Here is a 115,343-nt window from a genome sequence, read left to right as displayed (position 1 = left end):
ACGGTTCGCAAAAACGGTGGTGCCGAAACCGGGCGTACGCCGTGACGGGCGGGCGAAACGACCGGGTGGAACGGGGAGCGGGGCGCGGAGGTGCGTCCCGACCACGGGAAACACACGCGATCTCAACTAGACTTTCATCAGCTGAAGTTGACGTTGAGAACGCCTTCTCGTACCCCACGGTGTGACCTTGTTCACGGTGGAGCCTAGAGGGGCGCCAGGGGGCGCAGTACCCCCCACTTCTGGGGGCTTGCGCCCGTCGGGGGAGCCAGATGGAGCCGTTGGGCACCGGCAGCCAGCGCGCACAGCGGTTCATGCTGCTGGCCACCCTGCTGTACCGCGTGAGCCACCTGGTGGTGGGCCTGTCGGCGGTGCTCCAACACCAGCGCGGCGAGCCGGTGCAGTGGGCGGTGCTGGCGGTCGCGGGCGGCTGCACCGCCCTGGTCTACGGCGGCGCCCCGCGCCGGGGCTGGTTCACGCGCTGGACGGTGTGGGTGGACGTCCTGGTGACCGGCGCCACCCTGCCGTTCGTGGCGTACCTGTGGGGCGGCGCCCAGGAGTCGGCGTCCCTGGCCTGGGTGATGGTCCTGGGCGGCTCCTGTTGTTCGGTCGCCACGATCGCTCTCGACCGGACCCCCGCCGTGGTCGCCGTACTGCTGGTGGGGGTCACTCATGTCGTGGGGTACGGGCTGGTCGACGCCGCCACCACGGTGCTGGGCGGACACCTCAACTCGCTGTTGTTCTCCGCCGTGTTGGCCGCCGTGTTCTGGCGCTACCTGTGCCGCCAGGGCGCCCAGCTGGACGAGGCCGGGCGGCGGGCCGTGGCGGCGGAGGCCCGACGGGCCCGCTACGCGGAGCGGATCAGCCACTTCCGCAGCCTGCACGACACCGCGCTGGCCACCCTCACCGCCATCGCCTCCGGCAAGGTGGACGCCAACACCCCGCAGATGCGGGAACGGTGCGCCCGGGAGGCGGCCTACCTGCGGCGGCTGGTGGAGCGGGGCCTTGACGACGACGGCGAGCCCGACGAGGGCGGCGAGGGCGGGGGCACCGCGATCTTCGAGGCCCTGGAGGCGGCGGTGCGCTCCTCGGAGTGCCTCGGCCTGAAGGTCACCGCCCGGTACCACCGGCTCCCCCGGGTCCCCACCTCCGTGGTGCCCGCCCTGGCCGAGGCGGTCACCGAGGCGCTGCACAACGTACGGCGGCACTCCGGCAGCGGGCACGCCTACGTCACCGCCAGCGGGGCCGGCGAGGGGATCGAGGTCACCGTCGTCGACCAGGGCGGGGGCTTCGACCCCGGGGCCGTCACCGCCGGCATGGGGCTGCGGCACTCCATAAGGGCCCGGGTGCACGAGATCGGTGGTCGCACCGAGGTGGACAGTGCCCTCGGGGAGGGCACCCGGGTGGAGTTGAGGTGGCCGGCGTGATCCGTATCGCGGTGGTGGACGACGACCGGATGCTGCTGGGCGGGCTGCGCTCCTGGCTGGCGGAGGTCCCCGAGATCGATCTGGTCGCCACCGGGTCCACGGTGCCGGAGCTGCTCGCCGCGCTGGACCGCCCGCCCCAGGTGGTGCTGTTGGACATGGTGCTGCGGGACGACTCCACACCCGCCTCCAACGTCGCCGCGTTACGCGCCTCCGGCAGCCGGGTGCTGCTGATCAGCGCCTTTCCCGACCGGAGCCGGATCGTCGCCGGGATGCGGGCCGGCGCCGACGGCTACCTCACCAAGGACCACGACCTGCCGGCCGTGGTCACCGCCGTACGGGAGATCACCGAGGGCGGCACCCTCCCCTCCCGGGAACTGGCCTTCGCCCTGGCCCGGGACGACAGCCCGAACCGCCCGTCCCTGGCGCCCAAGGAGCTCCAGGTGCTGCTGGACTACGCCTCGGGGCTGACCCTCAAGGCCACCGCCCGTCGGGTGGGCATCAGCCCCAACACCGCGAAGGACTACCTGGACCGGGTGAAGGCCAAGTACCGCCAGGCCGGCCGCCCGACCTACACCAAGACCGACCTCATCCACCGGGTGCGCGAGGACGGCCTCACCTGACCGGGGCACCACCGGTTCCGGGCCCCGGTCCGCCGTACGCACCCGCACCGGGTGCGCGCGCCCCCCCGGGTCAGCGGAGGGCGGGGGCCACGCTGGCGTGCTCGGCGGCCCGGGTGATGTTGCGGGCCATGCCTCCGAAGACCACCGCGTGGAAGGGGACCACCGACCACCAGTAGGCGTGGCCCAGCAGCCCGTGGGGGTGGAACAGCGCGCGCTGCTCGTACCGGGTGTGGCCCTCGGCGTCCCGTTCCACCCGCAGCTCCAGCCAGGCCAGCCCGGGCAGCCTCATCTCGGCGCGCAGCCGCAGCAGTTGGCCGGGGAGGATCTCCTCCACCCGCCAGAAGTCCAGCGACTCCCCCACCCGCAGCCGGTGGGCGTCCCGTCGTCCGCGCCGCAGCCCGACCCCGCCGACGAGCCGGTCCAGCCAGCCCCGTACCGACCAGGCCAGGGGGAAGGAGTACCAGCCGTTGTCCCCGCCGATGCCCTCGATGACCGTCCACACCTCGTCCGAGGGGGCGTTCACCGTCAGGTGCCGCTCGTCGGTGTAGAGGCTGCCGCCGGACCAGTCGGGGTCGGTGGGCAGCGGGTCGCTGGGGGCGCCGGGCACCGAGGCGGACGACCAACGGGTGGCGACCTTGGCCTCCTTGACCCGGCGCAGGGCCAGCCGCAGCGAGGTGTCGAAGTCCAGCGGCTGGTCGGGGCCGTCCGGGGCGTACTCCGCGATGTCGTGCTCGCGGCACACCACCTCGTGGCGCAGCGACTCGGTCAGCGGCCGGGCGATGGACCGGGGTACGGGGGTGACCAGCCCGACCCAGTGGCTGGACAGTCCCGGGGTCAGCAGCGGTACCGGCACCACCAGCCGGCGGGGCAGCCCGGCGACGGCCGCGTAGCGCCGCATCATCTCCCGGTAGGTGACCACCTCGGGCCCGCCGATGTCGAAGGTGCGGCTGACGTCCTCGGGCAGGTCGGCGGCGGCGACCAGGTAGCGCAGCACGTCGCGTACCGCGATGGGCTGGATACGGGTGCTCACCCAGCGCGGGGTGACCATCGCCGGCAGCCGCTCGGTGAGGTAGCGCAGCATCTCGAAGGAGGCGGAGCCGGAGCCGATGATCACGGCGGCCCGCAGTACGGCGGTGGGCACCCCGGAGTCCAGCAGGATGCGCCCGACCTCGGCCCGGGACCGCAGGTGGGGTGACAGTTCCCGGTCCGGTACGCCGGCGGGGGTCAGCCCGCCCAGGTAGACCAGCCGTCGTACCCCGGCCGCCCGGCAGGCGTCCCCGAAGGTCCGGGCGGCGGCCCGGTCGGTGGCCTCGAAGTCCCGCCCGCTGCCCAGCGCGTGGACCAGGTAGTAGGCGACGTCCACGCCCTCCATGGCGTCCCGTACCGACTCCCCGTCGGTGACGTCGCCCCGGACCACCTCGACCCGGCCCGCCCAGGGGTGGTCCCGCAGCTTCTCCGGGGACCGCGCCAGACAGCGCACCCGGTAGCCGGCGTCCAGCAGCTCGGGGACCAGGCGCCCGCCCAGGTAACCGGTCGCCCCGGTGACCAGGCATCTCGGCGCCGTACGGTCGGTTTCCGTCGCCATACGGCCACCCTACGCGCGGCCCGGCCGACTCTCTCCCGCTGCGCCCACCGGTACCCCCACCAGGGGTGCGGCCCACTTCGGCGGGGCCCCGGCCCGGGGCGCCTCAGCGGGCGGCGACCCGGGCGGTCAGGGTGCCGCCGCCCCGTACCCGTGCGGTGACCCGGGCCTTCGCGGCGTCGTCGGTGCGCTCGGCCAGGGTCGGCCCGTCGGAGTCGGCCCGCACCGGGGCGCCGGCGGTCACCTCACGCACCGCCCGGCTGCCGGCGGCCAGCAGGTAGCGGCCCCCCGACGGCGCCCGCCACTCCGCCGCCGCCAGTACGTGCTGGCCGAACCGCCCACACAGCGCCGAGCCCCGACGTCGGTCCACCGTCCGGCCCGGCTCCGTGGCGTCGGTGGACGGGGGCCGGAACCGCAGGGTGACCTCGCCGCGCCCCCGCCAGGTGTCGGCGCGGTCGCACACCCAGTCCGCCCGGCCGGCTCCCTTGGGCAGCTTCTGCCGGGCGAACACCCAGTGGTTGACGGCCCGGGTCCCCTCGCCCCGCAGGGCGCCCAGCGAACAGGCCGAGTGGGCCCAACTCTCCAGCGCCGGGCCGGAGGTGGCCTCCCGGGGCTGGCGCGCGGGGTGGTCCTCTCCGGGCGGCGGGGTGTGGGTGAGGTGGACCGGGGAGAGTTCGCCCAGGTCGGTGAGCAGGAACGAGTGGTCCTCGACGATCCGGGTGGAGGAACGCAGTTGGAGCACCAGCCAGGAGGAGCAGTCCCCGGCCCCCGGTGGGCTGGGCACCGGGGCGGTGATCCCCTGCCGGGAACGGTCGAGGTCCCGTGCGGGGGTGTCCGGCCGCAGCAGGTCCCGGACGCCGGCCTCGGCGATCCAGGGCGCGGTGAGGTAGCGCGTGCGGTTCCCGGTACGGCGCACCACCAGGGCGGCGGCGGTCGTCACGTCGGCGCCGTCGACGCGGGCGATGTCCAGGCTGACCCGGCGGGCTCCGCGCGCCGTCTCCACGTAGCGCACGGTGCGCTGGCCGTCGTGGAACAGCACCACCACGGTGTCCTCCACCTCCCCCGCGTACAGCAGCTGCGGCGGGGTGGCCGGCCCGTGGTCCGGGGTGCCGGGGCTGACGGTGACCCTGGTGTCGTCCGGGCGGTCGGCCCAGGTGCGCAGGGCGCGGGCCAACAGCCGCCGGTCGTCGCGCCGTTCACCGCGTGCCGGCCAGACGGTGAAGTCCACCCGGGAGCTGTCCGCCCAGGCCGAGGCGGGGGCGCGCACCAGGCGGTCCGGGTTGAGCGCGGCGGCCCCGGACGCGGCGGTACGTCGAGCGCCCGGGTCGTCGCCGGGGACCAGCAACGCGGCGAGGGTGACCGCCACGGCCGCGCAGGCCAGCAGGGCCAGCACCAGGCGGGGACGGCCGGAGGCCGGGTCGGAGGGCCGCAGCAGTACCGTGCCGGCGTCGTACTCCCCGGACTCGCGCAGTACCCGTGCCGCGCCCGGCACCGAGTGCAGCACCTCCTCGGCCCGGCGTACCGCCGACTCGGCGTCGGCCACCCCGACCCGCCGCAGCGACTCCCTCGCCTGCCGTGGGGTGTACGACTCCGCGCCGAGCAGGGCGAGGGCGGCCCGTTCCGGGGCGGACAGTCGGGCCCGCGCCCGTTCCAGGGCGAGTTCGTCGGCGCCCCCGGTCGCGGTGGCCATCCGTACGCCCCGCACCACGGGGACGGGCCCCCGGAGTACGTCGGTGAGCCGGGCCAGTCCGTGCCGCGCCCGCCCCCGTTCGGCCAGCGCCACCTTCAGCACCCGGTCCCGCAGTCCGTGCGGGTCGGTGGTGGGGGCGCCCCCGCGCTGGGCGGGGACCCTCCGGCCGGTGTCCCGCGCCCCGGGCAGCGCCCGCCGCACCGTGCGGTGGGCGGCCAGCACCCGGTGGTGGCGGCCACGGCCGGGTGGTTGGACGAGGTAGGCGAGGCGGACGAGCCGGGCGTACCGCTGCTGCCACAGCGCCACCGCGCCGGCTTCCGCGCGGGAGGAACGAGGTCCGGTGCGTGACCGGCCCAGTAGCTTGACCATCGCAGATGACCTTCCCTGTCCGCGCGAGCCGCTGATGTCCCGCAAACGAACGAGCGGCTGACGGGGTCACTGCGCGCGGGCGCCGCCCGGGAGCGGCCGTGGCGTGACAGCGCGCGGGGGCGTGCGCGGCCACCACGTACGCCCCGGTCCCGGCCCAGCTCTCCTACGCCCCCGGGGGGCAACGTCCACAGCGGACCCGTCAGTCGGCCGCACCCCGGGGACAGGCACACCCCCGCCAAGGGCCCCACCAACGTCCCGACCAACCCCCCCACTCCCCAAGCCAGTTGCCCCCGCCCGGTGACCGGCCCACCCGGTCGTCCCCCACCAGAGCGGTACACCCCCGGACGACACCACCAGCCGCCCCCACCAAGAACCGCAACCCAGACCCCCTGAACCAACTCCCCCACCCACCAAGCCAGTTGCCCCCGCCCGGTCCACCCGCCCACCCGGTCGTCCCTCACCACACCGGTCGAGGCCCCACCCGGGACCCACCCCACCCCCTCCAGCTCCGGGGCGAACCCCATCGCACCGCCTCCGCCCCCGCCTCCCCCTTCAGGGTCGGAACCGCCGACAGCCGCACCACGGGGTGGTCCAGGCGGGGCCACACCACGGCCGGCCCCCGGAGGGGAGGGCGGGTACCGGCGCTGGCGGCGGGTCGGTGCCGGGGCTCCGCTCGTCAATCGCCGGTGTGGCCCGCGCGGTTGGGGCGTGGGCCCCGTGTCACGGGTCCACTGGGCCGTCCAGGGGACACCGGGTCACGCGATCGAGCCACTTCGCCGACATATGCCCGTGTTCCCGCGTGCCGGACGGGCTGACGGTGCCAAGGTCACGTCGGCGCACCACCAGGCGCCCCGGAGCAACCGAGGAAAGGCAGCTTCATGTCGTTCACCGCTCGTACCCTGCTGGCCACCTTCGCCGCCGTCGCCGTGACCGGTCTGGGCGCGGCCACCGCGCAGGCCACCGAGATGACCCACCCGCCGAAGAACTCGTACGAGATCGAGCACGAGGTCCTCAGCGACAACAACAAGTCCTTCAACGGGGCCTTCTTCGCCCCGGTGCTGACCAAGCAGGAGACCACGGTCGTCTTCTCCGAGCTCTGGTAACTCCACCCCTTCCGGTCCGGGCCGCTGGAACCGGACCGAGGGCGGCGAGGGCGGTTCCCCCGTGATCCGGGGGAACCGCCCTTTTCCCTGTTCCGGTGTGCTTTCCCGTGTGGGGCCGCCCGGTCAGGAGACCTCGACGTGGTCCAGTTCGGCCCAGCGGCTGTGGTGGGTGAGGCGCACCGTGTTGTCCCCGGCTCTGAGGTCGACGTCCACCGCGACCTGGGTCCAGTTCTCCCAGCCCCGGTCGGGGTAGTCCACCAGGCCGGCGTCCTCGCCGTTGACCGTCAGCCGGTGTTGGGCGTCGCCGTATCCGGCGGCGTAGGACACCCGCAGGGTGTGGTTGCCGGCGCTGGCCGCGAACACGGTCAGTTCCACCGAGCTGTCGGCGTCGTCGATGCCGGCCACCACCTTGCCCTGGGAGGCGGTGTCGGTCTCCCGCACGGTGGCGTGGGTGAGCTTGCCGCTCTCCGCCTCGACCCGGACCCGGCTGCCCCGTACCACCGGGAGGTCGTGGGTCCAGCCGAGGTCCCCGACGTACATGCCGCGACCTCCGGCGTCCCGCGTTCCGTGGAAGTAGACGTGGCCGTCGCCGATGTCGGCGCCCCCGGGTCCGCGTACCGCGCCGTCCAGGCTGGCGGTGGTCAGCAGGGGCCGGTAGGCGCGGGTGTAGGGGCCGGTGAGCGAGGCCGAAGTGGCGTAGCTCGTCTGGTAGTTGTCGGTGGTGTAGATGCCGGCGGAGTAGAACAGCACATACCGCGAGTCCCTCCTGACCAGCACCGGCGCCTCGATCACCCCGTCCTCCGAGGGCAGGTCGTTCCGCAGCAGTTCGGTGCGGTCCCCGACCAGGGTGGTGCCGTCCGCCTCGGTGCGTTGCAGCCACAGGACGGTGGGACTGCCGACCGCGTTGCCGTCGTTCTTGTACAGCAGGTAGCGGGTGCCGTCGGCGTCCACGAAGGAGGCGGGGTCGATGTCGCCGCCCTCGCCCGGGTCGCACACCAGGGGGGTGTCCGAGGTGGGGGTGAAGGGGCCGGCCGGGCTGTCGGCGAGGGCGGCGCCCAGGCACATCCGGCCGGAGGCGGCGTGCGGCCCGGTGAAGTACATCAGGTACCGGCCGTCCGAACGGCGGGAGACGTCCGGCGCCCAGAACCCGCCGGAACCGGTCCAGGCGGGAGCGTCGGGCAACGCGTCACCCCGCACGGTCCAGTCGCCGTCCGGGGAGGAGGCGGTGGCGTACGGCACCCGCCCGTGGCGGGAGCTGGTGGAGTAGGCGTGGTGGGTGTCGCCGTCCTGGAGGACCTCGGGGTCGGGGAAGTCGTCGTCGATGGCGAGGCGGGGGGCGACGGTCCGGGTGGAGACGCCACCGTCGGGGCTTCCGGCGGGGGACGCCGCGTGCCCCGTCTGGAGGGGGAGGGTGGCGAGGAGCAGGGCGCCGAGGGTGAGGAGGACGGGTCTTCGGCTTCGCATCTGAGCCTCCGTCAGTAGCGGTTTCCTCACTTACGGCTACCAACGGCACAAGGTCACCGAACCCGCGCGGAACGCCCACCCGGCGCACGCCCCCTCCCACGGGCGCGCGTCGGGGGCGCACACACCAGGGGGCCGGGAGCGGACACGCTCCCGGCCCCCGGTACCCCGGCGGGGGGGGTCAGCCCCCCAGGTACTCCCCGAGGGCGGCCAGCAGACGGTCGACCTCCTCGGCCGTGGTGTACGGGGCCAGCCCGGCCCGCAGCCCGCCCTCGTCCTCCAGGTCGAGGGCGGCGAAGGCCTCGTGGGCGTAGAAGGAACCGGCCGGGGCGTGGACGTCCCGGGTGACCAGGTGCCGGCTCACGTCCTGGCTGCGGTGACCGGGGAAGGTGACGAAGACCGTCGGGGTGCGCTCCGGGGCCCGGGAGTGGACGGTCACCCGGGGGCCGAGGGCGGCCAGCCCGTCCTCCAGCCGCTGCCGCAGGGCCAGTTCGTGTTCCTCGATCACCTGGTACGCGGCGACCAGCCGGTCCCGGCGCGCACCGGTACGGTCCGGGGCGAGGGAGGCCAGGAAGTCCACGGCGGCCGTGGCGCCGGCCAGCACCTCGTACGGCAGGGTGCCGTACTCGAAGCGCTCGGGCACCACGTCGGTGGCCGGGGCCAGCTTGTCCGCCCGTACGGTCTCCAGCAGCGCGGGGTCGGCGGCGAGCACCGCGCAGTGCGGGCCCAGGAACTTGTACGGCGAGCAGACCAGGAAGTCCGCGCCCAGCGCCCGGGTGTCCACGGTGGAGTGGGCCGCGTGGTGCACGGCGTCCACGTACACCAGGGCACCCGCCCGGTGGGCCAGGTCGGCGATCCGTCGCACCGGCGGGCGGGTGCCCAGCAGGTTGGACGCGGCGGTCAGGGCGACCACCCGGGTGCGCTCGCCGAACAGCGACTCCAGGTCGTCCAGCGCCAACTCCCCGGTGGCGGGGTCCAGTTCGATCCAGCGGACGGTGGCCCCCGCGCGTTCGGCGGCCTGTGTCCAGGGGCGGACGTTGGCGTCGTGGTCGAGTCGGGTCACCACCACCTCGTCGCCCGGGCCCCAGTCGCGGGACAGGTGGTGGGAGAAGTCGTAGGTGAGCTGGGTGGCGCTGCGTCCGAAGACGATCCCCTCGGGGGGTACGCCCAGCAGGTCGGCGTAGGCGCTGCGGAAGGCGGTGACGGACTCGTCGGCGTTCCGCTCGGAGACGGTGCGGTCGCCCCGGTTGGACAGCGGCCCGGTGAGGGTCTCGGCGATGGCCTGCCCCACCACGGCCGGGGTCTGGGTGCCGCCGGGTCCGTCGAAGTGGGCGACCCCGCTGGCCAGGGCCGGGAAGTGGGCGCGTAGGGCGTGGACGTCGAGGGTCAAGGGTGCTCCTCCCCGTGGTGGTGGGCCGCCGCCCGTCCGCACGCCGGCCGGCACCGGGGGCACCGTCGGGGTGCGCACCCGGGCCGGACCGCGTGGAACGGGGGCCGGGTGGACATCGTGGCACTGCCCTGGAGGACAGGACACCTCTGTCCGACCCGGCCCCGGTCGGCCCCCCTCGGGCCTCCCCCTCCGGTCAGCTCCTGCCGGCCGGCTGGCTCACCCCGTCGATGCTGTAGACCCGCGCCCAGTCGACCTCGTAGAGGGCGGACTGGAGGTTGTCACCGAAGAAGTTGTCCAGCTGGATGGTCTGGTGCATGGAGGGCGCGCACTGGATGCAGTCGCGCACGTCGTTCTCCCCGCCGGAGAGGCTGAACCACTCCTCACCGTCGATGAAGCCCTTGAGGTGGTCGGGGGTCCACTCGATGGCGAAGTTGTGCCACTTGGTGAGGTCGACGCCGCACTTCTCGACGTACTCCTGCTGGGTGTCCGCGTCCGGGCTGTGCGGGTAGTGGAGGTAGCCGCCGGCGCAGTCCTCACCCGGGGCCATGTTCTCCAGGTAGTCGTACTCCCCGTCCTGGGGCCAGCGGTCCGAGTCGGGCCACAGGATCAGCAGCGGGTGGTACTGCCGGTCGCTGCCCTCGCTGGTGGCCTCGGAGCGGGCCCGCACCTCCCAACGGCCGTACTGCTGGCCGAACTTGGAGCCCAGCCAGCCGGTGTCACCGTTGTTCTCGCCGGTCTGCTGGAGCTTGCCGCCCACCACCCGGCTGTTCTTGTCACAGCGCTGGCCGTTGCCGTCGTGGCCCTCGCCGCACTGGTTCTCGCCGCCCCCGGCCAGGTTCCACTTCTCCTGGTCGGGTACGGCCGGCTCCTCCTCGGAGCCGTAGTCGAACTCGTCGGAGCCCTCCGGCACCGCGTCTCCCCACCCGTAGCGCTCGGCGGCGGAGTCGGGGGCCTTGGGGTCCGCCGAGGCGGAGGCGGACACGTTCCCGGTGAGCGCGGCGGTCAACGCCATGAGCCCGGCGGCGGCGCCGCACAGGGACAGCCGGACGCGCGATCGTTTCATGGGACGTTCCCTTCCAGTGATACGGGGATGTGGGGTCGAGTCCGGGCGACCGGGTGGGCGGGACGTGTCGGAACCCACCCCCGTGTGGTTCACCGTCCGCCCCGTGACCCGGTCGCCTCGGCCTCGGGCACCGATGTAACAGGGTCGCGACCCTGTTCAGCAGCCCCCCGACGGCACGGTGAACAGGAACGCCGCGGAGAACGCCACGGAGAACACCGCGCTCCGGTACGCGGAGCAGCGCGGCACCGCCCAGGAGAGCGGCGCCCCACCGCCGAGCCACGCCCCCGTCCCGCCGAGCCGTTCCGCGCTCCACCAGCACAGCGCCCGCGCCCCCGGCGCACCCAACACGCCCCGGGCTCGCGGAAGAGAGCGGGAGGGAACAGTCACCGGCCGCCCCCCGCACCACGCCCCGCGTCCACCAGAACCCCACGCGCTCCCCGCACATTCACGGTTGCGGAGCGTGGCCACGGGCTCCTAGCTTGTCCCGGCACCCCATGCCCGCCGACGGAGACGGACACCATGACAGCCGAAGAGGGGCCGGTCGGCCCCCACCCCGTGGAGGAGTTCGCCGCCGCGCTGCGCGCCCTGCGGGAGCGGGCCGGTTCGCCCACGTTCCGCGCGATGTCGAAACGCTCGGGAGTGTCCGTGGGCGCTCTCCACCAGGCGGCCAAGGGCGAGGTCTTCCCCTCCCTCCGGGTCGCCACGGGCTTCGTGCTGGCCTGCGACGGCGACCTGGCGCGATGGGAGGGGTACTGGCGGCGGACCAAGGAAGCCCTCGACAGGCGGCCCCGGGAGGAAGGGGATCAGATACCGCCCCCCTACCTGGGGCTCTCCCGCTTCGAACCGAAGGACAGCGACCTGTTCTTCGGCCGCGAGCAGCTGGTCGACCAGCTTCACGAGCTGACCCGGCGGTTCCCGTTCACCGCCGTGTTCGGCCCCTCCGGCAGCGGCAAGTCCTCCCTGCTGCGCGCCGGACTGATCCCCCGGCTCCGCGAGGGGAACGGAGAGGGGCCGCGTCCCGCCCGTGTCCGCATCCTCACCCCCGGGGCGCACCCCATGGCCCGGCGGGAGCGGCTGGTGCCGGACGAGGCACCGGGGCCCACCTACGTGCTGGTCGACCAGTTCGAGGAGTTGTTCACCCTCTGCCAGGACCCCGGCGAACGCGCCGACTTCATCGAGGCGCTGCTCTCCGCCGGGCAGCCCGACAGCCGGCTGCGCGTGGTCATCGCCGTACGGGCGGACTTCCTGGGCCAGTGCGCCCAGCACGCCGGGCTGACCGAGGTGCTCCAGCGGGCCACCCTGCTGACCGGGCCGATGAACCGGGAGGAACTCCAGCGGGCCGTCGTCCAACCCGCCATCGCCCGGGGGTTCCAGGTGCAGCGCTCGCTGACCCAGCGCGTCATCCGGGAGGTGGAGGACGAACCGGGGGCACTGCCGCTGATGTCCCACGCGATGCTGGAGACCTGGCGCCACCGTCGGGGCCACATGCTGACCGAGACCGCCTACGACGCGACCGGTGGACTGCACGGCGCCATCGCCAAGACCGCGGAGAAGGTGTACGCCGGCTTCTCCCCGGAGGAGGCCGAGCAGGCCCGACGGGTCCTGCTGCGCCTGGTCGCCCCCGGCGACGGCACCCCGGACACCCGCCGTCCCACCGACCGCGCCGAACTGGGGGCGGAACTGGACCGGGGCGGACCAGGCCAGACGACCACCGTGGTGGACCGGCTGGTGGAGGCCCGGCTGCTGACCCTGGACGACGGGGTGGTGGACCTGGCGCACGAGGCCCTGATCACGGCCTGGCCCCGGCTGCGGGGCTGGATCGACTCCGAGCGGGACCGGCTGCGGCTGCACCGCCAGCTGACCCAGGCGGCCCGGGACTGGGAGACGCTCGATCAGGACCCGGGCGCGCTGTACCGGGGCAGCCGGCTGGCCAGCGCGCGGGAGGCGTTCCCCGAGGAGATCTCGGAGCGTGAACTCACCCCGTCCGAGCGGGAGTTCCTTCGCGCCTCCCGGCACCAGTACCAGCGCAAGGTGCGGTGGCGGAGGACCGTCACAGCGGTGCTGGCGGCGCTGTGCCTGATCGCCTCGGTGGCGGCGGTGGTGGCCGTTCAGCAGCGGGAGACGGCCCAGTCCGAACGGAACACGGCGATGTTCCAGCAGATGGTCACCAAGGCGGACGGGCTGCGGGACAGCCGCCGTTCGCTGGCGGCCCGGCTGGACGTGGCCGCGCGAGGTATGGACTCGCCCGCGGATCTGGAGACCCGGCTGTTGAGCGACGCCGGTGCGACCCTGTCCACTCCGCTGTCCGGTCACCACGGGGTGGTGTCGTCGACCTCGTTCAGCCCGGACGGGAAGACCCTCGCCAGCGGCGGCCACGACCGGAAGGTACGGCTCTGGGACACCTCCGACCCGCTGCGCGCCCGCCCGTTGGGCTCACCCCCGGGACGGCTGCCGGACCGGGTGGAGGACGTGCGGTTCGGCCGGGGCGGCCGGCTGCTGGCAGCCGCGCTGCACGACAGGACCGTACGGCTGTGGGACACCTCCCGCCCGCGCTCCCCCCGGCCGCTGGGTGGTCCGCTGCGGACCCGCGACGCGGCGCCGACCACCCTGGCCTTCTCCCCGAAGGGCGACGTCCTGGTCACCGGTGCCGAGGACGGCGCTCTGCGACTGTGGGACCTGGACGACCCGGCCCACCCCGAGCCGCTGGGCAAGCCCCTGAAGGCCCACCAGGGTGGAGTGCAGGCGGTGACCTTCTCCCCGGACGGCGACCTGCTGGCCAGTGGCGGGAGGGACGAGGCACTGCGCCTGTGGGACGTGTCACGGCCGGGCCGCGTACGGGAGTTGGGCGACGGCAGGACCGCGCACCACGCCCCGGTGTGGTCGGTCGCCTTCTCGCCCGACGGCGACTCGGTGGCCACCGGCGGCTTCGACGCGACGGTACGGCTGTGGGACGTCCACGACCCGAAGCGGGCCCGCCAGCGGGCGGAACCCCAGGAGCACGAGGCACCGGTGTGGTCGGTGGAGTTCAGCCCGGACGGGAAAAGCCTGCTCAGCGGCGGCGAGGACAACACCGTACGGCTCTGGAACGTCGTCAACCCCGACTACCCACAACCCCTGGGCGACCCGATGACCGGTCACCAGGGCGGCGTGTGGTCGGTGGGCTTCCGCCCCGGCGACCCCCACACCCTCACCAGCGCCGGCTACTCCGGCGACCTGATGCTGTGGCACCGCCCGCACGGGGTGATGACCGACTTCACCAACCCGCTGACCTCCCTCGCCCACAGCCCCGACGGCCGACTGCTGGCCACCGCCAGCACCGACGACGGCGCGATACGGCTGTGGAACGTCCGGCACCCTGACCGCCCCCGGCTCCTGCGGCGGTTGGAGGCGCACGACGACCGGGTCACCTCGGTGGCGTTCGCCCCGGACGGGAAGACCCTGGCCAGTGGCGGCGAGGACGACACCGTACGGCTGTGGGACCTGGACGACCCGGCCCACCCCGCACCACTGGGCAAGCCCCTCAAGGCCCACCGCGAGCCGGTGCTCACCGTCGCCTTCGCCCCCGACGGCCGCACCCTGGCCAGCGGCGGAGCCGACCGCACCGTACGGCTGTGGCAGCTGCGCGGGAGGAAACAGCCCCGGCCGGCCGGCACCCTGTCCGCTCAACGGGACGGCACAATCCACCAGTTGGCCTTCGCCCCGGACGGGCGCACCCTGGCCACCGCCCACGAACACAGCACGGTACGGCTGTGGGGGCTGCGCGACCACGCCGCGCCCCGACCGCTGCGCAGGCTGACGGGACACCAGGAGCGGGTGTTCAGCGTGGCGTTCAGCCCGGACGGGCGCACCCTGGCCAGCGGCGGCGAGGACCGGGCACTACGGCTCTGGGACGTGGCCCGTCCCGACCGCGCCCGACGTCTGGGCAAGCCGCTGAACGGCCACGCGGGGAAGATCGACGCGGTGGTCTTCAGCCCCGACGGCGACCGGCTGGCCACCGCCAGCGGAGACCGCACGGTACGGCTCTGGGACGTGCACGACCGCCGGCACCCCAGGACCTGGGGCCAGCCGCTGACCGGGCACACGAGCACCGTCACCACGGTCTCCTTCAGCCCCGACGGCACCACCCTGGCCAGCGCCGGTTACGACCTGACCACCCGGCTGTGGTCCCTGGACGTGGACGGCGCCGAACACCGGGTCTGCGCCCGCACCCGGGGGCTGCTGAACCGGACCGTGTGGGAGGAGCAACTCCCCCGCCTCCCCTACCCCGGCTCCTGCGAGAACGCCCACTGACCCCGCCCCTCGCGCACCCCCGGGGGGCCGCCCCCCCATCCCGCCCCTCCGGGGAGCCCCCCTGACCAGCCCCCCCGGAGGGGCACCACCAGCACCAACCCCTGCCCCACCACGCCGAGTTGCCCCGAGCAGCTCGCCAGCCGCCCCACTACGGCCGTCTGCCCCCGGGGCACGGTCACGCGCCCACGGGCCTGCCCGCCCCGGAGCCGACCTCCCCCGGCACCCCCACCCCCGTGGGGACCGCACCCCAACCCCCGCCCCAACACGCCGAGTTGCCCCACACACCGTCACGCCACGAGGGGGTGCCCCCTCCCCCGACAGGTCCGGGAGTCCGGGAGTTCCGGGCGCCCGGAGGCCCGGGTGGGGTCAGTGGTCGGGTGTCGTCGGGGTGCTGGTGGCCGTACCGGAGGGGGTGCGGTGACGGCCGGCCCTCGGGAGGGCGATCACCATGGTGAGCCCTCCGCCGGGGGTGTCCTCGGCGGTGAGGGTGCCGTCCATCGCCTCCACGAAGCCCCGGGCCACGGCCAGGCCCAGGCCCACACCGGCGCCGCGCGGGGTGTCCCCGTACCGCTGGAACGGCTCGAACACCGTCTCCTTGGCCTCGTCGGGGATGCCCGGGCCACGGTCGGTGACCCGCAGTTCGACCCGGTCCCCGTGGGCGCTGGCGGAGACGGCCACCGGCACCCCGGGCGGGCCGTACTTGACGGCGTTCTCCACCACGTTGGCGACCGCCCGTTCCAGCAGCCCCCGGTCGACCTCGACCATGGGCAGGCTCTCCGGTACGTCCAGGGTCACGCTGTCCTCCGGGACGCCCACCAGGGCCATCGGCACGACCTCGTCGAGGTCGGTCTCCCGTAGCAGGGGGCTCACCGTGCCGGTGTGCAGCCGCGACATGTCCAGCAGGTTCCCCACCAGGTGCTCCAGCCGGTCGGCCCCGCCCTCGATGGAGGCGAGCAGTTCGGCGCGGTCCTCCTCGGACCAGGCCACGTCCTCCGACCGCAGCGAGGTCACCGCCGCCTTGATCGCGGCCAGCGGGGTCCGTAGGTCGTGGCTGACGGCGGCCAGCAGGGCGGTACGGATGCGGTTGCCCTCGGCCAGCCGGTGCCCCTCCTCGGCCCGGTCCACCAGCCGCTGGCGGTCCAGTACCACGGCGGCCTGGGCGGCGAAGGCGCGCAGCAGTCTGCTGTCCTCGGCCGGCAGGACCCGCCCGGTGAGGGCGAGCGCCAGGTGTTCCCCCAACGGCATGTCCGCGTCGGCCTGTTCGGGGCGTTCCGCCACCGGTCCGCTCCCCACGCTGCCGGCGCACACCCAGGGGCTGACGTCGTCCTCCCGCTCCAGCAGGGCCACCGAGTCCATGCCGAAGGTCTCCCGTACCCGTTCCAGCAGGGCGGTCAGGGTGGTCTCGCCCTGGAGGACGCTGACGGCCAGCAGGGACAGCGTCTCGGACTCGGCGCGGAGCCGGGCCGCCTGCTGGGTACGGCGCGCGGCGTGCCCGACGACGGAGGCCACCGAGACCGCGACGGCGAAGAACACGGCGACGGCCATGATGTTGCGGGGGTCGGAGATGGTCCAGGCGCGTACCGGTGGGCTGGAGTACCAGTTGAGCGACAGCGAGCCCATGGCGGCCGAGGCCAGCGCCGGCCACAGTCCGCCCAACAGCGCCGCCCCCACGGTCAGTCCGAGGAACAGCAGCATCTCGTTGGCCAGCCCCGGGCCGTCCCGCAGCCGGGAGAACACCACGGTCAGCACCAGGGGGCCGGCGACCCCGACCAGCCAGCCGGCGGTCACCCGGGCGCGGCCGAGCCGGGCGCCGCGTGCCACGGGCAGGCCCCGGCCCCGGCCGACCGCGTCGTGGGTGACGATGTGCACGTCCAGGTCGGGGCCGGACTCCCTGGCCACGGTGGCGCTCACCCCGGGGCCGAACACGTACTGCCAGGCGCGGCGGCGGCTGGCGCCCAGCACGATCTGGGTGGCGTTCACCCCTCGGGCGAACTCCAGCAGGTCGGCGGGTACGTCGTCGCCGACGACGTGGTGGAAGGTGCCGCCCAGGTCCTCCACCAGGGCCCGCTGGACGGCCAGTTCGCCGGGGGAGGCCGAGGTGAGGCCGTCGCTGCGGCTGATGTGGACGGCCAGCACCTCCCCGCCGGCGCCCTTCTCCGCGAGCCGGGCGGCCCGTCGGATGAGGGTGCTGCCCTCGGGGCCGCCGGTGAGGCCGACCACGATGCGTTCCCGGGAGCCCCAGATGCGGGAGACCCGGTGGTCCTCGCGGTAGCGGGTGAGGTACTCGTCCACCCGGTCGGCCACCCACAGCAGGGCCAGTTCGCGCAGGGCGGTGAGGTTGCCGGGGCGGAAGTAGTTGGACAGGGCGGCGTCGACCTTCTCCGGGGGGTAGACGTTGCCGTGGGCCATGCGGCGGCGCAGGGCCTGCGGGGACATGTCGACCAGTTCGACCTGGTCGGCCCGGCGCACCACCTCGTCCGGCACGGTCTCCCGCTGGCGGACGCCGGTGATGGACTCCACCAGGTCGCCGAGGGACTCCAGGTGCTGGATGTTGACCGTGGACACCACGTGGACGCCGGCGTGGAGGAGTTCCTCCACGTCCTGCCAGCGCTTGGCGTTCCGGGAGCCGGGGGCGTTGGTGTGGGCCAGTTCGTCGACCAGGGCGACGGTGGGCCGGCGGGCCAGTACGGCGTCCACGTCCATCTCGGTCAGGGTCACGCCCCGGTGGGTGACCGTCCGACGCGGTACCTGTTCCAGTCCGCGCAGCATCGCCTGGGTGCGGGCGCGGTCGTGGTGTTCGACCAGGGCCACCACGCAGTCGGTGCCCCGGTCCACCCGGCGGTGGGCCTCGTCCAGCATGGCGTAGGTCTTGCCCACCCCGGGTGCCGCGCCGAGGTAGATCCGTAGCGTGCCACGTCCCATGTCGGTACCGGTCTCCGCTCGTGGTGCTGGTGTGGGCCGGGGTGGTGCCGGGCGTGGCACCAGTCTGCGTCGCCCGGGGGCGGGGTTCAGCCGCTGGTGGCCGCGCGTACGGCGAGGTTCAGCCGCAGCACGTTGACGTGCGGCTGCCCCAGGAAGCCGGCGGTGCGGCCCTCGGTGTGGTCGGCGACCAGCCGGGCCACCCGCTCCCGGGGCAGGTGCTGGTGTCGGGCGACCCGGTCGACCTGGAGGCGGGCGTACGCGGGGGAGATGTGTGGGTCGATCCCCGAGGAGGAGCCGGTGACCGCGTCCGGGGGCACCGTCGAGGCGGGTACCTGGTTGAAGGCGGCGACCGCCCGGCGGGTCCGCTCCACCCGTCGGGTCAGGGTGGGGTCGGAGGGGCCGAGCTGGCTGGACCCGGTGGCCTCGGGGTCGTGGTCGCCGTGGGAGGGGCGGGGCTGGAACCAGCGGGGGTCGGGCCGGTCGGTGCCCGGGAGGTTCCAGCGTTGTCCGACCAGTTCGGAGCCGACCTGGCGCCCCTCGGCCCGTACCGGCGAACCGTTGGCCTGGTGGGGCCACAGGCCCTGGGCGAGGCCGGTCACCGCCAGCGGGTAGAGGACGCCGGTCGCCAGGGTCATCACCAGCACCATGCGCAGGGCGGCCCAGGCGGTGCGCGCGGTGTTCCTCGTGGAGCTGTTCATGGGGGTCATCCGATTCCGGGGAGGTGGCTGACGAGCAGGTCGACGAGTTTGATGCCGAGGAACGGGGCGACCAGTCCGCCCAGTCCGTACACCGTGAGGTTGCGGCGCAGCATCCGGTCGGCGCCGGCCGGGCGGTAGGGCACTCCCCGGAGGGCGAGGGGCACCAGCGCCACGATCACCAGCGCGTTGAAGATCACCGCGGAGAGGATCGCCGAGTCGGGGGAGGCCAGCCGCATCACGTTGAGCTGGTCCAGGCCCGGGTGGGCGACCGAGAACATCGCCGGGATGATCGCGAAGTACTTGGCCACGTCGTTGGCGAGGGAGAAGGTCGTCAGGGCGCCCCGGGTGATGAGGAGCTGCTTGCCGATCTCCACGATCTCGATGAGCTTGGTGGGGTCGGAGTCCAGGTCGACCATGTTGCCGGCCTCCTTGGCGGCGGAGGTGCCGGTGTTCATCGCCACGCCGACGTCCGCCTGGGCCAGCGCGGGGGCGTCGTTGGTGCCGTCCCCGGTCATCGCCACCAGCCGGCCGCCGGCCTGCTCGCGGCGGATCAGCGCCATCTTGTCCTCCGGGGTGGCCTCGGCCAGGAAGTCGTCCACGCCCGCCTCCTCGGCGATGGCCCGGGCGGTACGGGGGTTGTCCCCGGTGATCATCACCGTGGAGATGCCCATCCCCCGCAGTTCGGCGAACCGCTCCCGCATCCCGTCCTTGACCACGTCCTTGAGGTGCACCAGCCCCAGCACCCGCGCCCCGTCGGCGTCCCGTACCGCCACCGACAGGGGGGTGCCGCCGGCCTCGGACACCTCGACGGCCATCGCCTCCACGGCCTCCGGTACGGTGCCGCCCGCGTCCCGCACCCAGCGGGCCACCGCCGAGGTGGCGCCCTTGCGGACCCGCCGCCCTTCGAGGTCCACCCCGCTCATCCGGGTCTGGGCGGTGAACGGCACCCAGGTGGCCCGGGCGGTCTCGGCACGTTCCCGCAGCCCGTACCGCTCCTTGGCCAGTACCACCACCGAGCGGCCCTCGGGGGTCTCGTCGGCGAGGGAGGCGAGTTGGGCGGCGTCGGCGACCTCGGCCGCGTCCACCCCGGGGACCGGGAGGAAGGCGGCGGCCTGGCGGTTGCCGAAGGTGATGGTGCCGGTCTTGTCCAGCAGCAGGGTGGACACGTCGCCCGCGGCCTCCACGGCGCGGCCCGACCGGGCCAGGACGTTCCGCTGGACCAGCCGGTCCATGCCGGCGATGCCGATGGCGGACAGCAACGCCCCGATGGTGGTGGGGATCAGACAGACCAGCAGGGCGGCCAGGACCACCAGCGGGGTCTGGGCACCGGCCCCGGCGAGGTCGGCGAAGGGCTTGAGGGTCACCACCGCGAGGAGCAGGACCAGGGTCAGCGCGGCCAACAGGGTGTTGAGGGCGATCTCGTTGGGCGTCTTCTGCCGGGACGCCCCCTCGACCAGGGCGATCATCCGGTCGATGAAGGTCTCGCCCGGCCGGGAGGTGATCCGCACCACGATCCGGTCGGAGAGCACCCGGGTGCCTCCGGTGACGGCGCTGCGGTCGCCGCCGGACTCCCGGATGACGGGGGCGGACTCGCCGGTGACGGCGGACTCGTCGACGGAGGCGACGCCCTCGACCACGTCGCCGTCGCCGGGTACGGGGTCGCCGGCCTCGCAGACGACCAGGTCGCCTACGGCCAGGTCGGTGCTGGGCACCCGTTCCTCGGTACGGTCCCCGGCACCGCTGGAACCGCCGGCACCACCGGGGCGCAGTCGCCGGGCGACGGTGTCGGTACGGGCCCGGCGCAGGGTGGCCGCCTGTGCCCGGCCCCGGCCCTCGGCCACCGCCTCGGCGAGGTTGGCGAACAGGGTGGTGAGCCACAGCCACAGCACCACCGACCAGGCGAACACGTCGGTGGGGTGGCGGAGGGCGGACAGGGTGGTGACGACCGAGCCGACCAGCACCACGAACATCACCGGCTGCCGGACCATGGTCGCGGGGTGCAGCTTGCGGACCGCTTCCGGCAGGGCCTGGACCAACTGCCGGGCGGTGATGCCGCCTCCGGTGGGCCGGGGGTCGGGTGGGGTGGCGCTGGGCCGGGTCGGGGTGCGGGTCGGCGTGCGGGTGGGGAACGTCATGACGCCAGTCCTTCGGCGAGGGGGCCCAGCGCGAGGGCGGGGAAGAAGGTCAGCCCGGACAGGATCAGGGTGGTGCCCGTCAACAGGCCGGTGAACAGGGGCCGGTCGGTACGCAGGGTGCCCGCGGTGGTGGCGTGCGGGCGCTGTCCGGCCAGGGCGCCGGCCAGGGCGAGGACCAGCACGATCGGCAGGAAGCGGCCGAGGACCATGCACAGCCCGAGGGTGGTGTTGAGGAACGGGGTGTCGGCGGCCAGCCCGGCGAAGGCGGAGCCGTTGTTGTGGGAGGTGGAGGTGTAGGCGTAGAGGACCTCGGTGAACCCGTGGGCGCCGGTGTTGCCCCTCGCCTCCCGCCCGTACGGCAGGGCGACGGCCAGCGCGGTGCCGCCCAGGGTGAGGGCGGGGGTGACGAGGGCGTACAGGGCGGCGAGGGTGATCTCCCGGGTGCCGATCCGCTTGCCGAGGTACTCGGGGGTGCGGCCGACCATCAGTCCGGCCACGAACACCGCGAGCACGGCGAGGATCAGCATCCCGTACAGCCCGCCCCCGACCCCGCCGGGGGCGACCTCGCCGAGCATCATCCCCAGCAGCAGCACCCCGCCGGACAGCGCGCCGAAGGAGTCCAGGGAGGCGTTGACCGAACCGGTGGAGGTCATGGTGCCGGTGACCGCGAACAGGGAGGAGGCGCCGGGCCCGAACCGCTGTTCCTTGCCCTCCATCGCCCCGCCGGCGGCCTGCGCGGCGGTGCCCGGGTGGGCGTACTCGATCCAGGTCACCAGCACCACGCCGGCCAGCCAGATCACGCCCATCGCGGCGAGGATGGCGTACCCCTGGCGTACCGAGCCGACCATCAGCCCGAAGGCGCGGGGCAGGGAGCAGGGGATCAGCAGCATCAGGAAGATCTCCAACAGGTTGGACAGCCCGTCGGGGTTCTCGAAGGGGTGGGCGGAGTTGGCGTTGAAGTAGCCGCCGCCGTTGGTGCCCAGGTTCTTGATCGCCTCCTGGGAGGCGACCGCCCCCGGGGTGAGGGACTGGGTGTCCCCGGTGAGGGTGGTGAGGTGCTGTACCGGGCCCAGGCTCTGGAGGGCGCCGGCCGCGACCAGCAGCAGGGCGGCCACCGCCGAGAGCGGCAGCAGCACCCGTACGGTGCCGCGCACCAGGTCCACCCAGAAGTTGCCGAGAGTGCCGGTACGGGAGCGGGCGAAGCCGCGTACCAGGGCCACCGCCACGCCCATCCCGACGGCGGCGGACAGGAAGTTCTGCACCGTCAGGCCGGCGGTCTGGGTGAGCCGCCCCATCGCCGACTCCCCGGCGTAGGACTGCCAGTTGGTGTTCGACACGAAGGAGACGGCGGTGTTGAACGCCTGGTCCGGGCTGAGGGGCGGTGCGCCCTCGGACAGCGGCAGCCGGTCCTGGAGCCGCGCCAGGGCGTACAGGGCGAGCACGCTGGTCAGGGAGAACACCAGCAGGGCACGGAGGTAGCCGGTCCAGCGGGTCTCCGCGTCGGGGTCGACGCCCACCGCCCGGTAGATCCAGCGTTCGACGCGCAGGTGCCGGGGGGAGGTGTAGACGGCGGCCAGATGGTCGCCGAGCGGACGGTGGGCCACGGCCAACGCCCCGAGGAGGGCCAGGAGTTGGGCGGCGGTGGCGAGTGCGGGACTCATCGCGCGTCCTTCAGAGGGTGTCGGGCCGGACGAGGGCGAGCAGCAGGTAGACCGCCAGGGCGAGGGCGACCACCAGGCCGAGGACGTTCTCGACGGATACCGCGCTCACAGCCGACGCACCCCCCTGGCGACCAGGGCCACCAGCGCGAAGGCCGCGACCGTGACGAGCACGAAGACCAGGTCGGCCATCGTGGGCTCCTTGGGTTCGACGGGTACGGACCTTCCGAGGAGAACCCCGCCCGCCACCGGACGCGACGGCCCTTGACGGGCCCCTAACACCGGCCGGCCCGCTCTTGACGCGGTGTTGACGCCCACCCCCCGGTTCGTGACCCCACCATGGCCGAGACGTGACCCGCCCCCGGCGGCGACGGGCCGGGCGGCGCCCCCGCACCCCCGTACGGCGTCAACGTCCCGTGAGGAAACGGCTCCCCGGCACGCCACGGCACCACTTCGGTCGTACGGTGACTCACGCGGACGACTCTCGCGGACGACCGCACCGCCCAGCACCTCACCGTCGGAGGATGACCCACGTGAGCGGACCAGCAGCGGGAGGGCCGAAGCCGGCGCCGCGCGTCCTGGTGGTGGACGACGAACCCCAACTGGTGCGTGCCCTGGCGATCAACCTGCGGGCCCGGGGGTACCGGCTGGAGGCCGCCCAGGACGGGGCGACCGCGCTACGGCTCGCCGCCGAGCGCCACCCCGACGTGGTGATCCTCGACCTGGGGCTGCCCGACATGGACGGGCTGGACGTGATCCGGGGGCTGCGGGGCTGGACCCGGATGCCGATCCTCGTACTGTCCGCCCGCCACACCTCCGACGAGAAGGTGGACGCCCTGGACGCCGGGGCGGACGACTACGTCACCAAGCCCTTCGGCATGGACGAGCTGCTGGCCCGGCTCCGTGCCGCCGTACGTCGGGCCGCCCCGGTGGAACCCGGAGGCAGCGCGGTGGTCCGCACCGAGGCGTTCACCATCGACCTGGCGGCCCGGAAGGTACGGCGGGACGGCGCGGACGTACGGCTCACCCCCACCGAGTGGCACGTGCTGGAGGTCCTGGTGCGCAACGCCGGACGGCTGGTGCCCCAGCGGCAGTTGCTGGGCGAGGTGTGGGGCCCGGCCTACGGGACCGAGACCCACTACCTGCGGGTCTACATGGCCCAGCTACGACGCAAGCTGGAGGCCGACCCCTCCCACCCCCGGCACCTGATCACCGAGGCGGGCATGGGCTACCGCTTCGAGGAGTAGTCGCGCGCCGGGGCTGCCCCCACACGGCTCCGAACCGAGCCCGGCGCCTTCCCACAGCGAACCCAACCTCCAACCCCCGACCCCCGCACCAGGCCGGGCGGAACGCCACCGCGCCCCCAGCAGCGAACCCAACCCCCTTCTCCCAGGGAGGCCCGCACCAGCCCGGGCACGGTCGCCCGCCACGCGAGGTCACCCCGAGGCAAGGGTGGGCAACCCCACCGCGCCCCCACCAGCAGGCCCAGCCCCCTTCTCCCAGGGAGGCCCGCACCAGGCCGGGCGGAACGCCACCGCGCCCCCAGCGGCGAACCCAACTCCCCGACTCCCGCACCAGGCCAGGCACTCACCCACGCGAGGTCACCCCGAGGCCGGAGGGCAACCCCACCTCGCCCTCCCCACGGGGTGTCAGGTCTCCCGGGGTGGCCCCTCCTTCTCCCCCGCCCCGGCGCCGGTGGCCTGTTGGGCGTCGTAGCGCCAGAACGACCGCACGGCCAGCGCGCCGACCAGGGCCAGCACCACGCACAGCACGGCGCTGCCGGACCAGGCGACGGTGAGCGTGGTGACCGTGGCCATGCCGCCCGCGCGCAGGTCCCCCAGTCGGGGACCGCCGGCGACCACCACGGTGAACACCCCCTGCATCCGGCCGCGCATCTCGTCCGGGGCGTAGGTCTGGAGGATGGTCTGCCGGTAGACCGAGCTGACCAGGTCGGAGGCGCCGGCCAGCACCAGCAGGGCGACGGCCAGCCACAGGTTCCGGGCGAAGCCGGCCAGGGCGATGGCCACCGCCCAGGCGACCACGGCCACCGTCAGGGCCACCCCCTGACGTCTGACCCGGCCGATCCAGCCGCTGAACAGCCCGGCCAGTACCGCGCCGGCGCCGATGGCGGCGTAGAGCATCCCGACGCCGCCGTGGAAACGGGTGGAGGCGGCCTCGGGGAACAGCGCGCGGGGCATGGCCAGCACCATGGCGGCGATGTCCATCAGGAAGGACATCAGCAGTACCGGACTCGTACCGATGAAGCGCAGCCCGTCGAGTACGGCTCGGGTACCGCGACCGGAGGTCTCGCCCAGGGGGCGGATCGGGGGCAGCCGGAACCCGGAGTAGAGGGCCACGGTGAACAGCACGGCGTCCACGGTGTAGGCGTAGGCGAAGCCGTGGGGCAGCCCGACCAGTACGCCGGCCAGCAGCGGGCCGAGCACCTGACCGACGTTGCCGGCCGTGAAGTTGAGGGTGTTGGCGGCCGGGATCATCTCCATCGGCACGATGCGCGGGATGATCGCGCCCCGGGTCGAGGTGGCGATGGCGAACCCGGCGCCCTGCACGGCGACCAGCGCCAGGATCAGCCCCACCGACCCGACGTCCAGCAGGGTCTGGGCGAGCAGCAGCACGGTGACCACCCAGGTCACCAGCGAGGAGCCCAGGTAGAGCAGGCGGCGGTCGGTGGCGTCGGCGATGGCCCCGCCGTACAGGCCGAAGACCACCAGGGGCAGGAAGCCCGCGAGTCCGGCCAGGCCCACGTAGAAGGAGGAGTGGGAGATCGAGTAGATCTGCACCGGCACGGTCACCGAGGTGACCATGGTCCCGATGAACGAGGTGCCCTGGCCCAGGAAGACCCGTCGGAAGGTGGGTATCCGCAGGGGCCTGGTGTCCAGGGTGACCCGGCTCAGCCGACCGCCCCGGGACGGTCGGGGCTCGGGTGCGTCGGTGCCGGTGGGGTGGGGGTCCTTGGGCGTCGAGGTCACCGGTTCCCCACCCCGGGGCCCGTCCTCGGTACGGCCACCACCGGCCGGGTCCACCCGCGTCCACCACTTCCGACCTCACACTGCCACGTCATGCCCACCCCCCACGGTTCGCTGGTCGCGCCGTCCCCGTCGCGGTACGGCCCGGGCGGTACCAGCCCCACCACCGGGGTCACGTCCGCCCACGTCAGGACTATCACCCGCGCTCCGGCGCCGGCACGGGGGTGTCCACGGCGCGGACTCCCCAGGCCCCCACGGGCGTTGCCACCCACCCCCACCACTGCCAGAGGCGCACACCCGGGACCGGTCACCCCCAGGTCATCGTGACCTCGTGCTGGAAGCTGACGTATCCGGCGCGGTGGAAGGCCCGCGCCATGGGGACGTTGCCCAGGTCGGTGGCGGCCCGTACCCGGGGGACGTCCTGCTCGGCGAGGACGCGGGTGCCCTCGGCGAGCAACCGGTCCACGTGGCCGTGCCCCCGGTGTTCGGGCAGTACCCCGATGTAGGCGATGGTCGCGTTGTAGCCGTTGTGGGCGGGCACGACGAAGCCCACCGGCTCCCCGTCCGGCAGGGTGGCGGTGCGCCACCAGGCCCGGGGGCTGGCGTAGCGGGCGAGTTCCTCCTCGTAGTGGCTCAGGGCCGTCTCCCGGGGCGACCGGCTGGCCAGCTCGGCACGGCTGTGCGCGTCCAGGGTGCCCTCCAGGACACGGGTCATCAGGTCCAGCAGCTCCGCCTCGCCCAGGACCTGGCGGAACCTCAGGCGTCCGTCCGGTTCGGCGACCGGCGTCCCGGGCCGCCACTCCCACCGCGACCGCTCCACCAACGGCCGGGCTCCGGCGTGCTCCAGGAGCGTCATCCGGGTACGCACCACCTCGCGCCGGGCGGGGTCCTCCCGCCAGTCGGCCGGTACGAAACGGGTGTACTCCGGCGGACTCGCGCCGGCCGGCAGCACCGTGGCGGTGGCGGCGCGCAGCAGGCGCAGGCCGACCCGCAGCCGGTCGGGCGCCGGCAGGGTGTCGTCCACCTCCAGGACGTCCAACAGCAGGGGGCCCTCGTGGTGGGGGGTGCTCCACCAGGCCAGCTTGGCCAGTACCCGGCCGCCCGACAGGGCGAGCCACAGCCACTCGGGGTGTCGGCGGCCGGACGCGAGGTCCCCGCCGAGTTCGTGGTCCAACTCGTAGGGCAGTCGCTGGAAGAGGGGCAGTTCCTCCCGCCCGGTCAGCGGACGGATGGTCAGTCGTTCGGTGTTCGGGTGCACGGCACGCTCCGTCGTGGGCGCCCGTCCCGGCGGGGTCAGCGGTGCGCGCCGCCCCGGGAGACCAGCGCGGTCAGGGGGTTCCTCACTCGTCTCCTCCTTCCTCGGTCCTGTGCCCGTGCGGGGGCACGGGCGGGGTGACGGCATGTTCGCCTCCCCGACGTACCGCCCGCAACCGCCTTTCCGCCCCGGTCGGAGGGGCCCCGTACGCTCGACCACGTGACTGCTGCCGCATCCCTCGCCCTCGGACAACGTTCGCTGAAGGACCCCGACCTCCGCTATCCGCTGTGGCCGCCCCTCACCCAGGGCTGTCCCCGGACCAGCACCGACACAGTGGCGTACCCGGTGGAGGTGGAGTACGACCACGACCGGGTGGACCCCTCGCTGTTCGCCCCCGGCGTGCCCCGTGGGCGGGCGTCCGGCCTGGACCGCTGGGCGCCGCTGATGCCACCGCTGGCCGCGCCCGGGCTGGGCGAGGGCGGGACACCCCTGGTCGAGATCGGGGAGGGGGTGTACGTCAAGGACGAGTCCCGCAACCCGACCTGGAGCCACAAGGACCGGCTCAACCGCTGTACGGTCAGCGCCGCCGTGGGCGTCCGGGCCCCCGGCATCGTGGTCGCCTCCTCCGGCAACCACGGCGCCTCGGCCGCCGCCTACGCCGCCCGGGCCGGACTGCGTTGCGTGGTCTTCACCGCCGAGGACCACCCGCCGGCCGTCGACGCCTTCCTCCACGCCTACGGCGCCGTGGTCCTGCCGGTGCCGATCGCGGCACGCTGGCCGCTGACCCGACGGGTGGTGGACGAGATGGGCCTGCACCCGGTCAGCAACCTCACCCCCACCCACACCGGCCACGGCTTCGGCCCCGAGGGCTACAAGAGCATCGCCTACGAGATCCACCAGGACCTCGGGGTACCGGCCGCCCTGTTCGTCCCCACCGGCTACGCCGAACTGCTCTACGGCGTGTGGAAGGGCTTCACCGAACTGCGCCTGCTCGGGGTGACCGACCGGGTGCCGCGCCTGTTCTCCTGCGAGCCGGCGGCCGGCGCTCCCCTGGCCCGGGCGCTGCGCGCGGGCCAGCCGGCGGTCGAGGTCTCCCCCGGGCCCACCGACGCCTACGGCATCGCCTCCCCGGTCGGCGGCTACCGGGGTGTGGTGGCGGTACGGGACAGCGGTGGCCGCGCGCTGGAGGTGACCGACGCCGAAATGGCCTCCGCCCGGGAGGAGTTGGCCCGCTCCGGGCTCTGGGTCGAACTGTCGGCCGCCGCCGGGCTGGCCGGACTGCGCCAGCTGAGTCGGTTGGGGCAGGTCGAGGGGCCGGTGGTCTGTCTGTCCACCTCCAGCGGCTTCAAGGACCGTTCGGTCGGCGCCTCGCGACGGTCCGAGCCGGTCTCCCCCGAGTGGGAGGCGGTACGCGAACGGCTCCGCGCCGAGGGCATCCACGGCTGACCCCACCCACCCCGGAGGGGCACCCCTCCGACCGGTCCCGGTACCCGGGGTCGTACGTACGGGGCCGCCCCCCGACCTCGTACGCCCCGGGTCGCACGCCGGCCCAACGGCACCCCAGGGCGGGGCGCCCCTCCGGCCCCGGGGCACCCGGACCCACCGGTGCCGGAAGCCGTGCGCGCCGGCCGGCCCCCCGACCGGTCCCGGTACCCGAGGCCGTACGCGCGGGGCCGCCCCCCGACCCCGTACGCCGGCAGCGCACCCCGACGGCCCCACCGCTCGCGGGGCCGAGGCCCGAGGTCCCGCCCCGGGCCGCTCAGCACCCGGCCCGCGCCCCGGACAGGGCCAGCCCCGGAAAGCCGGCCCCGGACCCGGTCACGCCCTCGACAGTCCCACCGCTCACCAGGCCGACACCCCGAGGCGCACCCCACCGGCGAACCGGCCCCCCGCCCAGCGGCCGAGGCCCACCCCAGGACCCGGACCTCCGGGTGCGCGCCCCGACGGCCCCGGGCCCTCGGGGTTCAGCCGCGGGTGGAGGCCACGTCGGGGGCCTGCTGGTGGGGGCCGGAGGAGGCGTAGCGGGTGGTGGGCCGGTGGGAGGGCAGGAAGGCCGCGATGGCCAGGGCCACCAGGGCGGCGCCCGCGCCGAGGGCCATCACCACCCGGAAGCCGTTCTGCGAGGGGACGGCGACCGGCCCCAGGCGCATGGTCATCTGGGCCAGCACCACCCCCGCGACCGCGCTGGCCGACGAGGTGCCGATGGCCCGCATCAGGGTGTTGAGGCTGTTGGCGGCGGCCGTCTCGGAGGCCGGTACCGCCCCCATGATCAGGGCGGGCATCGCCCCGTAGGCGAGGCCGATGCCGGCGCCGATGACCGAGGAGACCAGGACCAGGTGCCACAGCTCGGTCATCAGGACGAGGCTCAGCGAGTAGCCGGCGGCGACCACCACCGCGCCGACCATCAGGGTCACCCGGGGTCCGGCCGTACGGGAGATGCCGGCGGACAGCGGGGCCATCACCATCATCACCAGCCCGGAGGGGCCGAGGACCAGGCCCACCGTGACCATGGAGCGGCCCAGTCCGAAGCCGGTGGCCTCCGGCAGCTGCACCAGTTGGGGCAGCACCAGCGACATGGCGAACATGGCGAAGCCGAACACCGCCGAGGCGATGTTGGTCAGGAGTACCTGCCGTCGGACGGTGGTGCGCAGGTCCACCAGGGGTTCGGGGGTACGGCGTTCCCAGTGGGCCCACAGGGGCAGTACCGCCGCCGTGAGGGCGAAGCCGCCGAGGGTACGGGCGTCGCTCCAGCCCCAGTCGGCGCCCTTGGAGATGGCCAGCAGCAGGGACAGCAGGGCGACCGAGAGGCCGAGGGCGCCCGGGACGTCGAAGCGTCCGCCGGTGCGTACCTCGGACTCCGGTACCAGGGCGAGCACCAGCACGGTGGCCACCACCCCGGCCCCGCCGGAGCCCCAGAACAGCACGTGCCAGTCGACCCGTTCGGCGAGGAAGGCGGCCAGGGGCAGGCCGAGGGCACCGCCCACTCCCAGGGAGGCGCTCATCATGGCGGTGGCCGAGCCCAGGCGTTCCACGGGCAGTTCGTCCCGCATGATGCTGATGCCCAGGGGGATCACACCGGCCGCCATGCCCTGGAGGGTGCGGCCGACGATCATCGGGGGGAGGCTCTCGCTGAGGGCGCCGACCACCGAGCCGAGGATCAGCAGGCCGAGGCTGAGCAGCAGCATCCGGCGCTTGCCGTACATGTCGCCGAGCCGTCCCATGACCGGGGTGGCGACGGCTCCGGCGAGCAGGGTGGCGGTGATGGCCCAGGGGGTGTCGGCCGGTGTGGAGTGCAGCAGTTTGGGGAGTTCGGGTATCAGCGGGATGACGACGGTCTGCATCAGGGCGACCACGATGCCCGCGAGGGAGAGCACGCCCACCACCGCTCCGGGACGTCGGGCGGGGGTGCCTTCGACGGATGCTTCGACGGGTGCCTCGAAAGGTGGGGGTGGTGCGCTGTCGTCGGGGGTGCTGGGCACGGGCGGGCCTCTCTGGAAGCACGGGTTAAGTCAGTCGCTTGACGCAAGCTATCAAGCGTCGTTCACTGCTGACGCGGGGGTGCGCGAGGAGAGGAGCCGACCGTGACAGCGAACACCACGCCGACGGCCACCGGGGTACGAAGACGGGTCCGCCCGGACGGTCCGAGCACCGTTCCGGTGGAATGGACACCATGACCAGCGAGACGACATCGCGCGGCGCGGAGACCAGGAACCAGATCCTCACCGTCGCGGAACGCCTGTTCGCCGAGCACGGGGTGTTCGCCGTGTCCAACCGGCGGATCAGCGAGGAGGCCGGCCAGGGCAACAACGCCGCCGTCGGCTACCACTTCGGCACCAAGGCGGACCTGGTGCGGGCCATCGTCCGCCGGCACCAGCTGCCCATCGAGGAGGCGCGGCGGCGGATGCTGGCCGAGCTGGGCGACTCCGCCGAGGCCCGCGACTGGATCACCTGCCTGGTCCGCCCCAGTGTCGAGTACCTCGGCACCCTGGACTCCCCCACCTGGTACTCCCGCTTCGTCGCCCAGGTGATGACCGACCCGGTGATGCGCGAGACGGTGCTGGACGAGGGGTTCAGCTCCTCGGTACGCCGGGCCACCGACGGCCTCAACCGCTGTCTGCCCAGCCTGCCCCCCGCCGTACGGCTGGAGCGGGGGGAGATGGCGCGGCACCTGATCGTGCACGTACTCGCCGAACGGGAACGCGCCCTGGCCTCCGGTGACCCCACGCCCCGGCCGGACTGGGAGTCCGCCGCCCATGGGCTCATCGACGCGATCACCGGGCTGTGGTTCGCCCCGGTCACCGAGCCGACGGCCTGAACCGGCCGCGTTCCACGGCCGGTTCGGGCTTCGGCGGGACCCGACGGCGGCTCAGCCGCGAATCGGCCGCGACCCGACGGCGACCCGAGGGCGACCCGGCTGCGACCCGACGGCGCGTCAGGTACGGAGGATCAGCCCGTACTGCTGGGTCTCGTGCCCCTCGTCGTCGGGGAGCGACTGGAGCGGCCACACCACCTCGCGGCCCTCGGTGATCCGCTCGAAGTCCCGCTGGGTGCGGGCCGTGTAGGGCTGGGTGCCGCTGGCCGCGTAGTGCTCGTTGGCCTGGTCGATCACCTCGTCGGTGAGGGTGTCGCACAGTGCCAGGTAACTGCCGGCCGGGAGGGCGTCGAGGTAGTCGCTGACCAGTCCGGGCGCCTGGTCGGCCGGGATGTGCCCGAGGGTGGACATCCACAGCAGGGCGATCGGGCGCTCCAGGTCGAGGGTGCGCTTGGCGTCCGCCAGCACCCGGGGACGGTCCAGGAAGTCGATGTCCAGGTAGTCGGTGCGCCCCTCCGGGCTGCTGGTCAGCAGCGCGCGGGCGTGCGCCAGGACCACCGGGTCGTGGTCGACGTACACCACCCGGGCGTCCGGGGCGACGCGCTGGGCGATCTCGTGGGTGTTGGGTTCGACGGGGAGGCCGGCGCCCAGGTCGATGAACTGCCGCACCCCCTGTTCGATGACGAACTCGACCGCGGTGGCCTGGAAGCGGCGGGAGGCCAGCGCCAGGCTGCGGGCTTGCGGGTACAGCTCGACCATCTCGGTCACCAGCTGCTGGTCGACCGGGAAGTGGTTCTTCCCGTCCAGCAGGGCGTGCCAGAAGCGGGCCGAGGAGGGGGTGTCGGGTTGCAGGCTCATGAGGAGTACCTCAGACGGGTAGCGGGGTGTCGGGCTCCTGCGCGCGGGCGGCGACGATGTCCATGGCTGCCGTGTATGTGAACACCTTATCCGCGGTGTCCGTGACTGTCTGTTCGTGCGGCCCCCGCAGGACGAGGTGGTCCGGGATACGGGGGTGGGGGTGCCGGTAGACCTCCACCGGACCGCTCAGCAACAGGGGGTGCGGCGCGGAGGCGATCGGTATCCACTGCACGGTGACCCCCTCCCGGCCGGGCTCCTCGACGTACCGCCGCAGGGCCTCCAGCTGTTCGGCCAGCACCTTGGGTCCGCCGACCGGCCTGCGCAGGGCGGACTCGTCCATCACCGCCCACAGCCGTCCCCGGCGCTCGCGCTGCCGGGCGGCCAGCAGCGCGCCGCGCCGCTCCAGTTCCTCCTGGTCGGCCCGGGGGTGGTCCATCTCCAGCAGGGCGCGGGCGTACTCGGGGGTGCGGAGCAGCTCGGGCACCAGCGTGGGGCAGTACGCCCTGATCACGTTGGCCTCGCTCTCCAGGTCCATCAGCCCGTCCATGTGGGCCGGGACGACATCGCGGTACGAGTGCCACCAGCCCGGTTCCAGCGCGCGGTCCAGGGCGTCCAGCAACTGGCGCCGCTCCTCGGGGTCGGCGCCGTAGACGTCCATCAGGTGGGCCACGGTGGCCCGCCGGGGGGCGGTCTGGGCCCGCTCCAGCCGGGTCACGGTCATGGTGTGCACCCCCAGGGCCTCCGCCGCCATGGCCACGGTCAGCCCTGCCCGTTGGCGCCGGGCCTTCAGCTCGTAGGCGATCACGCGGAGGGCGGTCGTGGGGCCGCTGCGGGGGTTGCTCACCCCAGCAGTGTGCCCGAGTAACCTGCGAGGAATCACTTTGTGAGGTTGCAAAGTGGGGAGCTTCGTGGCCACAGTGGGAAGAACCCGCACTGAGTGGACTGGAGGTCCCATGCGACGGCGCAGCATCAGCGTCAACGCGGCAGCGGACATCAGCCGAATACGTCAGGAGATCCGTGACGTGGTCGACTGTCCACACCTGGCCGAGGACGCCGCCCTGGTCGCCACCGAACTCGCGACCAACGCGCTCCTGCACGGCGGACCGGGCGGCGAGTGCTCCCTGGACGTGGAGCGAGGCCGCTCGATCACCATCACCATGACCGACGGCTGCGCCCTGCCGCCGACCGTCACCAAGGCCGAGACCTGCGACGAGTCCGGCCGGGGCCTGCTGATCGTCCAGTCCCTCGCCAGCGCCTGGGGGTGCGACGTCGCCGAGCGCGGCAAGCGCACCTGGGCCACCGTGGCCGCCCACTCCCCCACCGCCGAGCTGACCGAGTTGACCGGGCTGACGGACCTGGGGGCGCTGGAGGAGGAGCTGCTCACCCCGCCGGTTCCGCCGGAGGAGCCCGACCAGCGGGCGGCCCCGCCCGCTCCCCTGGCGATGACGCGTACGCTTCCCGCCGCCGCCCTGTGAGCCACCGGAAATGATCTTCCGGGGTCCGAATTCCGGGCACCGGAACGCCATATCCAGCCTTTCCGTAAGTTTTTCGTGAGGCTGCCCGTAGAATTTCTGAGAAAGCCGCGATTTCACTCCGCGCATCTGGTATTCCAGAGGGGTCACACACCCCCACACAAGAGGAGTGGAGAATGCGGTCTATACGGGCCCGAAGACCCCTCATGTCCCTTTTCGCCGCTGCCGCGGCCTTCTGTCTGGCGGCCACTGTGGCTCCCCAGGCGACGGCAGCGGAGAACGCCGACACCAAGGCGGCCCAGAAGTACGTCGCCCTCGGCGACTCGTACGCGGTGGCTCCCGGCACCCGTACCTACGACGACGAGAACGACCCCTGCCGTCGGGGACCGCTGACCTACCCGCGCCTGTGGGCCGAGCAGCACTCCTCGTACAGCTTCGTCGAGGCGTCCTGCTCCGGGGCCACCACGGCCGAGGTGCAGAGCGACCAGGTTCCGCAGCTCACGGCGGACACCAGCCTGGTGACCGTCCAGGTCGGCGGTAACGACGTGGGGTTCGTCGAGGTGCTGAAGAACTGCATCCTCACCCTCGATGACAAGGACTGCATCGCGGGCGTGGACGCGGCCAAGGCGGCGGCGACGAACAACCTGCCGGGCGCGCTGTCCAAGACGTACTCGGCGATCCGCGCCAAGTCGCCGGACGCCAAGGTGGTGGCGGTGGGTTACCCGCGCCTGTACACCATCGGCGGGGACTGCGGCATCCTGGGGCTGAGCGACGCCGAGCGTGAGGCGCTCAACTCCGCCGCCGACACCCTCGCCAGCGTCACCTCGCAGGAGGCGCAGAAGGCCGGGTTCACCTACCTGGACCCGCGGTCGGCCTTCGACCCGCACTCCATCTGCTCCGGCAACGAGGAGTGGGTGACCAGCCTGGAGTGGGACAAGATCAACGAGTCCTACCACCCCAACAAGGCCGGTCACCGCGACGGCTACCTCGCCCTGCTGAACGGCATCACCGGCTGACCACGCGGTGACGCCACGGCGGCGTCCCACGTCTCCCACGGGGGACCCGCCAGCGCGCGAGAAGCACACCGGGAAGGCCCCGGGGATTTCCTCCCCGGGGCCTTCCCGTTTCCTTTCGTGAGCATTTCCCTTTCTCTGTCCGATTTTCCCCTCGGCCTTACCGGAAGGGGAACGGAAAAGGATCACCCACCCCGGCCGTACGGAAATTCCGAAAGGTATCCGCGCGCCCTTTCCGATCTTCCGTCAATTGCCCGAACGGGCATCCGGCCCCGGTGTCGGGAAAGGTTCTCCCCGTCGTTTACCGCCCGCCCTCGGCGGTTCGCTTTCCGGTCCCCGGCATTCCGACGGAGGACGTCCGAACGACCTGAGGGGGGCGACCGTCACGGCCGGCCCGGTCAGGTCGCCGGCACTGCCACTGCTACTCCCACTGCCACTGACACCGTCGCCCTCGCCGTCACAGCACGGGCTGGCTCGCGGACTGCTGCCAGTCGTCGGTGGCCGGCACCAGCATCTGCGAGGAGGCCAGCTCCCGGTAGAGCATGTCCGCGCCCACCAGGTCCTGGTGGGTACCGGCCGCGCGGACCATGCCGCCCTCCAGCACCACGATCTGCTCGGCCTGGGTCACCGTGGACAGCCGGTGCGCGATCAGCAGGACCGTACAGCGGCGGGCCGCCTGGTCGACCGCGTCCCGCAGCGCCTGTTCGTTGCTGGCGTCCAACTGGGCGGTGGCCTCGTCCAGCAGCAGTACCTGGGGCTTGCGCAGCAGGGCGCGGGCGATGGCCAGCCGCTGGCGCTCACCGCCGGAGAGGGTCACGCCCCGGTTGCCGACCCGGGTTTCCAGGCCGTTGGGCAGCCGCTCCACCAGGGTGTCCAGCCGCACCAGCCGCAGGACCTCGTCGATCTCGGCGTCGGTGGCGTCGGTGGCGGCGTAGCGGAGGTTGTCCGCCAGGGTGCCGGCCATCACCGGGGACTCCTGCTCCACGTACGCGATACGGCGCCGTACCTCGGCCCTGGGCAGGGTGGCGATGTCGACCCCGCCGATCAGTACCCGCCCGGCGTCCGGCTCGTAGAACCGTTGCAGCAGCGCGAACATCGTGGTCTTGCCGGCGCCGGAGAGGCCCACCAGGGCGGTCTGGGTGCCGGCGGGGACGGTGAAGGAGATGCCGCGCAGGGCGGGGGCGCGCCCGGAGTAGGCGAAGCGGACGTTCTGGAACTCCACCGGCGGCGCCTCGTGGGGGGTGTCCACGGGCGGCGGGGGCAGGTCGACGTCCGTCTCCAGCGGCAGGTTGCGGGCCTGCTCGATACGGACGATGGCGCCCAGTCCCTGCTGGAGCATGGCGAGCCCGCCCAGCAGCTGGGCGATGGGGCTGGCCAGGTAGAACACGTACAACAGGAAGGCGATCAGCTCGGAGGCCTCCAGGCTGCCGGCGGCCACCAGGGCACCGCCGACACCGAGCACGGCGAGGAACGCGGCCTGGATGGCGACCCCGGAGAGCACCTGGACCAGGGCCACGTACTTGGCGCCGTAGAGCCCGGCGTCGTAGGCGGTCTCGATGGCCTCCTCGGCCCGGGCGGTCTCCCGGGCCTCGGCGCCGTTGGCCTTGACGGTGCGGGTGGAGCCGAGGGAGCCGTCCAGGGTGGCGCCGATGGCGCCGACCGAGGACTGGGCGCGGGCCACCGACTCCTTGATCCGTGGCAGCACCAGGCCCAGCAGGGCGCCGACGACCAGCAGCACGGCCATGGTCACGGCCAGCAGGCCGGCGTGGACGACGCCCATCAGGACGATGGCGCCGATGATGGTGAGGATGCCGTTGGTGCCCATGACCAGGCCCTGGGTGGCGGCGTTCTGCACCATGGAGCTGTCGGAGGTGACCCGGGCGATCAGGTCGCCGGGGGGTCGGCGGTCGAGTTCGGGCACCCGCAGCCGTATCAGCCGGAACACCAGGTCCTGGCGGATGGAGCGCACCACCCGTTCCGAGGTGCGCTGCTGCCACCAGGACTGGAGGCCGGTGAGTCCGGCTCCGGCGACGACCAGCACCCCCAGCAGGATCAGCGGCCCGGTCACGCTGGTCTTGTCCTGGAGGGCGTCCAACACGGCCTGGGCGACCAGGGGTTGGACCAGCCCGGAGGCGCTGGCCCCGAGGACCAGGACCAGGGTGCCCAGCAGGACGAACCGGTGGGGCCGGGCCTCCCGCATCAGGGCGCGCATGGGGCGGACCCCGTGCCGGGGGCCGGAGGAGGGGCGCGGCGCCAGCGTGCGGGGCTCGCCGGCGGGCGAGGGTACGGGTGCCGTCGTCATGGGGTGCTCCGGTGGGGGGTCAGCGGGCCGCCGTGGTGACGGCGCCGCGTTCGGCGAGGCGTTCCAGGTGGTCGGCGGCGGTGTGCTGGCCCCCGGTCTGCCGCAGGGAACGCCCGATGGTGGCGGCTGCGGTGCGGTGGCCCTCGGTGTCGTCCAGCAGGGTACGCAGTACCTCGGCGAGCCGTTCGGCCCGTACCCGCCCGAACCGCACCCGTACCCCGGCGCCGGCCTCCACGACCTGCCGGGAGACCAGTGGCTGGTCGTCACGGATGGGGGCGAGGAGCAGCGGCAGCCCGTGCCACAGCGACTCGCAGACGGTGTTGTGCCCGCCGTGGCTGATCACGGCGTGGGCCCGCTCCAGGACCGCGAGTTGGGGTACGTGGGGGCGTACCACGGTGCCCGGGGGCGGGTCGGTGAGGTGGCCGCCGGGGTCGGAGACCACGCCCTGCACCCGGTCGCCCAGCAGGGCCAGCGCCTGGCCGGTCTCCTGGAGGAAGCGGGCGCCGGCGTCGGTGTTGGCGGTGCCGAGGGAGACGAACACCAGCTCCCGGTTCTCGTCCAGCCGGTCCCAGGGGAAGTCGTCCTGGTCGGGGCGGTCGCCGAGGACCGGCCCGAGGAGGTGGACGTGGTCCCAGCGGGGTTCGACGCCGGCGAGGAGTTCCCGCCCGGTGAAGGCGAGCGTGCCGTACCGCGAGAAGCGGGGGTCGTTGGTGGCGGAGGGGTCGCCGAGGTCGCGCCGGAGGGCGTCCAGCCGCTCGTCCAACCAGGCCGCCACCTTGGGGAGTTCGGCCAGCGGGTCGATGAGTTCCGCGCAGGTGCTGGCCGAGGTCATGTGGGGTACCCCGAGCCGTTCGGCGACCAGGGAGCCGGCCACCGTGTGCTGGTCGCTGAGGACCACGTCCGGGCGCCAGTCGCGGACGGCCCGCTCCACCCCCGGCGCCATGGTCTCGGCCAGCGGGACGAAGAACTCCTCCCACAGGAAGCGGAAGGCGGCCGGCCCGGTGAGCCCGGCCGGCCGGACGATGCCCTCCTCCTCGGGGATGGCGCAGTCGTACACCCGGGCCTCGGCACCCACCCGCTGGTGGATCCAGTCGGCCCGCCCGCACCAGGCGACCTGGTGGCCGCGCCTGGTGAGTTCACCCGCCACCCCGACGAGGGGGTTGATGTGACCCACCAGTGGCGGTACCACCAGCAGGAAGCGACTCATCGTGGTGCCCCGCTCAGGGCCGTCTCCAGGCGGGCGGCGGGGGTGTGGTGTTCGCGGACCCAGTCCAGGACCAGGTCGCGGGTGCGGTTGGGCTGCTCGACGAGGACCGAGTGGCCCTGTCGGGGCAGCACCACGGTGCGGCACAGCGGCAGCTTGGCCTCCAGGGAGGGCACCTGGGCGCTGAGGCCGGACTCGTCGCCGAAGACGGCGAGTACGGGGCAGCGGATGGCGGACAGGTCGTCGTCGATGACCTGTCCGTGCGGGATCTCCTCGGCGAGGGTGGTGGCCTCCAGGATGCGTCCGGCGCCCTTGGAGAGCCGGGCGGTGTGGGAGCCGTACCGTTCGGCGATCCAGTCGATGGACTCCTGGCGTACGAGTTCGCGGCGGGCGTGGCCCAGGCCGTCCGCCATGTGCCGGTTCCAGACGGCGACCGGCGGCTCGGACTCGATCATGATGGCGGTGGCGACGCGCTCGGGGTGCCAGGCGGCGAGGCCGGCGGCGACGGTGCCGCCGAAGGAGTTGCCGACCACGTGGACCGGTCGACGCTCGTCCAGGCCCTCCAGGAGCAGGGCGAGGTCCTCGACGAAGTTCTCCAGCCGGTAGCCGGAGGTGGGGCGGGTGGAACGGCCGTGGCCGCGCAGGTCGTACATCACCACGTCGACGCCGGCCGCGGAGAGGGCCGGGCCGAGGGTGAAGTAGTAGCTGGCGAGGCTGTCGGTGAGGAGGCCGTGGACGAAGACCACCACGGGGGGTTCCTCGTCGGGTACGGTGCCGCCGGCCTCTCCGGCCGCCAGCCGCTGGACGTGGGTGACGATGTCACCGGTGCGTATCTTCATGGGGGGTCAGCTCCGTTCGGAGGTCCGCAGCGATTCGGCGACGTAGTCGACCAGTTCGCCCACGGTGAGCTTGATGATCTCGTCCAGTTCCAGGTCGGCGATGAACAGGGCGACGTTGACCCGTTCTCCGTAGTGCTCGCGCAGGGCACCCGCGAGCGCGACCAGGTCGATGCTCTCCAGCTCCAGGTCGTCGTGGAACAGGGTGTCGCGGGTGATCTCCGCGTCTTCCAGTCCGGCGTCGGGCAGTTCGCGGAGCATGGTGGCGATCCGCTCCAGCACGGTGTTCTCGTCGGCCTCCCGCACCGTGCCGTCGCTCGTCGTGGTCGCCTCAGTGGTCATGTCGTTACTCCTGACTGGTTGACGCCTGTGGTCCAGGCGACGACGTACTGCCGTTCTGACGTGCCCCCGTCCAGGGGCGCGCAGCGCACGTCCCAGGTGTCCTCGCCGTGCTCCACCCGGAGTCGGTCGGGTGTGGCGCGGGTGACCCGGAAGTCCGCCGGCCGGCCGCCGAGTCCGGTGCCGAGGGCCTTGGACACCGCTTCCTTGGCCGTCCAGAAGCGGGTGAACCACAGGGCCTCGCTCTCCTCGGAGGCGGCCACCGTCTCGGCCAGCAGCCGGAGTTCGTCCGGTCCGCAGGCCGCCCGTACGGTCGCCTCGGGGCGGTCGGTGACCTCCTCCAGGTCGATGCCGCAGGGTTCCCGGCGCGCCAGGGCCACCGCGGTCACCCCCCGGTGGGCGAGGGAGACCGTGAGGTCGGGACCCAGGTCGCGGCCGTGCACCCCGCTGGCGTGGGGGCGTCCCCGCTCGTCGTTGTGCAGGGCGACCTCGGCAGGGTAGACGTCGCCGGTGCCTTCGGACCACAGCAGTTGGCGGATGGCGTCCTTGGCGGCGATGCGGCCGAGCAGCCACCGGCGGCGTCGTACCGGGGGTTGGGTGGCGTAGTGCTCGCGTTCGCCGCCGCCCAGCATGTTGCGCATGATGAGTTCGCGGGTGGCCAGGTCGGGCCAGCGTTCGTGGACGGTGGTCCAGCCGTCGGGCTGGAGGGTGGAGAGGGTGTGGGCGCCGGGGAAGCGGTCCACGGCGCGGATGCCGGGGTCGGTGTCGAAGCGGCGGTCCTGCCAGCCGTCGATCCGGGCCCAGACCCGTCCCTGGTGGACGAGTTGCATGTCGGCGGTGAGGGTGTTGTCGGTGACCTCGGTGATCCGCAGGTGGCATTCCAGGTCGGTGCCGGGCTCGGGGTCGGGGCCGTGGAAGTGGATGTGCTCCATCCGTACCGGGAACACGGTGGTCCGCTCGGTGAGGGTGGCCATGATCCAGTAGCCCAGCAGTTGGCCGACGTTGTCCAGCAGGGCGCCGGGGGCGGCGGGGGTGGTGAGGACGCCCCTGGCGTGCCGTTCGCCGATGGCGGTCAGTTCGCTGACGCCCTGGAAGCGGGGGCCGTGGAACATCCAACGCTCGGTGTAGAGCTGTTCGGCGCGCATCTCGGGTTGCCGCTCGGTGGCCGGGTCGACGGTCCACGGGGCGGGCGGCTCGGTGTGCCGGGCGGCGAGTTCGACGGTGGCGCCGGCGTGCCCGGTCAGTTGGACCTCGACCCGCCGGTCGTCCAAGGGCCGCACGGTGATGGGGAGTTCCTTGGCCGGGATGGCCTCGATCCACTTGCGCAGCTGTACGTCGTGTACGGCGACCGCCCGGGTGCCCGGCCGGCTCTGTTCGGCGACCTCCATCAGGTGGGCGATCACCGTGGTGGCCGGCACGATCGGCCAGCGGTCGGCCTCCTCGGGCCAGCCGGGCCGCTGCCGGAAGAAGCAGTGGTCCAGCAGGTACGGCATCTCCTCGACGCCCACCCGCCAGGTGGACGTGACCCGCCCGTCGGGGGCGCCGGCCGGGGTGCCGCCCGAGGGAGCCGTAGGAGCCGGGGGCGCCGTAGGCGTCGGGGTGGCCGTAGGCGTCGGGGTGGCCGGGACCGCCGGAGTCGCCGCCCGGGAGGGGGCCGGTCGGGCCGGTCGGGCGGCCGGGGGCCGGGCCCGTCCGGTGTGTACCGCGTCCAGCAGTTCCCCGGCGACGCTGGCGGTGTCGCTGAGCAGGGCGGACAGCTCGGCCGCCAGGGGTGACCGTTCGGCGGCCCGCCCCAGGGGGGTCAGCACCGGGTCGGCGGCGGCCGGGCGGGGCGCCGTCGTCTCGGCGAGCAGCCCTCGGGCCGGTTCGGGCAGCCGTACCAGGGCGCCGCCCAGGTCGAGCCGGGCGCCGGGGCGCCGGGCGGCCCGCTCGGTGCGGGCCCGGGTGCTGGTGTCGGGCAGCAGGGGCGCGGTGTCCGGGGCGGCGCCCTCGGTCCACAACGCGGTGGTGACCCTGCGGAGTTGGGCGAGGCTGTCCCGGCTGGCGACGTGGGCGGGGACCACCAGCCGGTCCTGGCCGGTGAGGGTGTCGTCGATCAGGGAGCCGAGTTGGCCGGCGCCCAGGACGAGGAAGGCCCGGAACCCGGACTCGTAGAGGGCGAGGACCAGTTGGCGGAACCGCACCGGTTCCAGCAGGTGGCGTACGAACAGTTCCCGTACCGCGTCCGGGTCCTCGGGGAAGGGCGCGGCGGTGGTGGCGGACCACAGGGGTACGTGGGGCGGGTGGAGGGTGTACTCCTCGGCCGCCCGGCGGATGGGGTCCAGGTAGGGGGCGAGCATGGGGGTGTGGAAGCCGGAGCGGAACGGCAGCACCTGGGCGATGACGCCCTCTCCGCGCATCTCCTCCACCAGCGCGGCGACCGGTTCGGTGGGGCCGCAGACCATGGCCTGGTGGGGGGAGTTGTCGTGGGAGAGGACCACGTCGTCCCGGCCGGCCAGCCGTTCCAGCACCCGGTCGGCGGCGGTGCCCAGGACCGCGAAGGACAGTCCGGGTACCTGTAGCGCGTCGGGGTCGAAGTCGGCGAGGAAGGCGTCCACCTCGTCGGCGGCGTGCACCCCGGCGCAGGCCATGGCGGTCCACTCGCCGACGCTGTGGCCGGCGACCGCGTCCGGGGCCACGCCCAGTCGGCGCAGGGCGGTGTCCAGGACGCGGCCCAGTTGGAACACGGCGGCGCCGTGCCGTCCGACGTCGCCGACCGGGGCGTCGCCGTAGCTCCAGTCCAGCCCGAACTGTGCGGCCAGTTCGGACACTCGGGGCTGGAACTCGGCCTCCAGGCCGGGGAAGACGAAGGCGGTACGGCCACCCTGGGCGCCGAGCACCGGCCGGGGGGTGAACCAGACGTCGTTGCGACCCCTCCAGGGCTGCCCCTTGGCGACCGCCTTGCGGGCGACCGACAGGCGCCGCTTGGTGGGGGCGACCACGCCCAGCCGTACCGGGCCGTGGGCGGCGTCGTCCGACTCGGGCAGGCCGGCGGCCAGTACCTCGGCGTCGTCGGCGTCCAGCAGCCGGGACAGTTCCTCGGGGCTGTCGGCGGCCAGCCGCAGCACCCGTTCGGGCTCGCTGACCTTGGCCCGGGCCCGTCGGGCCGGTGCCTCGGCGGGCCGTTCCAGTACGACGTGGGCGTTGATGCCGCCGAAGCCGAAGGCGTTGACGGCCGCCCGGCGGGGGGCGCCCTCGGCCAGCTCGTCCCAGGGGGCGGCCTGGTCCAGGGTGCGGAACCGGGTGTCGGCCAGGGCGGGGTTGGGGTCGTCGCAGTGCAGGGTGGGCGGGAGGGTGCCGTGGTGCAGGGCCAGGGCGGCCTTGATCAGTCCGGCGACTCCGGCGGCCGGCATGGTGTGGCCGATCTGGGACTTGACCGAGCCGATGACGGCCCGGCCTCCGACGGTGCCCGTTTCCGGCCCGAACACCTCGGCCACGGTGGCCAGTTCGGCCCGGTCGCCGGCGGCGGTGGCGGTGCCGTGGGCCTCCAGGAGCTGGAGCGCCCCGGGGTCGCGGGGGTCGAGGCCGGCGGCCTCCCAAGCCTGGCGTACGGCGCGGATCTGGCCCCCGGGGTCGGGGTTGAACAGGCTGGCGGACCTGCCGTCACTGGCCACTCCGGTGCCCCGGATCACCGCGTACACCCGGTCGCCGTCGCGTTGGGCGTCGGCCAGCCGCTTGAGGACGACCACCCCGGTGCCCTCGCCGATCAACACGCCGTCCGCGTCCCGGTGCAGGGGGCGGATGCGTTCGGTCGGGGACAGCGCCCCGAGCTGGGTGAACACGCTCCACAGGGTGAGGTCGTGGCAGTGGTGCACCCCGCCGGCCAGCATCAGGTCGCAGCGGCCGGTGGCGAGTTCGGCGACGGCGTGGTCGACGGCGACCAGGGAGGAGGCGCAGGCGGCGTCCACGGTGTAGGCGGGGCCGCGCAGGTCGAGCCGGTTGGCCACCCGGGAGGCGACCAGGTTGGGCACCAGCCCGATGGCCGACTCCGGCTGTTCGGGGCCGAGTTGGGCGGTGAACGCCTCCCGTACCGACTCCAGCCGCTCGTCGCCCAGGTCGGGCGCCAGCTCCCGCAGGGTGCGCACCAGTTGGTTGGCGGTACGCACCCGCTGGTCCAGCCGGACCAGGGCGGGGGTGAGGTAGCCGCCGCGCCCCAGCACGATGCCGGCCCGCTCCCGTCGTACCGGTACGGCCTTCTCCCCTCCGGCGTCCTCCAGGGACCGGTGGGCGACGTCCAGGGCGATCAGCTGGTCGGGCTCGGTGCCGGGCACCGAGGTGGGCATGATCCCGAACCGGGTGAGGTCGAACTCCCGCTCCATGTCCACGAATCCGCCGCGCCGGCAGTAGAAGCGGTCGCTGCGGCGCGGGCCGTCGGGGTCGTAGAACTCCTCGTCCCAACGGTCCGGGGGGACCTGGGTGATGGCGTCCACGCCGTGGACGATGTTGTGCCAGTAGCTGTCCAGGTCGCGGGCGCCGGGGAGGAACACGTCCATCCCGACGACGGCGACCGGGACGGTACCCGGGCCGTCGCCCGTGCCGGCGGTGGGGGGTTCGACGGACACGGCGGTCACCAGCCGGAGGCCGTGTACACCACGGCGTGGTGCTCGGGTGCTCCGTAGGCCAGTTCCCGCAGCAGGCTCAGCGGGCCCTCGTCGAGGTCGATGAGCTTGATGCCCCGCGCCGCGTAGGAGCGCATCAGGGCCGGGCTGACCATGCCGCCGCCGGTCTCGGAGGCGGCCCAGGGTCCCCAGTGGACGGTCAGGCCGCGCCGCTCGGGGGTGGACCAGCGGCGGCCCAGTTCCTCCAGGGCGTCGTTGGCGCTGGCGTAGTCGCTCTGGCCCCGGTTGCCGAGGGCGGCGGCGATGCTGCCGAACAGCACCGCGAACCTCGGGGACTGTGGCAGCCGTTCGACGGCCTCCAGTACGGTGCGGGCGCCGTCCACCTTGGTGGAGAACACCCGGCCGAAGGAGTCGGCGGTCTTCTCGGCGATCAGCTTGTCCTCGATGACGCCGGCCGCGTAGACCAGTCCGTCCAGTCGGCCGTAGCGGGCGTGGGTCTCCTTGACCGCCGCGTTGACCGCCTCCGCGTCCAGCACGTCCACCCGGTGGTAGCGGGCCTCGCTGCCCAGGGAGGTCAACTCCCGCAGGGTGGCGCGCACTTCGCGTTCGGCCAGCAGGGCGGACACCCGGCGTTCGGTCTCGGCGGGGGTCTTGGTCAGGCCCGAGCGCAGCAGTACGGCGCGCAGCGCGGCCGGGTCGGCGGCCTGGGCGGTGACCGGGTCCTCCTCGTCGGCCGGCTCCGGGGTGCGGCCCAGCAGCACCAGCCGGCACCGGGAGGCGGCGGCCAGGGTACGGGCGAACCGGGCGGTGATCCCCCGGGCTCCGCCGACCAGCAGCACCACCGACTCGTGGTCCAGGCCGGCGGCCTCGGCCTCGGCGGCCCCGTCGCCGGCCGGGCCGGCGCCGGTCATGGCCAGGGCGCCCAGGGAGGAGAGTTCCAGGCGCAGTTCGCGGCGACCCTCCTCGTCGGCGAGCACCACGGGGGCGCTCTGCTCGGCGGTCAGCTCGCCCACCAGGGTGCGGGCGACCTGCTCGGCGGAGGCGTCCTGGGGCACCTCGACGAGGGCGGCCCGGCAGTCCGGGTACTCCCTGGCCACGGTGCGGAAGAAGCCGCGCAGTCCGCTGAGGGGGCCCTCGGTGCGCCGGTCGACGGCCAGCAGCTGTCGGGGGCCGGCCGCGAGGATCTCCTGGAACAGCGGGAACACGTCGGGGAGGGCGGGCGCGGCGGGGGCGATCCCGCCGAGGTAGACCACCGAGTCCCCGGCGCCGACCCGTCCGGCCGGCGCGGTGCCCAGGGTCAGCCGCTCCACGGTGGTGCCGGCGGCCTCCAGCCGGGCGGCCAGGGCGTCAGCGGCGCTGGCAGCGCCGTCAGCCCCAGCAGCACTTTCAGCGCCGGCGTCCAACAGCACCACCCGGCCGGCCACGGTGGCCTCCGGGCGGGCCGGGGGCAGGGCGTGCTCGGTGAACAGCAGCCGCTCCGGGGCGACGATCTGGGGCTGGGGCTCGTCGTCCGGTCGGGCTTCGGCGGCCGGCTCGGGCTGGGCGGGCTCGGTGCCCGCGCCGCCGGGGGTGTTGCCGACGGCCTCGTCGAGCAGGGCGGAGATGCTCTCGATCGTCCGCGCCGCGCTCAACCGCTCCAGATCAGCGCCCTCCGCGTCCAACCCCAACCGCGCACCCAACTCCCCCGCGATCTCCACCCGCTTGATGGAGTCCACACTCAGGTCGGCCTCCAGATCGAGGTCCGCCTCCAACATGTCCGCCGGATACCCCGTACGCTCCGCCACCACCTCCAACACCGTCTCCCACACCGACACCCCACCGGCGGGCCCCGGCTTGGTGGCGGGGGTCACGGCGGCCTGCGGGCCGGGGACGGCGGAGCCGCCGACGGCCTCGCTGAGCAGAGCGGAAATGCTCTCGATCGTCCGCGCCGCGCTCAACCGCTCCAGATCAGCGCCCTCCGCGTCCAACCCCAACCGCGCACCCAACTCCCCCGCGATCTCCACCCGCTTGATGGAGTCCACACTCAGGTCGGCCTCCAGATCGAGGTCCGCCTCCAACATGTCCGCCGGATACCCCGTACGCTCCGCCACCACCTCCAACACCGTCTCCCACACCGACACCCCACCGGCCGGCTCCGGCTCGGCGGCCGGCGCGACGGCGGCGGCCTGGGGGGCGGGCGCGGCGTGCTGGGCGGGCGCGGGGGCCTGCGGCAGCGCCGGGGTGGCCGCCCCGGTGGCCGCCGGGGTAGATACCGCGCCCCGTACCGGGGCGGGCGAGGCGGGGAGTTCGGACACCCCGAGGTAGGACATCAGCACGTCACGCTGGGCGGCCACCATGTCCCTGCTGGCGCGCAGGAACTCGGCGATCAGCGCCTCGGAGCCGTTGGGCTGGGGCTGGGGGTGCTGGTCGAGCACGGTGAACTCCGTCACGGGTCGGGCGGGTCGCAGGGCGTGCGGGGGCTGGGTGCCGTCGGCGCGGCGCAGCAGGTGGCCGTCCAGGGTCCAGCCGGGGCGGCGGGGCTTGTCGACGGTGGCCGGGTCGACGGCGTCCCGGCCGGTGAACAGTCGGCGGGTACGGACGTCGACCCCGCTGACGGCGAGCTGGGCCAGGGCGTTGAGCAGCCCGGGCAGCCCCTTCTGGCGCCCCTCCTGGAGGGGGACGACGCGGTGCGGCCGGCCCTTGAGGACGGTGCCGGCCAGGCGGCTGAGGACCTTGCCGGGGCCGGCCTCGACGAAGACCCGCGCCCCCGCCTCGTACATGGCCTCGATCTGCTCGGCGAACCGGACCGGGGCGCCGATCTGGCGGCTCAGCTCCTGGCGGATGTCGGCGGCTTCGCCGGAGTACGGCTCGGCGGTGCGGTTGGCCCACACCGGGAACCGGGGCCGGGAAAGCGGGAGCTTCTCCAGGTGCTGGCCGAAGTCGTCCCCGGCGCCGTCCAGCAGGGGGCTGTGGAAGGCGCAGGCGACCGGGAGGGGCTTGGCGGAGTGGCCGGCGTCCTTGAGCCGGCCGATCGCGGTCCGTACCGCTTCGCTGGCCCCGGAGATGACGGTCTGCTTGGGCGAGTTGTGGTTGGCGGCCACCACGTCGCCGTCGAGTCCGGCGAGCCGGAGCACCTCCTCGACCCGGTCGGCGGAGGTGTTGACGGCGGCCATGGTGCCCGGGTCGCTGTCCGGGCCGTCGGGGATGCGGCCGAGGATGGCCTGGGCGCGGGCCGCGCTGGCCTCCAGCAGTTCCTCGGCGGTGAGCACTCCGGCGGAGGCGAGGGCGGCCAGTTCGCCGTAGCTGTGGCCGCCGGCCATGGCCGGGCGTACGCCGAGGCCGGCCAGCAGGTCGGTGGCGACCAGCGCGGTGATGCCCAGGGCGGGCTGGGCGACGGCGGTGTCGGTGATGCGTTCCCGCTGGCGCTGCTTGCCCTCCTCGTCGAAGGCGGCGGGCGGGAAGAGGGCGTCGGCCCAGCGGGCGCCCAGGTGCAGGTGGCGGTGCAACTCGGGGAAGGCGACGAGGAGTTCGGCGAACATGCCGGGCTCCTGGCTGCCCTGCCCGGGGTAGAGGAAGGCGAGCTGTCCCTCGCGGACCTCCTCCTCGACCGCGTGGGCGGCGTGGATGCCGTCGGCGGGCGCGTGCTCGCCCTCGGCGGCCCGGGTCAGCAGGGCCGGCAGCTGTTCCAGGTCGGAGGCGACGACCGCGACGCGTACGGGTTCGCCACGCAGGGCGGCCTGGTCGCTGCGCCAGGAGGCGTGCCGGGCGAGGTCCCGCAGCCGCCAGGGGTGGTCGTCCTGGGCGAGCTTCAGCAGGGCGTGGACGGCCTTGTGGGCGGAGGCGTCGTCGCGGCCCCGGAAGGTGAACAGTTCGGCCGGCCAGGCGTCCACGGCGTGTGGGCGGGGGGCCTGTTCGTGGGCGCGCAGCACGACGTGGAAGTTGGTGCCGCCGAAGCCGAAGGCGCTGACGCCGGCGACCCGTTCGGTGGGTTCGGTCGCCCAGGGGGTGGCCGTGGTGTGGAAGGCGAAGGGGCTCTCGTCCGCGCTCCAGGCGGGGTTGGGGTCCTTCAGGTGGAGGGTCGGCGGCTTGACCCCGTGGTAGAGGGCGAGGGTGGTCTTGATCAGTCCGGCGAGTCCGGCGGCGCACTTGGTGTGGCCGATCTGGGACTTGACCGAGCCGATGGCGCAGCCGCCGGCTTCGGCGCCGGAGTCGCGGAACACCTCGCTGAGGGTGCCCAGTTCGGTGCGGTCGCCGACCACGGTGCCGGTGCCGTGGGCTTCGACGAGGCCGACCTCGCGGGGGGAGACGCGGGCGTTGCGGTAGGCGCGGGTGACGGCGGCGCGCTGGCCCTCGGGGCGGGGCGCGGTGAGTCCGAGGGCGCGCCCGTCGCTGGCGCTGCCCACGCCGTCGATGACGGCGTAGACCCGGTCGCCGTCGCGTTCGGCGTCCTCCAGCCGCTTGAGGGCGACGCAGGCGACGCCCTCGCCGAGGGCGATGCCGTCGGCCTCGCTGTCGAAGGTGGCGGAGCGGCCGGTGGGGGACAGCGCGTGGACGGAGGAGAAGAGCAGGTAGTCGTTGATGCCGTTGTGCAGGTCGGCGCCTCCGCAGAGCACCAGGTCGCTGGTGCCGGTGGCGAGTTCCTTGCAGGCGGCGTCCACGGCGGTGAGCGAGGAGGCGCAGGCGGCGTCGACGGTGTAGTTGGCGCCGCCGAGGTCGAGGCGGTTGGCGACGCGTCCGGCGATGACGTTGGCGAGCATCCCGGGGAAGGAGTCCTCGGTCAGTCGCGGCAGTTGTTCGTCCAGGGCCGGCGGCAGGGTGCCGGTGTAGGCGGGGAGGACGGTGCGCAGGGTGGTGGCGTTGGACAGGTCGCTGCCGGCTTCGGCGCCGAAGATGACCGAGGTGCGGCGGTGGTCGGCTTCGGGGCCGTCGTAGCCGGCGTCCACCAGGGCGCGGCGGGCGGCTTCCAGGGCCAGCAGTTGTACGGGTTCGATGCTGGGCAGGGAGGCCGGGGGGATGCCGTAGCTGAGCGGGTCGAAGGGGATACGGGGCAGGAAGCCGCCCCAGCGGGAGGGGGTGTGTACCCCGTCGCCTTCGGGGTCGTAGTACAGCTCGGGGTCCCAGCGGTCGGGGGACACCTCGGTGACGTTGTCCTTGCCGGCGAGGATGTTGGCCCAGAACTCCTCCAGGTCGGCCGCCCCGGGGAACATCGCGGACATGCCGACGACGGCCACCCGCAGGGGTTCGGGGGCGGGTTCCTCGGCGGGTTCGGCGGGGCGCAGCGCGGCGGCCCGTTGCCGCCACCACTGGTCGGCGCCCTCGGTGACGTGCCGGTGGAGTTCGGCGACGGTGGTGGTCTCGGAGCGCATCACCAGCACCTCGCCGGCCATGAACATGCCCTCGTCGGCCTGGCGTTCCTCGTCGACCTGGCGTATCTCGGCGCCGACGCGCTCCAGCCCCTTGGAGGCGAGCCGCAGTCGGCCGACGTTGAAGCGTTCCAGCTTCTCCCAGATCTCCCGCTCGGGTACGCCCTGGTCGGCGAGGGCCTGGCGGAGCGTGGCGAAGTGGTCGGTGACCGCGCTGGCGGCGCAGCGGGTGGCGTGGCCGGGGGCGGTCTCCAGCAGGTCGGTGCGTTCGGCGGTCTGGACCTGGCGCTGGAACAGCGGGGTGATGGCCCCGTTGCTGACGGCTTCCTCGGTGAACAGGTAGGCGGTGCCCATGAGTACGCCGAAGCCGGCGCCGGCCCGGGTGAGGGGGGCGGCGACGGTGGCGGCCATGGCGGCCGAGCGGGCGTCGTGGAGGCCGCCGGCGAACAGCACGGTCAGCTCGGGGGCGGCCGAGGGGGTCTCGGCGAGGAAGTCCAGCAGGACCTGGGTCTGGGCCTCCCAGAGCGGGAAGCTGTTGCGGGGGCCGATGTGGCCGCCGCACTCGGCGCCTTCGAAGATGAACTTGCGGGCTCCGGCGGCGAGGAACTGGCGCAGCAGCCCGGGCGAGGGCACGTGCAGGAACGTGGAGATGCCCTCGGCTTCCAGTGCGGCGGCCTGGGCGGGCCGGCCGCCGGCGATGATGGCGTGGGTGGGCTTCAGTTCGCGGATGACGGCGAGCTGGGCCTCCTTGATCCGCTCCTCGGCGAACCCGAGGACGCCGACGCCCCAGGAGGCCCCTTCGGGGAGGCTGTCCCGGGTGCGCTCCAGCATGGTGCGGGTGCGTTCGGCGTCCGAGAGGGCGAGGGCGAGGAAGGGCAGTCCGCCCTGTTGGGAGACGGCGGCGGCGAAGCTGGGTTCGTCGCTGACGCGGGTCATCGGGCCCTGGGCGATGGGGAGTCGGGCGCCCAGGGAGCGTGCCCCCGCGGAGTGTTCGGTGAGCGCGGCGGTCGGGGCGCTGGAGGTGCTGTCGGACGTGCCGTCGCCGAGTTCCTCGTGGATGGCGTGCCGCAGTCCACGGACGAGTTGCCGGACGGTGGACCAGCGCTTGGCGAGGGCGGCGGCGAGGTAGCCGTCCTGGCCCACGGGCAGCAGGCGCTGTGCGGGGTCCTCGTGGGCGAAGGCGCGGTAGGCGGCGGCCCGGTCGGTGGGCGGTTCGGGGGCCTGGGGGCCCCGGCGCCGCAGCAGTCGTACGCCGTCGACCAGGACGGTCTCGGAGCCGTCCAGGTTGGCGAGGGCTTCGGTGGTCTCGGGGGTGGGGTCGGCCTCGTCGAGCAGGGCGAGCTGTACGTCGATCACGACGCCGGCGGCTCCGCCGAGTACGGCGGCGGCGGCGGTACGGGGACCGATGCCTCCCCAGGCCCACAGCGGCAGGTCGAGGTCGGGGTCGCCGAGCAGGCGTTGCAGCAGGACGAAGGTGCTCAGTTCGCCGGCGCGTCCCCCGCACTCCCCGCCGCGTACCAGCAGCCCGCTGGCGCCGTCCTGGTGGGCCCGGGTGGCTTCCTCGGGGCTGGTGACCTCGACCAGCACCCGGCGGCCGGGGAACTCCCGGGGGGAGCGGTCGGGGTCGGCGAGCAGCACGGTCCGCGCCTGGGTGGGGAGCTGGTCGTCGGTGAGCGTGACTCCGGGGCGTACGCGTACGCCGAAGGGGCGGGCGCACCACTGGGCGGTGCGGTCCAGCGCCTCGGCGGTTCCCTGGACGGTGTCCTCGGGCAGTTCGAGTACGCCGAGGGCGCCGGCACGGCTCGCGGCGGCCACCAGTCGTGGTGACGGGTGGTGAAGCGGATTGACCGCGATGACCGAGTCGTTCAGGAACTCTGAGGACACATAGGGGGCAGGCGTCCGCATGGGAGTCTCCGATAAAGGGGGGGTGGTGCGCGGTAGTCAACTGAGGACATCTCCCGCGGTCAACACGTGACGCTGTGTAGTGGATGCCCCACTCCCCTACGCACGCTAGGCATTTCCTTACACACATTTCGGGCAGGAAGCACCGATGCGACAACTTCACCGAGGGATGCGGAGCGCCGACCGACCTGGCGTCATGGCCGCGCCACACATCGGAAACGAGGATTCCTCTTTGTGCCGTTGAGGCGTGTCCTAAATCACAGCCATTTCGGCGCGATTCAGGGCCCGGAGACTCAACCTTTCACGCTCTGTGATTTCCGGTCGACATTCCCCCCTAAAGCCGACGCGCACCCGGACGCGAAAAGGGCAACCCTCGCAAGATGCCGGGCGGTTACCGTGCACAAGCCGTGGAAAACGGGCTCAGGTCATCAACTCGCTTAACCCTCAACTAACCATCCGCACCTCGCCTCCCAGCACAGATGCCGTCCCGGGGACGAACGAGTTCCCCTCCCCCCAGGGCGCCCGATTTCTGACCGACACCCCGAAAGCGGACCCGCCCTCCCGACACCGTGGGCTACCGGGAGTGACACAAGTGACGGGAGTGTAAGAGCCGACGCCCCTTTCCGGGTACCCCCCGGCCCCTCCTCGGTACGTGGTGCTCCGCCCCGGCACGCGCTGTCCGTGAAGCGTGCCGGGGCGGAGGGCCCGTGCTCGGGGGGCCGGCTGGGGGGTGGCCGGCCGCGCCGCGAACACGGGGTCCTCCCCCGGTGCGCCGTCCCGGGTGGGGCGAGGGTTCACCCAACTCCGTTACGGCACCGGGGAGTTCAGGAACCGTCCGGCTCCCCGACCCCTTGCCCGGCCCCGGTCAGCCCCGACTCCAGGGCATGGGCTACGGCGGAGGCCGTGGGGGCCGGCCAACTGCCGAGGTCGACGGCGTGCCCGCGCGCACAGCGGGGGCAGTCGGGCTGGAGCCGGACGCGGGGGCGGTGCCCGCTGAGCCGCTCCACGGCGTGGGCCAGCCGTTCGGCCAGGAGCTGCCCGTCGTCGAGGCACCCCTCTTCCCAGGGTTCGTCCGGTGCGCCCCGCCCCGGGACCGGCCCGGGTTCCCCGGCTGCCGCCTCCGGCTCCGGGAGGTCGGCCGGGTCGAGTCCCCCAGGCCCTGGTTCGGTCCCTGATCCGACGCCTGGTACGGGCCACGGCCGGTCCACGGCCCCCTGGTCACGCGGTATCCCCGAGAGGTCCCGGGGAAGCCGGTCGGGGGTGGCCGGGGCCGAGCCGAGCAGGTGGAGCAGGGCGCTGGCGGTGTCCAGGTCGACCGAGCCGAGGTGCACCATCCCCTCCCCCACGGCGAGTTCGGGCAGTTGGAGGCCGTGGCCCCACAGGGCGGCGCGCAGTCGGGCCCGGGTCAGGTACACCTCCCGCAGCCCGGTACGCACCAGGGCGCTGAGCCGGCGCAGTTGGAGGGGTGTGGCGTGCCCCAGCGACACCAGCGGGGTGGCCTGGGAGTCGTCGGGGGTGCCCAGCGCGAGGGGCACCCCGGCGGCACGCAGTACCCGGTCGAGTTCGCCCCGGGCGAGGACGCTCTCTTCCCAGGCGTGGTCGGCAGGACTCATACGGGGGGCGCTTTCTGTACGGGCTCCGCCGGGGGCGGAGGGACGGCGGAAGCGGAACAGGGGGCGGGAGAACAGGGGACGGGACAGGAGGAGGGCCGACAGCGGTCGACCGCCCAGGGAGGCGCGGCTCGGAGCGCGGTCCAGGTCCCCGTACGGGGAGCCGTCGCCGTACCGGCCACGGCGCGGGGCGCCGATCCCGGGTGGCGCCAGGCCACCGCGCGAACCGCCGTACGAGCGCCACATCAGCACCCCCGTACGCCGGGCGGGCGCCGCACAAGCCACCGCACGGACCACCGCACGCGCCACCGCGCGCCCCCACCCCCGTCACCGGTCAGTGCGGGTTGATGTCGGCGAGGTCGATCAGGTCCAGGGCGTACAGCGCCATCCGTCTCAGGTGCCCCCGGGCGGCGGCCGTCTCCCGGGGTACCGGTTGCCGGGCCAACTCCCCCGCCTTGGCGAGGAGTTCGTAGGCACCGGGTCGGCCGGTGGCGCGTTGGGCGGCGAGGTGGAGCAGCCGTTCCAGGTTGCGGGGCATCCGGCCGGCCAGCCGTCGCAGTTCGCCCCGGTGGGGTCCGCGTTCCTCGTTCACCAACTGGTCCACGTCCGCCAGTACGTCGTCGGCGAAGGACCGGGACAGCGCCCGTAACAGTCGTTCGGCGGTGTCGGGGCCGTTCCGCCACCGGATGCCGTCCTCCTCCCCGGGGTCGTCCCGGGTGGCCGGCCGAGGGGCCGGGCGGGTGGCCGGACCAGGGGGCGTCGGCGGTCGGCTCTGGTACTCCACGTTCACGCCACATCCCGGGGGTCCGGCTCCTCGCAGGGGGCGTCCAGCAGCACCCACACGTTCTTGGCCCACACTCCGGGCGCGTCCAGCGGTTCGGCGCCCCAGTCGCGGGCCTGCGCCTGGAGCAGGAACAGTCCGCGTCCCCGCTCGGAGGTCCAGTCCGGTTCGCCGGCCGTGGGCAGGCGCGGGCTGGTGTCGCTGACGGTCACCATCAGCCGCCCGTGTTCGGCACGGAGGGTGAGCAGGCACCAGGAGGAGGTGGTGTGCTGGTGGACGTTGGTCAGCAGTTCGCTGACGCAGAACACCGCCGTGTCGCGGCAGGCGTCGTACCCCCAGGCCCGCAGCCGTGTGCTGACCATCCGTCGGATACCGGCCAACGCGTGCGGATGGGCCCGGAGTTGGCGTTGGTACTGGAGTACGCCGGCGTCCCTCGAAACGGTGGGGTCGGCGAACTCCCTTGCGCGCGGCCCCGGTTGGGAGAGGTGCTGAGGCAGGGTCATGGCTGCTCCCACCGGCCGGCGCCGTGGTGGCGGCCGTCCTGGACGAGGGGTACGGGGGCTGGGCGACGCCGGGGCAGGGGCCGCGCGGTACGGGTGGGCACCGCCGGGAGTCCGGTCGGGGAGGGCCAACGGCCCTGTTTCCAGGGGGAGTTCATCGCCGCCGACCCCCCAGGGCCAGGTGCGCGAACACGGTCTTGCCACCGGGGTGGGGCCGCACTCCCCAGCGCTCCGCCAGGGCGTCCACCACGTGCAGCCCTCTGCCTCCGCAGTCCTCCGGGCCGGGGTCGCGCATCGTGGGCAACAGGCTGCCGGCCGGGTCGGACACCTCGATCACCAGGACGTCCCCGCGTCGCCGCAGCGCGACGGTGAGGAACTCGGCCTCGCTGTACCGCACGCCGTTGGTCACCAACTCGCTGACGATCAGGGCCGCTTCGTCCACTACGGGCCCGAGTAACCACTCTTTCAGGACACGTCGGATGTGCTGACGTGCGGCCGGAACCGCCTGTGGTGTCGCTTCGATCCTCAACCTGTCGGTACGCCCGGACATACGTCTCCCAAGGCCAGCGGGCAGCGCCCGTTGATGACCACCCGTCGCCACTTGACGACACGGCGTTGCGGAGAACAAGCTAGAACGCGAGAACCTTTCATGGCAATCCCAACTACGGCGCAAAATCGCATGTTGCTGAGAGCTGCGCCCCCGCTAGCGTGCCGGGCATCGATCCAGGCACACTGTTGACGCACAGGAGGAGGAGACATGCCCGCTGGAGGTCGCCCTACAATTCGAAGTAGGCGTCTGGGCAAGGCACTTCGTCACTACCGGTTGGAGTTGAAGGTCGACCAGCAGGAGGCCGCCGACTGCATCGCCGGCTCCAAGACGAAGATCAGCAGGATCGAGCAGGGACTGGTCTCCGCTCGCCCTGGAGACGTTCGTCTGCTGCTGGAGCTGTACCAGGTCCAAGACCGCGAGATCTACCGGCAGTTGGAACAGCTGGCCCGTGACTCCAACAAGCGCGGCTGGTGGCTGGACTATCAGTGGGCGCACCAGAAGCCGGAGTACGCCGACCTCCTCTCCCTGGAGTCCGACGCCAACTACATCCGCTCCTGGCAGCCGCTCTTCCTGCCCGGGCTGCTTCAGACCGACGACTATCTCCGCGCCCTGCTGGACGCCAGCCTCACCGTCCACTCCCCCGAGGTCGTGGACGGGTTCGTCGCCATGCACCAGACCCGGCAGAAGGTCCTCGCGGAGAAGGGCGGCGCCCGTTTCTCCGCCGTCATCTGGGAGCCGGCGCTCACCGCCCCGATGCCCTCGCCCAAGGTCCACCGCGAGCAGTTGGAACACCTCTGGGGCGTGGCCCAGCAGCAGAACGTCAGCATCCAGGTGTTGCCGGCCAGCGAGTGGGCCGCGGCCCATATGTCCAGCCACTTCCTGCTGTTCAGCATGGGAGGGCCGGGGCCGGCCCTGGAGGCGGTCGCCTTCGACACCAATACCTGCCCGATGATCGTCGAGGAGTACGACGAGATCGAGCACCACAGCCGGATCTTCGAGGCTCTGCGGTCCGCCGCGCTGAACCGCTCTGACAGCACCAAGTTCCTGGAGTCGCGACTAGCGGCTCTACCCGACAAGTAAGGACACAGCAGCGATGAACAGCCGCCCCCGTATCGTCAGCGACTTCCACAAGGCGAGCGCCTCCCAGGGCCCTGGGACCGACTGCGTGGAGGTCGCCCACACCGACGATGGGGGGCGCGCTGTTCGCGACAGCAAGAACCCCCACCACGGCACCCAGTTCCACAGCCCCCACACCTGGAACACCTTCACCACCGCCCTCAAAACCCACACCCTCTAACCCCCACACACCCCACCGCCCCCGACACCCCGTCGGGGGCGGACCCACACCCGGACATGGCCGCACCACCTCCCACCCCGGCACCACCGACGGAGAGGAAACCGCACCATGAACCCACCCCGTATCGTCAGCGACTTCCACAAGGCGAGCGCCTCCCAGGGCCCTCAGACCGACTGCGTGGAGGTCGCCCACACCGACGACGGCGGACGCGCTGTTCGCGACAGCAAGAACCCCCACCACGGCACCCAATTCCACAGCCCCCACACCTGGCACACCTTCACCACCGCCCTCAAAACCCACACCCTCTAACCCCCACACACCCCACCGCCCCCGACACCCCGTCGGGGGCGGACCCACACCCGGACATGGCCGCACCACCTCCCACCCCGGCACCACCGACGGAGAGGAAACCGCACCATGAACCCACCCCGTATCGTCAGCGACTTCCACAAGGCCAGCGCCTCCCAGGGCCCTCAGACCGACTGCGTCGAAGTCGCCCACACCGACGACGGCGGACGCGCTGTTCGCGACAGCAAGAACCCCCACCACGGCACCCAATTCCACAGCCCCCACACCTGGCACACCTTCACCACCGCCCTCAAAACCCACACCCTCTAACCCCCACACACCCCACCGCCCCCGACACCCCGTCGGGGGCGGTGGGGTGTGTACCCGCACGGGGAAACGCAGCCGAGGAAACGCAGCGTGGACACAGCAGGAGCAGCCATGAGCACCGCTACCGCGCCACCCGTTCCCCAGCGCGTGTCCAGGCGCACGGCCAGGACGGGACCACGAACCGTTGCGCGCGACGAGGCCCAGTACGGTCGCGACTACCAGTACCCCCGCCGTCAGCCAGAACATCTGGAGCTACTCCCTCCCATGCCGCCCGCTCCCCGGCCCCGACAGGCCTCAGCAGCCGTAGCCGTCGCCACTCACCGCCTCGCACCTCCCTGGCGGAGTCGTGTTCGTGCGGGTCGTGCCGGTACGTGTCGCCTTCGTGCGGCGGTCGGTTTCAACGACGGTCACCACTCGGGGGTAAGGGAGAACCAGCGCCGGCCAGCCTCGCCGACCAGCGCCCACAGGGCCGCTACGTCGACGGCGAGGATCACGAGTATCACGGGGTCAGGCGCGCCGGTGACCAGCGAGGCGAAGAACCCGAGCCCCGTTGAGAACACCATCAGGATCATCAATGCCGCGAGCGCCGTGCGGACCCACGAACGGCGTTTGCGGGCCAGTACGACGAGAACGGTGTGGAGCGCCGCGAGCGCCCAGCAGAACAGCGCGACGAGCCAGGCAGCGGACATCGACAAGATCGGCTCTTGGCCGTGCTCCTGCCTGCTGTAGTTCTCGTCCAGGACGGCCCAGCCGCCGGCGACGTTGCCCAGCGCGTGCAAGAAGACGACCACGAGAGCAAAGACGAGAAACCCCGAAATGCGGTCCGTGTCCAGCTGACCGCTCGGTTCGGGCTCATCGCCCCAGCCGTCCGCACCGGATGGAGGACGCTGAAAGTCATGCATAGCGGATCACCTTGCACTTGATTGGTTTGGCGGGTCGTAGACACAGGCCCAGTCCACTTCGTGGACGGTGCCCTGCAGGTCGCCCCCGTCCCCGCGCCCACGGCGCGGGGCACGAACTTCGTCCGTGCATGACTCTCCTTCACCTGTCGTCGTACGTGTGGCCAGATGGTGGGATGTGCCCGCGGATCCGCCGGGCTCAGGCCGCATCAAGGCCCGTCCTGGCTCGCCTCCCGGCTACTAGACCGCCATACACCGTTGTTCAACAGGCCATCTCCCGGCTCTGAACAATCCGGAAGCGCGAAAGAGCAGGCTGCGCCCGGGAGTTGTGAGTTCACGTGAACACCTGTAAGTCCCCTGTTCGTATACGGGAACCGCGCTTGCGGACTCAGGCGACGCCGCCTACCTACCATGGGCAACTTGGCGAACGCACTGAGTGACACCTCAAGGGCGGCTAGGCGCCATGGATGGACGCCCGGTGCTGGTCTGCACGGAGTTCGAGGACGCGACCGCTGATCTGGTCATCGCGGAACTGAACCGGCGCCGGGTGCCCGTCCTCCGGTTCGATCCGGGGCGCGACTTCCCGTCGCCCGTGGTGCTCGCTGCGCGCGTCGGGACTGGGGACGCCTCCCGAACGGAGTCTGGGGGAGGGTGGGGCGGGCGGCTGACGGTCGGGAAGCGGACGGCCGACCTGTCCGCCCTGTACCACCGTCGGCCGAGTCCCTACCCGACGGGAAGCGGCGAGCAGGCGGCCCGGTTCGCCGCACAGGAGAACCGGCGCGGCTTGGGCGGCGTGCTGGGCGCGCTACCGGGGTGTCTGTACCTGAGCCATCCGCAGGCTGTCGCACGGGCGGAGTACAAGCCCGCGCAGTTGTCCGCAGCGTTGCGGGCCGGTTTCACGGTCCCGGCCACCCTGATCACGAACGACCCGGGGGAGGCCAAGGCGTTCTGCGCCGCACAGCCGACCATCTACAAGCCGTTGCACGCGGGGGCGTACGAGGTCGGGGGCGAGCCCGCCGGAATCTGGGCCGCCCCGGTCAAGGCGTACGAGGTCGACGGCGCGGTGAGCCACAGCGCGCACCTGTTCCAAGCGCGGGTGCCCAAGGTGGCGGACGTGCGCGCGGTCGTCGTCGGCGAGCAGGTGTTCAGCGCCCGGATCACAGCGCCGCCCGGGGTCGTGGACTGGCGAGCCGAGTACCAGAACCTCACCTATGAGCCGGTCGCCTGCTCGGAGGAGATACGCGGAGCGCTGGTCCGGTTCCTCGCCGCCTTCGGGCTGAACTTCGGCGCCTTCGACTTCGCCATGACGGCGGACGGCGCATGGTGGTTCCTGGAGTGCAACCCCAATGGCCAGTGGGCGTGGCTCGAAGACGCGGCCGGACTGCCGATCACCCACGCAATCGCAGACCTGTTGGAGAACGGAGCGAGTCAGCATGAGTGACCCCCTGCCGTCTGAACACCTACGGTCCGACCTTGCGCGGCGCCTGTCCAGGGCTGGTGCCCTGCACAGCCCGGAATGGGAGGCGGCCGTCAGGTCGGTGCCCCGCGAGGCGTTCCTCTCTCGCGGTTGGTTCGAGTACGAAGACGGCGGCTGGTACCGACCCGCGACCGGAGACTCCGCGGAAGGACTCGCGCGGATCTACGAGGACGACACCCTCGTGACGCAGGTGGCCGGGGGCGTCTTCCCCGACCAGGTCGAGGGGCGCGTCGCGGCGGCCCCCTCGTCGTCGTCCACCCTGCCGAGTCTGGTCGTGCGGATGCTCGAAGACCTGCGGGCGGTCGAGGGGACGCGCGTTCTGGAGATCGGCACGGGCACGGGCTACTCGACCGCGCTGCTGTGCCATGTCGTCGGCGAGGACAACGTGACCACGGTCGAGGTCGACGCCGAGGTGTCCGCCAGCGCCGGGATCGCGCTCGCGGGCGCCGGGTACTGGCCTGACCGTGTGGTCGGTGACGGACTGGCGGGCCACAAGGAGGGCAGCCCGTATGACCGCGTGATCGCCACGTGTGGCGTGCACACCGTGCCGGCCGACTGGCTCGCGCAGGCCAGACCCGGCGGTGAGGTGCTGGTGACGGTCGGCGGGTGGATGCACGCGTCCGAACTCGTACGGCTCACGGTCGCCGACGACGGCACGGCAAGTGGCCCGGTTCTCGGCGGACAGGTCTCGTTCATGCTGGCCCGCCCCCACCTTCCGCCCCCGCTGGGCATCCTGCCGAACCTCAGTGAGGGTGACGCGGCGCCTGCCAAGCTGGGCGCGGATGTGCTCGACGACTGGGCCGCACGGTTCGTCGCGCAGTTCGCCGCGCCGCGCGCGCAGCGGCTCACGCTGGAACGCGACGGCCGGACGGAACACGTCGTGATCGACGTGGACGCCGAGGCGTGGGCGGTCGTCTTCCAGGACGGCGGCCGTTGGATGGTCCGGCAGGGCGGCATGGCGCGTCTGTGGGACGAGATCACCGAGCGTGTCACGCGGTGGCAGGCGGACGGGTGCCCGCCCGCCGACCGTATGCGGCTGCACGTCGGCCCCGACGGGCAACGCCTCACCTGGGCGTGACCGCGGGCTGACAGCCACCATGCCGTCCCGCCCCCTCCGTCGCTCCCCCGTGACGGGCGGGGCTTCCCGACGCGTTCCCTTGGGTGCCTGCTCAGCCATGTACGTACCGCGCCCCGACACCCGTCGGGGGCGGACCCACGTCCCCAACTCCCCGCCCCCACCCACCGTTTCCGGCCAATCCGCGCTCCGGGATGTCACCCGTCCGAGTGCCACGTCCGCCCCCGTTCTCCCGGCCGGAAAACGCCCCTCCAGCGCGCATCCACGGACGTACCAGCGACCGGTGCCGGAAAGGGCGGCCAGTCCACCGCGCGCGCTCGGCCTATTCCGGGAGTTCCAGGGGGAGTTCCAGGTCGGAGAGGAACGCGGTGAGCGTCTGGCGGCTCTTGCCCCAGTCGATCAGCTGCCCCGGAATCTCGGCCTGGGCCCGGACGTTGGTGGAGTTGCCCGTACCGGTGACGGTGACCGCCAGAACCCCGCCGAAGGTCTTCACGTCCGAGGGGATGTCCGCCGTCACCGAGCAGCCGTGAACGTACTGGTCCACCCGGCGAATTCCCTGCCCGTGCAGAGCCAGCGAACACAGGGTCCGGGCGATGGCCCGACCGACCGGAATTCCCAGCTGGGCCTCACGGGTCGCCTTCCTACGGAAACCCAACCAGGCCCCCAGCCGCCTCCCCTGTTCAGCACTGCCGGGCAACGTCTCCCCCACCAACGGGACCATCTCGGCCGCGACGGCCAGAAACGCCTCCGCGCTCATTCCGACCTCGGCCCGGGAAGCGCTCCGGTAAACCGCCTGGCAGACGGCGGGATGGGTCACCAGAACCGTGTAGCGGTGCTCGTACTCCCAGCTCGTACCGGCACCCTCGTCGAACTCGCCCACCGCCGACATGTCCCCCTCGTCCGTCACCCGCGCTCCATCGAGCCGCGTTCACCAGGAATCCGCGACGGAACCCCGCAACGGAATCCCGCAGGGGCCCAACTCCCCCACGGGTAAGGAAAGATGCGCGCCCGCCCCGGCCCGGTTCCAGACCGCCGGACCACCTCGGGGAGGCGCAGCACGAGAAGCCGGCCACCCCGAACCGGTGACCGCGCCCCCCGGCCCTTCAGCCCACGGGCGGCGAGCCCCGCCGTGCCCGTACCGCTAACACACCGTCGGCCCACCGGGACCGGACCATTCCCCTCCGTTTGCAGCCGTAACTGCGCACGGGCTCTACCTAGAGTGGCCCTCGCCGAGGAAGCCAAGGGCAGTGCGATGCTCGTTCCGTAAGAGACCGACGACTCGGGTAAGGCAGCGCACGGGTCCGAAGCCGCACTCGGCTTTCCTGTTCTCCATACCTTCGGGGGTTACGTATGGCTTCCCTTGCCTCACGCATGGCCGGCTCCAAGATCACCAAGGCCTTCGTCATCGGTGCCCTGGCCACTGTTTCCCTTGGGCTCACAGCGCCGACCTCAAGCGCCTCCCACGAGAAGAGTTGGTCCGAGGGTTGCAGGGGCTACTGGTACTCCACGTCAGGCCACGCCTACTGCACCAAGGCCACGAACTGGCCCAGCTACAACTACTGGACGCGCTATGACTGCAAGACGCAGGTCGACAAGGAGAGATACGACGAGCTCTCCAAGAACTACCGGGGCAAGTTCGACGAGTACGAGTGCATCGTGAAGATCAACAAGACCAAGGTCTGGCGCGCCTGACCACAGTGGGCCCGCCAACACGGCGGGCCCACCCCCACGTTCGGAGAGACATGCCCACCCCCACACCCCCCGTCGCACGCCTCACGGCCCTGTCCCAGGGATACCGAGGACGACGGGTCATCGAGGAACTCGACCTGTCGTTGCACTCCGGGGTCACCGGACTCCTCGGCCCCAACGGCGCGGGCAAGACCACGCTGTTCCGCACCCTCGCCACCATCGCCCCGCCGCAGAGCGGAGAACTGGAACTCTTCGGCCGCCCCGTCACCGACGAGAAACGGGCGCGGGAGGCCCGCCGCCACATCGGCTACCTCCCTCAGGACTTCGGCTTCTACCCCTCGTTCTCCCTCACCGACTTCGTCCGGTACTCCGCCTGGCTCCGTGAGGTGCCCTCCACCCGGGCCGACACCGCGACCACGGAGGCACTGGCCGCCGTCGGCCTTGCCGACCGGGCCAAGGACCGCATGAAGTCGCTGTCCGGCGGGATGCTCCGCAGGGCCGGCATCGCCGCCGCCATCGTCGGCTCCCCGTCCCTGATCCTGCTGGACGAGCCGACCGTCGGCCTCGACCCCGCCCAGCGCCTGGACTTCCGGCAACTGATCCGTTCCCTGGCCAGGACCGGGTCGGCCATCGTCCTCAGCACCCACCTCGTCGAGGATGTCGGCGCCGCCTGCGACACCGTCCTGGTACTGCACGACGGACGCCTACGCCACCGGGGCACCCCCCGGCAGCTCGCCGACCAGGCCGCGCCCACCGCCCCCGGCGACAGCCCCCTGGAACGCGGCTACATGACCGTGCTGGGCCACCCCCACCCCGACGAGGAGGCCGCGTGCTGACGACGTACCGCATCGAACTGCGCCGTTCCCCGCTGCTCACGGCCTTCCCGGTACTGGTCGCCCTGGACCTGGTCGTACTCTTCGGCCGCTCCCGTTACTGGATCGGGGTCTGGCCCGAGGCCAGCGCGGCGGCGCAGGTCGTCACGTTGTTCCTCGGCCCCGCGCTCGCCGGGGTCTCCGCCTGGCAGGCCGGACGCTCCTCCCGCGCCGGCATGTCCGAATCCCTGCTGGCGTCCGCCCGACCGACCTGGCGCGTCGAGGCCACACGGCTCTGCGCCACCCTCACCCTCGGGTTCCTCGCCTACCTGGTCGGATGTGCCACCGCGGCGGCCGTCTCCTACGGTGAGGCCGGCCCCGGCTTCCTCTGGCCCTCCTACCTCCTGCTCGGGGCCAGCTCGCTGATCGTCTTCGCGGCCGTGGGCCACCTCGCCGGTCGCTGCTGGCCCTCCGCCGGCTTCACCCCCGTCACCTGTGCGTTGGGGTGCTTCGTCGCCATGTTGACGCTCCCCTTCGACTTCGTCGTCCTGTCCGGCCCCCCGGACAGGCACCTACAGCCCGGGCCCGTCCTCGTACGGCTGCTGTTCGCCCTCGCGCTGGCCACCCTCGCGGTCACCGCGCCCACCCGTACCCCGGGCGGGCAACGCCAGACGCCTCGGCGACGCACCCCGGCCCGTCTCCGTGCCGTGGCCGTCGGCTCGGCCCTGGCGTCCGTCGCCGCCTTCCTCGCCACGGCGACCGCCGGCGAACTACGGGCCGAACGCCCCTCCTCCGCCGTGACACCCCGATGTGAACGGGCCCGCGAGGACGCCCCCCGGGTGTGCGTCTGGCCCGAACACCGCAAGTACCTGCCCGAACTGGCCCGGATGGCCCACCGGTTGGACCACGTCGAGCCGTCCTGGATGAAGTCGCCCGGCACCTTCGGGGAGTTCGGGCTGCACCGCACCAGGCGGGGCGACCCCGGTTTCGACATAGCCGAGGGACACGTCCGTACGGCGGCCATCGCCATGGCCGACTCCGTACTCACCCGGTCCATCGGACTCTGCACGCCCCCTCGCGCACGTACCCGCGCCTGGCAGGCCCTGGACAACATCCAGCTGTGGCTGGAGTACCGCTCCACCGGAAAGGACCCGGACGAGGCGGACGAGGGCCTGCACACCGAGGGCGTCTCCCGGGCCGAACGGGAGGCGGCGAAGGCCGTCCGCTCGTCCCCGTCCGAACAGCGCGAGTGGCTCGCCACCGAGCGCGCGCACGTCCACCCCTCCTGGTGCGAGCCCGATGAACGGTTCTGACCTCCTCCGCTACGCGCGGTGCCACCGGGCGGTGGCCGTACTGTCGGCCACCGCCACGGTCGCGCTGCTGTCCACCCTCTTCGGCGGCACGACGATCGCCGTACCCTCCCTCGGCAGCGGCGGAGTCACCACGGGCGTGCCCTACCGGCACCAACTCCCCCTGCTCTCCGCCGTCTTCCTCACCGCGACCCTCGACGGCACCATGTCGGCCCACGACCGGATGGCGGCGTTCACACCACACCGGTTCGGTCGGGTGTACCGCGCCGGGCTGCTCCTGACCGTGGCCGCCTTCTCCTTCGCCGCCGAGGCGCTCTCCGGCGGGCTGGAAGCCGGAACCCTCTTCGTCCGCTCCCTGCTGATCTGGCTCGGACTCGCCCTGCTCTCGGCGCGGTTGCTGGGCCATCAGCTCGCCTGGGTCATCCCCCTGACCTCCGGCTTCTTCCTGGTCTGGTACCCGGGCAACCGGCTGGACTGGACGGACAACCCGCCCACCGATCCCCTCAGTTGGGCCCTCACCGCCACCTCGCTCCTCGCCGGAACCGCCGCCCTCGCCGCCACCCCCTGGCGGCTGAAAGCCCTCCGCCACCGGTGACCACGCCACACCCCGGGCACCCCCGGGGCCCGGCCCCTCTCCGGGCTACGAAGACGGCGCGACCTCCACGCCCACGGCCGAACGGCCAGCGAACCGTGGCGGGTCGAACCCCACACGGCTCGTCCTGACCCGTGCGCCCCTGCCCAGGGGCGTCGCGGGCACGCTCGTCATACGCCCCCCCCGCGGGAGCGTGTGATCCTGCCCGCATGACAACCGGCCGGATCATCTTCCTCAACGGCACGTCCAGTTCGGGCAAGTCGAGCATCGCCCACGAGCTGCTCGACGTCCTCGACGACGCTGTCTACTTCCACCTGTCCGTGGACGACTTCCACGCCATGCGCACCAAGAGGGCCCTCGACCCCGAGCGGCTCGACGCGGCGCTCCGGCGAACCCGGATGGGGTTCCACCGCTCCGTGGCGGCCATGGCCGAGGTCGGCAACGGCGTGATCGTGGACCACGTACTCAGCGAACCGTGGCGGCTGCTCGACTGCCTGTCGGTCCTGCCCTCCGACAAGGTGCTGTTCGTGGGCGTGCGTTGTCCGTTGGAGGAACTCACGCGCCGGGAGCGGGCGCGCGGAGACCGCCCGCCCGGCCTTGCCGCGCACCAGTACGGCCTCGTGCACCAGCACGGCGACTACGACCTGGAGTGTGACAGCGGTACGGCGGACCCAAGGGAGTGCGCGCGACAGATCAGGAGGGCGCTGTCACGTTTCCCGGAACGGACCGCGTTCGCCCGCCTCCGTGATCGCTACCTGTCGGAGAACGCCCTCCCGGCCGCGCCGGACCGGCGACGACCGTAGTACCGGCGGCCCGCTGGCTCCCCCTCCGCCCCGCGCGTGCCCGGCGCGGTCGGCGGTGGAGGGCAGAGGCATCAGCGGTGGAGGGCAAAAGCAGAGGCAAGGAGATGTGTGCGCTCTCCCTGCCCTCCTCAACGTATAGCGCACGGGGGGCCTTGCGGCAAGGCCCCGGTCCCGGTGCAGAATCTCCGGTCGGAGCCAGAATCCGGGGAATTCACCGATTCACGCGGTACGCCCTCGTTTGCGTACCAGGTCGTATGTCGCCGGAACCCCCGGAACAGCTGGCCCGGAATCCATCTCTCCCTGGGGGACCCTCGTGATCGACGTCATCGTGGTCGGCGCCGGACCAACCGGCCTGATGCTGGCCAGCGAACTGCGGCTGCACGGCCTGCGCACACTCGTACTGGAGAAGGAACCGGAGCCCACCCGGCAGGTGCGCTCCCTCGGCCTGCACGTACGCAGCATCGAGGTGATGGCCCAACGCGGGCTGCTGGACCGGTTCCTCGCCCACGGCAAGCGGTACCCGCTCCACAACCCGTTCGCCGGCCTCCAGAAACCCCGCCCCCAAGGGTTGGACACCGCCCACGGGTACATCCTCGGCATCCCCCAGACCGTCACCGAACGCCTGCTGACCGAGCGCGCCACCGAACTGGGCGCCGAGATCCGACGCGACCGCCCCCTGACCGGGCTCAGCCAGGACGAGGAGGGGGTGACCGCCGAACTGGCCGACGGCACCCGGCTACGTTCCCGCTACCTGGTCGGCTGCGACGGCGGTCGCAGCACCGTACGCAAACTCCTCGACATCGGCTTCCCCGGCGAACCCGCCTCGGTCGAGTGGCTGCTGAGCGAACTGGAGACCTCCCTCACCCCCGAGGAGATGGAGGCCGAGGCGGCACGGTGGGGCTCCCCGTACCTGCGCTTCGGGCCCGCGCCCCACGAGGACGGCCTCTACCGCTTCGTCGTCCGTACCGAGGAGGTGAACGAGGACCGCAGGCCCCCGACCTTCGAGGAGTTCACCGACCGGGTACGACAGCTCGCCGGCACCGACCTCGGCGTGCACTCCCCGCGCTTCCTGTCCCGTTTCGGCGACGCCACCCGCCAGGCCGACAGCTACCGGGTCGGCCGGGTGTTCCTGGCCGGCGACGCCGCCCACGTCCACCCGCCCATGGGAGGGCAGGGCCTCAACCTGGGCGTGCAGGACGCGTTCAACCTCGGCTGGAAACTCGCCGCCGAGGTCGCCGGCTGGGCCCCGGCCGGACTGCTGGACAGCTACCAGGCCGAACGGCACCCGGTGGCCCGGGACGTACTGGTCAACACCCGCGCCCAGAGCCAGCTGATGCGCCCCGAACCCGGCCCCCAGGCCGTACGCCAACTCCTCTCGGAGCTGATGGACTTCGAGGAGGTCAACCGGTACCTGCTGGAGAAGGTCACCGCCCTCGGCATCCGCTACGACTTCGGCGAGGGCCACCGACTGCTGGGCCGACGGATGCCCGACGTCCCCCTCAAGCGGGGGCACCTGTACGAGCTGACCCACGACGGTCGGGGCCTCCTCCTGGACCAGACCGGCCGGCTCACCGTCACCGGCTGGGAGGACCGGGTACGCCAGGTCACCGACGTCAGCGAGGAGTTGGACGCCCCCGCCGTACTGCTGCGCCCCGACGGCCACGTCGCCTGGGTCGGCGACGACCCCCGCGACCTGTCCGCCCACCTCCCCACCTGGTTCGGCCCCGCCACCCCCTGACCGACCCACCGCCCGGAGACGCCGGGGCCAACTCCCCGTACCACCGGCCAGGTTTGGAGGTACGGGGAGGGGCTCGTCCCCCGGCCACGGCGACCGCCGGGGTGGCCCAGCCCCTGACCGGCAAGCGGGACCCGTACGGCGCCCACCGAACCCCGTACGCGGCAACCTCCGCCGGCACGGGTCACGTTCACCGCTTGGGGGACCCCCAGGCCGGCCCAGCCTCCGACCGACAGGCGCCCGTACAGAGGTGGGCCGGCCCGGCCCGTGGCTAGGCGTCGGCTCGCAGGGAGGAGTCCAGGGCGGCCATGAGGTGGGCGGTACGACTCCGGCCGGCCGGGGCGGGCGGATACCGGCGGAGTACGTCGACCAGCACCGGGGTGGCCCGCTGCCGGGCCCGTTCGATCAGCCGGAGCCCGACGGCGGTGTCCCCGCCCGCGTTCAGCTCCCCCACCCGCGCCGCACTCGCGGCGGCCCGCAGGATGTGGCCCACCTGGGTGGCCTTCGCGATCGGATGCAGATACGCGGCGGAGGCCGCGTCACCGGCGGCCCGCGCGGCGAGCTGTCCGGCCTCGGTGGCCGCCTCCCGCGCCGCGCGGTGCGCGTCGAGGGAGGTGACGCGCTGGAGGCGGGTACGCCGCGCGCCGTTCACGAACTCCCGGGCGGCGTCGACGGCGGCACGGGGCCGGAGGTCGCCGGGGTGGGCGCCCTCGAACACGGGAAGGACCTCCTCGGCGCTCTCCAGGACGTAGCCCGCGACCACGCGCAGCTCGTCCATCGTCAGCTCGAAGTCCCCGGACGCTGTGGACGCTGTCGACACAGCGCCCATCCTCCCACCAGTCCGCCAGTCAACAGGTCGGCGTACAGACGGAACACGAGGAGGAGCGGAACTCCGCACGTAACGACGAGGCGGAATCCCCTGCGGATCACCCCGCGATCCACGACGTACCGGCAGGCCCCGCCTTTCGGCGCCACCAAAAGATCTCAGCGACACCCAGCGATACGCTCCCGAAAAGCGTCCCCGCACGGCCCCAGACGTCACGACCGAAAGAGCGGGCGGGAATTGCGGGTTCGCGACAAACCCCAACCCCCAACCCCCGTACCGCCGCCGAAGACCCACTATCCACCTCGGACGGCATTCCCACCAGAACCGTCAGGACCGCCGAGTGTTCTGGAAGTCGCGCATTACCCCTCTTCCCCATGACAACGAGCGATCCCGGCTCCCTTGGTATGAACTTTCATTCCGCCCCACAGGCGGGAGTTGACGTCGCGGGACCCTCACCGAATAGGCAAGGTTCGCAATATCCGATGCCGGCAGCTGTCCCGAGATAGCAGCAATGTACGGATGTCTCGACCAGCCACTTGTGCATGTCATGTGCAGATCATGACGCGGGGGTCGGCTTCCCCACCGTACTGGGCACCACGATGGTCATGCCTTTGGGGCAACGCCCCGAGGGCCCCAAGGATCCCCCACTCCGAAGGAACGTGACATGTCACTTACGTCGCTCAACCGGCGCGCACGTCTGGCGCTGGCCACCGTCGCGGCCGGTAGCGCCGCGGTACTTGGGCTCACCGTCCTTCCCTCCTCGGCGGTCGCCACCCCCGCCGAGAAGCCCTCGGTATCGGTCAAGAGCGAGTACGGCAAAGCCGATGCCATCACCCGCGCCCAGATGCTGGAGCGCGCCGCGACCTGGCTCACCGCCAACAACGGCTCCCAGGTGCCCTACAGCCAGACCTCCGTCTGGTCCGACGGCTACCGCCAGGACTGCTCGGGCTACGTCTCCATGACCCTGGGCCTCTGGAAGTCCGGCCCCAACACCGTCGAGCTGGCCAACAACCGCGACCTGACCACCCCCATCAACCTGGCCGACCTCAGGCCCGGTGACCTGCTCATCGACGCCGACGGCTCCAACACCACCCGCCACGTGGTGATCTTCGAGGGCTGGACCGACGACTCGCACACCGCCTACAGCGCCTTCGAGCAGCGCGGCGGCCACGGCACCGACCACCGGGTCCTGGACTACGGCCTGGACGCGGGCAGCGAGTACAAGCCGTACCGCCCGAACAACCTCACCGACTGACCCCACAACCCCCGTTGCCCCCGGTCCCCCAGGCCGGGGGCAACGTCATGCCCGGCCCGAGAACCACTCCCAACCCCTCATCCACACAGGCGAGTTGAGGCCACCACCCGTACACGGCCTCCTCACCATCTGACGAGGAATCCACCTCGAACCCGCGACAGCCCCGTGTGAGGATACGAACACACACAGCCGCGTCGGGGAGAGCAGCATGTCCTTTGAGCAGGAGTGGGCCGCGCTCAAGGCCCAGCACAGCCAGCCCTCGGAGGGCGGCGTCGCGACACGTCTCAACTCACTTGAGTCCGCCGGCTCGGCCAAGCTGAAAGTGACGTCCTCCGTGCTGCGTTCCAAGGCGTCCAAGGCGGACGGTGTGGCCCGCGACTTCGCCAAGGCCGACAACGACACCCTCAAGGAGACACGACAGGTCAAGAGCGGCCTGAAAGGGTTCCGCAGTGCCGCGGCCTTCGACGACTTCGAGGACCGGTGGACGTCGCAGATGAACTACGTCAAAGGACTGCTCACCAACGGGGTGGCAGACGCGCTGCGCCGGGCGGCCGAAACCTTCCACGCCCAGGACAAGCACCGGGCCGAACGGTTCCGGGGCGACGGAAAGGACGACGGCGGGAAGAGGCAGAAAGTCCCGCACTGACCCTCGCCCCCCGCCCTCCCCCTTCAACGGAATCCCTCATGGTCTCGTTCCAGAACCTCCTGTCCGCTGACCTCTCTCCCCTGCACGAGGCGATCGCCAAGTGGCGCAACCTTCCCGGGCAGTTCCAGCAGACCCGTACCAACTTCCAGACCCAGGTCCAACGCCCCCTCACCCACTCGGACTGGGAGGGCGGCGCCGCCGACGCCGCCGCGAAGAAGTTCACGGTCGTCACGCGCCAGATGAGCAGAGCGGTCGAAGAAGCCCGCGACGTCCACCGCGTACTCGACGACGCGTACAAGGTCTTCAAGCGCTGCAAGAAACAACTGAAGCACTACAAGGAGATGGCCGAGTCCGACGCCCACCTCCACATCGACTCGGCCGGCAAGGTGACGTACAAGCCCTCCAACCTCGACAAGCTCTCCCCTCAACACCAGACCGCACAGGCCAAGAGCTACAGCGAGGCGGTGGCCGAGTACAACCGGCAGATCAACACGATTCTGGATCGGGCCACCAAGGCCGACGAGGCTCTGGAATGGGCGCTGCGCACCGACACCAACGGCCGCGCCAAGGGCTTCAACCACGAGGGGAGTTCCTCCCTTAAGGAGGCCGAACGCGGTCGCAAGCAGGCGGCCGAGGACGCCCGAAAGGCAGTGGACCTGGCCTCCATCAAGACCAGGGACCTCACCCTCGACGAGCTGAAGAAGGTCAACTCACTGCTGAGAAAGCACGAGGGCGACGACTACTTCGCCGAGAAGTTCTCCACCGGAATGGGCCCTCGCGACACCCTGGACTTCTGGCAACGGAACGCGAACCGTACGCAGACCGGCGGCGAACGCACCAAGACCCTCTCGGCCATCCAGAAGAGTCTGGGGCGGACCCTCGCCACCGCCTCCCACAGTGACAGTCCGGCCATGAAGCGCTGGAAGCACGACATCATCAAACTCGGTTCGGAACGGTTCACCGAGCCCCACAGCGGCCCCGGCTACGACGGCAAGGGCCCCTACGGGTTCCAGATCATGAGCAGCCTCATGCGCGGTGGGGAGTTCGACAAGGACTTCCTCGTCGAGTACGGGAAGGGATACGGCAGCGGGGACAAACACGTACCCGGCCTCCTTGAGTTCGACCGCAAGGCCTCCAAGAAGGGCGACCTGGAGGACTTCTGGACCGGTGACGGCACCTCCCGCCCCATGCTCGACCTCGGCAAGGGACACAAGAGCCTCGACCCCATGTCCGGCTACCTCGAAGCCCTCGGCCACAACCCCGAAGCCTCCCAGGAGGTGTTCCACAAGAAGGGGTACGAGTTCTCAGGGGAGGATCATCCAGAAAGCAACAAGGACCTTCGGTACCTGCTCAAGGAAAGGGACTGGCCGAAGAGCGAACTGGGGCTCGGAGACGGCCCCGGGTACCGGGAGTTGGGTCACGCTCTCGAAGCAGCCGCCCTCGGACACCCACACGATCAGCCCGAGGCCGGCCTCCACCGCACCCCGGGAGCCACGAACGTGATGTCCCAGGTGGTGAACCTCGTGGCAGGCGATTCCACGCTCGTCGAGGACCACGAGGGGATCGGTAGGAGTCTCGGCAAGATGGGCGCAGGTTACATCGAATATCTGAACCGAGGGGTCACCTCATTCGGTGGGTCTTCCTACAACGCGGAAGACGCCGACAACGCCTTCCGCACCCACGAAAAGCTTCTAGTCCTGAAGCGCAGTAGCGCTGCGAACTTCTTGACGCATGTGGGTGCCGACGAGGATGGATACAAGATTCTCTCCAGCGCACAGCACGAGCTAACCACAAACATTGTCAGAGCCCACGGCACTCCTGATGAGCCCCTCAAGGTTGCTCTGGGGACAGGCGCCGAAACTCATGGAATTCTCGATGCGTCAAGAACTCATGGCGTTCTTGACGAAGCCGATGACAAGAAGTCAGAACAGGCGCAGAAGCTCAGCGAAGCCGGAGAGTGGAGAAAGTATCGTGCCGGACAAGGGGCCGGGTTGGCCAATACCCTGATTTCCGCACCCCTGGAGTCCTCGCGCGTCGGAGGCTTTCTGGTTCCTCTGGTCGAGATGGCCACGGGAGGCGCGGAGACACAACAGGGCATCGAAATCGACCGGGAAATCGAGGAGAAACAGGAAGAGTTCGACTCGAAGGTCGACAAAGACTCCGACAACCTGCGAAGCAAGTTTCGCGAAAACGGTGAGCGTTCAGCACAGGCCCCATTGGACACCTACATGCGCACTCACGAAAAAGACGTCACAGGCAAATGGAGGTTCGACATTTCGGAAGCAGTCAAGAACGGCTACGACAGAGGCTACGGCCACCGCTAGGAACCAGGAGGCAAAACGCAAGAATGCACCCCCGGAAAACCACAACATCCATCGCCCTAGCATCCTGCATTGCCCTCCTCTCGGCCTGCGGAACAAGCGAAACACCGAAGAAGGAAGAGCCGAGCTCTGAACCTCCACTCGAGATGACCCGAATCCAGCGAGAGATCTGCGAATTTATATTCAGCAAGGAATCAATCGCCGAACTCAGAAAAAACACCATGACGAAAAAGGTGTTCGAGGGGGGACCCGGCCTGCTGCTCTTCCACACCGTCGGAAACCGCATGGCCAAGGGCATGAAGACCTACGGCAACATGGGAACCTGCGGGCTCTATGACTCAAAGCGCAGGGAAGTCATCGGAACACCCACGGACTGGGGACCGCGCACTTTCCCCGCGAAATCGAGACAGCAGGGGAAGAACGTCATTTACGAAGACGCCGGCCGAAAGGGGCCACACCGAGTCCATCGCATACTCGTCGACTGCGACAAGAAAAAGACCCCACAGGACGGCAAGAAAAAACTCCCCATCCAAGTCGACCTCGAACAACGCGCCCACCTCACCAACCGAACCCTCGCCGACATCCTCAACCACGCCGCACAAAACCTCGTCCACCAGATCAAGTGCAAGAACGCCCCACAGATCACCTACGAAAAGCCCGAATTCGTCAAATTCACCCCCGCACCCTGACACGAGAGTCCCCCGCGCCTTGTTCGCCCCTCCCGCTTGACGGTTCTCGACGTGCCATCTTCTCTTGGACCCCGCCCCACAGCATCGCTGTACCCCGAGAAACGAAACAAGAATGCACCCCCAGAAGACCACAGCAGCTATCGCCCTAGCCTCCTGCATCGCCCTTCTGTCGGCTTGCGGAACAGGAGATGCACCCCCGAATGAACAACCAAGCTCTCAGGCCGCACCCAGGCTGGAGCGGGTGGACTCGACCACCTGCTACTACATATTCAGCAAGCAATCAATCACCGAACTCAGAAAGAACCCCCTGACAAAGAAAATTAGCAGCGGAAATCTCACTCTCCCTGCAATTGGTCGCCGCATGGCGAATGGCATGAAAACCTACGGGAAAATGGGAATATGCGGGATAAGCAGCCCGCACCAGAAAGAGATCATCAGAATGCCCACCGACTGGGGCCCACGCACCTTCCCCAACAAGGCCAAGAAGCAGGGGAAAACCGTCGTCTACGAAGACGCCGGCCGGAAGGGGCCACACCGAGTCCATCGCATACTCGTCGACTGCGACAAGAAAAAGACCCCACACGACGGCAAGAAAAAACTCCCCATCCAAGTTGACATCGAAGAACGCGCCCACCTGACCAACCGGACCCTCGCTGACATCCTCAACCACGCCGGACAAAACCTCGTCAAAGAAATCAAGTGCAAGAACACCCAACAGATCACCTACGAAAAGCCCGGGTCTGTCAAGTTCACCCCGGCCCCCTGACACCGACTGCTGCGATGCCGGAAAGATCGGTTACCAAGATCGAAGTTCCGTGACGCTCGACCGTGCTCCCGGAGATCCTTGATCTCGACCTCTGCCGTGCCGCCCACCTCGGTGGGTCAGACCGCCTCGGTTGGCCAAGGTCAACGAGTTCGCTAGAGGAAGGGATTCCCCCAGGTCGGACGGTAAGCCCCAGGCCGAGCGGGCCACCCGGGACAACCGCCGGAAGGCGAAACACACGTTTCCCCGGAAGGCAAGAGCGCGTACCGATTCCGGGAGCCGAGAAACCCGAAGACTGGATTCTGGATTCTCCGGCCTGGGGGTTTCACTAGAAAACAGGCTCTGCGACCCCTGGACGCGGGCCTGACGGTAGGCTCCTGCGGAAATTCTCACTTCTGGCCGACTGGGGGGAAATCGTCATGGAGCTTGTGGAACTGGGCGACAGCCTGAAGGTCTACGCACAGAGCGTACTGGAGACACAGTACATCTATGACGAGATATTCGAGCAGGGATGCTACGACGCACTGGAACTCCCCGATAACCCTCTGGTTTTCGACATCGGCGGGAACATCGGCATGTTCGCGCTGTTCATCAAGGACAGGTACCCGGGCGCGGAAGTGATCTCCTTCGAGCCGATGCCGGACTCCGTCGAGGTCTTCCACAAGAACATGGACCTGCACGGCCTCGCCAACGTCACCCTTCACCAGACGGCCCTGGGTAGCGAACCCGAGTCCGACGTGACCTTCTCCTACTTTCCGATGCTCCCGGCGAACTCGACCCGCTACCCGGAGATCAAGGAACTGCCCAAGGCCCAGATGGCGGAGAAGGTGGATCAGGTGCTGGTCGACCAGATCTACTACGCGAAGGACGTGACCGCCGACGTCCGGCGGCTGTCCTCGTTCCTCCCCGACGACCGGGAGGTGGACCTTCTCAAGGTCGACGTGGAGGGAGCGGAGGCCGACGTCCTGCTAGGCGTGGACGCCTCCCAGTGGGCACGGATACGCCGCGCGATCGTCGAAGTGGCCGACCTGGACGGCCAGTTGGAGCGGGTCTGCGACATCCTGCGCACCGCCGGCTTCGAGGTCACCCCCGAGCGCGCCCCCCTCACCGAGGAGGAGAACCGCTACTACATGGTGCACGCCGTACGGGCCTGACCCACCCCGCGTAGCCCCCGCACCAGGGCACCCCGCGCCACCAACACCCGCCCACCCGACCGGAGTTCGTCACCCCGACGGGGACCCGCCCCGCCGGCACCGGAACTCCGCCCTGACCGCACCCGCGCCCCCTACGGCCCCGCCACGACCAGCTCCCGGCGCCCCAACGCCAGAACAACAGGCTCCGGCACCCCGCCCTCTCGGAACCGACCCGGACCCCACGCACACCCCGAAGCCCCGCACCCCGCCCACACAGCGCCCCCTCCCACCCCACCAGACCCACCCAACAGTGGGTCCGCACCGGGCGAGCGGACGGACTCGGGGTGCCGGGTGGAGGGGGCCCCAGGGTGAAGCCCCGGGGTGGACGGACCTGTTGACGGGTGGGTGGGGGGCGAGTAGACGGACGGGTGGGCCGACCGTACGGCCCGGGCGAGGTGGGCGTACTCCCCCGACCACGGGCGACCGGGCCTCTCCCCGACCGGCCACCCAGGGGACGTACCGCGCCAACTCGCCCTTCCCTCCCGCGAGTTCGAGGAGCCGACCTTGGACACCCGTCCACTGTGCCTACCGGAGCGGCTGGACGAGGTGGACCTCGCCAACCCCGCGCTGCACGCCACCCACAACCTGCTCCCGTTGTGGCGGAGGCTGCGGGAGGAGGCCCCGGTGTACTGGAGCCCCGCGCGGGGGGCGAGGCCGGGCTTCTGGGTGGTGACCCGGTACGCCGACGTACAGGCGGTGCTCAGCGACCACCGCGCCTACACCTCCGAGCGGGGCAACCTCCTCGACACCCTGCTGGCCGGGGGTGACTCGGCCGCCGGGAAGATGCTGGTCGTCACGGACGGACCGCCCCACCGGGCACTGCGCGGCGCGCTGTTGCGCCCCTTCTCGCCCCGGTCCCTGGAGGTCGTGGTGGGGAGCGTACGGCGGGCCGCCCGGGAGTTGGTGCGGCGAGCCGTGGAGCGGAGAACGGTCGACTTCGCCTCGGAGGTGGCCGCGCACATCCCCCTGGCCGCGATCTGCGACCTGCTCGGAGTGCCGCCCGAGGACCGGCCCCGGATCATCGGGCTGACCTCCTCCGCCCTCTCCTCCGCCGAGGGGGTGCCGACCGAGGAGGCGACCTGGTCCTCGCGGAACGGACTGCTGCTGTACTTCTCGGAGTTGGCCGCGTCCCGTCGGGCCAAGCCATACGACGACGTGGTGAGCCTGCTGGTGACCAGGGAGATCGACGGGCGACCACTGAGCCACGAGGAGATCGTCTACAACTGCTACAGCATCGTCATGGGCGGCCACGAGACCACCCGGTACGCCATGATCGGCCTGCTCCAGGCGCTGGTGGAACGCCCCGACCAGTGGCGGGCGTACAAGTACGGCGAGGTGGGCACCGCCTCGGCCGTGGAGGAGGCGCTGCGCTGGACCACCCCGGTCCTCCACGGTGGCCGCACCGCCACCCGGGACGTACGCCTCGGGGAGGCGGGAGATACGGCGGGGTGACCTGGTCACCGGCTGGCTGGCCTCCGCCAACCGGGACGAACGCGCCGTCCCCGCCCCGGACGACTTCGACCTCGCCCGCTCCCCCAACCGCCACCTGACCTTCGCCCACGGCCCGCACTTCTGCCTGGGCGCCTACCTCGCCCGGGCCGAACTGTCCGCGCTGTTGGAGGCATTGCGCGACCTGGTGGCCCGGGCCGAACCCGCCGGGGAGGCCCGCCCGGTGTACTCCAACTTCCTCAGCGGGCTGTCCAGCCAACCGCTGACCCTCATCGCCGAACCCGTCCCGGTCGCGGTGGACGCCCCCTGGACGTACGCGGGTACGTGAGCGGACGCCCGCCGCGCGCTCCCCGGGTCGGAACGGGTGACGGGCACCCGTCGGTCGGGATCGACCGCCAGCGACACCCACCCACACCCCACCGCAGCTCATTTCAGCTCGACAGGACGTCCCCTACACCGGCTTGACGTCGGTGCAGTTGGTGAACGGCTTCCAGGGGCGTTCGCCGTCCTTGTCGGGGGCTCCGGCGTACTGAGGGTCGCCGGTGATCTTCTGGTTGCGTTCCTCGTGGGTGATGTCGACGCCGAACAGCTTGAACCCGGTGTTGAGGGACCCCGAGGAGAGGCCGAAGCCGATGCCCAGGGAGGCGTTCCACCAGTCGGTGTTGACCTTGTAGTCCAGGCTGGTCACCTTCGCCTTGTCGTGCAGCAGACGCTGGATCTCGGTGGGGTTCTCCGGCAGGGCGTCCGCCGCGTCCTCCGGTGAGGGCAGGCCGTTCTCGGGGTTGTCGCCGCCGTCGCGGAGCCACTCCTCGACCGCCGCCGCGTCGTCGTCGTTCTCCAGCTTCAGCTCGGCGCTCTGGGTGTGCAGGTCGGTCTCGGTGCTGCCGCCGCCTCCGCCGACGTCGATGGTCACCGGGCCCGCGTTGGCTCCCGCCCCGACGTTCACGCCCTCACCGCCGGAGGACTCCTGGCTGGTGGTGATGGACAGCTTCTCCGGGCGGTGCGGCCGGTCCTCCTTCTCGTCCTCGTCGTAGGTCTTGGCGTCGTAGGTCACCGCGACCTGCTGCATGTGGGAGCCACCGGCCTGGTAGCCCTCGCCCACCTTGCCGTTGCGGCTGAAGGTGTAGACGAAGGTGATCTTCCCGGCGTCCTCACCGGTCTTGTGGCGCATGACGACCACGTCGTCGCTCATCGCGCCGGACAGTCCCTGGGTGGACAGGTTGCCCACGTCCTTGGTCTCGGGGGTGTTGCCGATGACGCTCTTGGACTGGGCCTCCTGGATCTTCTTGTCCAGCGCCTTGCCCTTGAGTCCGGGGTTCTGCTTCCTGACCCGGTCGGCCACCTGGTCCTTGATCTTCTTGACGCCCTTGTCGTTCTTGGCGTAGCTGCCGCCGAAGGTCACGTCGCCGGACTTGTCGGTGGTGGTCTTGGTGATGTCGACGTCCGGGGCCTTCTCGGGGTCGACGTCGGGCTTGTCCTTGTCGGCGTGGTAGCTACAGATCATGCCCAGCTCGGCGGCGCGGGGCCCGGACTTGTTCTTGCACTCCTCGGCCTTCTTCAGGTACTCGGCGAACTGCTTGGCGTCCTCGTAGTTGGCTTCGAGGTCCTTCTGCTTGTCGCCCGACTTGTGGGCGTTGAACATCCACTGACCGCCGCTGCCGCTGCTCTTGACGTAGCTGCCGCCCAGGGTGGCGCCGCCGCCCCAGCCCTTGAGCTTGCCGATGCTGACGCCCAGGTTGCCGGTCACCCCTCCGCCGGTGGAGCCCACCCGCTCCATCGTCGCCGTGCCGTCGGACCACTGCTGGACCTTGACCTGCTCGGACTTGGAGATCTTGATGAACAGCACCTGGACGACCACGGTGTCCTTGGTCTCCTCCGAGGACAGCAGGCACTTCTCGGGGTGGAAGGGGTCGTCGTCCGGGTCGTCCTTGCCGGGGTCGCCGCTGTCCTCGTCGCCACCGCCGGCCTCGTTGCTGCGGCAGCCGGGGCCGGAGCCCTCGGAGGCGACGGTCTGTACGGCCTCGCAGTACCGCTGCGAGATCTCGCCCCCCAGGTCCGTGGCGATGAGGGTGACCACGATGGCCGTCGCCACCGCCGTCAGCCCGACGTACTCGATGCCGCCCTGTCCCCGGTCCCTCTTCGCGGCCGGTTCCGCCCCAGGATCCGGCACCGCTCTCCCGGTGCGTGACCACCCGCGCATCCCGCCCACCCTCCACCGTCGATCTGCTCCGTGGCCCCCGTGGAGGTGACGGTAGGAACTCGGGGCGGGGCCCAGGAGGGCCCAGGGGCTCATTTGCGGACCCAAAGGTCGAGACCAGGAAGGAACCAGAAGCGGAGCCACCAGCCCCACTTACGGCAATCACGGGCACCGCTCGACCACAAGTGGGCCACCCTCGCCCCCAAACAGGCACCCCAAGCCTCTGAACTGGGAAGACCTCACCCCAGGCGGGCCGATCGGCACCGGATACGGGGGCCCAAACGGGGCGGACCACGATCCCCGCGAGCCGGATCACCCATGAGAGGCGGGGCCACGAGGCCGGGGCGCCCGCCCGCTGACCGGGGGAACATCACCACCGCACCCGGCCGGCACCCCCGCGCCCCCTCGTACGGAGGCCGCCCCGTACCGAGGGACCGGAACCGGAACCCGGTACCGCACCTGTGACGACCCCGTGGGCACCGCCGGACGTGTCGGACGCGCCCTCGGGCAAACAGCGGGGTGACCTTCGCAAACCGAGGAGCCCCCGGTGGCCGCGACCGCCCCCGGGCGCGGTGACCCGCGCACAGGTCGAGGGCCGGACCGCGTGTCGGCGGTCCGGCCCTCGGGGAACGGGGTGGAGCGTGGCTCAGGGCTGGTAGCGGGCTCCCGGGTCCGGGGCGATCTCGAACAGCAGACCCGCCAGGGTGCCGCCGATGATCGGGCCGAGGACCGGGACCCAGGCGTACGCCCACTGAGCGGCGCCCTTGCCCTTGATGGGCAGCAGGAACGCGTAGGCCAGCCGGGGGCCGAGGTCACGTGCCGGGTTGATGGCGTACCCGGTGGGGCCACCGAGGGAGGTACCGATGACCAGCACCACGAAGGCGACACCCGCGTAGCCCAGCCCGGAGTTGCCCGGGTCGCCCACGCCGATGTAGCTGGGCGTGAACAGGACGAAGGCCACCAGCACGAAGGTGCCGATGATCTCCGTGACCAGGTTCCAGGGCTTGCTCTCGATCTGGGGGGCCGTGGAGAAGATGCCCAGCGTCTTGCCGGGCTCCGGGTGGTCGTCGAACTGGAGCTTGTAGGTCGCCCAACACACCACGGCGCCGAGCACACCACCGACCATCTGGGCGGCTATGTAGACCGGGACGTCGCTCCAGGCGGTCTTGTCCACGATGGCCAGGGGGATGGTGATCGCCGGGTTCAGGTGCGCGCCCGTGGGGGCCGCCAGGCTGGCGCCGGTGAACACGGCGAAACCCCAGCCGATGTTGATGAAGAGGGTTCCGGTGTTGTTGCCGTTGGTCTTCCGCAGCACGTTGTTGGCCACGACGCCGGTACCCAGGAGCACCAGTACCGCCGTACCCAACATCTCCCACAGGAAGATCTCGCCCATGCTCACGTCGGGCGGTCCGGCCGCAAGTAGTGTCATCCGTTACCTCCACGTCATTGTGGCCATACGGCCGGTGGTACTCCGGGAAAACGCCCGCGACTGTACTGCCTGCACCACAGCCCAGCCAGCCTTGTTCACCATAAAACCGGGCCGGGTATGTGGCTCCGTCATGCGCCCAACGGAGTGGGGGTCAGGACTCCACGACCGTCGTCCGGCGGCCGGACCCGAAGGCCCGGGGCGTGTCCGAAGGGTTGCCCCAACGATCAGGATTCATGCGCCAGTTCGAGTACCGCGAAGGTCGCGCCCCAGGGGTCGCTCAGCACCGCCAGCCCCCGGCCCAGGGCGTCACCGCTCCTCACCAGGACCGTGCCGCCCTTCCGGGTGACCGCCTCGGCCGCCTCGCGGGCGTCGGTGACCCCGAAGTACGGCATCCAGAAGCCGTCCGCCCCGGGCCCGGCCGGGGACTCCCCGGTCGGGGAGCCCTCGGCGGGGGCGCCGCCGGGGCCGGCCTCCCCACCCGGGTCAGCCCCTCCGTCCGGGTCGGGCAGCGGCCTGCGCCCGGCCACCGCCTGGCCGTGCAGCTGGTAGGCCGCGTACTCCGGGTCGCCGGCCGCCGGGTGGTCGGCCGCCTTCAGGCCCAGCAGGGCCAGGTAGAAGGCGTCGGCGGCCGGGGGGTCGGGGGTGGCCAGCTCCGCCCAGCACAGGGCGCCCGGCTCCCCGACCAGTCCGGCGCCCATGTGGGCCCGGGGCTGCCAGAGGCCCAGGTGGGCCCCGGTGGCGTCCTTCACCCCCAGGTGCCGGCCCTGCACTCCGAAGTCGCCGGGCGGCTCGGTGACCTCGCCGCCCGCCTCGGGGACCCGCTCGGCCGCCTCGTCCGCGTCCCGGACGGCGAAGGCCACGATCCAGCTGGCCCCGGCCCGGTCGGTGCGGGCGATGCCGGCGACCATCTGACGACGCGTGGTGGCGTAGCGGTAGTGCTGGAAGGCCGCTCCGGTCCGTACGTAGTCCCACCCCAGTACGGCCGTGTAGAACGCCTCGGCCGCCTCGGGGTCGGGGGCCAACAGGTCGGCCCAGCACAGGGATCCGACCGGGTGGGCGGTGGGTTCGGGCATCTGCACTCCGTAGGCGTCGGGGCCGCTGCCGGCAGCCAGCTGACCATGCGTCGGGCGGCGGACGCCAGGCATTGACCGTGCCTGGTCGCGCGGCAGAGTATGCACCCACAGTCGTGAGGGGGATATACGTGTCCGGTGTGCACCAGGCGAGGCGTCAGGAGGGCCCGGAGCGGTCCGACACCCCGGGCGGGGAACCCATCGCCATCGTCGGAATGTCACTGCGCGTACCCGGTGCCAGCGGCCTGGAGGAGTTCTGGGCCAACCTGTCGGCGGGGGTCGACTCGGTCACCCGCTTCGACGAGGAGACCCTGCGTCAGGCCGGCATACCCGAGAGCGACCTGACGGACCCGCACTACGTCCGGGCCAAGCCCGTCCTTGAGGACGTCAAGGAGTTCGACGCCGAGTTCTTCGGCATGACCCCGCGTGAGGCCCAGGTACGCGACCCACAGCACCGCCTGTTCCTGGAGTCGGTCTACACCGCCCTGGAGCACGCCGGGTACGACCCGCTGGCCGTGCCCGGCGACGTCGGCGTCTACGGCGGCGCCGCCCCCGGCTTCTACCGCGAACTGAACGTCCACCACCACCCCCGGGTCGCGTCGATGCTCGGCGAGGTCGGAGTGGTCGTCGCCAACGCCACCGACTACCTGACCACCGCCGTCTCCCACCAGCTCAACCTCACCGGGCCCAGCGTCAACGTGGTGACCGCCTGCTCCACCTCGCTGGTCGCCGTCCACCTCGCGGCCCGGGCGCTGCGCGGCGGCGAGTGCGACGCGGCGGTGGCCGGCGGCGTACAGGTGGAGCTGCCGGCGGTCACCGGCTACCGCGCGGCCGAGGGCGGCATGTTCTCCGTCACCGGCCGGGTACGCCCCTTCGACGCCGAGGCCGACGGCACCATCTTCGGCACCGGCGTGGGCTGCGTGGTCCTCAAGCGGCTGTCGGACGCGTTGGCCGACGGCGACCGGGTGCACGGACTGGTCCGCGCCTCGGCCGTCAACAACGACGGCGCCGGCAAGTCCGGGTTCACCGCCCCCAGCGTCCCCGGCCAGTCCCGCCTGATCCTGCGCACGATGCGGGAGGCCGGACTCCACCCCTCCGCCATCGGCTACGTCGAGGCCCACGGCACCGGCACCAAGGTCGGCGACCCCATCGAGGTCAACGCCCTGACCGAGGCGTACCGGGAACTGGGCCTGACCGAGCCGGGCCGCTGCCCCATCGGCTCGGTCAAGGGCAACCTGGGCCACCTCGGGCCGGCCGCCGGCATCGTCGGCCTGATCAAGTCGGTGCTGGCCATCGAGCACGGGCGGATACCGCCCAGCATCAACTACTCCACCCCGCACCCCGACCTGCGCCTGGAGCACAGCCCCTTCTACGTCAACACCGAACTGTCCCCCTGGCCCGAGGGGCACCCCGAGCGACTGGCGGCGGTCAGCTCCTTCGGGGTGGGCGGCACCAACGCCCACGTGGTGGTCGCCGAACCCCCCGAACCCCCCGCGCGGGACGCCGCCGCCACCGACCGCACCGGACAGCCGGTGGTGCTCGCCCTCTCCGCCCGCACCCCCGAGGCCCTGGACGAGGCGCGCGCCCGGCTGGCCGACCACCTGGGCACCGGACCGGACCGGGGCGCCCCCGCCGGGGGCCGGCCGGCCGACCTGGTGGACGTGGCCGCGACCCTGGGCTGCGGCCGGCCCGAGTTCGCGCACCGTACCGCCGTGGTGGTGGAGCCCGGACGGTCCCCCTCCGAGGCGCTGGCGAAGGACTCCGACCACTCCACGGCCGTCCCGGACGCCGAGCTGGCGTTCCTGTTTCCCGGCCAGGGCTCCCAACACCTGGGCATGGGCCGGGAGTTGTACCAGCACCTGCCGGTCTACCGGGCGGCCCTGGACGAGTGCGCCGAACTGCTGCGCCCCCACCTCGACGCCGACCTGCGCAATCTGATGTGGGACGAGGGCCCCGAGGCCGCCGCCCGGCTCACCCGCACCGAGGTGGCACAGCCCGCCCTGTTCACCGTCGAGTACGCCCTGGCGCGGCAACTGGAGCACTGGGGGCTGCGCCCGTCCGCCATGGTGGGGCACAGCGTCGGCGAGTACGTGGCCGCCCACCTGGCCGGGGTCTTCACCCTGCCTGACGCGCTACGGCTGGTCGCCCGACGCGGCGCCCTGGTCGGTGCCCTCCCCGGCGGCGCCATGCTCGCCGTACCGAGGAACGCCGACCGGCTCCCCGACCTGCCCGGGGTGGACGTCGCCGCCTACAACGGCCCCGGCATGACCGTGGTCTCCGGCCCCCACGAGGCCGTCGACCGGGCCCGGGCGCTGCTGGCCGAACAGGGCGTCGACGCCCGGCCGCTGCACACCTCGCACGCCTTCCACTCGGCCATGATGGACCCGGCCCTGGACGCCTTCGCCGAGGAACTCGCCACGGTGGACGCCGCCCCGCCCCGGCTGCCGTTCGTGTCCAACGTGACCGGCGACTGGATCACCGACGAGCAGGCCACCGACCCCCAGTACTGGGTACGCCACCTGCGCGGCGCCGTACGCTTCGCCCCCGGCGCCGAACTGCTGCTGGAACGCGACAACCGGCTGCTGCTGGAGGTGGGCCCCCGGCAGGTGCTGCGCTCCCTCGCCCGGGCCCAGGCCGCCGCCGGCCGCCGCTGGGACCGGGTGGTGCTGGCCACCATGCCCGGCGCCCACGAGGACCGGGGCGAGACCTCCCAACTGGCCGCCACCGTCGCCGGGTTGTGGACCCACGGCGCCCACGTCGACTGGCCCGCCTACTGGGGCGAGGGCTGGCGCCGGGTACCGCTGCCCACCTACCCCTTCCAGCGCCGTACCCACTGGCTGGACCCGGTCGCCCCCACCGACACCACCACCGGCGCCGCGAGCCCCGTCGAGGAGGGGCGCCGGCCCATCGAACGCTCCCTGTTCCAGCCCGAGTGGCGACGCGACGACTCCCACCAGGACCAGCCCTCCTGGGCCGGCCCCTGGCTGGTGTTCCGACGCGGCGAGGGGGCGGACGACACCGTCAACCGGCTGCGCCACGAGGGCGCCCGGGTGGTCACCGTCGAACCCGGCCCCGCCTTCCGCCGGCTCACCGGCAGCCGCTACCAGCTGCGCCCCGGCACCCGCGAGGACTACGACCAGCTGCTGGACGCCCTGGTCGCGGACGGCCTGGCGCCCAACCGCGTACTCCACGGCTGGCTGCTGGGCCCGCCCACCGAGGACGCCGGGGAGGAACTGTCCGACTGGCTCGACCTGGGCTTCTTCGGGGTGCTGTTCCTCGCCCAGGCGATGGCCGCCCGGGGCACCGCCCTCACCGAGGGACTGCGCTGGGACGTGGTCGGCTCCCGGCTGCGCGCCGTCACCGGGGACGAACCGGTCGAGCCCGCCCGCGCGGCCGTCCTCGGGGTGTGCGACGTGATGGCCAAGGAACTGTCCGGGGTGTCGGTGCGCTGTGTCGACGTCACCGAGGGCGCCTACCAGCGCGGACTGTGGGACGCCCTGGGTCGGCCGCACGGCGGCGACCGCTGGGTGGCGGTACGCGGCCGACGCCGCTGGGTGCTGGACTACCGCGAGGTGCCCCCGCCCCGCGCCCCCGGCGACGTGGGCCCACTGCGCGAGGGCGGCACCTACCTGGTCACCGGCGGGCTGGGCGGCATCGGCCGTACCGTCGCCGAGGCCCTGGCCCGGGCGGTACGGGCCCGGCTGGTGCTCACCGCCCGCTCCCCGTTCCCGCCACGGGAGGACTGGGACCGGGTGGTAGCCGAGGGCGGGGAGGCCGCCGACCGGGTCCGCTGGGTACGCGGGGTGGAGGAGCTGGGCGGCCGGGTGCTGGTGTGCCGGGCCGACGTGGCCGACGCCCCCGCCATGCGCGCCGCCGTGGAGGAGGGCGAGCGCGAGTTCGGCCCGATCCACGGGGTGTTCCACACCGCCGGCGTACCCGGGGGCGGACTGCTCGCCCTCAAGACCCGCCAGGAGGCGGAGCGGGTGATGTCCGCCAAGGTGCACGGCACCCTGGTACTGGACCAACTCCTGGGCGAGCGCACCGAGTTGATGGTGCTGTTCTCCTCCATCGTCTCGGTGGCCGGCAACCTCGGCCAGACCGACTACGCCGCCGCCAACGCCTTCATGGACGCCTACGCCCACGCCCGCGACGCCTCCGGCCCCGGCTTCACCGTCTCCGTCAACTGGGACTCCTGGGCGGAGGTCGGGATGGCGGCCCGGGCGGACGAGCTGGCCCCGGCCGCGTTCCGCGCCCTCCAGGCCGGCGCCGACCCCGGCACCGGACCCCTGACCGGCGACACCCCCGGGCCGGCCGCTGACACCGCCGACCACCCCCGGGACGACGAGGAACCCGCACCCACCGGGGACCCTCGGGCAGGGGAAGCCCCACCGGTGCCTCCCCTACCCGAGGGAGCCCACCCCCTCCTGGGGACGCGGCGGGACGAGGAGGACGGCCGCATCCGGTACCGGGTGGCCATGGACGCCACCTCGCACTGGGTACCGCGCGAACACCTGGTGGGCGGCGTCCCCATCTGGCCCGCCACCGCCTACCTGGAGGCGGTACGCGCCGCCGGCGCCGACGCCCTGGGCGAGGGCCCCCGCTCCACCGAGCGCCCCCTGCTCCTCAGCGACGTCACCTTCCTGTCCGTACTGGCCCTGGCCCAACGCCGCACGGTGCGCACCACCCTGGCACCCGAACGCGAGGGGTACCGCTTCTGGATCGACAGCTCCCCCGACGAACGGGAGTGGACCGAGCACGTCACCGGCCTGGTCCTGCCGGCACCCGACGCCGCGCCCCAGGACGCCGACCTGGAGGTGCTGCGGGAACTGCTGCCGGTCACCAAGTCCGACCGCGAGTCCTACCGCCCCCAGATCGGACTGGTCGACTTCGGCCCCCGCTGGTTCAACCTCGCCGAACTGCGCCGCGACGACCACACCACCCTGGGCCGTGTCGAGATGCCCGAGGAGTACCTCGACGAACTGGCCGACTACCCCCTCCACCCGGCCATGCTCGACGCCGCCACCTCCAACGTGGTCTACCTGCCCGAGCTCGCCGACACCGGGGAGAGCTACCTCCCCTTCTCCATCAGCGCCGTCACCGTACGGGCCCCCCTGCCCCCCACCCTCCACGTCTACGCCCGCCGACGCGGCGACCACCAGGGGCGGCTGTTCACCTTCGACCTCACCCTCACCGACGACCACGGCCGGGAGGTCGTCGACGTCACCGGCTACACGGTCCGCACCCGCGACCCCGAGGCGTTCCGGCACAGCGTCGCCGCTCTCGACGTCACCCTCGAGGCCGACGCCGGCCGCGACCCCGACCCGCAGGCGCCCGGGGACATCCCCGACCCCACACCCCCACAGGGCATCGGCGGCGAGTACGCCATCCGCCCCGAGGAGGGCGTACGGGCCCTGTGGCACATCCTCAGCGAACGGCTCGGCCCCCAGGTCGTCGTCATACCCGAGGGGATGCGCACCCGCCTCCGCTCGGTCGAACGGCTCACCCAGGACGTCATCGCCGGCACCGCCCACACCACCTCCGAGGAGTCCGTCCCCACCACCCCCACCGAGGACGGCCCCGCCACCGGCAGCACCGAGGAACGGCTCCTGGGGCTGTGGGCCGACGCCCTCGGCATCGAGGGGGTCACCGTCGACGACGACTTCTTCGCCCTCGGCGGCAACAGCCTGGTCGCGGTCCAACTCGCCGCCCGCGTACGGCAGGAGTTCGAGGCCGACCTGCCCATCGCCACCCTCATCGAACGGCCCACGGTCCGCGCCGTGGCCGAGATCATCTCCCGCTGACCGTACCGACCGCCCCCACCAGCCCCGCCAACCCCACCGCCCGTCCCGCCCACGAACCGGTGACCATGAGTACCACCCCCTGGCTCCCCTTCCCGCCCTCCGGCGAGGCCCCCCTCACCCTGGTGTGCCTCCCCTGCGCCGGACAGGGCGCCTCGGTCTACCAGCACTGGCGCCGCCTCCTCGCCCCCGAGGTCGACGTCCTCCCGGTACAGCTCCCCGGGCGGGAGGGCCGGGCCACCACCCCGCCGTTCACCGACATGGACGCCCTGGTCTCCGAACTGCTCCCCCTGCTGGAACGTCAACTCCCCGGCCCCTACGCCCTGTTCGGGCACAGCCTGGGCGCCGCCATCGCCCTGGAGACCGCCCGCCGCGCCCAGGCGGCCGGCTGGCCACCCCGACGGCTGGTCGTCGCCGCGCAACGCCCACCCCACCTGCCCCTGGAACGGGAACCCCTCCACGACCTGCCCCACGCCGCCTTCATGACCACCCTGGGCCTGTACGGACAGGTGCCGGTGGAACTCTTCGACGACCCCGCCGCCGTGGAACTGGCCGCCACCAGCCTGCGCGCCGACTTCACCCTCGTCGAGACCTACCGCCCCTCCCCCGAACCCACCCTCGACTGTCCGGTGACCGCCCTCGCCGGCCTCGGCGACACCAGTGTCCCGGTACGCGCCATGCGCCACTGGGCCGAACTCACCACCGGCCCCTTCACCCTCCGCCCCATCCCCGGCGACCACTTCTTCGTCCACCAACGCACCGAGGAACTCACCGGCCTCCTCCGCTCCACCCTCCGCAACGACCACCCCGGTTGATACCTCCGCACCGGGACGTTGCGCAGGCGGTCGTGACCGATGGCCCCGGGAGCAACGCGGTACGACGTCGCGAACCCCTGGGGGTTGATGACGACCGGGGTGGACCGCTCCTCCGCATAGGAAGGCTCAGCGTTGCGAATCCACCAGGGCTGGTGACGACTGCTGGGCTCCAGCTCCTCGTCCACCAGCTCCTCACGTTGCGAACCCACCAGGGTTGATGACGACATGAACTTCAAGCGCTTGGAAGGCATCCGCCGCCGGTTGCGAACCCACCAGGGCTGATGACGACGTGAACGCTGCGCCGGCCGCCCCCTGCCACTTCGCGTTGCGAACCCACCAGGGCTGATGACGACCCGGGGAAGCAGTCTGGTCCGTGGGACCAGACTTCGTGTTGCGAACCCACCAGGGCTGATGACGACGCCAGGGTAAAGCCGCTGTTGGGGGGCTGTGTAGGCGGCCTCTGGGGCGGTGTTTTTGCAGCGGACCGCCGGTAGTGCAAGTGCGCAGGTCACAGCGTTGCCGGTGTGGGGTGGGTGGGGGTTTCCAATCTGGTGGACGTTCCCGCGAGGGGGAGCGGCTTCACCCCTCACCACGGGAAACCGGCGCTCGCACCGGCCGGAGTCATCCGATCGTGAGTCGACGGCTGGCACAGAGAAGCCCCTCACCCCGCCGGAAGGCGCGGGTGAGGGGCCTTCCCGGAGCTGGGGGTTACTTCTTGCCCTGGTTCTTGACCGCCTCGATGGCGGCGCTGGCCGCCTCGGGGTCGAGGTAGGTGCCGCCGGGGTTGGTGGGGCGGAAGTCGGCGTCCAGGTCGTAGCTCAGGGGGATGCCGGTGGGGATGTTGAGGCCGGTGATGTCGCTGTCGGAGATGCCGTCCAGGTGCTTGACCAGGGCGCGCAGGCTGTTGCCGTGCGCGGCGACCAGTACCGTACGGCCGGCCCGCAGGTCCGGTACGACGCTGTCGTACCAGTACGGCAGCATCCGCTGGACCACGTCCTTGAGGCACTCGGTGCGGGGGCGCAGCTCGGTGGGGATGCCGGCGTAGCGGGGGTCGTCGCTCTGGGAGTACTCGGCGCCGTCGGCCAGTTCGGGGGGCGGGGTGTCGTAGGAGCGGCGCCACTCCATGAACTGCTTCTCGCCGAACTCGGCCAGGGTCTGCGCCTTGTCCTTGCCCTGGAGGGCGCCGTAGTGGCGCTCGTTGAGCCGCCAGGAGCGGTGCACCGGGATCCAGGCGCGGTCAGCGGCGTCCAGGGCCAGGTTCGCGGTACGGATGGCGCGCTTCTGGAGGGAGGTGTGCAGCACCTCGGGCAGCAGGCCGGCGTCCTTGAGCAGCTCGCCGCCGCGTACCGCCTCCTTCTCGCCCTTCTCCGTGAGGTTGACGTCCACCCAGCCGGTGAACAGGTTCTTCGCGTTCCACTCGCTCTCGCCGTGGCGGAGCAGGATCAGCTTGTACGGTGCGTCGGCCATGTCCCCGAGCCTAGACGACCCGTTCCAGGGCCCGACGGGCCGCTCACCGGGCGGACAACGGGCCGGTCGAGGGGGTGCCGGCGCTACGCGGACCCGTCGAGGTCCAGGACCATCACCGTCTCCCCGTCGTCCACCTCACCGGTGGCCCGGAAGCCGACGGAGCCGTAGAGGTGGTCGGCGGTGGTGTTGCCGGGGACCACACTGAGCCGGACCCGTGCGAACCCCTCCTGTCGGGCGAGGTCGACCACGGCGGCCAGTCCGGCACGGCCCAGGCCTCTGCCCTGTCGCCCCTCGTCGATCATGTACCGGACCAGGTCGAGGGTGCCCGGACGCTCCGGGGCGTCGTCGAGGAGGGCGAAGCCCACGGCCGTACCGTCCTCCCACAGGCCCATGGGGCGTGCGGTCGGACGGGCCCAGGCGTCGGCGAGGGAACGGACGTTGGGGGAGACGTACCCGCGCTGGTCCTCGGCTACGTGGAGCCGCAGCACGTCCTGGTAGGTGTCGGCGGTCAGGGGGCTCAGGGTCAGGGGCATGTCGGCAAGCTAGTCGAGTCGCCGGCCGGCCGCACGGGCTTTCCCCCGTTCCCGGGTGCGCGCCCCCCCTGGTCACCGGGGTGGCCGGACGTCAGGAGCCCGGGAGGGTACGGGAGTTCGCCGGCGCCCGCGCACCGCAGGCGTGGGGGTGGTGGCGGTCACCGTCGGGCGGAGGGTGGGGTGGGGCTCATGGCGGGCCGGCGGGTACGGTCGCCGCCCGAAGTCGTCCCGTCGGCCGCTGGTCAGTGGCCGTCGGCGGGGCGGTCGGCGCCGGTGAGGTGGGCGAAGGCGTCGAGGTTGCGGGTGGACTCGCCCCGGGAGGTGCGCCAGGCGTACTCCTTGCGGATGGCGGAGGCGAAGCCCATCTCCAGCAGGGTGTTGAAGGAGCCGTCGGCCTGTTCCAGCACCGTGCCCAGCAGCCGGTCGACCTCGTCGGCGGTGACCGAGGCCAGGGGCAACCGGCCCACCAGGTAGATGTCGCCCAGCTTGTCGACCGCGTAACTCACCCCGTACAGGCGGAGGTTGCGCTCCAGCAGCCAGCGGTGGACCTCGGCGTGGTTCTCGTCGGGTCGCCGGATCACGAAGGCGTTGACGGACAGCGAGTGCCGGCCGACCCGCAGGGAGCAGGTGGTGGACAGTTTGCGGGTGCCGGGCAGTGTCACCACGAAGCCGCCCGGCTCGGGGCTTTCCCAGCTGAGGTCGGTGTCCTCGGCGGCGGACCGGAGGGCCTCCTCGATCACCGTGCGGGCGTTCTCGGCCTCCGGGGGGTGTGCTGCCTTAGCCATGGGCTGATCGTAGGGGACGACGCTCCCGCAGTACGGCGCCGTACACCTCGGCGGTGTGGGTGGCGGCCACGTCCCAGCCAAAGCGGCGGGCGTGGCGGGCGGCCTGCTGGCCCATCCGGGTCACCAACTCCTCGTTCTGGCCGGCGTCCTGGGGGGTGCCGTGGCTGGGCGGGGTGGCGAAGTGGGCGAGGGCCTGGGCGTAGTCCCCGGGGTCGTGCCCCTCGATCAGCAGTCCGCTGTGCCCGTCGCGCACGGCCACCGGCAGCCCCCCGACGGCGGCGGCCAGCACGGGGGTGCCGCAGGCCTGGGCCTCGACGGCCACCAGTCCGAAGGACTCGCTGTACGAGGGCATCACCAGTACCGAGGCCGCCCGGTACCAGTCGGCCAACTCCTCCTGCCCCACCGGGGGTTGGAACCGCACCACGTCGCTGATCCCCAGTTGGGCGGCGAGTTTCTGTAGTCCCTTGGGCCGGGCCAGCCCGCTGCCGCTGGGGCCGCCCACCACCGGCACCAGCAGCCGGGGCCGCAGTTCGGGGCGCCGTCGCAGCAGCAGCGCCACCGCCCGGAGCAGTACGTCGGGGGCCTTGAGGGGCTGTATACGGCCGGCGAACAGGGGGATCAGCGCGTCGACGGGCAGGCCCAGCCGGGCCCGGGCCGCCGCCCGGCCGTCGGCGGGGTGGAAGCGCCGCAGGTTGACCCCGGGGTGCACCACCTCGGTGCGGTCGGGGTCGGCCTCGTAGTGGTCGACCAGTTGCCGGGCCTCGCCGACGGTGTTGGCGATCAGCCGGTCGGCGGCCCGTACCACCTGGGTCTCGCCGATGACGCGGGCGGCCGGTTCGGGGCGGTCGCCCTCGGCGAGGGCGGCGTTCTTCACCTTGGCCATGGTGTGCATGGTGTGCACCAGGGGCACCCCCCAGCGTTCGGCGGCGAGCCAGCCCACATGGCCGGACAGCCAGTAGTGGGAGTGCACCAGGTCGTAGTGGTCGGGGCGGTGGTCGGCCCAGGCCGTCATCACCCCGTGGGTGAAGGCGCACAGTTGCGCCGGCAACTCCTCCTTGGCCAGTCCCTCGTACGGCCCGGCCTCCACGTGCCGCACCAGTACCCCGGGGGCCAGCTCCACGACCGAGGGCAGCCGGCCCGAGGTCGCCCGGGTGAAGATCTCCACCTCGATCCCCTGGGAGGCCAGGCGGGAGGCCAGTTCCACGATGTAGACGTTCATTCCGCCCGCGTCACCGGTACCCGGCTGATGCAGCGGAGAGGTGTGCACGCTCAGCATCGCCACTCTTCGGGGGACGCGCGGGAAGCCGGGGAACCTCACCCGGACCCCGCCGTGTGTACCGGGTACGCCGTACGTCCCGCCAGGCGCCGAGCGCGCCCACCGTTTGTCGCGCCGGGATGCCTGCCCCACGGAGCGCGCCTCCTCGTCCTCGGCCATCGGGGAGTGTTTCCTCCGCGTTGCAACAGTGGGGGCGACCACCGAATTTCCCCTTTGTCGAACTGTGACCTATACCTCTCCCACCCCGGGAAGGGCCGGCCTCGCCGGTGCCCCCGGACCGGGGGAGGCCGCCCGGGGGGCCGGGCCCCGGCCCCGCTGGTTCCGCACGAGCACCCACACCAACGGCACCCGGCGCCGGCCCACCCCCTCGCGGTACGGCTGACGGTCACCGCCCCCAGAAGGCCGGGGCCGGGGCCCCCTCTCCCACCCCGGTACGGCGCCTCGGGGGTGCCGCGCACCCACACCCGGGTCGACGCCCCACCCCCACCTCGCTGAGCCAGCCCCCTCACCCCCGACCCCCGGGAGCACCCACCCCGACCCTCGGAGCGCCCTCCCGATACGACCACTCGACCCCGGCCCGTACACCGGAAAACCCCTCGTACCCCCTCGCCCCACCCCGGTACCTTGCCGCCCGTGACAGCCACCCAGCCCCCGACGGTCCGCCCCGCCTCCAGCGCGGACGCGGCCCAACTCGCTCACGTCCACCGGATCTCCCGCGCCGTCACCATGCCGTACCTGCCGCCGCAGGTACGGGACCACCAGGAGGTCACCCGGTGGTTCGAGGAGGTCGTGCTGCCCACCTCACGGGTGTGGGTGGCGGTACGCGGCGACCAGGTGCTGGGCTACGCGGCCCTGAAGGGCGACGTGCTGGAACAGCTCTACCTGCGACCGGAGGTCCGACGACGCGGCATCGGCACCCTGCTGCTCGACGAGGTCCGACGGCACAGCCCGGGCGGCCTGTCCCTGCGGGTCTTCCAGTGGAACACCGACGCCCGCGCCTTCTACGCACACCACGGGTTCCGGTTGCTGGCCACCAGCGACGGCCACGGGCCCGAGGGCAACATGGAGCGGCTACCGGACGCCACCCTGCGGTGGCCCGGACGGGCCGGGGCCGCCTGAGGTACGCGTACCCCTGAGCCACGCCTGACCCCACGAAACCACCGGCCCCCGGGTGGTCAGCCCCGCCCCAGGGCGCCGTCGCGAATCCGTGCGGCCAGGGCCCGGGCGGCGCCCAGGGCGTCCGGCATCCCGCCCGAGGTGCCGGCCACCATCGCCCCCTCGTGGACCACCAGCAGCTGTGCCGCGGCGGCGTCCGGGTCGGCGGCTCCCCCGGCGGCCAGCTCGGCCCGGAACAGCTCCCGCAACCACGCCTTCCCCCCGGCGATCACCGCACGGGCCGGGTGGGCTCGGTCGGGCAACTCGGCGTAGGCGTTCACGAAGGCGCAGCCCCGCGAGTCGACCGGCAGCCAGGTGGTGAGCACGTCGAAGGGCGCGAGGACCCGTGCGGCCGGGTCCTCCAGGGCGGCCAGCCGCTCGGTGACCGTGTGGCGCCACCGCTCGTCCCGCTCCCGTAGGTACGCCGCGACCAGGGCGTCCTTGGAACGGAAGCGGTCGTACAGGGTGCGCTTGGTGACCCCCGACTCGGTGGCGATCAGGTCCACCCCGACCGCGTGGATGCCGCGCTCGTAGAACAGTCGGGAGGCGACGTCCAGGATTCTCCGCGCCCCCGGCGTCAGGTCGTCGGACATGTGGCCCTCCCTTTCCCTTCACAGGTCTGTACAGTCGACCCTGAGGCGACTTCACAGATCAGTATAGTGAGGCAGGTGACAGTCATGTCGACGACGATGCGCGGCTGGGTCCTCACCCGGCACGGCGGCCCGGAGGCCCTCCGGTTCGAGGAGCTTCCCGTCCCGACACCCGGCCCCGGCCGACTGCTGGTGCGGGTCACGGCCGCCGCCCTGAACAACACCGACATCTGGACCCGCACCGGCGCCTACGGCCTCCCCGGCGACCCCGAGGCCCGCGCGGGCTGGCGGGGCGCCATCGACTTCCCCCGCGTCCAGGGCGGCGACGCCGCCGGGGTGGTCGAGCGGGTGGGCCCCGGAGTCGACCCGGCCCTGGTCGGCCGCCGGGTCCTGGTGGACCCCGCCTTCTACCAGGACGACGCCCCCGAGGCCCACCCCGTGGGACTGCTCGGCAGCGAGGCCGACGGCACCTTCGCCGAGTACGTACTGGTACGGGCCGAGCGGGCCCACGACGTCCACACGTCCCCACTCACCGACGAGGAACTGGCCTGCCTCCCCGTCGCCTACGGCACCGCCACCGGAATGCTGGAGCGCGCGGCCGTCGGCGCCGGCGAGACGGTACTGGTCACCGGAGCCTCCGGCGGTGTCGGCCTCGCCCTGGTCCAACTCGCCACCGCCCGAGGGGCACGCGTCGTGGCCGTCACCTCCGCCGCGAAGGCCCAGACGGTACGGGACGCCGGCGCGGTGGCCGTCATCGACCGCGCCGGAGGAGCGGAGGCGGTGGCCCGACAGGCACCCGAGGAACTCGACGCGGTCGCCGACGTCACGGCCGGCGAACTGGTCCCCGCGCTCCTCCCCCGCCTCCGCGAGGGCGGACGGTGGGTGGTCGCGGGAGCGGTGGCCGGCCCGGTGGTCACCCTCGACCTGCGCCGGCTCTACCTGCGCAACATCGCGCTGCTCGGCTCGTCCATGCACACCCCCGCCCACTTCGCGCGGCTGGCCGAGGACGCCCGCCGGGGGCTGGTGCGCCCCGTGGTGGCGGCACGCTTCCCGTTGCCCCAACTACCCGCCGCCCAGGAGGAGTTCCTGCACCACGGCCACGCCGGCAAGATCGTCCTCGTACCGTCCACCTGACCCCCACCACGGCGGCCACCCGGTCAAGGCTCCCCACTCGGCGACGGTCCGCCCCGTGGCAGGATCACCCCCACACGGCGGCCGGACCGTGGCTCCGCCGGGACGAGAGGGGCGCCATGTACGCGATCACCCTGGGCGACGGCGCCCTCCTCCGCCCCCTGGAACCCTGGCGGGCCCAGGAGTTCCTGGACCACGTCGACCGGGGCCGGGACTTCATCGGCCGGTACATCCCACTGCCCGACGCCGTCACCGACCTGGCCTCCAGCCGCGCCTACCTCACCGCCTACGGGGAGAAGGCCCTCACCGACACGGCACGCGTCGACGGCATCTGGCTGGACGGGACCCTGGTCGGCGGGGTGCTGTTCCGCACCATGGACGTCCACCTCGGTACCGCCGAGGCCGGCTGCTGGCTGGAACCCTCAGCCGTCGGCCGGGGCCTGGCCACCCGGGCCACCCGGATCCTCATCGACTGGGCCGTGGAGGAACGCGGCATCCACCGCGTCGAGTGGCGGGTCTGCGCGGAGAACACCCCGAGCATCGCGGTCGCCCATCGCCTGGGCATGACCCGCGACGGCGTACTCCGCGAACACTTCCCCCACCGGGGCCAACGCCAGGACATCGAGGTCTGGTCCGTCCTGGCCCCCGAATGGCGCGCCCAGAAACCCACCTGACCCGCCCCCCGGTTGCCCGGTACGCCATATACGCCACGCACGCCCCGTACGGCGGCAGTCAGGGCTCGGGACTCGGGACTCGGGACTCGGGACTCGGGACTCGGGACTCGGGACTCGGGACTCGGGACTCGGGCAACAAGTGGAGCCCCACACAAGCGAGTTCGGGGCACCCCTGCGGGTACGGGAACGGCTTTCGAACATCGGCGTGCCAATTGGCACGCCGCGACCATCCCCGCAGGTGCGGGGAGCACTTAGTCGATCAACTGCTGTGCGTAGGCTGCCGGGGACCATCCCCGCGGGTGCGGGGAGCACCAGCCCAAGGTACGCACCGCGGGCCCACACGTGGGACCATCCCCGCGGGTGCGGGGAGCACTCACTCTCCATCGACCTCGGGCTCGGCGGAGCGGGACCATCCCCGCGGGTGCGGGGAGCACTCCGCCCATGGCCGCAGCCACCTCTTCGCGGTGGGACCATCCCCGCGGGCGCGGGGAGCACTCAGGCAGCTTGATCCTGTGTGTGCGCTCCACGGGACCATCCCCGCGGGTGCGGGGAGCACGAGATCGACGCGACGGCCTGTTCTCGGGTGGCGGGACCATCCCCGCGGGTGCGGGGAGCACCGTTGACCTGGGTCGTTGCGGATGTGTCGGGTGGGACCATCCCCGCGGGTGCGGGGAGCACCCGTTGACGCCCTGGGCTACGCAGTGCTCGACGGGACCATCCCCGCGGGTGCGGGGAGCACACGGCTGTGAACCACGGGGGCAGGAAGAGTGCGGGACCATCCCCACGGGTACGGGGAGCACGTCACCGCCAAGTACCAGCTGGCGAAAGGCGAGGGACCACCCCCACCATCGCGGGGAACACAGCGCGCCCCAGCAGGGCCACCCACCGCCCACCGGAACGCACCGCGTACAGCACGGGAAGTGCTGGCCCACCCTCGCGGCGCACCGTCCCTCAACGTGGAGCCGCCCCCGTACGGTGCCGAGAGCCACCGGGTGACCGTACGTCACCGTACCCGGGGCGGGCCCACGAGCTGTGGGGAAGGTGTCCACGTGCCGGGCGTGGCAGCCAGGGGCCGGCCAACCCAGCCCGGCGACCAACCTGACCGACCGACACCCGGCCCCAACTCCCCACTCCCGCTCACCCCACCTCCGTTGATCCCCGGGGTGGGGTCCAGCGGTCGCCCCGCATCAGTTTCTCCAGGCCCGGCCAGCAGAAGTTCATCAGGGTGGCCGCCGCCTCCTGGGCGGTGGGGGGCTTGCCGGAACCGGTGTGCGCGGTCGGGGAGTTGACCCAGTCGGCGAGCGACTCGGCGGCACCGACCAGGGCGTGGGCCAGGCCGGCGACGTCCCGGGGGCCGATGCGGTCGTGGTGGCCGGCCTCCTTTGCGGCCTCGACGAGTAACCCGGTGACCAGGTCGGCGAGTTCGGCACGGGTGTCGGCGACGTACCGGGCGAAGGCGCTGCCCTCGGTGACGGCCCGCTGGTGGAGCAGGGTCCAGCTGTCGGGGTGGGCGGCGGTGTGGTCGAAGAAGCCGCGCAGCCCCCGCCAGAGCCGTTCGTCGGCGGAGTGGGCCGGCTCCTCGGTGGCCGTACGCACCGCCCGAACCAGGGCGGTGGCCTCCCTCCTGACGCAGGCGGTGAACAGGTCGTCCTTGGACTTGAGGTAGAGGTACACCAGCGGCTTGGAGACCCCGGCCGCGTCGGCGATGTCGTCCATGGACGCCGCGCGGTAGCCGTGGCGCGCGAAGCCCGCCACGGCGGCGTCGAGCATCTGCCGCTCCCGCTCGGCCCTGGGCAACCGCTTCACCGCTCTGACCGCCACATTCGCCCCTCCCACTGGTCGGACCACGACAGGGTACGTGCGGGGGTGGGCGGCCCGGGGCGGTGAGGTGACCGCCCCGGGTCAGACGGCGCCCAGGTCGGAGCTGACCCAGCGTTGGGGGCGCAGCACCCAGATCGACTGCTCGCCGTGGTCCCGCCAGGCGAAGTCGACGTACCCCTCGACCTTCTCGGCCGGGAGGTACCGGGCGGCCAGCTCGCGCAGTTCGGCCCGGGTGGCCGGACGGGTCTCGACCACCGGGCCCTCCACCGACACGTAGCGGATGGTGGGTTCCAGCCGTTCGACCATGAGGCTGAACCGGCCGGCGGCGGTGATCAGTCGGCCCTTGCGCGAGCTGGGCCCGGTCATGATCCACACGTCGCCGCCCGGCTCGTACTGGTACCAGAGGGGCACGGTCAGCGGTGCCCGGTCGGGCTGGCCGCTGTCCACCGACAGGGCGGCGATGTGGGGTTCGGCGAGGAAGCTCTCACGCTGCTCACGGGTCAGGGCCATGGCGTGCTCTCTCCTTCTCTGCGGGCGTCTACGGCGTCTGCGGCGGTCGGGGTGGCGGCGGACACCCGACCGCCTGCCGCCACCCTGGCACCCGCCACTGACAGTCGCCGCCCGAACCGGCGTACGGGCGAACCGGCCGCCCGATCAGGCGGTCGCCGGCTCCGGGCCACCGCCGGAGCGCCGGCCGCCCGCCCTGTCCGGGGCCTCCTCCACGGGGCCGGAGCCGTCCAGGTCGTCCAGGTCGAAGCCGCGGGCCCGGGCGAAGGCGTCCCGGTCCAGGATGTCCTCACGTGCCGCGACCAGTACCGGAACCACGGCCTGCCCGGCGACGTTGGTGGCGGTGCGGATCATGTCCAGGATGGGGTCGATGGCCAGCAGCAGCCCCACGCCCTCCAGTGGGAGGCCGAGGGTGGACAGGGTGAGGGTGAGCATCACGGTCGCGCCGGTGAGGCCGGCGGTGGCCGCCGAGCCGACCACCGAGACGAAGGCGATCAACAGGTAGTCGCCTAGGCCCAGTTGGAGGCCGAAGACCTCGGCGATGAAGATCGCGGCCAGCGCCGGGTAGATGGCCGCGCAGCCGTCCATCTTGGTGGTCGAGCCGAAGGGCACCGCGAAGGAGGTGTAGTCGCGGGGTACGCCGAGGCGTTCGGTGACCTTCTGGGTGAGCGGCATGGTGCCGACCGAGCTGCGCGAGACGAACCCCAGCTGGATGGCCGGCCAGGCACCCTGGAAGAACCGCAGGGGGTTGACCTTGGCGACGGTGGCCAGCAGCAGGGGGTAGACGCCGAAGAGCACCAGCAGGCAGCCGACGTACACGTCGACCGTGAAGGTGGCGTACTGGCTGAGCAGGTTCCATCCGTACTCCCGGATGGCGTTGCCGATCAGCCCGAGGGTGCCCAGCGGGGCCAGGCGGATCACCCACCACAGGGCCTTCTGGAGCAGGGCGAGTACGGACTCGCCCAGGGTCAGCAGGGGTTCGGCCCGGTCGCCCAGCTGGAGTGCGGCGACCCCGGTCACGACGGCCAGGAACACGATCTGCAACACCTGGAGTTCGGTGAACGGGGTGACCACGTCGGTGGGCACGATGCCGGTCAGGAAGTCCAGCCAGCCGCCCGAACTCTCCGGCTTGGCCCCGTCGGCGGCGCTCAGTCCGGTACCGGAACCGGGGTGGGTGAGCAGCCCCACGGCCAGCCCGATGGCCACCGCGATCAGCGAGGTGACCATGAACCACAACAGGGTCCGGCCCGCCAGTCGGGCCGCGTTGGACACCTTCCGCAGGTTGGTGACGGAGATGACGATGGCGAAGAACACCAGGGGCGCCACCGCCAGTTTGAGCAGTTGGACGAAGATCTCGCCGATCTTGGCGAGGGTGGTGGCCAGCCAGGACACGTCCCAGTGACGGGCGGCCCAGCCGAGCAGTACGCCGAGGACGAGCCCCAGCAGGATCTGCGCCCAGAAGGGGATCCGGGGCAGCGAGGGGGTGCGCTGCGGGGGTATCGCCCCGTGGGACGAGGAGGAGGGGGACGGTGAGGAGGACACGGGCACTCTCCGGTGAGGTGTACGGGGTGTAGGGCGTCGAGCGGGCGGCCGTCGGATCGACGACGTGCCGTGGGGGCGCGGCGTTCTCGGGGCCGGCGCGTACGGGCGCACGGGACCTCACGGGGCCGCGAGCGGGCCCGTGTTGACGTCACCCGTTCCGGGGCGAGGTGGCGGACCCGACACCTCGGGGCGAGGGCGGGTCGGCGTGAGGGAGCCGGGGACCGGGGTGTGCCGCGTACGCGCGTACGGGAGGCCGAGGGCGCTCAGCGCGTGGGACGACGGCGACAGCCGGTGGACGGACAGCGGCAGAGGTCCACGTACAGCCGCGCCACCAGGCGCTGGTGCAGCGCCTCGGGGGTGGGTACGGCGGTGGTCACGGGTGGCCTCACGTCGGGGACGGCTGGTCGTCCGCACCCGTGCGCCGGCCCCGGGGGGCGCGGCGTTCGGTCGGACGTCCATCCCCAACACCCGTACCGGTCAGGGGCATTCCCCGTTCCGCGCGACCGGGGGTGTGATGGGGACGACAGTGGGAGGGGGCCGGTCAGGCGCCCGCCTCGTCGTCCTCCTGGCTGCGGTTGGCCGCCAGCCGTTCCTTGGCCCGGTCGATCCGGGGGGCCACCTCCCGCGCCATGTCGTCCCGTTGCCGGCGCAGCAGGACGAAGCTGATCGGGGCGGACAGCACCAGGGCCAGCAGCACCACCCACAGCGGGTTGGACTTGCCCAGCCCGGCGGGCAGCACACCGAGGGCGGCCAGCACGGACACCAGGAGGAGGCATCCGACGAAGACGCCCAGGCGCATCAGGGTGTAGCGGACCGTCGCGTTGGAGATACCGCTCACGGCGTCGCTCCTCCTTCGTGTTCTCCCGGGGCACAACGCGGCCCTCGGCGGGCGCCGTTGTGCCCCGGCCTCAGCTGGTTCGGTGAGTACGGCGGGTACGGGGGTACGGGCGGTTCGTGCTCGTACGGGCAGGGCCCGTACGAGCCTTACCGGCTCACAGCCGCATGGGCTGGGGTGCCTCGCGCCGGTCGGGGTCGGGGCCCGGGTACTCCCGGATGACCTCGTAGCGGGTGTTGCGCTCCACCGGCCGGAAGCCGGCGTCCCGGATGAGGTCGAGCAGGTCCTCGCGGGTCAGCTTGTCCGGGGTGCCGAAGGAGTCGGCGTCGTGGGTGATCTTGTACTCCACGACCGAGCCGTCCATGTCGTCCGCCCCGTGCTGGAGGGCGAGTTGGGCGGTCTGCACGCCGTGCATCACCCAGAACACCTTGACGTGGGGCACGTTGTCGAACAGCAGCCGGGACACGGCGAAGGTGCGCAGCGCCTCGGCTCCGCTGGCCATGGTGGTGCGGGCTTGGAGCCGGTTGCGGACCTTGCCGTCCTTCATGTCGACGAAGTCGTGCTGGTAGCGCAGGGGGATGAAGACCTGGAACCCGCCGGTCTCGTCCTGGAGTTCGCGCAGCCGCAGCACGTGGTCCACCCGGTGGTGGCGCTCCTCGATGTGCCCGTACAGCATGGTGCAGGGGGTCTTGATGCCCTTGGAGTGCGCCAGCCGGTGGATGCGGGACCAGTCCTCCCAGTGGGTGTCGTGGTCCACGATGTGCTGCCGCACCTCCCAGTCGAAGATCTCGGCGCCGCCGCCGGTCAGCGACTCCAGTCCGGCGTCGATCAGCTCGTCCAGGATGTCGCTGGCGTCCATCCCCGAGATGGTCTCGAAGTGGTGGATCTCGGTGGCGGTGAACGCCTTGAGGGCGACGGTGTCCGGCAGCGCCTCCTTGAGGGCGCTGAGCGAACGCGGGTAGTAGCGCCACGGCAGGGTGGGGTGGAGGCCGTTGACGATGTGCAGCTCGGTGAGGTTGTCCGCCTCCATCGCCTTGGCGAGCTTGACGGCCTCCTCGATGCGCATGGTGTACGCGTCCATCTCGCCGGGCTTGCGCTGGAAGGAGCAGTACGCGCAGGAGGCGGTGCACACGTTGGTCATGTTGAGGTGGCGGTTGATGTTGAAGTGCACCACGTCGCCGTTCTTGCGGGTGCGCACCTCGTGCGCCAGGCCGCCGAGCCAGGCCAGGTCGTCGCACTCGTACAGTGCCAGGCCGTCCTCGCGACTGAGCCGTTCACCGGCCGCTACCTTCTGCTCCAGCTCGCGCTTCAACCCAGCGTCCATGGACGACGCCCTCCTTGCCTCGCGGTACGGGTCCCGGCGGTTCCGCCTCCCGTCCGGTGCCCCGCGCGGCGGGGCGGGCCGACGGCGACGGCACACGCGGTTTGAGCCTACTCCCCGGTCCCACGCGCCAGAACCCGAGGCCACCCGGGCCCGACTTCCGTCCGCCCCGGGCCCGACGGCGGCGGGTGCGCACCCGGCGGAACTGGCGGAACTGGCGGAAGGGGTACGTGGTCGCGGCTCCGGTACGGCCTTCGGTCAGATCTCCTCGGGCAGTTCGCCCACCCTGTTCTCCCACTTGGTGGACAGCACCATGGTGGTACGGGTACGGGAGACGCCCTTGGTGCCGGACAGCCGCCGGACCGTACGTTCCAGCCCGTCCACCCCGATCGCCCGGACCTTCAGCATGAACGAGTCGTCGCCGGCGATGAACCAGCAGTCCTCGATCTCGCTCAGGTCCCGCAGCCGGTCGGCGACCTCGTCGTGGTCGACCGAGTCGGTCAGCTGGATACCGATCAGGGCGGACACCGGGAGGCCCAGCGAGGCGGCGTCCACGGTGGCGCGGTAGCCGGTGATCACGCCGGCGTCCTCCAGCCGGCCGATGCGGTCGGTCACGCTGGGGCCGGACAGCCCGACCAGTCGGCCGAGTTCCGCGTAGGAGGCTCTGCCGTTCTCCCGCAGTGCCTGGATCAGTTGCCGGTCCACCGCGTCCATGACTGTCGCCGCCTCCTTCGTCCGTAAGCACCCGGGTTCTGTGTGCCCGTTCCGTCGAGCCCGTCCACCTCAGGGGAACGAGGACCTCACGAATCGTTGGCGCACGGACACGAATCTAAGGCATGTCGTTCCTCGCGCCATGGCCACCCGTGCCTTCAACCGCCTGGACGCCTGCGGTTCCCCGGTTCCGCGCCCCGCCGATCTCCCCCTCCCAGCGCCGGTACAGACCGTGCTCCACCTCGGCCGCGTCCAGCACCCGACCAGCGACGAAGTCGACCAGGTCCTGGATGTGGCGGGCACCCGCGTAGAAGGCCGGCGAGGCGGGCAACACCACGGCGCCCAACTCGTCGAGGGTGACCAGGTGCCGGAGCGTCTGACCGTTCAACGGGGTCTCCCGTACCACGACGACCAGCGCGCGCCGTTCCTTCAGGGTGACGCTGGCCGCCCGCTGGAGCAGGTCCTTGGAGAGGCCGAGGGCGACCCCCGCGACCCCGGCCGTGCTGGCCGGCACGATCAGCATCCCCTTGGTGCGGTACGAACCCGAGCTGGGCCCGGCGGCGAGGTCGCCGGCCGCCCAGTGCCGTACCCCCTCGACCGCGTCGCCGACCTCGAAGGTGTCCGGCCGGCCGTCGGCCCCCTGGGACAACCAGCGGCGCAGGTCCTCGGGGGCGTGGGCGTCACGGAAGGGATGGCCGGTCTCGTCCAGCAGGGTCAGCCGGGCGGCCCGGCTGACGATCAGGTCGACCTGTTCCCCGGCGTCCAACAGGGCGCGGATCACGGCGGCGGCGTACGGGGTGCCGGAGGCGCCGGAGACCCCGACCACCCAGGGCCGGCGCGTGGTGGAGGCGATCACCCAGCCGACCCTACTCGTCTGGTCCGGCCCCTCCCACAGCGCGCGCCGTCCGGTGTACGTCCGGTGTCTCTCCCCTCCCGTCCACTCCCGGCCGCGCCCACCCCGGGTCGCCGCGCCCGTCCCGCGACGCGGGGCCCATCCGCCCCTGTCGGTGGTACCGGGGCCACTCCCCGTCGTGCGGTGCCGTGGGGGCGCCGTGCGGGCACCGTCTACGCGGACGACCAGGGACGAGGGCCGGCCCGCCTCCCCCGGCCCACCCCCGGGCCAGCCCCGGGTCACGGTGACAGCGACCACCTACCGCACCACCGGGGCGCCGTCTACGCGGGTGACCAGGGACGAGGGCCGGCCCCCCTTCACCGGGGCCCACCTCCGGGTCACGGTGACGGCGACCGCCCACCGCACCACCGGGGCGCCGTCTACGCGGGTGACCAGGGGCAACGCCCACCCAGCACTCCCGGGTCACGGCGGCCACTGACTCCCGCCATTCCGTGGGGCAATCCATCCCCTGCCCGTGCGGGCGCCGTCTACGCGGGCGACCAGGGACGAGGGCCGGCCCCCCCGGGCCAGCCCCGGGTCAGCCCCGGGTCACGGCGACCGCAGTTTGAGGCGGCGACCACTCATTGCCCCCCGTGCGGACACCGTCCACGCGGGCGAACAGCGACGATGGCCGGCCCCCACCCCCGGGCCAGCCCCGGGTCACGGTGACGGCGACCGCCCACCGCACCACCGGCGCGCCGTCCACGCGGGACGACCAGGAACAACGCCCACCCAGCACCCCCGGGTCACGGCGGCCACCGCCCCCACCGGCACCGCCCGCCGTCCGGCACCGCGACCACTCTCCGCCCCGCACCGTCTACGCGCGCCACCTGGGACAACGCCCACCCGCGCCGTCCACGCGGGCGCCGTACCGGGAGGGGCCCCGGGAACGGGGGCCGGCCGGAGGGGCGGAAGCGGCGCGGCGACGGGGGTGGTCGGCGCGGAGTGGGCGACCGAGTGTGATGCCATGGGGAGGTGTCCACACTGACCCCCGCCGATCCGTCGGGCTCCGCACACGGTTCACTTCCCGACCGGCGTCCCCGCCCGGGTAGGACGCTGGCGCGCCGTCTGCCGGGTGTGCCCGCCGGTACGACGACGCCCGCCCCCGTCGTACGGGGTGCCCGGCGTACCCCGGGCCCTCCCCGGTGGATGCGGCCGGCCGCCGCCCTGTGCGGGATGACCCTGTTGGGCTCCCTGGCCGCCTGTGAGACACCCGAGCCCACCGAGCACCACGGCTCGACCCAGAAGGCCTGGGAACTGCTCACCATGAAGCAGACCGCCTCCGCCACGGTGACCGTGGACGCCAGCGCCGCCGAGACACTGCGGTACCTGCGCCAACACCGGCCGGCGAACCGGGAGACGACCCACCTGGCGAAGTTGCTGTCCAAGGCCGAACTGTCGGTGTCGGTACGGGCCACCAAGCCGCTCAAGGACCTGCGGGACAAGGACCCGGTGGCCACCGCCGCCGCCGTCAACTTCGGCGGGAGCGACGTGTGGGCGGTGAAGTCCATCATGGACCGCACCTATCTGCGGGTCGGCCTGACCGCCCTGGCCCGGCAGGCCGGCCGGGACGCCGACGACCGTAAGCGGGCCCGCGAACTGGTCGCCACCGGACAGCGGTTGCCCTCTTCCCTGCACGCCGCCAAGGACGCCCTCGGCGGCCAGTGGGTACGTATCCAGCCCACCGCCTTCGCCACCTTCGTCAAGGCCAGCCGCGCCCTCCCCAAACTGGGCGGCCCGATGGAGCCGAAGGACCGGCAACAGGTGGGCCGGACCCTGGAGTTGGCCGCCCAGGCCCTGCGGGCGCCGCGCCAACGCCAGGCGCTACGCGGTCTGGAGAAGCTGCTGCGCCAGCACGCCGAGGTCTCCGAGGCGCGGGGCGAGGGCGAGGTACGGCACCGCACCCTGACCGTGCCGGCCGGGCCCGCCGCCAAGGCGCTGCCCGGAATGGTGCGGCCCCTCGGGCTGGACCTGGACGCCGACCGCGTACGCCAGGCGGAGGGAGGGCGGGTGACCGCCCGGCTGGAGATCCGTCGAGGGCAACTGTCCGGCCTACGGCTGGACCTGGGCCAGTTCGAGCGGGGCTCCGAGCGGGTGGGCCTGCCCCTGCGCATCGACCTCGCGAGCGGCTCGGCGGTGACCACCATGGCCCCCGAGGGCGCCCGGCTCCTGGAGCCCCAGGACCTGGTGGTCGCCGCCCTCTACGAGCGGGGCAAGCTCGGCCCGGACCGCAAGCGCGCCCGCTGAGGGTTCCGCGTCCGGGCCTCCCCGTGCCCGGCCGGCCGGGATGTTCGGCGTACCGGGCAGGTCATGCCTGTTGGGCCGCTCGTCGGTGCCCCGTCGGGGCCCGGTGCGGAGATCGACACGGAGATCGACGCGGGGAACTTCGATCAGGGGGGCGGCGTTGCCCAAACAGAGGGCCGAACGGGAGACTTGTGCCGTTCTGGAGGGGGCAGGGGTTGCTGCCCGGCACGGGAGGTGCGATGGCTTACGCGTCGAAGACGAAGGCCGCGGCCGGGTTGATGCTGATGTGGATCGGCCTGCTGTGGTTCCTCGAAATCCTGGACCAGGCCTCGGGCAACGCCCTGGACGGTTACGGCATCGAGCCCCGCAGGCTGAGTGAGCTGTTCGACGTGGTTCCGGCCGCCTTCATCCACTTCGGCTTCGGTCATCTGATGGGCAACACGGTGCCGCTGCTGGTCCTGGGGTTCCTCGCGGCCCTGCGCGGGGTGGGCCGGTTCATCCAGGTGGCGTTCACCATCATCCTGGTGAGCGGCCTCGGGGTGTGGTTGATCGCCCCGGAGAACAGCAACACGGCCGGCGCCTCGGGAGTGGTGTTCGGCCTCTTCGGTTACCTGCTGATACGGGGCTTCGTCGACCGCCGGCTCTCCGACATCGCCATCGGGGTGCTGGTCGCGGTGTTCTACGGTTCCATCCTGTGGGGCGTGCTGCCCACCCAGGCCGGGGTGTCCTGGCAGGCCCATCTGTTCGGTCTGATCGGCGGTGTGATCGCCGCGTTCACCACCTCCGTCAGCCGCCGTGAGATACGGACGGCGCCCACGACGGGTTACTGAGACCCGGAAGAACCGCCGGAGACCCCGAAGAACCCAGAAGAAACCCAGAAGAAGGGGCCGGCCCCGCGTTCGGTGGCCGGCCCCGGGCACGGCTTCCGGGGAACCGCACCCCGGAAGCCGTCACGGCGGGCAGCGCCCGGACACCAGGACCCCGTAACCCCAGGACCCCGTAGCCCGCGATCCGGGCCCCGGAAGGCCCGGCCCGGGGCGGCCCGGGGGCGACCTCAGGGGCGCAGGCCCCGGGCGACCAGGTCGGCCAGGGCGAACACGAACAGGCTGATCCCGATGACCCCGTTGACCGTGAAGAAGGCCCGGTTCAGCCGGGAGAGGTCGTCGGGGCGGACGATGGCGTGCTCGTAGACGAAGGTCGCCACCACGGCCACCAGCCCGATCCACCACAGTGGACCGGCCCCCACCAGCACCCCGTACCAGACCAGCAGGGCGGTGGTGACGACATGGGTGACCCGCGCCGCGTGCAGCGAGGCGGGGACCCCGAAGCGGGCCGGCACCGAGCGCACCCCCTGCTGGCGGTCGGTCTCCACGTCCTGGCAGGCGTAGATCAGGTCGAAGCCGCCGATCCAGACGCCCACGGCCAGCCCCAGTACCACCGCCTCCCAGGACCAGGAACCGGTCACCGCCAGCCAGGCGCCGATCGGTCCGATGGCCTGGGCCAGCCCCAGGATGGCGTGCGGGTAGTCGGTGAAGCGCTTGCCGTACGGATAGGTGACCATCGGCACCACCGCCAGCGGTGACAGCGCCAGGCACAGGGGGTTGAGCAGGGCGCAGGCGGCGAGGAAGACCGCCAGGGCCACCAGCGCACCGGTCCAGGCGGTCCGTACCGACACCGAGCCGGTGACCAACTCCCGTGTCGCGGTACGGGGGTTACGCGCGTCAATCTCGCGGTCGATGATCCGGTTGGCGGCCATGGCGAAGGTACGCAGGGCCACCATGGCGACCGTCACCAGCAGCAGCTCCCACCAGTGGACCGACTCGCTCCGCTGGAACATCGCGGTGAGCGCGGCGATGTACGCGAAGGGCAGGGCGAAGACCGAGTGCTCGATCATCACCAGGCGGAGGAAGGCCCGGGCCCTGGACCCCACCCCGCCGCTGTCCTCCGCCGAGCCGACCCGCTGGGTGGTCACAGTCCGTACTCCTTCCAGCGGCGGGTCACCGTGGCGGCCGTCTCGGGGTCGGACTCGACCATCCTGGGCCAGCCCCCGTCCCGTACGTAGCCCTCCTCGGGCCACTTGGCGGTGGCGTCGATCCCCGCCTTGCCGCCCCAGAACTGCTGGTAGGAGGCGTGGTCCAGGTGGTCCACCGGGCCCTCGACGACGGTGAGGTCACGGGCGTAGTCGGTGTTGCCGAAGGCGCGCCAGGAGACCTCGTGCAGGTTGTGGACGTCGCAGTCGGAGTCGACGACCACGATCAGCTTGGTCAGCGACATCATGTGGGCGCCCCAGATGGCGTGCATCACCTTCTGGGCGTGCTTGGGGAACTTCTTGTCGATGGAGACGATGGCGCAGTTGTGGAAGCCGCCGGACTCCGGCAGGTGGTAGTCCACGATCTCCGGGATGATCACCTTCAGCAGCGGCAGGAAGAACCGCTCGGTGGCGCGCCCCAGCGGACCGTCCTCGGTGGGCGGCCGGCCCACCACGATGGACTGGAGCAGCGGGCGCTTGCGCATGGTGACGCAGTCGATGGTGAGCGCCGGGAAGTCCTCCTGCGGGGTGTAGAAGCCGGTGTGGTCGCCGAACGGGCCCTCCGGGCGGGTCTCCCCCGGGGTGAGCCAGCCCTCCAGTACCACCTCGGCCCGTGCCGGGACCTGGAGCGGCACGGTCTGGCAGTCGACCATCTCCACCCGCTTCCCGGCGATGAAGCCGGCGAACAGGTACTCGTCGATGTCCCCGGGCAGCGGGGCGGTGGAGGCGTAGGTCACGGCCGGGGGGCAGCCGAAGGCGATGGCGACCGGCAGCCGCTCTCCCCTGCGCGCCGCGACCTGGTAGTGGTTGCGGCTGTCCTTGTGGATCTGCCAGTGCATACCGATGGTGCGCCGGTCGTGCCGTTGCAACCGGTACAGGCCCAGGTTGCGGACTCCGCTCTCCGGGTCCTTCGTATGGGTGAGCCCCAGGTTGAAGAAGGATCCGCCGTCCTCGGGCCAGGTGAACAGGGCCGGCAGCTGGTCCAGGTCGACGTCGTCACCCCGGAGGACCACCTGCTGCACCGGGGCGTCCTTGACCTTCCTCGGCGGCACGTGGGCCATCGTGCCCAGCTTGCCGAACGCCTCCCTCATGCCCACGAACCCCTGCGGCAGTTCGGGCTTGAGCAGTCCGCCGATGCGGTCGCTGATCTCCTGGTACGAGGAGAGGCCCAGGGACTTCAACAGCCGGCGGTCGGTGCCGAACACGTTCATGGCCAGCGGCATCGAGGCGCCCTTGACGTCCTCGAACAACAGGGCCGGACCGCCGGCCTTGTTGACCCGGTCGACGATCTCGCCCACTTCCAGATAGGGGTCCACTTCGGCCTTGACGCGCTTGAGGTCGCCGTCGCGTTCCAACGCCCTCAGCAGCGCACGGAGATCGTCGTATGCCATGCGTGCCAGTATCCGTCACCGACTACGCTGGCCCTATCACCGGGGCCGTGCTCCCGGCCCATCCCGCGAACCTCAGGGGGATCCGCCTCATGCTCCGGGTGCTGCTCGTACTGGTACCGCTCGCCCTCACCATCTACGCGTTCATCGACTGCCTGAACACCAAAGAGGACGAGGTCAAGCACCTGCCCAAGGTGGTCTGGGTCATCATCATCCTGCTGGCCTGGGTGGTCGGTCCGATCGGCTGGATCGTCGCCGGTCGGGAGAAGACCGGCGGCCCGTACGGGCTGACCAAGCCGGAGAGCCGACGCTGGGTGGCGCCCGACGACAACCCCGAGTTCCTCAACTCCCTGAAGCCCCAGGGCGACCGCCCGGGCGACCCCGACCAGGCCCCGGACGGCGACCAGGGCAGCGACCACGGGAACGATCGGGGGAACGACCACCGGGGCGGTTCCGACACCCCGGGCGGCGCCTCCGGCAAGGGCGGGGCCGAGGGTGGTTCCGGGTCAGAGGCGGAGGACGGCCATACGCGGGGGCGCCGCTCCGAGGAGGACGCCCGCAGCGACGAGGGCGAGTCCGGCCCGGGCGACAAGCGCGGCTGAGGCCCGGGGGGTTCCGGCCCCCCCGTACGTCGGGCCGGGTGGCGTGACCACCGGGCCGGGCGGCGGCTCAGCGGGGCGCGGGCTCACCGTCGCGACGGGTGTACTCCGCCAGCAGTTCCTCCAGGCGCTCGGCCGACCACCGGGGTGTCCGCCCGGACAGGGCCTGGTCGAGGTGTTCGAGGTGGAGGTGCCAGCGGGCCAGCCACCCCAGCCGCTGCCGGTCGTCCCCGGTGACCGTGTCCCAGAACCGCAGCCGGGTCCCGCCACCGGTACGGGGCGACTCGGCGTCCAGGACGAAGCGGACGCAGCCCAGGGTGTCCAGGGTGTACTCCACGGTCCTCGGCTCGCCCCAGGCGGTGATCCGCCCGGGGATCACCGGGGGTGTCCGTACGGGGAAGTCGGCGGCCTCCGAGTGCAGCGGCTGCCAGCCGACCGCACCCCCGGGGCCGGGCTCGAAGGGGTTGGCGTGGGCGAGCCAGAGGCCCAGCCCCTCGGCGCTGGCGACGGCGCTCCATACCCGGTCCGGCGGGTGGGACAGCCGTAGCTCGTGGTGGAGGATGTGCGCCTCCCCACGGCTGAGGGAGCCGCCGTAGGGGGTGGTGGTGGCGGTCATGCCTCCAGGCTGGCGCACCTCGGGCCGGCCCGCGAGGGCTGGCCACATGGTGGGCGCCGGGGGAGCTACGGGTGCCGCCCGACCTCGCCGACCGGACCACCTCGGCATCCTGGGCGTACTCGGTGGGCGGACGGGAGCCGTGGACGTCGTCGAGCCGGGGGGACGGCGCCGCCGCCCGGGCGGGAGGCCACGGGCGGCGGCGAGGAGTACGCGTCCGGTTCCGGGCCGGGGGCCCGGTCGGGGTCAGGTGCCCGAGTAGGAGTGCTTGCTGTCCACGAAGATGTTGACCCCGTAGTAGTTGAACAGGAAGCAGCCGAAGGCGACCAGTGCCAGGTAGGCGGCCTTGCGGCCCTTCCACCCGGCGGTGGCGCGGGCGTGCAGGTAGGTGGCGTAGCCGACCCAGGTGATGAAGGACCACACCTCCTTGGGGTCCCAGCCCCAGTAGCGGCCCCAGGCGGCCTCGGCCCAGATGGCCCCGGCGATGATGGTGAAGGTCCACAGGGGGAAGACCAGCGCGTTGACCCGGTAGGCGAACTTGTCGAGGGTGGCGGCGGCCGGCAGCCGGTCCATGATGGAGGCGTTCAGCGCCGAGACCTTGTGGCCCTCCACACGGCGGGCCTCGTAGCGGTCCCGCAGCAGGAAGAACAGCGAACCGACCGCGCCCAGGTAGAACACCGCGCCGCAGATGATCGCGCAGGAGACGTGGATCCACAGCCAGTAGGAGTCCAGGGCGGGCACCAGCTGGTCGCTGGCGGTGTAGAGCACCGTGACCGCCAGGCCGAGGTCCAGCAGCACGGTGGTGACCAGGGGCAGGCCCAGCCAGCGGATGTTCTTCCCGGCCGCCAGGAACCCCAGGTAGGCGGCGACGGCCACCATGGAGAAGGTGGTGGAGAACTCGTACATGTTGCCCCAGGGGGCGCGCTGCACCGACAGGGCGCGGGTGAGCACCCCGCCGGCGTGCAGCAGGAAGGCGAGGGTGGTCAGCGAGACCGCGACCCGGCCGTACAGGTCGCCCTTCTCGCTGCCCCCGGCCGCGCCCGGCCCGTCCGGTACGTCGGGGCGGCTGCCGGCGCTGGAGCGGGTGACCACGGTGGGCCGCTCGATGACCTCGGTGCCCCCGCCCTTGCGTACCGTCACCGCAGGGCCGTCCGGGGCCGTCCGCTCCTGGTCGGCTCCGGTGACCTGGTCGACGGTGAGCGCGGCGGCGGTGCGGCCGACCTTGCTGCGGGTGCCGAGCACCCACTCCGCCAGGTGCGCGACGAAGGCCAGGGTGTAGACGGCCATGGCCGAGTAGACCAGGTAGTTGCTGGTCTCGGCGAGGTTCTCGTTGACTGCGGCTGCGATGTTCACCGGCGGGCTCCCTCACCCTGGGTGGGCTTGTCCTGTGTGTCGTCGGTTTCCGCTGGGTCCTGTGGGGTGGCCTCCTCGGAGGTACCGCCCTCCGTGCCGTTCCGGTCGCCGTCCGAGTCGCCGTCCGAGTCGCTGCTCCTGGAGGTGTCCTTGGAGGTGCCCTCGGTGGTGTCCTCGGAGGTGTCGGACGGAGCCGGCACCAGGGGCGCCCGCTCGGCCAACCGCTGGGCGAGGTCGCCGAGTTCCTCCGGCAGCCGGGTGGACTCGCTGCGCCCCAGTCCGGCCATCTCCACCAGGGTGCGGCCGTCCTCGGTGGTACGGGCCCGTACCCACACCCGGCGCCGCTGGATGAACAGCGAGGCCGCGAGCCCGATGACGGCAGCCACCGCGCCGCCCAGGGCCCAGCCCTTGCCGGGCTGTTGGGAGATCTGGAAGCTGGCCCACTTCTTGTAGCCCTCGAACTTCAGCGTGCCGGCGCCGTTCGGCAGCTTCATGGTGCCGCCGGGGGCGATCTGCTTGGCCAGGGGCTTGCCGCCCTTGGCCTTGAACTGCTTCAGGTTCTTGGTGTCCAGCTGGTACACGTTCTGCGGGGACCCGGCGTTCAGCCCCAGGTCGCCCCGGTAGGCGGTGAGGAACAGCACCGGGTTACGGGCGGTCGGGGACTGGGAGAACATGGTGCCGGTGTTGGGCGCGAAGTCCGGTACGAAGAAGCCCTGGAAGCCCAGTTGGTCCTTGAAGCCCTTGGCGTTGCGGTAGTCGGTGACCTTGATGACCCCGCTGGAGGTCTGGTTGTTGTCCTGGGGGATGAACGGCACCGGCCCCCGGTAGGCCACGTCACCCTGGCCGTCGGTGACCCGCACGATCGGGGCGAAGCCCCGGGACAGCAGGTAGACCTTGGTGTCCCCCACCTGCAACGGGTGGTTGACCTCGATGGGCGCCCGGTGCTCCTTGCCGTCCGAGTCCGTCCAGTAGCTGACGTCGGCGCGGAAGGTACGGGCGGTGCCCTTGGAGGGGCCGCTCTCCTCGAAGGTGGCCGTGAACTTGTCCAGGCGGAACCCGAAGTGGTCCAGGTCCTCGGGGTCGTACAGCGAACCTGACTTGAAGTCGTCGTACTGGGTGAGGGTGTTGGAGAAGCCGTCGCCCTGGACGATCAGCTTGCCGCCCTCGGACTTCCACAGCTGGCCGGCCGCGAAGGCCAGCAGCATCACGATCAGGGCGACGTGGAACGCCAGGTTGCCGGCCTCCCGCAGGTACCCCTTCTCCGCGGCCACCGAGTCCGACCCGGGCTCCACCCGGAACCGCCGGCCCCTCAGCAGGGTGCGGGCCTGTTCCAGCACCCGCTCGGGCGGGGCGTCGGTGTGCCAGCTGGTGGACGCCGGCATCCGGTCCAGTCGCCGGGGCGCCTTCGGCGGCCGGCCCCGCAGTTGGCCCACGAACTGCCAGCTGCGGGGCACGATGCAGCCGGCCAGCGAGACGAACAGCAGGATGTAGATGGCGGAGAACCACACCGAGCCGTAGACGTCGAAGAGTTGGAGCTTCTCGTACAGCGGGGTCAGGGTCTCGTGCCGCTTCTGGAAGTCCTCGACCTTGACCACGTCGACCTGGTTCTGCGGCACCAGCGAACCCGGTACGGCGGCCAGCGACAGCAGGAACAGCAGGATCAGCGCCACCCGCATCGAGGTCAGCTGCCGCCAGAACCAGCGGGCCCAGCCCAGCGGCCCCAACGAGGGCACCCGCAGCCGGTCCTCGCCCGGCGCGGTCGACAGCTGCGCGCCGGCCGTCTCCTCCTCGGACCGGGCCTGCTCGCCCGGGTCCGTACGGTCGACGCCGGTGTCCCGACCGGTGTCGGTGTCGCTCATCCTCAGACCCCCACGGTGAAGTCGGACGACCAGACCTGAAGCTCGTACACGATCCGGTCCCAGGCCCCCGTCACCAGCAGCACGCCGACGGCCACCAACATGGCGCCGCCGATCCGCATGACCCAGACATAGTGCCGTTTCACCCAGTCGAAGGCCCCGAGGGTACGGCGGAAGGCCACGGCGGCCACCACGAACGGCAGCCCCAGCCCCAGACAGTAGGCCACCGTCAGCAGCGCGCCCCGGGCGGCGCTGGCCTCGTTGAAGGCGAGGGTCTGCACCGACGCCAGGGTGGGCCCGATGCACGGGGTCCAGCCGATCCCGAACAGCACGCCCAGCATCGGCGCCCCGGCCAGCCCCATGGCCGGCCTGCGGTGGAACCGGAACTCCCGGGAGGCGAAGCGGGACAGTACGCCCATGAAGGCCAGGCCCAGCAGGATGGTCAGCGCCCCCAGCACCCGGGAGATCACCTGGCGGTGCTCCTGGAGCTGGGCGCCGAAGCCGCCGAACAGGGCGCCGCCGGAGACGAACACGGCGGTGAAGCCGAGGACGAACAGGGTGGCGCCGGCGACCATCCGGCCCCGGCGGGCCTCCGCCAGGTCCGTGCCGCTCACCCCGGTGACGTAGGAGAGGTAGCCGGGCACCAGGGGCAGCACGCAGGGGGAGAAGAACGACACCAGCCCGCCGAGGACGGCCACCGGCACCGCGAGCAGCAGCGCTCCGCTGAGCACCGTCTCGTTCGGGCCGATGGCACTGGCCAGGAGGGTCACCACGTCACTTCTCCGCCATCACCGGTTCCAGGATCGACCGCAGCTTCTTCTCGCTCAGCGCCAGCAGCGCGCGGGCGGCGATCCGGCCCTTGCGGTCGATGACCACCGTCGACGGCACCGACTGCGGGGGCAGTTCGCCCCGGCCGAACTTCAACTGGAGCTTGCCACTGGGGTCGAACAGGCTGGGATAGGTGATGCCGAAGTTGCGGTCGAAGGCCTTGGCGTTGGCCTTGTCCAGGTCACGGGTGTTGATGCCGACGAACTGGACGCCTTTGCCCTTGGTCTCCTTGGCGACCTTCGCCAGGTTGGGCGCCTCGGCACGGCAGGGCGCGCACCACGAGCCCCACACGTTCAGCACCACGACCTGGCCCCGGTAGTCGGCCACCCGCAGGTGCTTGCCGTCGACGGTCTCCCCGGCGAGGTCCGGGACCTTCTTACGGTCGGCCACCGGCACGGTGGTGATCTTGCCGGTACCCTCCACGATCTTGGTGTCCGAGGAGGACTTGCCGGCCTTGTCGTCCCCGCAGCCGGTCAGCACCAGCACCCCGCCGAGCACCACCGCCACCGCGCCCCGGACACGACCGGCACGCCGCCGCGAACGGTCGGCGCGCACGACGGTACGACCTCCACCAGAACTCATGTGAAAAGTTTCCCATGCACTCGGGGGCGATCTTCTGGCGCCCCCCGCGTCCCGGGGCGCGCCCCGTACCGGCCGTTCACGTCCACCTCACCGTCCGGTTCAGGCCCCGAAGCCCTTGGCGCCCTTGACCGGCTTGGCCCCGGCCAGCAGGTGCGCCGGCACCAGGTCCCGCGCCGGCTCGGTGTAGCCGACGGACACCAGCCGGTCCCCCAGGTACGTGAAGCTGGTCAACGAGGCGAGCGTGCACTGCCGCCGCCTGGGGTCGTGCCACAGCCGGCGCCCCTCCACCTGGCCGCGCAGCGTCCAGATCGGCAACTGGTGGCTGACGCACACCGCCTCGTGCCCGCGCGCCGCGTCCCGTGCCGCGTCCAGGGCGGACCGCATCCGCACGGCCTGGTCCACGTAGGGCTCGCCCCAGGAGGGCCGGAACGGGTTCCGCAGGTGCTTCCAGTTCTCCGGCCTGCGCAGCGCGCCGTCGCCCACCCCGAAGGTCCTGCCCTCGAAGACGTTGGCCGCCTCGATCAGCCGCTCGTCGGTGGCCAGTTCCAGACCGTGGGTCTTCACCAGCGGGGCCGCCGTCTCCTGGGCCCGTTGGAGGGGGGAGGACACCACGTACGTGATGTCCCGCTCCGCGAGGTGTTCGGCGACCCGTTCGGCCATCTGCCGCCCGAGGGCGGAGAGTTGGTAGCCCGGCAGCCTCCCGTAGAGCACCCCCTCGGGGTTGTCGACCTCCCCGTGGCGCATCACGTGCACCACGGTCACCACCTTCTCCGGGTCCACCGCGTCCCGTGAGGGTTCGGCGCTCATCTGGTCCTCCCCTGGTTACCGCTCGACTCGTCCTCGTACCGGCCGCGACCGGTCACGCCTGGGCCTCGGCCGCCGCCCGGGCCGCCGCCGGCAGGGCCTCGGCGATCCGGTCAACGGCCCGCTGGTCATGGGCGGTTGACACGAACCACGCCTCGAAGGCCGAGGGCGGCAGGTACACCCCGCGCGCCAGCATGGCGTGGAAGAACGCGGTGTAGCGGTGGGTCTCCTGGGTCCGGGCGTCCTGGTAGTCGCGCACCGGCCGGTCGGTGAAGAACACCGAGAACATGTTCCCCGCCACCTGCACCTGGTGGGCCACGCCCTCCTTGGTCAACGCCTCGGAGGCCAACCCCTGTAGCTGCGCGGACACCTGGTCCAGCACCTCGTACGCGGACTCGTCCAGCAGCCGCAGCTGGGTCACGCCCGCCGCCGTCGCCACCGGGTTACCGGACAGGGTGCCGGCCTGGTACACCGGCCCCTCGGGCGCCAGTTGGGCCATCACCTCGGCCCGGCCACCGAAGGCCGCCGCCGGGAAACCGCCACCCATCACCTTGCCGAAGGTCATCAGGTCCGGCTCCACCCCGTCGATGCCGTACCAGCCGCGCCGGGACACCCGGAAACCGGTCATCACCTCGTCGGAGACCAGCAGCGCGCCGTGCCGCCGGCACAGGTCCCGCAGCCCGGCGTTGAAGCCCTCCCGGGGCGGCACCACGCCCATGTTGCCGGGGGACGCCTCGGTGATCACGCAGGCGATCTCGTCGGGGTGGGCCGCGAAGGCGGCGGCCACCG

At 72.2% G+C, this 115,343-nt stretch carries 89 protein-coding genes, 1 pseudogene and 2 CRISPR repeat arrays (1 of these 92 only partly in view); of the genes and pseudogenes, 37 read left to right on the top strand and 53 right to left on the bottom strand.

What is annotated here, in order from left to right:
- The first annotated feature begins 269 nt into the window (after positions 1–269).
- The gene (locus tag ABZT14_RS00710; RefSeq protein ID WP_356294824.1) at positions 270–1,424 is read left to right on the top strand and encodes an ATP-binding protein; all 1,155 of its coding nucleotides are present in this window, start codon (positions 270–272) and stop codon (positions 1,422–1,424) included.
- Positions 1,421–2,044 (top strand): response regulator transcription factor, encoded by a 624-nt coding sequence (locus ABZT14_RS00705; RefSeq protein WP_356294823.1) that lies wholly within the window; start codon positions 1,421–1,423, stop codon positions 2,042–2,044. The genes ABZT14_RS00710 and ABZT14_RS00705 overlap by 4 nt, the downstream gene beginning before the upstream one ends.
- Positions 2,045–2,114: 70 nt before the next feature.
- On the opposite strand, the gene ABZT14_RS00700 is transcribed toward ABZT14_RS00705, so the two are convergent.
- Both ABZT14_RS00700 and ABZT14_RS00695 read right to left on the bottom strand, forming a co-directional pair.
- Positions 2,115–3,629, bottom strand: a complete 1,515-nt coding sequence (locus ABZT14_RS00700; RefSeq protein ID WP_356294820.1) for an SDR family oxidoreductase — start codon at positions 3,627–3,629, stop codon at positions 2,115–2,117.
- A gap of 103 nt (positions 3,630–3,732) precedes the next feature.
- Positions 3,733–5,685, bottom strand: coding sequence for a hypothetical protein (locus ABZT14_RS00695; RefSeq protein WP_356294818.1), 1,953 nt, complete (start codon positions 5,683–5,685; stop codon positions 3,733–3,735).
- An 878-nt stretch (positions 5,686–6,563) separates the two neighbouring features.
- Between ABZT14_RS00695 and ABZT14_RS00690 the strand changes: the two genes are divergently transcribed.
- A complete protein-coding gene (locus ABZT14_RS00690; RefSeq protein WP_356294815.1) occupies positions 6,564–6,788 on the top strand; it encodes a hypothetical protein in 225 nt (74 codons plus the stop codon).
- A gap of 123 nt (positions 6,789–6,911) precedes the next feature.
- Here ABZT14_RS00690 and ABZT14_RS00685 read toward each other — a convergent pair whose 3' ends face one another.
- The 3 genes from ABZT14_RS00685 to ABZT14_RS00675 form a co-directional block, all read right to left on the bottom strand.
- Positions 6,912–8,252, bottom strand: coding sequence for a family 43 glycosylhydrolase (locus tag ABZT14_RS00685; protein ID WP_356294812.1), 1,341 nt, complete (start codon positions 8,250–8,252; stop codon positions 6,912–6,914).
- A gap of 178 nt (positions 8,253–8,430) precedes the next feature.
- The gene (locus ABZT14_RS00680) at positions 8,431–9,639 is read right to left on the bottom strand and encodes a cysteine desulfurase-like protein (RefSeq protein ID WP_356294809.1); all 1,209 of its coding nucleotides are present in this window, start codon (positions 9,637–9,639) and stop codon (positions 8,431–8,433) included.
- 193 nt (positions 9,640–9,832) lie between these two features.
- Entirely contained in the window at positions 9,833–10,702 is an 870-nt protein-coding gene (locus ABZT14_RS00675) for a glycoside hydrolase family 16 protein (protein WP_356294807.1), read from the bottom strand.
- A gap of 519 nt (positions 10,703–11,221) precedes the next feature.
- Here ABZT14_RS00675 and ABZT14_RS00670 point away from each other — a divergent pair.
- Complete coding sequence (locus ABZT14_RS00670; protein WP_356294804.1) at positions 11,222–14,992, top strand: WD40 repeat domain-containing protein; 3,771 nt, start codon at positions 11,222–11,224, stop codon at positions 14,990–14,992.
- 366 nt (positions 14,993–15,358) lie between these two features.
- Here ABZT14_RS00670 and ABZT14_RS00665 read toward each other — a convergent pair whose 3' ends face one another.
- From ABZT14_RS00665 to ABZT14_RS00640, 6 genes are all read right to left on the bottom strand, one after another.
- Positions 15,359–17,914, bottom strand: coding sequence for a sensor histidine kinase KdpD (locus ABZT14_RS00665; protein ID WP_356294801.1), 2,556 nt, complete (start codon positions 17,912–17,914; stop codon positions 15,359–15,361).
- An 86-nt stretch (positions 17,915–18,000) separates the two neighbouring features.
- Positions 18,001–18,612, bottom strand: coding sequence for a potassium-transporting ATPase subunit KdpC (kdpC, locus tag ABZT14_RS00660; protein ID WP_356294798.1), 612 nt, complete (start codon positions 18,610–18,612; stop codon positions 18,001–18,003).
- Positions 18,613–18,617: 5 nt separating this feature from the next.
- The gene (gene kdpB, locus ABZT14_RS00655) at positions 18,618–20,747 is read right to left on the bottom strand and encodes a potassium-transporting ATPase subunit KdpB (RefSeq protein ID WP_356294795.1); all 2,130 of its coding nucleotides are present in this window, start codon (positions 20,745–20,747) and stop codon (positions 18,618–18,620) included.
- Positions 20,744–22,408 (bottom strand): potassium-transporting ATPase subunit KdpA, encoded by a 1,665-nt coding sequence (gene kdpA / locus ABZT14_RS00650; protein ID WP_356294792.1) that lies wholly within the window; start codon positions 22,406–22,408, stop codon positions 20,744–20,746. Before kdpA ends, kdpB begins: the two co-directional genes overlap by 4 nt.
- Positions 22,409–22,418: 10 nt before the next feature.
- On the bottom strand, positions 22,419–22,517 hold the full coding sequence (kdpF, locus tag ABZT14_RS00645) for a K(+)-transporting ATPase subunit F (protein WP_356294789.1): 99 nt from the start codon (positions 22,515–22,517) through the stop codon (positions 22,419–22,421).
- Positions 22,514–22,654, bottom strand: coding sequence for a hypothetical protein (locus tag ABZT14_RS00640; RefSeq protein WP_356294786.1), 141 nt, complete (start codon positions 22,652–22,654; stop codon positions 22,514–22,516). The genes kdpF and ABZT14_RS00640 overlap by 4 nt, the downstream gene beginning before the upstream one ends.
- Before the next feature lie 275 nt (positions 22,655–22,929).
- Between ABZT14_RS00640 and ABZT14_RS00635 the strand changes: the two genes are divergently transcribed.
- Positions 22,930–23,652: a response regulator gene (locus ABZT14_RS00635; RefSeq protein WP_356294783.1), complete on the top strand. Its 723-nt coding sequence runs from the start codon at positions 22,930–22,932 to the stop codon at positions 23,650–23,652.
- A 402-nt stretch (positions 23,653–24,054) separates the two neighbouring features.
- Here the strand turns inward: ABZT14_RS00635 and ABZT14_RS00630 are convergent, their stop codons facing one another.
- Both ABZT14_RS00630 and ABZT14_RS00625 read right to left on the bottom strand, forming a co-directional pair.
- A complete protein-coding gene (locus ABZT14_RS00630) occupies positions 24,055–25,392 on the bottom strand; it encodes an MFS transporter (RefSeq protein WP_356294781.1) in 1,338 nt (445 codons plus the stop codon).
- Between the two features lie 304 nt (positions 25,393–25,696).
- Positions 25,697–26,647 carry a GNAT family N-acetyltransferase gene (locus tag ABZT14_RS00625; RefSeq protein WP_356294778.1) on the bottom strand — a complete coding sequence of 317 codons (951 nt, stop codon included), beginning with the start codon at positions 26,645–26,647 and terminating at the stop codon, positions 25,697–25,699.
- A 216-nt stretch (positions 26,648–26,863) separates the two neighbouring features.
- Between ABZT14_RS00625 and ABZT14_RS00620 the strand changes: the two genes are divergently transcribed.
- Positions 26,864–28,090 (top strand): pyridoxal-phosphate dependent enzyme, encoded by a 1,227-nt coding sequence (locus ABZT14_RS00620; RefSeq protein WP_356294775.1) that lies wholly within the window; start codon positions 26,864–26,866, stop codon positions 28,088–28,090.
- 518 nt (positions 28,091–28,608) lie between these two features.
- Here the strand turns inward: ABZT14_RS00620 and ABZT14_RS00615 are convergent.
- Complete coding sequence (locus ABZT14_RS00615; RefSeq protein ID WP_356296964.1) at positions 28,609–30,027, bottom strand: MFS transporter; 1,419 nt, start codon at positions 30,025–30,027, stop codon at positions 28,609–28,611.
- A gap of 287 nt (positions 30,028–30,314) precedes the next feature.
- On the opposite strand from ABZT14_RS00615, the gene ABZT14_RS00610 reads away from it, so the two are divergent.
- Positions 30,315–30,959 (top strand): TetR family transcriptional regulator, encoded by a 645-nt coding sequence (locus ABZT14_RS00610; protein ID WP_356294772.1) that lies wholly within the window; start codon positions 30,315–30,317, stop codon positions 30,957–30,959.
- A gap of 117 nt (positions 30,960–31,076) precedes the next feature.
- On the opposite strand, the gene ABZT14_RS00605 is transcribed toward ABZT14_RS00610, so the two are convergent.
- Both ABZT14_RS00605 and ABZT14_RS00600 read right to left on the bottom strand, forming a co-directional pair.
- Entirely contained in the window at positions 31,077–31,814 is a 738-nt protein-coding gene (locus ABZT14_RS00605; protein ID WP_356294769.1) for an SAM-dependent methyltransferase, read from the bottom strand.
- Positions 31,815–31,824: 10 nt separating this feature from the next.
- On the bottom strand, positions 31,825–32,658 hold the full coding sequence (locus ABZT14_RS00600) for a helix-turn-helix transcriptional regulator (protein WP_356294767.1): 834 nt from the start codon (positions 32,656–32,658) through the stop codon (positions 31,825–31,827).
- Positions 32,659–32,767: 109 nt separating this feature from the next.
- On the opposite strand from ABZT14_RS00600, the gene ABZT14_RS00595 reads away from it, so the two are divergent.
- Both ABZT14_RS00595 and ABZT14_RS00590 read left to right on the top strand, forming a co-directional pair.
- Positions 32,768–33,289: an ATP-binding protein gene (locus ABZT14_RS00595; RefSeq protein ID WP_356294764.1), complete on the top strand. Its 522-nt coding sequence runs from the start codon at positions 32,768–32,770 to the stop codon at positions 33,287–33,289.
- Between the two features lie 203 nt (positions 33,290–33,492).
- The gene (locus ABZT14_RS00590) at positions 33,493–34,302 is read left to right on the top strand and encodes an SGNH/GDSL hydrolase family protein (protein ID WP_356294761.1); all 810 of its coding nucleotides are present in this window, start codon (positions 33,493–33,495) and stop codon (positions 34,300–34,302) included.
- Positions 34,303–34,756: 454 nt separating this feature from the next.
- Here the strand turns inward: ABZT14_RS00590 and ABZT14_RS00585 are convergent, their stop codons facing one another.
- The 10 genes from ABZT14_RS00585 to ABZT14_RS00540 all read right to left on the bottom strand — a co-directional run bounded on the left by ABZT14_RS00585 (position 34,757) and on the right by ABZT14_RS00540 (position 54,263).
- A complete protein-coding gene (locus tag ABZT14_RS00585; protein WP_356294758.1) occupies positions 34,757–36,601 on the bottom strand; it encodes an ABC transporter ATP-binding protein in 1,845 nt (614 codons plus the stop codon).
- Between the two features lie 19 nt (positions 36,602–36,620).
- Complete coding sequence (locus ABZT14_RS00580) at positions 36,621–37,808, bottom strand: glycosyltransferase (protein ID WP_356294755.1); 1,188 nt, start codon at positions 37,806–37,808, stop codon at positions 36,621–36,623.
- The gene (locus ABZT14_RS00575) at positions 37,805–38,644 is read right to left on the bottom strand and encodes an alpha/beta hydrolase (RefSeq protein WP_356294752.1); all 840 of its coding nucleotides are present in this window, start codon (positions 38,642–38,644) and stop codon (positions 37,805–37,807) included. Before ABZT14_RS00575 ends, ABZT14_RS00580 begins: the two co-directional genes overlap by 4 nt.
- A 6-nt stretch (positions 38,645–38,650) precedes the next feature.
- The gene (locus tag ABZT14_RS00570; RefSeq protein ID WP_356294750.1) at positions 38,651–38,983 is read right to left on the bottom strand and encodes a phosphopantetheine-binding protein; all 333 of its coding nucleotides are present in this window, start codon (positions 38,981–38,983) and stop codon (positions 38,651–38,653) included.
- Positions 38,980–43,512, bottom strand: a complete 4,533-nt coding sequence (locus tag ABZT14_RS00565; RefSeq protein WP_356296961.1) for a beta-ketoacyl synthase N-terminal-like domain-containing protein — start codon at positions 43,510–43,512, stop codon at positions 38,980–38,982. Before ABZT14_RS00565 ends, ABZT14_RS00570 begins: the two co-directional genes overlap by 4 nt.
- Before the next feature lie 74 nt (positions 43,513–43,586).
- Positions 43,587–50,825: an SDR family NAD(P)-dependent oxidoreductase gene (locus ABZT14_RS00560; RefSeq protein ID WP_356294747.1), complete on the bottom strand. Its 7,239-nt coding sequence runs from the start codon at positions 50,823–50,825 to the stop codon at positions 43,587–43,589.
- Positions 50,826–51,646: 821 nt separating this feature from the next.
- On the bottom strand, positions 51,647–52,678 hold the full coding sequence (locus ABZT14_RS00555) for a hypothetical protein (protein WP_356294744.1): 1,032 nt from the start codon (positions 52,676–52,678) through the stop codon (positions 51,647–51,649).
- Between the two features lie 88 nt (positions 52,679–52,766).
- Positions 52,767–53,222, bottom strand: coding sequence for a DUF6415 family natural product biosynthesis protein (locus ABZT14_RS00550; RefSeq protein ID WP_356294741.1), 456 nt, complete (start codon positions 53,220–53,222; stop codon positions 52,767–52,769).
- Positions 53,219–53,716 (bottom strand): ATP-binding protein, encoded by a 498-nt coding sequence (locus ABZT14_RS00545; RefSeq protein ID WP_356294738.1) that lies wholly within the window; start codon positions 53,714–53,716, stop codon positions 53,219–53,221. Before ABZT14_RS00545 ends, ABZT14_RS00550 begins: the two co-directional genes overlap by 4 nt.
- A 151-nt stretch (positions 53,717–53,867) precedes the next feature.
- Positions 53,868–54,263 (bottom strand): ATP-binding protein, encoded by a 396-nt coding sequence (locus ABZT14_RS00540; protein ID WP_356294735.1) that lies wholly within the window; start codon positions 54,261–54,263, stop codon positions 53,868–53,870.
- A gap of 207 nt (positions 54,264–54,470) precedes the next feature.
- Between ABZT14_RS00540 and ABZT14_RS00535 the strand changes: the two genes are divergently transcribed.
- From ABZT14_RS00535 to ABZT14_RS00520, 4 genes are all read left to right on the top strand, one after another.
- A complete protein-coding gene (locus ABZT14_RS00535; RefSeq protein WP_356294733.1) occupies positions 54,471–55,343 on the top strand; it encodes a helix-turn-helix transcriptional regulator in 873 nt (290 codons plus the stop codon).
- Positions 55,344–55,356: 13 nt separating this feature from the next.
- Positions 55,357–55,560, top strand: a complete 204-nt coding sequence (locus ABZT14_RS00530; RefSeq protein WP_356294730.1) for a DUF397 domain-containing protein — start codon at positions 55,357–55,359, stop codon at positions 55,558–55,560.
- A 108-nt stretch (positions 55,561–55,668) separates the two neighbouring features.
- Positions 55,669–55,869 carry a DUF397 domain-containing protein gene (locus ABZT14_RS00525; protein ID WP_356294728.1) on the top strand — a complete coding sequence of 67 codons (201 nt, stop codon included), beginning with the start codon at positions 55,669–55,671 and terminating at the stop codon, positions 55,867–55,869.
- A 108-nt stretch (positions 55,870–55,977) separates the two neighbouring features.
- The gene (locus tag ABZT14_RS00520) at positions 55,978–56,178 is read left to right on the top strand and encodes a DUF397 domain-containing protein (RefSeq protein ID WP_356294728.1); all 201 of its coding nucleotides are present in this window, start codon (positions 55,978–55,980) and stop codon (positions 56,176–56,178) included.
- Positions 56,179–56,582: 404 nt separating this feature from the next.
- Here the strand turns inward: ABZT14_RS00520 and ABZT14_RS00515 are convergent, their stop codons facing one another.
- Complete coding sequence (locus ABZT14_RS00515) at positions 56,583–57,077, bottom strand: hypothetical protein (protein WP_356294726.1); 495 nt, start codon at positions 57,075–57,077, stop codon at positions 56,583–56,585.
- Positions 57,078–57,537: 460 nt separating this feature from the next.
- On the opposite strand from ABZT14_RS00515, the gene tgmB reads away from it, so the two are divergent.
- Complete coding sequence (gene tgmB / locus ABZT14_RS00510) at positions 57,538–58,515, top strand: ATP-grasp ribosomal peptide maturase (RefSeq protein ID WP_356294723.1); 978 nt, start codon at positions 57,538–57,540, stop codon at positions 58,513–58,515.
- On the top strand, positions 58,508–59,629 hold the full coding sequence (gene tgmC, locus ABZT14_RS00505; protein WP_356294720.1) for an ATP-grasp peptide maturase system methyltransferase: 1,122 nt from the start codon (positions 58,508–58,510) through the stop codon (positions 59,627–59,629). The genes tgmB and tgmC overlap by 8 nt, the downstream gene beginning before the upstream one ends.
- A gap of 319 nt (positions 59,630–59,948) precedes the next feature.
- On the opposite strand, the gene ABZT14_RS00500 is transcribed toward tgmC, so the two are convergent.
- Complete coding sequence (locus ABZT14_RS00500) at positions 59,949–60,533, bottom strand: hypothetical protein (RefSeq protein ID WP_356294718.1); 585 nt, start codon at positions 60,531–60,533, stop codon at positions 59,949–59,951.
- A gap of 464 nt (positions 60,534–60,997) precedes the next feature.
- Between ABZT14_RS00500 and ABZT14_RS00495 the strand changes: the two genes are divergently transcribed.
- The 6 genes from ABZT14_RS00495 to rox all read left to right on the top strand — a co-directional run bounded on the left by ABZT14_RS00495 (position 60,998) and on the right by rox (position 66,570).
- Positions 60,998–61,318 (top strand): hypothetical protein, encoded by a 321-nt coding sequence (locus tag ABZT14_RS00495; RefSeq protein WP_356294715.1) that lies wholly within the window; start codon positions 60,998–61,000, stop codon positions 61,316–61,318.
- Between the two features lie 50 nt (positions 61,319–61,368).
- Positions 61,369–62,151, top strand: coding sequence for an ATP-binding cassette domain-containing protein (locus tag ABZT14_RS00490; protein ID WP_356294713.1), 783 nt, complete (start codon positions 61,369–61,371; stop codon positions 62,149–62,151).
- Positions 62,145–63,440 carry an ABC transporter permease gene (locus ABZT14_RS00485; RefSeq protein ID WP_356294710.1) on the top strand — a complete coding sequence of 432 codons (1,296 nt, stop codon included), beginning with the start codon at positions 62,145–62,147 and terminating at the stop codon, positions 63,438–63,440. The genes ABZT14_RS00490 and ABZT14_RS00485 overlap by 7 nt, the downstream gene beginning before the upstream one ends.
- Positions 63,427–64,032 (top strand): hypothetical protein, encoded by a 606-nt coding sequence (locus ABZT14_RS00480; RefSeq protein ID WP_356294708.1) that lies wholly within the window; start codon positions 63,427–63,429, stop codon positions 64,030–64,032. The genes ABZT14_RS00485 and ABZT14_RS00480 overlap by 14 nt, the downstream gene beginning before the upstream one ends.
- A 206-nt stretch (positions 64,033–64,238) precedes the next feature.
- Positions 64,239–64,832 (top strand): AAA family ATPase, encoded by a 594-nt coding sequence (locus ABZT14_RS00475; protein ID WP_356294705.1) that lies wholly within the window; start codon positions 64,239–64,241, stop codon positions 64,830–64,832.
- A 313-nt stretch (positions 64,833–65,145) separates the two neighbouring features.
- Complete coding sequence (gene rox / locus ABZT14_RS00470) at positions 65,146–66,570, top strand: rifampin monooxygenase (protein WP_356294702.1); 1,425 nt, start codon at positions 65,146–65,148, stop codon at positions 66,568–66,570.
- 268 nt (positions 66,571–66,838) lie between these two features.
- On the opposite strand, the gene ABZT14_RS00465 is transcribed toward rox, so the two are convergent.
- A complete protein-coding gene (locus ABZT14_RS00465) occupies positions 66,839–67,345 on the bottom strand; it encodes a putative immunity protein (RefSeq protein ID WP_356296958.1) in 507 nt (168 codons plus the stop codon).
- 712 nt (positions 67,346–68,057) lie between these two features.
- Between ABZT14_RS00465 and ABZT14_RS00460 the strand changes: the two genes are divergently transcribed.
- The 8 genes from ABZT14_RS00460 to ABZT14_RS00425 all read left to right on the top strand — a co-directional run bounded on the left by ABZT14_RS00460 (position 68,058) and on the right by ABZT14_RS00425 (position 76,037).
- Positions 68,058–68,648 (top strand): hypothetical protein, encoded by a 591-nt coding sequence (locus ABZT14_RS00460; protein WP_356294699.1) that lies wholly within the window; start codon positions 68,058–68,060, stop codon positions 68,646–68,648.
- A 208-nt stretch (positions 68,649–68,856) separates the two neighbouring features.
- On the top strand, positions 68,857–69,294 hold the full coding sequence (locus tag ABZT14_RS00455; RefSeq protein WP_356294696.1) for a type VII secretion target: 438 nt from the start codon (positions 68,857–68,859) through the stop codon (positions 69,292–69,294).
- 38 nt (positions 69,295–69,332) lie between these two features.
- Positions 69,333–71,618, top strand: coding sequence for a DUF6571 family protein (locus tag ABZT14_RS00450; protein WP_356294693.1), 2,286 nt, complete (start codon positions 69,333–69,335; stop codon positions 71,616–71,618).
- Between the two features lie 23 nt (positions 71,619–71,641).
- On the top strand, positions 71,642–72,304 hold the full coding sequence (locus ABZT14_RS00445) for a hypothetical protein (protein ID WP_356294690.1): 663 nt from the start codon (positions 71,642–71,644) through the stop codon (positions 72,302–72,304).
- A 241-nt stretch (positions 72,305–72,545) separates the two neighbouring features.
- Entirely contained in the window at positions 72,546–73,070 is a 525-nt protein-coding gene (locus ABZT14_RS00440; RefSeq protein ID WP_356294687.1) for a hypothetical protein, read from the top strand.
- Between the two features lie 416 nt (positions 73,071–73,486).
- Positions 73,487–74,221 carry an FkbM family methyltransferase gene (locus tag ABZT14_RS00435; protein WP_356294684.1) on the top strand — a complete coding sequence of 245 codons (735 nt, stop codon included), beginning with the start codon at positions 73,487–73,489 and terminating at the stop codon, positions 74,219–74,221.
- A 543-nt stretch (positions 74,222–74,764) separates the two neighbouring features.
- Positions 74,765–75,712, top strand: a complete 948-nt coding sequence (locus tag ABZT14_RS00430; protein ID WP_356294681.1) for a cytochrome P450 — start codon at positions 74,765–74,767, stop codon at positions 75,710–75,712.
- Positions 75,654–76,037, top strand: coding sequence for a cytochrome P450 (locus ABZT14_RS00425; RefSeq protein WP_356294678.1), 384 nt, complete (start codon positions 75,654–75,656; stop codon positions 76,035–76,037). Before ABZT14_RS00430 ends, ABZT14_RS00425 begins: the two co-directional genes overlap by 59 nt.
- A 123-nt stretch (positions 76,038–76,160) precedes the next feature.
- Here ABZT14_RS00425 and ABZT14_RS00420 read toward each other — a convergent pair whose 3' ends face one another.
- The 3 genes from ABZT14_RS00420 to ABZT14_RS00410 all read right to left on the bottom strand — a co-directional run bounded on the left by ABZT14_RS00420 (position 76,161) and on the right by ABZT14_RS00410 (position 80,408).
- Entirely contained in the window at positions 76,161–77,879 is a 1,719-nt protein-coding gene (locus ABZT14_RS00420) for a hypothetical protein (protein WP_356294675.1), read from the bottom strand.
- Positions 77,880–78,552: 673 nt separating this feature from the next.
- Positions 78,553–79,305, bottom strand: a complete 753-nt coding sequence (locus tag ABZT14_RS00415; RefSeq protein WP_356296956.1) for an MIP/aquaporin family protein — start codon at positions 79,303–79,305, stop codon at positions 78,553–78,555.
- A gap of 254 nt (positions 79,306–79,559) precedes the next feature.
- The gene (locus ABZT14_RS00410; protein WP_356294672.1) at positions 79,560–80,408 is read right to left on the bottom strand and encodes a VOC family protein; all 849 of its coding nucleotides are present in this window, start codon (positions 80,406–80,408) and stop codon (positions 79,560–79,562) included.
- A 128-nt stretch (positions 80,409–80,536) separates the two neighbouring features.
- Here ABZT14_RS00410 and ABZT14_RS00405 point away from each other — a divergent pair, with 128 nt between their 5' ends.
- Together ABZT14_RS00405 and ABZT14_RS00400 are read left to right on the top strand one after the other, a co-directional pair.
- A complete protein-coding gene (locus ABZT14_RS00405) occupies positions 80,537–86,206 on the top strand; it encodes a type I polyketide synthase (RefSeq protein WP_356294669.1) in 5,670 nt (1,889 codons plus the stop codon).
- Between the two features lie 65 nt (positions 86,207–86,271).
- A complete protein-coding gene (locus tag ABZT14_RS00400) occupies positions 86,272–87,018 on the top strand; it encodes an alpha/beta fold hydrolase (RefSeq protein ID WP_356294666.1) in 747 nt (248 codons plus the stop codon).
- Between the two features lie 66 nt (positions 87,019–87,084).
- Positions 87,085–87,437: direct repeats of the CRISPR family, unit length 29 nt; unit sequence GTTGCGAACCCACCAGGGCTGATGACGAC.
- 289 nt (positions 87,438–87,726) lie between these two features.
- Here ABZT14_RS00400 and ABZT14_RS00395 read toward each other — a convergent pair.
- The 4 genes from ABZT14_RS00395 to mshA all read right to left on the bottom strand — a co-directional run bounded on the left by ABZT14_RS00395 (position 87,727) and on the right by mshA (position 91,121).
- Positions 87,727–88,485: a phosphoglyceromutase gene (locus tag ABZT14_RS00395; RefSeq protein ID WP_356294663.1), complete on the bottom strand. Its 759-nt coding sequence runs from the start codon at positions 88,483–88,485 to the stop codon at positions 87,727–87,729.
- Between the two features lie 83 nt (positions 88,486–88,568).
- Positions 88,569–89,018, bottom strand: a complete 450-nt coding sequence (locus tag ABZT14_RS00390) for a GNAT family N-acetyltransferase (RefSeq protein ID WP_356294660.1) — start codon at positions 89,016–89,018, stop codon at positions 88,569–88,571.
- 242 nt (positions 89,019–89,260) lie between these two features.
- On the bottom strand, positions 89,261–89,803 hold the full coding sequence (locus tag ABZT14_RS00385; RefSeq protein WP_356294656.1) for a YbjN domain-containing protein: 543 nt from the start codon (positions 89,801–89,803) through the stop codon (positions 89,261–89,263).
- Complete coding sequence (gene mshA / locus ABZT14_RS00380) at positions 89,796–91,121, bottom strand: D-inositol-3-phosphate glycosyltransferase (RefSeq protein ID WP_356294653.1); 1,326 nt, start codon at positions 91,119–91,121, stop codon at positions 89,796–89,798. The genes ABZT14_RS00385 and mshA overlap by 8 nt, the downstream gene beginning before the upstream one ends.
- A 591-nt stretch (positions 91,122–91,712) precedes the next feature.
- Here mshA and ABZT14_RS00375 point away from each other — a divergent pair.
- Entirely contained in the window at positions 91,713–92,198 is a 486-nt protein-coding gene (locus ABZT14_RS00375) for a GNAT family N-acetyltransferase (protein WP_356294650.1), read from the top strand.
- Positions 92,199–92,254: 56 nt separating this feature from the next.
- Here the strand turns inward: ABZT14_RS00375 and ABZT14_RS00370 are convergent, their stop codons facing one another.
- The gene (locus ABZT14_RS00370; protein WP_356294647.1) at positions 92,255–92,827 is read right to left on the bottom strand and encodes a helix-turn-helix domain-containing protein; all 573 of its coding nucleotides are present in this window, start codon (positions 92,825–92,827) and stop codon (positions 92,255–92,257) included.
- 84 nt (positions 92,828–92,911) lie between these two features.
- On the opposite strand from ABZT14_RS00370, the gene ABZT14_RS00365 reads away from it, so the two are divergent.
- Both ABZT14_RS00365 and ABZT14_RS00360 read left to right on the top strand, forming a co-directional pair.
- Positions 92,912–93,958, top strand: coding sequence for a zinc-binding dehydrogenase (locus tag ABZT14_RS00365; protein WP_356296953.1), 1,047 nt, complete (start codon positions 92,912–92,914; stop codon positions 93,956–93,958).
- 116 nt (positions 93,959–94,074) lie between these two features.
- Positions 94,075–94,629: a GNAT family protein gene (locus ABZT14_RS00360; RefSeq protein ID WP_356294644.1), complete on the top strand. Its 555-nt coding sequence runs from the start codon at positions 94,075–94,077 to the stop codon at positions 94,627–94,629.
- Between the two features lie 222 nt (positions 94,630–94,851).
- Positions 94,852–95,490: direct repeats of the CRISPR family, unit length 29 nt; unit sequence GGGACCATCCCCGCGGGTGCGGGGAGCAC.
- 276 nt (positions 95,491–95,766) lie between these two features.
- Here the strand turns inward: ABZT14_RS00360 and ABZT14_RS00355 are convergent.
- From ABZT14_RS00355 to ABZT14_RS00325, 7 genes are all read right to left on the bottom strand, one after another.
- Positions 95,767–96,399, bottom strand: coding sequence for a TetR/AcrR family transcriptional regulator (locus ABZT14_RS00355; protein ID WP_356296950.1), 633 nt, complete (start codon positions 96,397–96,399; stop codon positions 95,767–95,769).
- A gap of 132 nt (positions 96,400–96,531) precedes the next feature.
- A complete protein-coding gene (locus tag ABZT14_RS00350) occupies positions 96,532–96,960 on the bottom strand; it encodes a pyridoxamine 5'-phosphate oxidase family protein (RefSeq protein ID WP_356294642.1) in 429 nt (142 codons plus the stop codon).
- Positions 96,961–97,104: 144 nt separating this feature from the next.
- Entirely contained in the window at positions 97,105–98,457 is a 1,353-nt protein-coding gene (locus tag ABZT14_RS00345; RefSeq protein WP_356296947.1) for a dicarboxylate/amino acid:cation symporter, read from the bottom strand.
- 583 nt (positions 98,458–99,040) lie between these two features.
- Complete coding sequence (locus tag ABZT14_RS00340; protein ID WP_356294639.1) at positions 99,041–99,337, bottom strand: DUF4229 domain-containing protein; 297 nt, start codon at positions 99,335–99,337, stop codon at positions 99,041–99,043.
- Positions 99,338–99,491: 154 nt separating this feature from the next.
- Complete coding sequence (gene mqnE, locus ABZT14_RS00335; protein WP_356294636.1) at positions 99,492–100,658, bottom strand: aminofutalosine synthase MqnE; 1,167 nt, start codon at positions 100,656–100,658, stop codon at positions 99,492–99,494.
- Between the two features lie 255 nt (positions 100,659–100,913).
- Positions 100,914–101,369, bottom strand: a complete 456-nt coding sequence (locus ABZT14_RS00330; protein WP_356294634.1) for an Lrp/AsnC family transcriptional regulator — start codon at positions 101,367–101,369, stop codon at positions 100,914–100,916.
- 115 nt (positions 101,370–101,484) lie between these two features.
- On the bottom strand, positions 101,485–102,219 hold the full coding sequence (locus ABZT14_RS00325; RefSeq protein ID WP_356296944.1) for a UbiX family flavin prenyltransferase: 735 nt from the start codon (positions 102,217–102,219) through the stop codon (positions 101,485–101,487).
- 1,188 nt (positions 102,220–103,407) lie between these two features.
- Between ABZT14_RS00325 and ABZT14_RS00320 the strand changes: the two genes are divergently transcribed.
- Both ABZT14_RS00320 and ABZT14_RS00315 read left to right on the top strand, forming a co-directional pair.
- Positions 103,408–104,505, top strand: a complete 1,098-nt coding sequence (locus ABZT14_RS00320; protein WP_356294631.1) for a hypothetical protein — start codon at positions 103,408–103,410, stop codon at positions 104,503–104,505.
- Between the two features lie 236 nt (positions 104,506–104,741).
- A complete protein-coding gene (locus tag ABZT14_RS00315; RefSeq protein WP_356294629.1) occupies positions 104,742–105,332 on the top strand; it encodes a rhomboid family intramembrane serine protease in 591 nt (196 codons plus the stop codon).
- Between the two features lie 224 nt (positions 105,333–105,556).
- On the opposite strand, the gene mqnP is transcribed toward ABZT14_RS00315, so the two are convergent.
- Together mqnP and ABZT14_RS00305 are read right to left on the bottom strand one after the other, a co-directional pair.
- The gene (gene mqnP, locus ABZT14_RS00310) at positions 105,557–106,474 is read right to left on the bottom strand and encodes a menaquinone biosynthesis prenyltransferase MqnP (protein ID WP_356294626.1); all 918 of its coding nucleotides are present in this window, start codon (positions 106,472–106,474) and stop codon (positions 105,557–105,559) included.
- A complete protein-coding gene (locus ABZT14_RS00305) occupies positions 106,471–107,922 on the bottom strand; it encodes a menaquinone biosynthesis decarboxylase (RefSeq protein ID WP_356294624.1) in 1,452 nt (483 codons plus the stop codon). The genes mqnP and ABZT14_RS00305 overlap by 4 nt, the downstream gene beginning before the upstream one ends.
- Positions 107,923–108,011: 89 nt before the next feature.
- Between ABZT14_RS00305 and ABZT14_RS00300 the strand changes: the two are divergent.
- Positions 108,012–108,281: pseudogene (locus ABZT14_RS00300) on the top strand (PLD nuclease N-terminal domain-containing protein); the annotation flags it as partial.
- 307 nt (positions 108,282–108,588) lie between these two features.
- On the opposite strand, the gene ABZT14_RS00295 reads toward ABZT14_RS00300, so the two are convergent.
- The 7 genes from ABZT14_RS00295 to hemL form a co-directional block, all read right to left on the bottom strand.
- Positions 108,589–109,134, bottom strand: a complete 546-nt coding sequence (locus ABZT14_RS00295; protein ID WP_356294621.1) for a hypothetical protein — start codon at positions 109,132–109,134, stop codon at positions 108,589–108,591.
- Positions 109,135–109,377: 243 nt separating this feature from the next.
- Positions 109,378–110,484 carry a c-type cytochrome biogenesis protein CcsB gene (gene ccsB / locus ABZT14_RS00290; protein ID WP_356294618.1) on the bottom strand — a complete coding sequence of 369 codons (1,107 nt, stop codon included), beginning with the start codon at positions 110,482–110,484 and terminating at the stop codon, positions 109,378–109,380.
- Positions 110,481–112,343 carry a cytochrome c biogenesis protein ResB gene (locus ABZT14_RS00285; protein WP_356294615.1) on the bottom strand — a complete coding sequence of 621 codons (1,863 nt, stop codon included), beginning with the start codon at positions 112,341–112,343 and terminating at the stop codon, positions 110,481–110,483. The genes ccsB and ABZT14_RS00285 overlap by 4 nt, the downstream gene beginning before the upstream one ends.
- A 2-nt stretch (positions 112,344–112,345) precedes the next feature.
- Positions 112,346–113,110: a cytochrome c biogenesis protein CcdA gene (locus ABZT14_RS00280; protein ID WP_356296941.1), complete on the bottom strand. Its 765-nt coding sequence runs from the start codon at positions 113,108–113,110 to the stop codon at positions 112,346–112,348.
- 4 nt (positions 113,111–113,114) lie between these two features.
- A complete protein-coding gene (locus ABZT14_RS00275; RefSeq protein ID WP_356294612.1) occupies positions 113,115–113,750 on the bottom strand; it encodes a TlpA disulfide reductase family protein in 636 nt (211 codons plus the stop codon).
- Positions 113,751–113,849: 99 nt separating this feature from the next.
- Positions 113,850–114,557, bottom strand: a complete 708-nt coding sequence (locus tag ABZT14_RS00270; protein ID WP_356294609.1) for a histidine phosphatase family protein — start codon at positions 114,555–114,557, stop codon at positions 113,850–113,852.
- A 52-nt stretch (positions 114,558–114,609) separates the two neighbouring features.
- On the bottom strand, positions 114,610–115,343 hold the 3' portion of the coding sequence (gene hemL, locus ABZT14_RS00265; RefSeq protein WP_356296939.1) for a glutamate-1-semialdehyde 2,1-aminomutase. The gene runs 589 nt beyond the window's last position; only the last 734 of its 1,323 coding nucleotides appear in the window; its start codon lies beyond the right edge, outside the window; it ends in the stop codon at positions 114,610–114,612.

The sequence above is a fragment of the Streptomyces sp. NPDC005438 genome, assembly GCF_040606315.1.
In the GTDB taxonomy this organism is placed as follows: Bacteria; Actinomycetota; Actinomycetes; order Streptomycetales; family Streptomycetaceae; genus Streptomyces.
This window is presented reverse-complemented; position numbering and strand designations above follow the sequence as displayed.

Bases quoted from the DNA above. Each gene is read 5' to 3' on its own strand.
- ABZT14_RS00710 (WP_356294824.1), top strand. From the start codon at position 270: ATGGAGCCGTTGGGCACCGGCAGCCAGCGCGCACAGCGGTTCATGCTG.
- ABZT14_RS00700 (WP_356294820.1), bottom strand. From the start codon at position 3,629: ATGGCGACGGAAACCGACCGTACGGCGCCGAGATGCCTGGTCACCGGG.
- ABZT14_RS00695 (WP_356294818.1), bottom strand. From the start codon at position 5,685: ATGGTCAAGCTACTGGGCCGGTCACGCACCGGACCTCGTTCCTCCCGC.
- ABZT14_RS00690 (WP_356294815.1), top strand. From the start codon at position 6,564: ATGTCGTTCACCGCTCGTACCCTGCTGGCCACCTTCGCCGCCGTCGCC.
- ABZT14_RS00685 (WP_356294812.1), bottom strand. From the start codon at position 8,252: ATGCGAAGCCGAAGACCCGTCCTCCTCACCCTCGGCGCCCTGCTCCTC.
- ABZT14_RS00675 (WP_356294807.1), bottom strand. From the start codon at position 10,702: ATGAAACGATCGCGCGTCCGGCTGTCCCTGTGCGGCGCCGCCGCCGGG.
- ABZT14_RS00670 (WP_356294804.1), top strand. From the start codon at position 11,222: ATGACAGCCGAAGAGGGGCCGGTCGGCCCCCACCCCGTGGAGGAGTTC.
- ABZT14_RS00665 (WP_356294801.1), bottom strand. From the start codon at position 17,914: ATGGGACGTGGCACGCTACGGATCTACCTCGGCGCGGCACCCGGGGTG.
- kdpC (WP_356294798.1), bottom strand. From the start codon at position 18,612: ATGAACAGCTCCACGAGGAACACCGCGCGCACCGCCTGGGCCGCCCTG.
- kdpB (WP_356294795.1), bottom strand. From the start codon at position 20,747: ATGACGTTCCCCACCCGCACGCCGACCCGCACCCCGACCCGGCCCAGC.
- kdpA (WP_356294792.1), bottom strand. From the start codon at position 22,408: ATGAGTCCCGCACTCGCCACCGCCGCCCAACTCCTGGCCCTCCTCGGG.
- ABZT14_RS00635 (WP_356294783.1), top strand. From the start codon at position 22,930: ATGACCCACGTGAGCGGACCAGCAGCGGGAGGGCCGAAGCCGGCGCCG.
- ABZT14_RS00610 (WP_356294772.1), top strand. From the start codon at position 30,315: ATGACCAGCGAGACGACATCGCGCGGCGCGGAGACCAGGAACCAGATC.
- ABZT14_RS00605 (WP_356294769.1), bottom strand. From the start codon at position 31,814: ATGAGCCTGCAACCCGACACCCCCTCCTCGGCCCGCTTCTGGCACGCC.
- ABZT14_RS00595 (WP_356294764.1), top strand. From the start codon at position 32,768: ATGCGACGGCGCAGCATCAGCGTCAACGCGGCAGCGGACATCAGCCGA.
- ABZT14_RS00590 (WP_356294761.1), top strand. From the start codon at position 33,493: ATGTCCCTTTTCGCCGCTGCCGCGGCCTTCTGTCTGGCGGCCACTGTG.
- ABZT14_RS00585 (WP_356294758.1), bottom strand. From the start codon at position 36,601: ATGACGACGGCACCCGTACCCTCGCCCGCCGGCGAGCCCCGCACGCTG.
- ABZT14_RS00580 (WP_356294755.1), bottom strand. From the start codon at position 37,808: ATGAGTCGCTTCCTGCTGGTGGTACCGCCACTGGTGGGTCACATCAAC.
- ABZT14_RS00575 (WP_356294752.1), bottom strand. From the start codon at position 38,644: ATGAAGATACGCACCGGTGACATCGTCACCCACGTCCAGCGGCTGGCG.
- ABZT14_RS00570 (WP_356294750.1), bottom strand. From the start codon at position 38,983: ATGACCACTGAGGCGACCACGACGAGCGACGGCACGGTGCGGGAGGCC.
- ABZT14_RS00565 (WP_356296961.1), bottom strand. From the start codon at position 43,512: ATGGACGTGTTCCTCCCCGGCGCCCGCGACCTGGACAGCTACTGGCAC.
- ABZT14_RS00560 (WP_356294747.1), bottom strand. From the start codon at position 50,825: ATGCGGACGCCTGCCCCCTATGTGTCCTCAGAGTTCCTGAACGACTCG.
- ABZT14_RS00555 (WP_356294744.1), bottom strand. From the start codon at position 52,678: ATGTGGCGCTCGTACGGCGGTTCGCGCGGTGGCCTGGCGCCACCCGGG.
- ABZT14_RS00545 (WP_356294738.1), bottom strand. From the start codon at position 53,716: ATGACCCTGCCTCAGCACCTCTCCCAACCGGGGCCGCGCGCAAGGGAG.
- ABZT14_RS00540 (WP_356294735.1), bottom strand. From the start codon at position 54,263: ATGTCCGGGCGTACCGACAGGTTGAGGATCGAAGCGACACCACAGGCG.
- ABZT14_RS00535 (WP_356294733.1), top strand. From the start codon at position 54,471: ATGCCCGCTGGAGGTCGCCCTACAATTCGAAGTAGGCGTCTGGGCAAG.
- ABZT14_RS00530 (WP_356294730.1), top strand. From the start codon at position 55,357: ATGAACAGCCGCCCCCGTATCGTCAGCGACTTCCACAAGGCGAGCGCC.
- ABZT14_RS00525 (WP_356294728.1), top strand. From the start codon at position 55,669: ATGAACCCACCCCGTATCGTCAGCGACTTCCACAAGGCGAGCGCCTCC.
- ABZT14_RS00520 (WP_356294728.1), top strand. From the start codon at position 55,978: ATGAACCCACCCCGTATCGTCAGCGACTTCCACAAGGCCAGCGCCTCC.
- ABZT14_RS00515 (WP_356294726.1), bottom strand. From the start codon at position 57,077: ATGCATGACTTTCAGCGTCCTCCATCCGGTGCGGACGGCTGGGGCGAT.
- tgmB (WP_356294723.1), top strand. From the start codon at position 57,538: ATGGATGGACGCCCGGTGCTGGTCTGCACGGAGTTCGAGGACGCGACC.
- tgmC (WP_356294720.1), top strand. From the start codon at position 58,508: ATGAGTGACCCCCTGCCGTCTGAACACCTACGGTCCGACCTTGCGCGG.
- ABZT14_RS00495 (WP_356294715.1), top strand. From the start codon at position 60,998: ATGGCCGGCTCCAAGATCACCAAGGCCTTCGTCATCGGTGCCCTGGCC.
- ABZT14_RS00490 (WP_356294713.1), top strand. From the start codon at position 61,369: ATGCCCACCCCCACACCCCCCGTCGCACGCCTCACGGCCCTGTCCCAG.
- ABZT14_RS00480 (WP_356294708.1), top strand. From the start codon at position 63,427: ATGAACGGTTCTGACCTCCTCCGCTACGCGCGGTGCCACCGGGCGGTG.
- ABZT14_RS00475 (WP_356294705.1), top strand. From the start codon at position 64,239: ATGACAACCGGCCGGATCATCTTCCTCAACGGCACGTCCAGTTCGGGC.
- ABZT14_RS00465 (WP_356296958.1), bottom strand. From the start codon at position 67,345: ATGGACGAGCTGCGCGTGGTCGCGGGCTACGTCCTGGAGAGCGCCGAG.
- ABZT14_RS00460 (WP_356294699.1), top strand. From the start codon at position 68,058: ATGTCACTTACGTCGCTCAACCGGCGCGCACGTCTGGCGCTGGCCACC.
- ABZT14_RS00455 (WP_356294696.1), top strand. From the start codon at position 68,857: ATGTCCTTTGAGCAGGAGTGGGCCGCGCTCAAGGCCCAGCACAGCCAG.
- ABZT14_RS00450 (WP_356294693.1), top strand. From the start codon at position 69,333: ATGGTCTCGTTCCAGAACCTCCTGTCCGCTGACCTCTCTCCCCTGCAC.
- ABZT14_RS00445 (WP_356294690.1), top strand. From the start codon at position 71,642: ATGCACCCCCGGAAAACCACAACATCCATCGCCCTAGCATCCTGCATT.
- ABZT14_RS00435 (WP_356294684.1), top strand. From the start codon at position 73,487: ATGGAGCTTGTGGAACTGGGCGACAGCCTGAAGGTCTACGCACAGAGC.
- ABZT14_RS00410 (WP_356294672.1), bottom strand. From the start codon at position 80,408: ATGCCCGAACCCACCGCCCACCCGGTCGGATCCCTGTGCTGGGCCGAC.
- ABZT14_RS00400 (WP_356294666.1), top strand. From the start codon at position 86,272: ATGAGTACCACCCCCTGGCTCCCCTTCCCGCCCTCCGGCGAGGCCCCC.
- ABZT14_RS00395 (WP_356294663.1), bottom strand. From the start codon at position 88,485: ATGGCCGACGCACCGTACAAGCTGATCCTGCTCCGCCACGGCGAGAGC.
- ABZT14_RS00390 (WP_356294660.1), bottom strand. From the start codon at position 89,018: ATGCCCCTGACCCTGAGCCCCCTGACCGCCGACACCTACCAGGACGTG.
- ABZT14_RS00385 (WP_356294656.1), bottom strand. From the start codon at position 89,803: ATGGCTAAGGCAGCACACCCCCCGGAGGCCGAGAACGCCCGCACGGTG.
- ABZT14_RS00370 (WP_356294647.1), bottom strand. From the start codon at position 92,827: ATGTCCGACGACCTGACGCCGGGGGCGCGGAGAATCCTGGACGTCGCC.
- ABZT14_RS00365 (WP_356296953.1), top strand. From the start codon at position 92,912: ATGTCGACGACGATGCGCGGCTGGGTCCTCACCCGGCACGGCGGCCCG.
- ABZT14_RS00360 (WP_356294644.1), top strand. From the start codon at position 94,075: ATGTACGCGATCACCCTGGGCGACGGCGCCCTCCTCCGCCCCCTGGAA.
- ABZT14_RS00355 (WP_356296950.1), bottom strand. From the start codon at position 96,399: ATGCTCGACGCCGCCGTGGCGGGCTTCGCGCGCCACGGCTACCGCGCG.
- ABZT14_RS00350 (WP_356294642.1), bottom strand. From the start codon at position 96,960: ATGGCCCTGACCCGTGAGCAGCGTGAGAGCTTCCTCGCCGAACCCCAC.
- mqnE (WP_356294636.1), bottom strand. From the start codon at position 100,658: ATGGACGCTGGGTTGAAGCGCGAGCTGGAGCAGAAGGTAGCGGCCGGT.
- ABZT14_RS00330 (WP_356294634.1), bottom strand. From the start codon at position 101,369: ATGGACGCGGTGGACCGGCAACTGATCCAGGCACTGCGGGAGAACGGC.
- ABZT14_RS00320 (WP_356294631.1), top strand. From the start codon at position 103,408: ATGCGGCCGGCCGCCGCCCTGTGCGGGATGACCCTGTTGGGCTCCCTG.
- ABZT14_RS00315 (WP_356294629.1), top strand. From the start codon at position 104,742: ATGGCTTACGCGTCGAAGACGAAGGCCGCGGCCGGGTTGATGCTGATG.
- ABZT14_RS00305 (WP_356294624.1), bottom strand. From the start codon at position 107,922: ATGGCATACGACGATCTCCGTGCGCTGCTGAGGGCGTTGGAACGCGAC.
- ABZT14_RS00295 (WP_356294621.1), bottom strand. From the start codon at position 109,134: ATGACCGCCACCACCACCCCCTACGGCGGCTCCCTCAGCCGTGGGGAG.
- ABZT14_RS00285 (WP_356294615.1), bottom strand. From the start codon at position 112,343: ATGAGCGACACCGACACCGGTCGGGACACCGGCGTCGACCGTACGGAC.
- ABZT14_RS00275 (WP_356294612.1), bottom strand. From the start codon at position 113,750: ATGAGTTCTGGTGGAGGTCGTACCGTCGTGCGCGCCGACCGTTCGCGG.
- ABZT14_RS00270 (WP_356294609.1), bottom strand. From the start codon at position 114,557: ATGAGCGCCGAACCCTCACGGGACGCGGTGGACCCGGAGAAGGTGGTG.